The 105506-nt window shown below is 61.8% G+C and carries 95 protein-coding genes, 5 tRNA genes and 1 pseudogene (1 of these 101 running past the window's edge); 39 read left to right on the top strand and 62 right to left on the bottom strand.

Annotation, left to right across the window (positions count from 1 at the left end; all coding sequences use genetic code 11):
- The first annotated feature begins 510 nt into the window (after positions 1–510).
- Positions 511–1698: an AAA family ATPase gene (locus tag H7993_RS18330; RefSeq protein ID WP_185795241.1), complete on the top strand. Its 1188-nt coding sequence runs from the start codon at positions 511–513 to the stop codon at positions 1696–1698.
- The gene (locus tag H7993_RS18325; RefSeq protein WP_185795240.1) at positions 1691–2383 is read left to right on the top strand and encodes a hypothetical protein; all 693 of its coding nucleotides are present in this window, start codon (positions 1691–1693) and stop codon (positions 2381–2383) included. Before H7993_RS18330 ends, H7993_RS18325 begins: the two co-directional genes overlap by 8 nt.
- 351 nt (positions 2384–2734) lie before the next feature.
- On the opposite strand, the gene vapC is transcribed toward H7993_RS18325, so the two are convergent.
- Positions 2735–3145: a type II toxin-antitoxin system tRNA(fMet)-specific endonuclease VapC gene (vapC, locus tag H7993_RS18320; protein WP_185795239.1), complete on the bottom strand. Its 411-nt coding sequence runs from the start codon at positions 3143–3145 to the stop codon at positions 2735–2737.
- Positions 3145–3375, bottom strand: coding sequence for a type II toxin-antitoxin system VapB family antitoxin (gene vapB, locus H7993_RS18315; protein ID WP_185795238.1), 231 nt, complete (start codon positions 3373–3375; stop codon positions 3145–3147). The genes vapC and vapB overlap by 1 nt, the downstream gene beginning before the upstream one ends.
- Positions 3376–3616: 241 nt before the next feature.
- Here vapB and H7993_RS18310 point away from each other — a divergent pair, with 241 nt between their 5' ends.
- On the top strand, positions 3617–5689 hold the full coding sequence (locus tag H7993_RS18310) for a putative bifunctional diguanylate cyclase/phosphodiesterase (protein ID WP_185795237.1): 2073 nt from the start codon (positions 3617–3619) through the stop codon (positions 5687–5689).
- Between the two features lie 7 nt (positions 5690–5696).
- On the opposite strand, the gene H7993_RS18305 is transcribed toward H7993_RS18310, so the two are convergent.
- On the bottom strand, positions 5697–6911 hold the full coding sequence (locus tag H7993_RS18305) for an MFS transporter (protein WP_122475240.1): 1215 nt from the start codon (positions 6909–6911) through the stop codon (positions 5697–5699).
- A gap of 228 nt (positions 6912–7139) precedes the next feature.
- Between H7993_RS18305 and H7993_RS18300 the strand changes: the two genes are divergently transcribed.
- On the top strand, positions 7140–8009 hold the full coding sequence (locus tag H7993_RS18300; RefSeq protein ID WP_122475242.1) for an isocitrate lyase/PEP mutase family protein: 870 nt from the start codon (positions 7140–7142) through the stop codon (positions 8007–8009).
- 358 nt (positions 8010–8367) lie between these two features.
- Positions 8368–9531 (top strand): type III PLP-dependent enzyme, encoded by a 1164-nt coding sequence (locus H7993_RS18295; RefSeq protein ID WP_122715155.1) that lies wholly within the window; start codon positions 8368–8370, stop codon positions 9529–9531.
- A gap of 43 nt (positions 9532–9574) precedes the next feature.
- Here the strand turns inward: H7993_RS18295 and H7993_RS18290 are convergent, their stop codons facing one another.
- On the bottom strand, positions 9575–10333 hold the full coding sequence (locus H7993_RS18290; protein ID WP_185795236.1) for a tetratricopeptide repeat protein: 759 nt from the start codon (positions 10331–10333) through the stop codon (positions 9575–9577).
- Complete coding sequence (locus H7993_RS18285) at positions 10330–11010, bottom strand: Fe2+-dependent dioxygenase (RefSeq protein WP_185795235.1); 681 nt, start codon at positions 11008–11010, stop codon at positions 10330–10332. The genes H7993_RS18290 and H7993_RS18285 overlap by 4 nt, the downstream gene beginning before the upstream one ends.
- A 204-nt stretch (positions 11011–11214) precedes the next feature.
- Here H7993_RS18285 and H7993_RS18280 point away from each other — a divergent pair, with 204 nt between their 5' ends.
- On the top strand, positions 11215–13524 hold the full coding sequence (locus tag H7993_RS18280) for a TonB-dependent receptor (protein ID WP_185795234.1): 2310 nt from the start codon (positions 11215–11217) through the stop codon (positions 13522–13524).
- 159 nt (positions 13525–13683) lie between these two features.
- Positions 13684–16209: a PepSY domain-containing protein gene (locus H7993_RS18275; protein WP_185795233.1), complete on the top strand. Its 2526-nt coding sequence runs from the start codon at positions 13684–13686 to the stop codon at positions 16207–16209.
- A 217-nt stretch (positions 16210–16426) separates the two neighbouring features.
- On the opposite strand, the gene H7993_RS18270 is transcribed toward H7993_RS18275, so the two are convergent.
- Genes H7993_RS18270 through ptsP form a run of 3 tightly spaced genes read right to left on the bottom strand, consistent with a single transcriptional unit; the run spans position 16427 to position 21983 of the window.
- Entirely contained in the window at positions 16427–18157 is a 1731-nt protein-coding gene (locus tag H7993_RS18270) for a PTS fructose-like transporter subunit IIB (protein ID WP_122715150.1), read from the bottom strand.
- Positions 18158–18168: 11 nt separating this feature from the next.
- A complete protein-coding gene (pfkB, locus tag H7993_RS18265; protein ID WP_185795232.1) occupies positions 18169–19110 on the bottom strand; it encodes a 1-phosphofructokinase in 942 nt (313 codons plus the stop codon).
- Complete coding sequence (ptsP, locus tag H7993_RS18260) at positions 19110–21983, bottom strand: phosphoenolpyruvate--protein phosphotransferase (RefSeq protein WP_185795231.1); 2874 nt, start codon at positions 21981–21983, stop codon at positions 19110–19112. Before ptsP ends, pfkB begins: the two co-directional genes overlap by 1 nt.
- A 334-nt stretch (positions 21984–22317) precedes the next feature.
- On the opposite strand from ptsP, the gene cra reads away from it, so the two are divergent.
- Complete coding sequence (cra, locus tag H7993_RS18255; RefSeq protein WP_122475257.1) at positions 22318–23313, top strand: catabolite repressor/activator; 996 nt, start codon at positions 22318–22320, stop codon at positions 23311–23313.
- A gap of 2 nt (positions 23314–23315) precedes the next feature.
- Complete coding sequence (locus tag H7993_RS18250) at positions 23316–24104, top strand: TatD family hydrolase (protein ID WP_185795245.1); 789 nt, start codon at positions 23316–23318, stop codon at positions 24102–24104.
- 93 nt (positions 24105–24197) lie between these two features.
- Here H7993_RS18250 and ampE read toward each other — a convergent pair whose 3' ends face one another.
- From ampE to H7993_RS18235, 3 genes are all read right to left on the bottom strand, one after another.
- Positions 24198–25034, bottom strand: a complete 837-nt coding sequence (gene ampE / locus H7993_RS18245) for a regulatory signaling modulator protein AmpE (protein WP_185795230.1) — start codon at positions 25032–25034, stop codon at positions 24198–24200.
- Positions 25031–25594 carry a 1,6-anhydro-N-acetylmuramyl-L-alanine amidase AmpD gene (gene ampD / locus H7993_RS18240; protein WP_185795229.1) on the bottom strand — a complete coding sequence of 188 codons (564 nt, stop codon included), beginning with the start codon at positions 25592–25594 and terminating at the stop codon, positions 25031–25033. Before ampD ends, ampE begins: the two co-directional genes overlap by 4 nt.
- Positions 25595–25687: 93 nt before the next feature.
- The gene (locus tag H7993_RS18235; RefSeq protein WP_185795228.1) at positions 25688–27910 is read right to left on the bottom strand and encodes a DUF1631 domain-containing protein; all 2223 of its coding nucleotides are present in this window, start codon (positions 27908–27910) and stop codon (positions 25688–25690) included.
- 276 nt (positions 27911–28186) lie between these two features.
- Between H7993_RS18235 and nadC the strand changes: the two genes are divergently transcribed.
- The 3 genes from nadC (at position 28187) to H7993_RS18220 (ending at position 30098) form a co-directional block, all read left to right on the top strand.
- Entirely contained in the window at positions 28187–29035 is an 849-nt protein-coding gene (gene nadC / locus H7993_RS18230; protein WP_185795227.1) for a carboxylating nicotinate-nucleotide diphosphorylase, read from the top strand.
- Positions 29036–29079: 44 nt separating this feature from the next.
- Positions 29080–29334, top strand: a complete 255-nt coding sequence (locus tag H7993_RS18225) for a hypothetical protein (protein ID WP_122715142.1) — start codon at positions 29080–29082, stop codon at positions 29332–29334.
- A 179-nt stretch (positions 29335–29513) separates the two neighbouring features.
- The gene (locus tag H7993_RS18220; RefSeq protein WP_185795226.1) at positions 29514–30098 is read left to right on the top strand and encodes an SMI1/KNR4 family protein; all 585 of its coding nucleotides are present in this window, start codon (positions 29514–29516) and stop codon (positions 30096–30098) included.
- 84 nt (positions 30099–30182) lie between these two features.
- On the opposite strand, the gene H7993_RS18215 is transcribed toward H7993_RS18220, so the two are convergent.
- The 5 genes from H7993_RS18215 to H7993_RS18195 form a co-directional block, all read right to left on the bottom strand.
- The gene (locus tag H7993_RS18215; protein WP_122475272.1) at positions 30183–30956 is read right to left on the bottom strand and encodes an EAL domain-containing protein; all 774 of its coding nucleotides are present in this window, start codon (positions 30954–30956) and stop codon (positions 30183–30185) included.
- A 90-nt stretch (positions 30957–31046) separates the two neighbouring features.
- Positions 31047–31664, bottom strand: coding sequence for a TPM domain-containing protein (locus tag H7993_RS18210; RefSeq protein ID WP_122475273.1), 618 nt, complete (start codon positions 31662–31664; stop codon positions 31047–31049).
- Between the two features lie 18 nt (positions 31665–31682).
- Entirely contained in the window at positions 31683–32450 is a 768-nt protein-coding gene (locus tag H7993_RS18205) for a TPM domain-containing protein (RefSeq protein WP_185795225.1), read from the bottom strand.
- Positions 32447–33046, bottom strand: a complete 600-nt coding sequence (locus H7993_RS18200; protein ID WP_122715137.1) for a LemA family protein — start codon at positions 33044–33046, stop codon at positions 32447–32449. The genes H7993_RS18205 and H7993_RS18200 overlap by 4 nt, the downstream gene beginning before the upstream one ends.
- A 260-nt stretch (positions 33047–33306) precedes the next feature.
- Complete coding sequence (locus H7993_RS18195; RefSeq protein ID WP_043192846.1) at positions 33307–33525, bottom strand: hypothetical protein; 219 nt, start codon at positions 33523–33525, stop codon at positions 33307–33309.
- 124 nt (positions 33526–33649) lie between these two features.
- On the opposite strand from H7993_RS18195, the gene H7993_RS18190 reads away from it, so the two are divergent.
- Positions 33650–33829: a hypothetical protein gene (locus H7993_RS18190; protein ID WP_122715136.1), complete on the top strand. Its 180-nt coding sequence runs from the start codon at positions 33650–33652 to the stop codon at positions 33827–33829.
- A gap of 55 nt (positions 33830–33884) precedes the next feature.
- Here H7993_RS18190 and H7993_RS18185 read toward each other — a convergent pair whose 3' ends face one another.
- Positions 33885–34130 carry a hypothetical protein gene (locus tag H7993_RS18185; RefSeq protein WP_122715135.1) on the bottom strand — a complete coding sequence of 82 codons (246 nt, stop codon included), beginning with the start codon at positions 34128–34130 and terminating at the stop codon, positions 33885–33887.
- Positions 34131–34296: 166 nt separating this feature from the next.
- Here H7993_RS18185 and H7993_RS18180 point away from each other — a divergent pair, with 166 nt between their 5' ends.
- Positions 34297–35064 carry a hypothetical protein gene (locus H7993_RS18180; protein ID WP_185795224.1) on the top strand — a complete coding sequence of 256 codons (768 nt, stop codon included), beginning with the start codon at positions 34297–34299 and terminating at the stop codon, positions 35062–35064.
- On the opposite strand, the gene H7993_RS18175 is transcribed toward H7993_RS18180, so the two are convergent.
- From H7993_RS18175 to H7993_RS18155, 5 genes are all read right to left on the bottom strand, one after another.
- A complete protein-coding gene (locus H7993_RS18175) occupies positions 35061–35471 on the bottom strand; it encodes a VOC family protein (RefSeq protein WP_185795223.1) in 411 nt (136 codons plus the stop codon). The genes H7993_RS18180 and H7993_RS18175 overlap by 4 nt on opposite strands.
- A 79-nt stretch (positions 35472–35550) precedes the next feature.
- Entirely contained in the window at positions 35551–36096 is a 546-nt protein-coding gene (yecR, locus tag H7993_RS18170; RefSeq protein ID WP_185795222.1) for a YecR family lipoprotein, read from the bottom strand.
- A gap of 83 nt (positions 36097–36179) precedes the next feature.
- Positions 36180–36255 (bottom strand) — tRNA-Thr (locus H7993_RS18165).
- Between the two features lie 57 nt (positions 36256–36312).
- Positions 36313–36735, bottom strand: a complete 423-nt coding sequence (locus H7993_RS18160) for a pilin (protein ID WP_122475287.1) — start codon at positions 36733–36735, stop codon at positions 36313–36315.
- Positions 36736–36948: 213 nt separating this feature from the next.
- A complete protein-coding gene (locus H7993_RS18155; RefSeq protein WP_122475289.1) occupies positions 36949–37371 on the bottom strand; it encodes a pilin in 423 nt (140 codons plus the stop codon).
- A 234-nt stretch (positions 37372–37605) separates the two neighbouring features.
- On the opposite strand from H7993_RS18155, the gene pilB reads away from it, so the two are divergent.
- The 5 genes from pilB to yacG are packed head-to-tail and all read left to right on the top strand — an operon-like array spanning position 37606 to position 42215.
- Positions 37606–39306, top strand: a complete 1701-nt coding sequence (pilB, locus tag H7993_RS18150; protein WP_122475290.1) for a type IV-A pilus assembly ATPase PilB — start codon at positions 37606–37608, stop codon at positions 39304–39306.
- 3 nt (positions 39307–39309) lie between these two features.
- A complete protein-coding gene (locus H7993_RS18145) occupies positions 39310–40524 on the top strand; it encodes a type II secretion system F family protein (protein WP_122475292.1) in 1215 nt (404 codons plus the stop codon).
- 1 nt (position 40525) lies between these two features.
- A complete protein-coding gene (locus H7993_RS18140) occupies positions 40526–41395 on the top strand; it encodes a prepilin peptidase (RefSeq protein ID WP_185795221.1) in 870 nt (289 codons plus the stop codon).
- Entirely contained in the window at positions 41392–42015 is a 624-nt protein-coding gene (coaE, locus tag H7993_RS18135; RefSeq protein WP_122475295.1) for a dephospho-CoA kinase, read from the top strand. The genes H7993_RS18140 and coaE overlap by 4 nt, the downstream gene beginning before the upstream one ends.
- Entirely contained in the window at positions 42012–42215 is a 204-nt protein-coding gene (gene yacG, locus H7993_RS18130; protein ID WP_122715126.1) for a DNA gyrase inhibitor YacG, read from the top strand. The genes coaE and yacG overlap by 4 nt, the downstream gene beginning before the upstream one ends.
- A gap of 189 nt (positions 42216–42404) precedes the next feature.
- On the opposite strand, the gene H7993_RS18125 is transcribed toward yacG, so the two are convergent.
- Positions 42405–42830, bottom strand: coding sequence for a DUF3830 family protein (locus H7993_RS18125; RefSeq protein WP_185795220.1), 426 nt, complete (start codon positions 42828–42830; stop codon positions 42405–42407).
- A 100-nt stretch (positions 42831–42930) separates the two neighbouring features.
- On the opposite strand from H7993_RS18125, the gene H7993_RS18120 reads away from it, so the two are divergent.
- Positions 42931–43560 carry a DUF1780 domain-containing protein gene (locus tag H7993_RS18120; protein WP_122475299.1) on the top strand — a complete coding sequence of 210 codons (630 nt, stop codon included), beginning with the start codon at positions 42931–42933 and terminating at the stop codon, positions 43558–43560.
- A gap of 329 nt (positions 43561–43889) precedes the next feature.
- The gene (locus H7993_RS18115; RefSeq protein WP_122795377.1) at positions 43890–45191 is read left to right on the top strand and encodes an NAD(P)/FAD-dependent oxidoreductase; all 1302 of its coding nucleotides are present in this window, start codon (positions 43890–43892) and stop codon (positions 45189–45191) included.
- 167 nt (positions 45192–45358) lie between these two features.
- On the opposite strand, the gene H7993_RS18110 is transcribed toward H7993_RS18115, so the two are convergent.
- The 7 genes from H7993_RS18110 to rluD form a co-directional block, all read right to left on the bottom strand.
- Positions 45359–45435: transfer RNA gene (locus tag H7993_RS18110), tRNA-Pro, on the bottom strand.
- Positions 45436–45533: 98 nt separating this feature from the next.
- Positions 45534–45609, bottom strand: a tRNA-Lys gene (locus H7993_RS18105).
- A gap of 5 nt (positions 45610–45614) precedes the next feature.
- A tRNA-Pro gene (locus H7993_RS18100) sits at positions 45615–45691 on the bottom strand.
- Between the two features lie 10 nt (positions 45692–45701).
- Positions 45702–45777, bottom strand: a tRNA-Asn gene (locus H7993_RS18095).
- A gap of 386 nt (positions 45778–46163) precedes the next feature.
- Positions 46164–48728, bottom strand: a complete 2565-nt coding sequence (gene clpB, locus H7993_RS18090) for an ATP-dependent chaperone ClpB (RefSeq protein WP_122795378.1) — start codon at positions 48726–48728, stop codon at positions 46164–46166.
- Between the two features lie 203 nt (positions 48729–48931).
- The gene (gene pgeF / locus H7993_RS18085) at positions 48932–49669 is read right to left on the bottom strand and encodes a peptidoglycan editing factor PgeF (protein WP_185795219.1); all 738 of its coding nucleotides are present in this window, start codon (positions 49667–49669) and stop codon (positions 48932–48934) included.
- Positions 49666–50628 carry a 23S rRNA pseudouridine(1911/1915/1917) synthase RluD gene (gene rluD, locus H7993_RS18080; RefSeq protein WP_122475306.1) on the bottom strand — a complete coding sequence of 321 codons (963 nt, stop codon included), beginning with the start codon at positions 50626–50628 and terminating at the stop codon, positions 49666–49668. The genes pgeF and rluD overlap by 4 nt, the downstream gene beginning before the upstream one ends.
- Positions 50629–50778: 150 nt before the next feature.
- Between rluD and H7993_RS18075 the strand changes: the two genes are divergently transcribed.
- The 4 genes from H7993_RS18075 (at position 50779) to H7993_RS18060 (ending at position 55081) form a co-directional block, all read left to right on the top strand.
- The gene (locus H7993_RS18075; protein WP_185795218.1) at positions 50779–51801 is read left to right on the top strand and encodes an outer membrane protein assembly factor BamD; all 1023 of its coding nucleotides are present in this window, start codon (positions 50779–50781) and stop codon (positions 51799–51801) included.
- Positions 51802–51913: 112 nt separating this feature from the next.
- The gene (locus H7993_RS18070; protein ID WP_122475309.1) at positions 51914–52147 is read left to right on the top strand and encodes a PP0621 family protein; all 234 of its coding nucleotides are present in this window, start codon (positions 51914–51916) and stop codon (positions 52145–52147) included.
- On the top strand, positions 52137–53732 hold the full coding sequence (locus H7993_RS18065) for a sensor histidine kinase (RefSeq protein ID WP_425312030.1): 1596 nt from the start codon (positions 52137–52139) through the stop codon (positions 53730–53732). Before H7993_RS18070 ends, H7993_RS18065 begins: the two co-directional genes overlap by 11 nt.
- On the top strand, positions 53729–55081 hold the full coding sequence (locus tag H7993_RS18060; RefSeq protein ID WP_122475311.1) for a sigma-54-dependent transcriptional regulator: 1353 nt from the start codon (positions 53729–53731) through the stop codon (positions 55079–55081). Before H7993_RS18065 ends, H7993_RS18060 begins: the two co-directional genes overlap by 4 nt.
- Before the next feature lie 209 nt (positions 55082–55290).
- Here the strand turns inward: H7993_RS18060 and thiO are convergent, their stop codons facing one another.
- The 7 genes from thiO to H7993_RS18025 are packed head-to-tail and all read right to left on the bottom strand — an operon-like array spanning position 55291 to position 62110.
- Complete coding sequence (gene thiO / locus H7993_RS18055; RefSeq protein ID WP_185795217.1) at positions 55291–56391, bottom strand: glycine oxidase ThiO; 1101 nt, start codon at positions 56389–56391, stop codon at positions 55291–55293.
- 20 nt (positions 56392–56411) lie between these two features.
- The gene (locus H7993_RS18050) at positions 56412–56807 is read right to left on the bottom strand and encodes a type IV pilin protein (RefSeq protein ID WP_185795216.1); all 396 of its coding nucleotides are present in this window, start codon (positions 56805–56807) and stop codon (positions 56412–56414) included.
- Between the two features lie 8 nt (positions 56808–56815).
- Positions 56816–59929, bottom strand: a complete 3114-nt coding sequence (locus H7993_RS18045) for a pilus assembly protein (protein ID WP_185795215.1) — start codon at positions 59927–59929, stop codon at positions 56816–56818.
- Complete coding sequence (locus H7993_RS18040; RefSeq protein ID WP_425312032.1) at positions 59913–60416, bottom strand: pilus assembly PilX family protein; 504 nt, start codon at positions 60414–60416, stop codon at positions 59913–59915. The genes H7993_RS18045 and H7993_RS18040 overlap by 17 nt, the downstream gene beginning before the upstream one ends.
- A 16-nt stretch (positions 60417–60432) precedes the next feature.
- Positions 60433–61167: a PilW family protein gene (locus H7993_RS18035; RefSeq protein ID WP_185795213.1), complete on the bottom strand. Its 735-nt coding sequence runs from the start codon at positions 61165–61167 to the stop codon at positions 60433–60435.
- Positions 61164–61640 carry a type IV pilus modification protein PilV gene (gene pilV, locus H7993_RS18030; RefSeq protein ID WP_185795212.1) on the bottom strand — a complete coding sequence of 159 codons (477 nt, stop codon included), beginning with the start codon at positions 61638–61640 and terminating at the stop codon, positions 61164–61166. Before pilV ends, H7993_RS18035 begins: the two co-directional genes overlap by 4 nt.
- Positions 61637–62110 (bottom strand): GspH/FimT family pseudopilin, encoded by a 474-nt coding sequence (locus tag H7993_RS18025; protein ID WP_185795211.1) that lies wholly within the window; start codon positions 62108–62110, stop codon positions 61637–61639. Before H7993_RS18025 ends, pilV begins: the two co-directional genes overlap by 4 nt.
- Positions 62111–62233: 123 nt before the next feature.
- Between H7993_RS18025 and H7993_RS18020 the strand changes: the two genes are divergently transcribed.
- Complete coding sequence (locus H7993_RS18020) at positions 62234–62758, top strand: GspH/FimT family protein (RefSeq protein WP_185795210.1); 525 nt, start codon at positions 62234–62236, stop codon at positions 62756–62758.
- Here H7993_RS18020 and ispH read toward each other — a convergent pair.
- The 6 genes from ispH to murJ all read right to left on the bottom strand — a co-directional run bounded on the left by ispH (position 62755) and on the right by murJ (position 70114).
- A complete protein-coding gene (gene ispH, locus H7993_RS18015; RefSeq protein ID WP_185795209.1) occupies positions 62755–63702 on the bottom strand; it encodes a 4-hydroxy-3-methylbut-2-enyl diphosphate reductase in 948 nt (315 codons plus the stop codon). The genes H7993_RS18020 and ispH overlap by 4 nt on opposite strands.
- Positions 63703–63718: 16 nt before the next feature.
- Entirely contained in the window at positions 63719–64156 is a 438-nt protein-coding gene (fkpB, locus tag H7993_RS18010) for an FKBP-type peptidyl-prolyl cis-trans isomerase (RefSeq protein ID WP_122475325.1), read from the bottom strand.
- A complete protein-coding gene (lspA, locus tag H7993_RS18005; protein WP_122475327.1) occupies positions 64149–64670 on the bottom strand; it encodes a signal peptidase II in 522 nt (173 codons plus the stop codon). Before lspA ends, fkpB begins: the two co-directional genes overlap by 8 nt.
- The gene (gene ileS / locus H7993_RS18000; RefSeq protein WP_185795208.1) at positions 64663–67494 is read right to left on the bottom strand and encodes an isoleucine--tRNA ligase; all 2832 of its coding nucleotides are present in this window, start codon (positions 67492–67494) and stop codon (positions 64663–64665) included. The genes lspA and ileS overlap by 8 nt, the downstream gene beginning before the upstream one ends.
- A gap of 15 nt (positions 67495–67509) precedes the next feature.
- Positions 67510–68445, bottom strand: a complete 936-nt coding sequence (ribF, locus tag H7993_RS17995) for a bifunctional riboflavin kinase/FAD synthetase (protein WP_122475330.1) — start codon at positions 68443–68445, stop codon at positions 67510–67512.
- 130 nt (positions 68446–68575) lie between these two features.
- Complete coding sequence (gene murJ / locus H7993_RS17990; RefSeq protein ID WP_185795207.1) at positions 68576–70114, bottom strand: murein biosynthesis integral membrane protein MurJ; 1539 nt, start codon at positions 70112–70114, stop codon at positions 68576–68578.
- A gap of 253 nt (positions 70115–70367) precedes the next feature.
- Here murJ and rpsT point away from each other — a divergent pair, with 253 nt between their 5' ends.
- Positions 70368–70646: a 30S ribosomal protein S20 gene (gene rpsT, locus H7993_RS17985; RefSeq protein WP_043192805.1), complete on the top strand. Its 279-nt coding sequence runs from the start codon at positions 70368–70370 to the stop codon at positions 70644–70646.
- Positions 70647–71026: 380 nt separating this feature from the next.
- On the opposite strand, the gene H7993_RS17980 is transcribed toward rpsT, so the two are convergent.
- The 5 genes from H7993_RS17980 to rplU form a co-directional block, all read right to left on the bottom strand.
- Positions 71027–71485: a CreA family protein gene (locus H7993_RS17980; RefSeq protein ID WP_122475332.1), complete on the bottom strand. Its 459-nt coding sequence runs from the start codon at positions 71483–71485 to the stop codon at positions 71027–71029.
- 19 nt (positions 71486–71504) lie between these two features.
- On the bottom strand, positions 71505–72623 hold the full coding sequence (gene proB, locus H7993_RS17975) for a glutamate 5-kinase (RefSeq protein ID WP_122475717.1): 1119 nt from the start codon (positions 72621–72623) through the stop codon (positions 71505–71507).
- Between the two features lie 193 nt (positions 72624–72816).
- Positions 72817–74037: an Obg family GTPase CgtA gene (cgtA, locus tag H7993_RS17970; protein WP_043192803.1), complete on the bottom strand. Its 1221-nt coding sequence runs from the start codon at positions 74035–74037 to the stop codon at positions 72817–72819.
- Positions 74038–74222: 185 nt separating this feature from the next.
- Positions 74223–74480, bottom strand: a complete 258-nt coding sequence (gene rpmA, locus H7993_RS17965) for a 50S ribosomal protein L27 (RefSeq protein WP_008371588.1) — start codon at positions 74478–74480, stop codon at positions 74223–74225.
- Positions 74481–74514: 34 nt separating this feature from the next.
- A complete protein-coding gene (rplU, locus tag H7993_RS17960) occupies positions 74515–74829 on the bottom strand; it encodes a 50S ribosomal protein L21 (RefSeq protein ID WP_003176051.1) in 315 nt (104 codons plus the stop codon).
- Positions 74830–75159: 330 nt separating this feature from the next.
- Between rplU and H7993_RS17955 the strand changes: the two genes are divergently transcribed.
- The 3 genes from H7993_RS17955 to H7993_RS17945 all read left to right on the top strand — a co-directional run bounded on the left by H7993_RS17955 (position 75160) and on the right by H7993_RS17945 (position 77144).
- Complete coding sequence (locus H7993_RS17955) at positions 75160–76128, top strand: polyprenyl synthetase family protein (protein WP_185795206.1); 969 nt, start codon at positions 75160–75162, stop codon at positions 76126–76128.
- Positions 76129–76417: 289 nt separating this feature from the next.
- Positions 76418–76759 (top strand): zinc ribbon domain-containing protein YjdM, encoded by a 342-nt coding sequence (locus tag H7993_RS17950; RefSeq protein ID WP_185795205.1) that lies wholly within the window; start codon positions 76418–76420, stop codon positions 76757–76759.
- A gap of 142 nt (positions 76760–76901) precedes the next feature.
- Positions 76902–77144, top strand: coding sequence for a PA4570 family protein (locus H7993_RS17945; protein WP_122475338.1), 243 nt, complete (start codon positions 76902–76904; stop codon positions 77142–77144).
- Between the two features lie 475 nt (positions 77145–77619).
- Here the strand turns inward: H7993_RS17945 and bamJ are convergent, their stop codons facing one another.
- The 3 genes from bamJ to H7993_RS17930 all read right to left on the bottom strand — a co-directional run bounded on the left by bamJ (position 77620) and on the right by H7993_RS17930 (position 81504).
- Entirely contained in the window at positions 77620–78237 is a 618-nt protein-coding gene (gene bamJ / locus H7993_RS17940) for a BamJ family beta-barrel-assembly machinery protein (RefSeq protein ID WP_122475340.1), read from the bottom strand.
- Between the two features lie 141 nt (positions 78238–78378).
- Positions 78379–78867, bottom strand: a complete 489-nt coding sequence (locus H7993_RS17935) for a TIGR00645 family protein (protein ID WP_043192796.1) — start codon at positions 78865–78867, stop codon at positions 78379–78381.
- Positions 78868–79062: 195 nt separating this feature from the next.
- Complete coding sequence (locus tag H7993_RS17930) at positions 79063–81504, bottom strand: Lon protease family protein (RefSeq protein ID WP_185795204.1); 2442 nt, start codon at positions 81502–81504, stop codon at positions 79063–79065.
- Between the two features lie 227 nt (positions 81505–81731).
- Between H7993_RS17930 and H7993_RS17925 the strand changes: the two genes are divergently transcribed.
- From H7993_RS17925 to H7993_RS17915, 3 genes are all read left to right on the top strand, one after another.
- On the top strand, positions 81732–82220 hold the full coding sequence (locus tag H7993_RS17925; protein ID WP_043192793.1) for a DUF3015 domain-containing protein: 489 nt from the start codon (positions 81732–81734) through the stop codon (positions 82218–82220).
- Positions 82221–82289: 69 nt separating this feature from the next.
- Positions 82290–84143: an Lnb N-terminal periplasmic domain-containing protein gene (locus tag H7993_RS17920; protein ID WP_185795203.1), complete on the top strand. Its 1854-nt coding sequence runs from the start codon at positions 82290–82292 to the stop codon at positions 84141–84143.
- Positions 84144–84380: 237 nt separating this feature from the next.
- Entirely contained in the window at positions 84381–84878 is a 498-nt protein-coding gene (locus tag H7993_RS17915) for a GreA/GreB family elongation factor (RefSeq protein ID WP_122475353.1), read from the top strand.
- A gap of 84 nt (positions 84879–84962) precedes the next feature.
- Here the strand turns inward: H7993_RS17915 and ettA are convergent, their stop codons facing one another.
- Positions 84963–86627, bottom strand: coding sequence for an energy-dependent translational throttle protein EttA (gene ettA, locus H7993_RS17910; protein WP_122475355.1), 1665 nt, complete (start codon positions 86625–86627; stop codon positions 84963–84965).
- Positions 86628–88005: 1378 nt separating this feature from the next.
- Here ettA and H7993_RS17905 point away from each other — a divergent pair.
- Both H7993_RS17905 and glyA read left to right on the top strand, forming a co-directional pair.
- A pseudogene (locus tag H7993_RS17905) lies at positions 88006–90621 on the top strand (sensor domain-containing protein); the annotation flags it as partial.
- Positions 90622–90860: 239 nt separating this feature from the next.
- Positions 90861–92114 carry a serine hydroxymethyltransferase gene (gene glyA / locus H7993_RS17900; protein ID WP_185795202.1) on the top strand — a complete coding sequence of 418 codons (1254 nt, stop codon included), beginning with the start codon at positions 90861–90863 and terminating at the stop codon, positions 92112–92114.
- 161 nt (positions 92115–92275) lie between these two features.
- On the opposite strand, the gene yjiA is transcribed toward glyA, so the two are convergent.
- The 3 genes from yjiA to H7993_RS17885 form a co-directional block, all read right to left on the bottom strand.
- On the bottom strand, positions 92276–93235 hold the full coding sequence (gene yjiA, locus H7993_RS17895) for a GTPase (protein WP_244647088.1): 960 nt from the start codon (positions 93233–93235) through the stop codon (positions 92276–92278).
- Positions 93236–93381: 146 nt separating this feature from the next.
- On the bottom strand, positions 93382–93579 hold the full coding sequence (locus H7993_RS17890; RefSeq protein ID WP_122475360.1) for a YbdD/YjiX family protein: 198 nt from the start codon (positions 93577–93579) through the stop codon (positions 93382–93384).
- An 18-nt stretch (positions 93580–93597) separates the two neighbouring features.
- The gene (locus H7993_RS17885; protein WP_122475362.1) at positions 93598–95664 is read right to left on the bottom strand and encodes a carbon starvation CstA family protein; all 2067 of its coding nucleotides are present in this window, start codon (positions 95662–95664) and stop codon (positions 93598–93600) included.
- 172 nt (positions 95665–95836) lie between these two features.
- Here H7993_RS17885 and H7993_RS17880 point away from each other — a divergent pair, with 172 nt between their 5' ends.
- On the top strand, positions 95837–96298 hold the full coding sequence (locus H7993_RS17880) for a methyltransferase family protein (RefSeq protein WP_185795200.1): 462 nt from the start codon (positions 95837–95839) through the stop codon (positions 96296–96298).
- Positions 96299–96338: 40 nt separating this feature from the next.
- Positions 96339–96707, top strand: coding sequence for a PilZ domain-containing protein (locus H7993_RS17875; RefSeq protein ID WP_122475366.1), 369 nt, complete (start codon positions 96339–96341; stop codon positions 96705–96707).
- A gap of 51 nt (positions 96708–96758) precedes the next feature.
- On the opposite strand, the gene H7993_RS17870 is transcribed toward H7993_RS17875, so the two are convergent.
- From H7993_RS17870 to radA, 3 genes are all read right to left on the bottom strand, one after another.
- Entirely contained in the window at positions 96759–97451 is a 693-nt protein-coding gene (locus H7993_RS17870) for an HAD-IA family hydrolase (RefSeq protein WP_185795199.1), read from the bottom strand.
- Positions 97452–97563: 112 nt separating this feature from the next.
- Positions 97564–98799 (bottom strand): M20/M25/M40 family metallo-hydrolase, encoded by a 1236-nt coding sequence (locus H7993_RS17865; RefSeq protein ID WP_185795198.1) that lies wholly within the window; start codon positions 98797–98799, stop codon positions 97564–97566.
- 151 nt (positions 98800–98950) lie between these two features.
- Positions 98951–100318 carry a DNA repair protein RadA gene (gene radA, locus H7993_RS17860; protein ID WP_122475371.1) on the bottom strand — a complete coding sequence of 456 codons (1368 nt, stop codon included), beginning with the start codon at positions 100316–100318 and terminating at the stop codon, positions 98951–98953.
- A gap of 211 nt (positions 100319–100529) precedes the next feature.
- Here radA and mscL point away from each other — a divergent pair, with 211 nt between their 5' ends.
- On the top strand, positions 100530–100982 hold the full coding sequence (gene mscL, locus H7993_RS17855) for a large-conductance mechanosensitive channel protein MscL (RefSeq protein ID WP_122475373.1): 453 nt from the start codon (positions 100530–100532) through the stop codon (positions 100980–100982).
- Positions 100983–101209: 227 nt separating this feature from the next.
- Here mscL and H7993_RS17850 read toward each other — a convergent pair whose 3' ends face one another.
- Complete coding sequence (locus tag H7993_RS17850; protein ID WP_122475374.1) at positions 101210–101986, bottom strand: ferredoxin--NADP reductase; 777 nt, start codon at positions 101984–101986, stop codon at positions 101210–101212.
- A gap of 298 nt (positions 101987–102284) precedes the next feature.
- On the opposite strand from H7993_RS17850, the gene H7993_RS17845 reads away from it, so the two are divergent.
- Positions 102285–103409, top strand: coding sequence for a methyltransferase (locus H7993_RS17845; RefSeq protein ID WP_185795197.1), 1125 nt, complete (start codon positions 102285–102287; stop codon positions 103407–103409).
- A gap of 96 nt (positions 103410–103505) precedes the next feature.
- Here the strand turns inward: H7993_RS17845 and H7993_RS17840 are convergent, their stop codons facing one another.
- The 3 genes in view from H7993_RS17840 to H7993_RS17830 are tightly spaced (at most 50 nt apart) and all read right to left on the bottom strand, a layout consistent with a single transcriptional unit that may run on beyond the window.
- On the bottom strand, positions 103506–103667 hold the full coding sequence (locus H7993_RS17840) for a DUF2474 domain-containing protein (RefSeq protein ID WP_082223659.1): 162 nt from the start codon (positions 103665–103667) through the stop codon (positions 103506–103508).
- Between the two features lie 50 nt (positions 103668–103717).
- Positions 103718–104725, bottom strand: a complete 1008-nt coding sequence (gene cydB / locus H7993_RS17835; protein ID WP_122475377.1) for a cytochrome d ubiquinol oxidase subunit II — start codon at positions 104723–104725, stop codon at positions 103718–103720.
- 2 nt (positions 104726–104727) lie between these two features.
- A protein-coding gene (locus H7993_RS17830; protein ID WP_122475379.1) for a cytochrome ubiquinol oxidase subunit I crosses the window boundary here: on the bottom strand, positions 104728–105506 show its 3' portion. The gene runs 658 nt beyond the window's last position; the window shows 779 of its 1437 coding nt (coding positions 659–1437); the start codon falls outside the window, past its right edge; it ends in the stop codon at positions 104728–104730.

The following is a 105506-nucleotide window of genomic DNA, read 5'->3' as shown; positions in this document are numbered from 1 at the left end:
TTGCTACCGCGGTTGAGCGACGGCTGGATGTGCGGTTTGCTGATCCTGAGCTGATCGGCATACTTAGTTTAAGGATTTTTTTCAACACTAAAGAACTGATCAGACCGTAGTAAAACCGCGCCTGTGCGCGGTTTTATCATTTCTGGATATTGCCTTTTTTCTGCTATTTCCGTCTGAAAGGTGAGTAGGTTTTTGAGTACACGAATTTGCTAAGCTGTAGTTTGCTAAGCTCTAGAGTGCTGAGTACAGTGTGCACTCAGCACACGGAGACCTGAAATTGCTTACCGATGCCAAAGCCCAGCAGGCTATCTGTAATAGCCTAGGCGACACACTTTCCTGCCCCTAGTGAACAGAGCACCGTGCAGCCCGCACAATGACCCGGCGGGTGTTTGCTCCGAAGCCAGCCTGACCGTCGAAAACACACGCGCACTGGGTGACTCGACTAATTTCCGGTAATGTGACGGATGATGACCTGATGGGAATCCATCTCGCAAAAACGGGACTACTCGAATGCTTCGTAAGCTAAGCGTTTACGGTTTCAAATCAGTCCACGAGCAAAGCATTGAGCTGGGCCGTGTGAACTGTTTTATCGGCGCTAATGGTGTTGGGAAGAGCAATATTCTGGAAGCGTTAGGCGTGCTTGGCGCTGCGGCGAATGGAGTTGTGGACGATGAAAGCTTACTCCGCCGTGGGGTTCGCGCCGGCCTGCCACGACTCTACAAAAGCTCGTTCGCGTCTGAGCGGACCCCTGCGCATATTGGAGTTGGTGTAGTCGGCGATAGTAATGAGGCCTACCGTGTTTCTTTGCTCAACCCACTCGGCTCGCCCGATCCTGCTTGGACTTACAAAACGGAAGTCCTATCGGATGGTATTGACGAGATTGTATCAGATGGGGTGCGCAATAAAAAAAATCTAAATCCACAATCGGGCTTAGCCGCACTCCGACTAGTAGAGTTAGTCCCAGACAATCCCGCAGCAGCAATAATGCAGAGCTTACAAGAATATGCGATCTACTGCCCAAATACGCCATCTCTGCGCGGAAACGTTCCTGACGTGCAGGCACGGCGACCTGTGGGACTGAGTGGCGGTCAACTGGCTGAGAGCTTCGAAGCCTTGCGCAAGCATCTTGAGAGCCAAGGCGATGACGGCGAAGAAATATTGGATCAGGTACTGGAGCTGATCGACTGGGTAGCTGACGTCCAGGCCACGAGTCATGGTGCGGCCCTGATTTCAAGCCAGGTACCGAGAACCAAGCTCATGCTGAAGTTCACCGACCGTTTTATGAACAAGTCTCGAAATGAGTTGACCGCCTACGACGCCAGTGAGGGCGCGCTGTATGTTTTGTTTTGTGCAGCGTTATGTTTATTGCCCCAGGCACCGAAAATTCTGGCTATCGACAATCTAGATCAGGCGCTGAATCCGCGCTTGCTGTCCAAGTTAACAGCACGCCTTAGTAACTGGCTCATACATAACGACCCGGATCGTCAGTTACTGTTTACGGCACACAACCCAGCAGTGCTTGATGGACTAGACCTGTCTGACACGGAAATCCGTTTGTTTGCGGTTGAACGCAACAGCAACGGACTTACGGTAGTGCGCCGTATTGAATTTTCGGAAAAATTAGCGAAAATGAATGAGCAGTATCCTCTGTCCAGACTGTGGATGATGGGACATCTCGGGGCAGTGCCAAATGTCTAATCTGCACATTGCCTTGGTTGTTGAAGGCGAGACCGACCTCGTCATTATTGAGGCTGCACTCAAGGCTATCATTGAACGACCCTTTATTCTGACCAAGCTCCAGCCAGAAGCAACTAACCCTAAGATGGGTACAGGCTGGAGTGGTGTTTTGAAGTGGTGTGATGCCTCTAGCCAGAGGCATCCCGGATGCTTAGATGGCGATCCAACTCTGGGCCAATTTGACCTGCTGATCATCCACCTTGATGTGGATGTTTCGAGCGAGGCATACGCAAATGCAGGCCCTGTAGTTGAGGACATGGCTCTGCGAAAAGGATGGGAAGCTTTACCTTGTGCACAACCCTGCCCCCCCATCTTCGACAGCGTTATTCCACTGACGGCCACATTGGATTCCTGGTTGCACCCAGCTAGTAGGGGGTACAAAACCGTACTCTGCCTTCCTGCGCAAGCATCAGGAACCTGGCTTGCGGCCGCATCACTTCCTGTTGGGCATGCATTGTTGATCGGAGCAGAATGTAATATCAGCGTGGAGTCAAATCTCACGCGGCTGCCTTTAAATCTCCGTATCCACAAGAAAGTTCGTGAGTACCGTCAGCATGCAAACAACGTGACGAATAACTGGCCAGCGGTCAAAGCGATTTGCTCACAAGCTGTCGATTTCGAGTCTGCAATTCTTGCCGCCATTTGATCTCAATTTTATACGAGAAAGTAGGTGCGCATAGAATTGCTATCATGATTAGCTCGGGACCCGCATGACAAAGCGCTACATACTCTTCGACGCATCATGTGCATTGACTAAGGATTTGGTTTCCGCAGAGCAGAAAATATGTCGCCATGCGATGATGAACGCCTGGTACGTCATGGGACCCAAGATTCTCATGGTTTTCGACGCCAATGGCGTGTCGTAGCGTTTAATTCTTTCTATGGTAAATTCCATCAATAATACCAATGCTGAATTCGATACTAAGTCTCGATCAGCTTGGGCGACCACGCGAACGCAGCCACTTGGTACTGGCGATAGATACGGGGCTTTTTTCGTTCAGGCTCCAGCCGTTGCCCAGTCCTCGATCCGAAGCCCAGGCACGCGCATGAACTCTTTTGTGTTGTTGCTGACCAGGATCAGCCCTCTGGAGCGAGCGTGTCCTGCGATCATTTGGTCGTAGGAGCCGATTGGCGTACCCAATCGAGCCAGCTCGGCACGCAACTGCCCAGTGTGAGCAGCGGCGCCGTTGTCGTAATCGAGCACCTCCAACCGCGCGGCGAAACTCTCCACCACTTCAAGATTGCGCTGAACGTGCTGGGATTTCTCGGCGCCGTAGATCAGTTCCATCAGAGTTACGCTGCTGATGCACATCTGGCCGTGGCTGCGCTTGAAGGCAGCACGGACTTGTTCGGGCCGGTTCTTGATGGTGAAGATGCAGATGTTGGTGTCGAGCATGAATTTCAGCATCAGAACCCGTCGCGCTCCTGGATGGCTGGTTGCTCTCGGTCGAGCATGAAGTCTGCGGTGACGCCCTCACCTTCGAACCAACTGTCCCATGACTCCCCAGCAGGCGTGAGGATACGTGTCCGACCTATGGCAACCACGTCTACACGCTTGACGCCTTCAGGCAGAGCCAGTGCTTTAGGCAGACGAACCGCTTGACTTTTGTTGCTTAAAAAAACAGAACCCTGCTCCATGAAGACACCTCGCTTCAAATCTGAGATCTACAGCCAATCACACAGGGCATGTATACACCTGAAGGATATACATTTCAAACCACCGGGTGACGCCTGCTCAGCTGGGTGCTTGCCGGGCCGTTAAAGATAGCGCATGGCCAGCCGACAACCTGTGGACCAGACACGTGCACGGGTTACCGCGCCCTGGTGACCACCCGCTGCCCTCGACCGCGCCGTAGTTTCCCCTAGCAGACGCCACCCCATGAACGAAAATTCCGATGTGATGTACAGGCTGCTCGTACAGGGCGTGGTGGATTATGCGATCTACATGCTCTCGCCGCAGGGGATCGTTTCGAATTGGAATGCCGGGGCGCAGCGGGCCAAGGGGTATCGTGCGGAGGAGATCGTCGGGCAGCATTTTTCGTGCTTCTACACCCCCGCGGACCGCGCCTGTGGCTTGCCGGCGCAGAGCCTGGCGACGGCGCTGGAGGCGGGGCGTTTCGAATGCGAAGGCCAGCGGGTGCGCAAGGACGGCACGCTGTTCTGGACCCATGTAGTGATCGAGCCCATTCATGACGACAGGGGCCAGTTGCTCGGCTTCGCCAAGGTCACGCGCGACATCAGCGAGAAGCGTGCACGGGACTTGAGCCTGCAGGAAGCCAAGCGCCTGGCGGAAAGTCACAGCGCCGAAATGGCCTCGTTGTCGATGTTTCTCGATTCGGTCATCGCCAATATTCCGTCCAGCGTCATCGTGCAGGACGCCGTATCGCGGCAGATCCTGCTGGTGAATCTGCAGGCTGAGCGGCTGTTCGGCAATGCCCGTGAGCAGATGATCGGTCGGCAGCTGGAAGAGTGCCTGGCGCCGGCGTTGAGCGGTTATCTGCGCCGGTTGACCGACCAGTGCGTGCGTACCGAGGGCTTGCACCATGCCCAGAGCCAGCAGCACACCCTGCTGGGTCTGCGGACCTTGCGCAGCAAGACGGTGACCATACGCGGCAAGGAACTGGGCAGCAGTTACGTGCTGCTGATCGTGGAAGACATCACCGACGAAAACGCTGCCCAGGCGCGCATTCGCCACATGGCTCACCACGACAGCCTGACCGGGCTGCCCAATCGGGCGCTGTTCCGCCAACGTCTCGAAGAGGCCTTGCGTGAAGACGCCAGCCGCGACCGCGTGACGGCGACCCTGTGCCTGGACCTGGACAACTTCAAGAACGTCAACGATGCCCTGGGCCATGAGTTCGGCGACCGTCTGCTGCGCGCCATCGCCACGCGCCTGCGCGACGTGCTGCGGGTCAAGGACACGTTGGCGCGCTTGGGCGGCGACGAGTTCGCGGTGATCCTGCCCGAACTCAAGAACGGCGAAGACGCGCAGCTCACCGCGCAACGCCTGATCGACACCATCGAGCCGGCTTTCCTGATCGAGGGGCACAGCCTCTGCGTGGGCTTGAGCGTGGGCATTGCGCTGGCGCCCAGGGATCAGAACACGCCCGAAGAATTGCTGCGCTGCGCCGACATGGCCCTGTACGAGGCCAAGCGCAATGGCCGCCATCGCTACGAATACTTTCATCCACGCATGGATGCCTTGGCGCAGAAGCGCCGCACCGTGGAAAGCGATCTGCGTCAGGCCATCGTCGACAGACAGCTGCATCTGTATTACCAACCCATCATCGACAAGCGCGACACGCGGATCATTGGCTATGAGGCACTGATGCGTTGGCAGCATCCGCAACATGGCGTGATCATGCCGCTGGATTTCATCGCCATCGCCGAAGAAACCGGGCTGATCCACGAGCTGGGTGCGCTGGCTTTGCGCGAAGCCTGCCACGAAGCTCAACGCTGGCCCGGTGAGCTGACCGTGGCGGTCAACCTGTCGCCGGTGCAGTTTCGCAACAATGGCCTGGTGGAGCTGGTGCAGGCAGCGTTGAGCGAGTCGGGCCTGGACGCCGCACGGCTGGAGCTGGAGATCACCGAATCGGTGCTGCTGGACAACAACCAGGCCAACATCAGTATCCTGCAGCGCCTGAAAGCCCTGGGTGTGCGCATCGCCCTGGACGATTTCGGCACCGGTTATTCGTCCCTCAGCTACCTGCGCGCATTTGCCTTCGACAAGATCAAGATCGACAAGTCGTTCGTGCACGACATGGGCGACAGCAACGAGGCCATCGCCATCATCCGCGCGATCACCGGCATGGGCCGCAGCCTGCAGATGCAGGTCACGGCCGAGGGCGTGGAAAGCGACGAGCAGTTCATGCGGCTCAAGGCCGAAGGCTGCTCGCATTTCCAGGGCTACCTGTTCGGTCGCCCGCAGCCAGCCGAGCACCGCGCCCGCTAGCGCTGCCTCACACCGCCTTCTTGGTGCTCGGCAGCAGGATCGTCAGGATGCCGAACAAGGGCAGGAACGAGCACAGCCAGTACACGTACTCGATGCCGTGAATGTCCGCCAGATGGCCGAGCAGCGCTGCGCCAATGCCACCGAAACCGAACATCAGGCCGAAAAACACCCCGGCGATCATGCCCACGTTGCCTGGCACCAGTTCCTGCGCATACACCACGATGGCGGAGAATGCCGACGCCAAAATGAAGCCGATGACCACGCTCAGCACACTCGTCCAGAACAGGTCGACGTAGGGCAGCATCAGGGTGAACGGCGCCGAGCCCAGAATGGAGAACCAGATCACCGCCTTGCGGCCGATCTTGTCGCCGATGGGCCCGCCGAAGAAGGTCCCGGCCGCCACCGCGCCGAGGAACAGGAACAGGTGCAACTGCGAACTGGCCACCGACAGGTCGAACTTCTCGATCAGGTAGAAGGTGAAGTAGCTGGTGAAGCTGGCCATGTAGAAATACTTGGAGAACACCAGCAATGCCAGCACCACCAGCGCGGCCTTGACTCGCCCCTTGGACAGGCCGTGGCTGGCGCTCTGGCCGGCGCGCGCCTTGAACTGGTTGAGATGGCCACGGTACCAGCGGCTGATGCCGTACAGCAGCGCCACGGCGAACACCGCGATCAGGCCGAACCAGGCCACATGCCCCTGCCCGAACGGAATGACGATGGCCGCCGCCAGCAGTGGACCGAACGCCGACCCGGTATTGCCCCCCACCTGGAAGGTGGATTGCGCCAGGCCGAAGCGTCCACCGGAGGCCAGTCGCGCCACCCGCGAAGTTTCCGGGTGGAAGGTCGAGGAGCCGATGCCGATCAGCGCCGACGCCAGCAGGATCATCGGGAAGCTGCCGACCATGGACAGCAGCATGATGCCGATCAATGTGCAGACCATGCCGGCGGGCAACAGCAGCGGCTTGGGATGGCGATCGGTATAGAAGCCGATCCAGGGTTGCAGCAATGATGCGGTGACCTGGAAGGTCAGGGTGATCAGGCCCACCTGGGTGAAGGTCAGCCCGTAGCTGGCCTTGAGCATGGGATAGATCGACGGCAGCACCGCCTGGATCAGGTCGTTGACCAGGTGCGCGAGGGCGCAGGCACCCAGGATGCGCATCACCAGCGGACTGGTCTGTGCAGCGCCTGGCGCGGGGTTGGCGATTGTCGTTGGAGTGGCCATGGGGATTCCGTTGGCAGGCAGGCATGGCCGGACACTCTGCCATTTTGCGTGCGCCGTCGCCAGTTGCCGACGCAGGCGAATCAGGCACGGCGCAATGGCGCCAACGAATACAACTTCACCCGTGCGGTGATAAACTGGCGCCAGTCACTAAAAACCCATGAAGAATCGATAAAGTTCCAGAAACCCTCCGCATGAGGCATTGGGGTTTCGCCAGAATCAGGAGCGATCATGCCCAAAGTTTCCCACACGGCCCTGCGTCGCCAGTTCCGTGAGCTGCTTGCTTCAAAACAGTGTTATCACACCGCTTCGGTGTTCGATCCGATGTCTGCCCGCATTGCCGCCGACCTGGGCTTCGAGGTCGGTATTCTCGGCGGTTCGGTGGCGTCGCTGCAGGTGCTGGCGGCCCCCGACTTCGCCCTGATCACCCTGTCCGAGTTCGCCGAGCAGGCCACACGCATCGGTCGTGTGGCGCAGTTGCCGGTGATTGCCGACGCCGACCACGGCTATGGCAACGCACTGAACGTGATGCGTACCGTGGTCGAACTGGAACGCGCCGGCATCGGTGCCCTGACCATCGAGGATACCTTGCTGCCGGCGCAGTTCGGTCGCCGCTCAACCGACCTCATCTCGGTGGCCGAAGGGGTCGGCAAGATTCGCGCAGCGCTCGAAGCGCGGGTCGATCCCGAGCTGACCATCGTCGCCCGGACCCACGCCGGGGTGCTTTCGACCCAGGAAGTGATCAGCCGCACCCAGGCCTACCAGGCCGCTGGTGCCGATGGCATCTGCATGGTCGGCGTGAAGGACTTCGAGCACCTGGAACAGATTGCCGAAAACCTCAGTGTGCCGCTGATGCTGGTGACCTACGGCAACCCTGCGCTGCACGACGACGCACGCCTGGCGGCGCTGGGTGTGCGCGTGGTGGTGGACGGCCACGGTGCCTATTTTGCAGCGATCAAGGCAACCTACGACTCGCTGCGCGAACAGCGCCAGCAGTTCAGCAAGAGCACCGACCTGAGCGCCACCGAACTGACCCACACCTACACCCATCCGGAGAGCTACGTGAGCTGGGCCAAGGAATTCATGAACGTGAAGGAGTGACTGACGGGCCAGCCCCTCGGGAACATCATGCGGTCATGTGGGTCGGTTAAAAGGGAACCGCTGCAGCAGTGTGCAGCGGTTGCAGTGCCAGCAATCGAGCAACGTACGAAAACGCGACATTTTTAGTTGCTCTCAAGCCTTCCACGCCCTAAAGTTCGCGCCGACCGTCCATGCTGGAAACGATCCATCCGGCTCAAGTACTGACGACGAGACAACAGGCCACCGGAAAGCAGCTTTCCGTGGCCTTTTTGCTTTCGCCCGACATGCCTTGGGAAGTAGGCGAACCAAAGTGGGGATACGGAGGACGGTCATTTGAGCCCATTTATATTCACGACGTTTGCCACCAGGAGTCCCTAGCATGTCGATCAACGTCGAAGACTACTTCGCACCCGATACCTTCAACAAAATGAAGGCGTTCGCCGACAAGCAAGAAACCCCATTCGTAGTTATCGATACCGCCATGATCAGCAAGGCCTACGATGACCTGCGCGCCGGTTTCGAATTTGCCAAGGTGTATTACGCGGTCAAGGCCAACCCGGCCGTGGAAATCATCGACCTGCTGCGCGACAAAGGCTCGAGCTTCGACATTGCCTCGATCTACGAGCTGGACAAGGTCATGAACCAGGGCGTGGGGCCGGAGCGCATCAGCTACGGCAACACCATCAAGAAGTCCAAGGACATCCGCTACTTCTACGACAAGGGCGTGCGCCTGTACGCCACCGACTCCGAAGCCGACCTGCGCAACATCGCCAAGGCCGCGCCGGGCTCGAAGGTCTACGTACGGATCCTTACCGAAGGCTCGACCACGGCCGACTGGCCGCTGTCGCGCAAGTTCGGCTGCCAGACCGACATGGCCATGGACCTGTTGATCCTGGCTCGCGACCTGGGCCTGGTGCCGTACGGCATCTCCTTCCACGTCGGCTCGCAGCAGCGTGACATCAGCGTCTGGGACGCGGCGATCGCCAAGGTCAAGGTGATCTTCGAACGCCTCAAGGAAGAAGACGGCATCGTTCTCAAGCTGATCAACATGGGCGGTGGCTTCCCGGCCAACTACATCACCCGCACCAACAGCCTGGAAACCTATGCCGAGGAAATCATCCGTTTCCTCAAGGAAGACTTCGGTGACGAGCTGCCGGAAATCATCCTCGAGCCGGGCCGTTCGCTGATCGCCAACGCCGGCATTCTGGTCAGTGAAGTGGTGCTGGTGGCGCGCAAGTCGCGTACCGCAGTAGAGCGCTGGGTGTACACCGACGTGGGCAAGTTCAGCGGGCTGATCGAAACCATGGACGAGTCCATCAAGTTCCCGATCTGGACCGAGAAGAAAGGCGAGATGGAAGAAGTGGTGATCGCCGGGCCGACCTGCGACAGCGCCGACATCATGTACGAGCACTACAAATATGGCCTGCCGTTGAACCTGGCCATCGGCGACCGCCTGTACTGGCTGTCCACCGGTGCCTACACCACCAGCTACAGCGCGGTGGAATTCAACGGCTTCCCGCCTTTGAAATCGTTCTACGTCTGAATGCACCTGAGACTTGCGGGCAGCTTTGAGGCTGCCCGTGACTCTACTGCTCCAGCGCCTGCAAGCGCTGCGCGTAGAGGCCGGCCATCGCCCTGATGGCCGGCTGTCTGGCCTGCTCCAGCACCTTCAAGCTGCTGCGCAGAAAGTTTGCGTTCCCCCCTTCGAGAGCCCGCTGCAGCCAGATCAGTGCGGTATCGACGTCGCCCTCCTCTGCCAGCATCGCGGCATGGCTGAATTGCCCGCGGAAGTCTCCCGCCTGCGCTGAACGCATGTACCAGACCTGTGGCCTGGGTAGATCGGCGCCCGCCACCAGCCCCTGTTCCAGGTAACGCCCTACCAGATTCATGGATTTGGCGTGGCCCATGGTGGCCGCCTGCAGATAGCAGGCGAACGCTCGCGGGTGGTCGAGTGCCACGCCGCGCCCGGTACCCAACAGATTGGCCAGGTTGTACAGGCCCCAATCGAGCCCGGCCCGTGCAGCGTGCAGGTAATGGCCGGCAGCACGTTCGGCACTGGCCTCGCAGCCCCATCCGTGTTCGTGGCAGCGACCGAGCATGTTATGCGCCATGGCATGGCCCCGGCTGGCCGCGATGGCAAACCATTTCAGTGCAAGCGCCGCATCGCGTTCGATACCGCGGCCATCGAGCAGGATCTGCCCGAGCAATGCCTGTGCATCGACCACGCCCTGCCCCGCAGCGATCACCAGCGCCTGGGCGGCCTTGCGCGGTTCGGCGGCGAGCATCGCCTTCAGTTGCTCGTTGTCCAGCACCTCCCGACGGCGCAGGCTGAAGTCGCCGCTCATACATCCACCCAGCGCCGCAGCAGGTTGTGGTAGGTGCCGGTGAGTTGAATCAGCGAGGGGTGCTCGGGGACGTCGCGGCTCAACTGCTGGATCGCCCCGTCCATCTCGAACAGCAGCGCCCGCTGACTGTCTTCGCGAACCAGGCTCTGCGTCCAGAAGAACGACGCGAAACGCGCGCCGCGGCTGACCGCACGCACCTTGTGCAGGCTGGTGGCCGGGTACAGCAGCAGGTCGCCGGCCGGCAGCTTGACTTCGCGGGTGCCGAAGGTGTCCTGGATCACCAGTTCGCCGCCGTCGTAGTCCTGCGGATCGCTGAAAAACAACGTCGAGGACAGGTCGGTGCGTACCCGTTCGAGGCTGCCTTTGGCCTGGCGTACGGCATTGTCGATGTGAAAATCGAAACTTCCGCCTGCGGTGTAGCAGTTGATCAGCGGTGGAAACACCTTGTTCGGCAATGCCGCCGACATGAACAACGGGTTGGCCCACAGACGTTCGAGCAGCGCCGCGCCGATCTCCATCGCCAGCGGGTGGCCTTCGGGCAATTGCAGGTTGTGCTTGGCCTTGGCCGACTGATGGCCTGCCGTCATCCGCCCATCCGCCCAATCGGCCTGTTCCAGGGCCTGGCGAATGCGCAGCACTTCGTCGCGCGCGAACAATCCGGGAATGTGTAGGAGCATGGAAAGTCACCGCAAGCCAAGGGGCAGCAATGGTATTGATTCCCATTGCCGAAACACAAGCGTGCATGTCCAGGAATGCAGACAAACAGCCGACGAAATTGTAAAGAATGTAAAACGATCTCGAATAGCAATATTTCGCAATTGATACATATATGCAGTTACATTATGCTCCGCGGCCTCATAACCTTGGGGAAGGTTTCCACCATGACGCGCCAACACCACTTCATTCCAGTCTCATCGCCACGGCTGCTGGCCTCTGCCATCGGCATGGCCCTGGGCGCTACCTGCGCCGCGCCAACGGCACAGGCCGCGCCGGCCAGCGAGGCCAAGGGCGCCTCGGTATCGCTCGGTGCCACCAGCATCACCGGCGACGCGCAGGAGCCGACGTCCTACCAGGTCGAGCGCGCCTCGTCCGCCAAATACACCGCGCCGCTGGTCGATACCCCGCGCTCGGTGACGGTGGTGCCGCAACAGGTGATCAAGGACACCGGCGCACTCAACCTGCAGGACGCGTTGCGCACGGTACCGGGCATCACCTTCGGTGCCGGCGAAGGCGGTAACCCGCAGGGCGACCGACCCTTCATCCGCGGTTTCGATGCACAGGGCGATACTTACCTGGACGGCGTACGCGATGCCGGCGCGCAAAGCCGGGAAATCTTCGCCGTGGAATCCATAGAAGTCAGCAAGGGCCCCAACTCGGCCATCGGCGGCCGAGGCGCTGCGGGCGGCACCATCAACCTGGTGAGCAAGAAAGCGCACCTGGGCGACTCACTGGATGGCGGTTTCACCTGGGGCTCGGACCAGACCCAGCGCTATACCCTGGATGGCAACTACCAATTCACCGACAGCGCCGCCGGGCGACTCAACCTGATGAGCCACCAAAGCAACGTGGCCGGCCGCGACCAGGTCGACTACGACCGTTGGGGCATTGCGCCGTCGCTGGCCTTCGGCCTGGGCACCGAGACGCGGGTCTTCCTCGACTATTACCACCTGGAAAGCGACGACCTGCCCGACTCGGGCATTCCCTACAGCATTCCGGCGGCGGGCAACGCGGGCCGCACCTCGGCCAATCCGGACAAGCCTGAGGACGGTGGCAGCCGCAGCAACTTCTATGGCCTGAGCGACCGTGACTTCCGCAAGACCCGCAGCGACATCGCCACCTTCGCCATCGAGCACGACCTGACCGACGCGTTGACCGTGAAGAACACCCTGCGCCATGGCAACACCATGCAGGACTACATCCTCACCCAACCCGACGACAGCCAGCGCAACGTCAACAACGGCAGTGTCTGGCGCCGCGCCAACAGCCGCGTCGGCAACACCGCGACCACCACCAACCAGACCGATCTGTTCGGTGACTTCTACGTCGGCGGGTTGAAGAACAGCTTCTCCACCGGCATCGAATTCAGCCGCGAAGACAGTGACCGCAGTTCCTACACCGTCAACACCGACACCACGCCGCGCACCGCCGGCGCCAGCACCAACTGCACACCGGGCAGCATCGTTTCCAGCGGCTACAACTGCACGTCGCTGGCCAACCCCAATCCGGACGACCCGTGGAGCGGCGCCATTGCGCGCAACTACGCCGGCACCGACACATCCAGCAAGACGCGGGCGATCTACGTGTTCGACACGTTGGAGCTGAGCCCGCAGTGGCAGGTGAACGCCGGCCTGCGCTACGACCACTTCGAAACCGACTACCGCACCTTCACCGCCGCCGGTGCCACCACGGCCAAGGGCAAGGACACCAGCGAGTTCGTTACCGGCCAACTGGGGCTGGTGTGGAAGCCTGCCGAGAACGGCAGCGTGTATGTTTCCTACGCCACCTCGGCCACCCCACCCGGTTCGCTGGTGGGCGAAGGCATGGAAGGCAACCCGCTGGGCGGAGCACCGGATCGCGCAGGCAACCTGCTGAGCAGTGACCTGGAGCCCGAAGAAACCACCAACTACGAAGTCGGCACCAAGTGGGACCTGCTCGACCAGCGTCTGTCGCTGACCGCCGCACTGTTCCGCACCGAGAAAGAAAACACCCGCGTGCAGACCAGCACCTTTGCCTACGAGAATGCCGGCAAGACCCGAGTCGATGGCCTGGAGCTGTCGGCGTCCGGCAAGCTTACCGAGCAATGGCAGGTGTTCGCCGGCTACAGCTACCTGCAGGCGCGCGTGGTCGACAACGGCCCGCTGGGCGCGGCCAACGACGGCAACCAGATGCCCAACACGCCGAACAACAGCGCCAGCCTGTGGACCACCTATAACCTGACGCCCAAACTGACCATCGGCGGCGGCGCCTTCTATGTCGACGACGTGTTCGGCAATGTCGCCAACACCACCATGGTCGACAGCTACGTGCGCCTGGATGCCATGGCCAGCTACAAGATCAGCAAGCATTTCGACGTGCAGCTGAACGTGCAGAACCTGGCCGACAAGACCTACTACGACAAAGCTTTCAGCACCCACTTCGCCAACCAGGCGGCGGGACGCACGGCGCTGTTGAGCACCAACTTCCACTTCTAGCCACTGCGCGTCGGTTGCTGCGCCCCGCCCGTTTCGACGACGCGGGGCGTTTCACGTCGCAACGGCAATGATCAGAATCGGTGCGCCTGAGACTGATTCTCAGCCAGTGCTGCATAATGCCGCCTGCCCTCCTTTCGATCGGCCCGCTCAAGGTGATTCGTGTTCAAGAACGTCCTCTTCCAGTTGCACTGGTTTTTCGGCATCACCGGCGGCCTGGTGCTGGCCCTGATGGGCATCACCGGGGCCAGCTACTCGTTCGAGGATGAAATCCTGCGCGCGCTCAATCCGCAGACCCTGAACGTGCAGATTCGCGATGGCGGCATCCTTCCTGCCGCGCAGCTGGTGGAAATCCTCGAGCAGCGGCAGGGCAGCAAGGTTGCCGCATTGCGTGTGGACCTGGTCGACGGCAGCGCCGCACGGGTGTCGTTCACCCCGCCGCCAGGGCAACGTCGAGGGCCTTCGGCCTATTTCGATCCGTACACCGGGGAGTTTCAGGGCGAGGTGGTGGGCGAAGGCTTCTTCGACTTGATGCTGGACCTGCATCGTTTTCTGGCCATGGGCGCGACGGGCCGGCAGATCACCGCCGCCTGTACCTTGATGCTGGTGTTCTTCTGTCTTTCCGGCCTGTATCTGCGCTGGCCGCGCAAGGCGCTGCACTGGCGCACCTGGCTGACCCTGGACTGGGCCAAGAAGGGTCGCGCCTTCAATTGGGACCTGCATGCGGTGTTCGGCACCTGGTGCCTGCTGTTCTATCTACTGGCGGCCTTGACCGGCCTGACCTGGTCTTACCAGTGGTTCGGCAACGCGGTGAACAGAATGCTCTCCGACAACCCTGCCGCCCAGCGCATGGAGCGGCGCGCCGCGTCTTCTGCCGATGTGGCGCCCACGGTGGATTACGACGCGCTGTGGGCCAGCATCCAGGGCGCGGTCGGTCCACGACTGAGCGTGGTCAATATGCGTGTTCCGGGCAATGTCGGCCTGCCGGCCACGGTGTTCTACCTGCGTACGGATTCGCCCCATGACCGGGCCTTCGGCCTGCTCAGCCTCGACCCGGCCACCGGTCAGGTCAAGGACATCCAGCGCTATGAAGACAAGTCGCTGAAAGCGCAACTGCTGACCAGCATCTACGCCCTGCATGTGGGCAGTTATTTCGGCCTGGTCGGTCGTATCCTGATGATGCTGGCGAGCCTGACGATGCCGTTGTTCCTCATCACGGGCTGGCTGCTGTACCTGGATCGGCGTCGCAAGAAGCGCCAGGTACGCCTGGCCCGCGGCGCCTTGCACCAGCAGGACGAGACATCGGCCGGTTGGTTGATCGGGTTCGCCAGCCAGAGCGGTTTCGCCGAGCAACTGGCGTGGCAAACCGCCGGGCAACTGCAGTCGGCCGGTCAGAACGTGCGTGTCCGCGCCTTGGGCGAGGTGGATGAAGCGCAGCTGCGGCAGGCCGACAAGGCGTTGTTCGTGGTCAGCACGTTCGGCGACGGCGAGGCACCCGACACCGCGCGCGGCTTCGAGCGCAAGGTGCTGGGCAGTGCCTGTGCCCTGCCCGGCTTGCGCTACGCAGTGCTGGCGCTGGGTGACCGGCAATACCAGCAGTTCTGCGGCTTCGCTCATCGTCTGGACCAATGGCTCGATGAGCGTGGCGCACAGCCGCTGTTTGACTCGATCGAGGTCGACAACGCCGACCCGGCAGCCTTGCAGCACTGGCAGCAGCAATTGAGCGGGCTGACCGGAGGCGTCGCCCAAACCGTGTGGCAGGCACCGGTGTTCAGCCCGTGGACCTTGCTCGAACGCCATCTGCTGAATCCGGGGAGTGAAGGCGCAGCGGTCTATCGCATTGCCTTGCACAATGATGGCGAGGCCCACTGGCAGGCTGGCGATCTGGTCGACCTGCTGCCACGCAACAGCTGCGCGGCCATCGACCAGTGTTTGTCCGGGCTGGGGCTGCAGGCGTCTGCGCTGGTTGAGGTCGATGGCTTGCAGGAGCCGCTTGGTCAGGCGCTGGCCAGTCGGCAACTGCCGGCCAGTCGCGGGCACCTGGTAGGTTTGCATGCCCAGGCGCTGGTGGATGCGCTGATACCCATCGCTGCACGTGAGTATTCCATTGCTTCGCTGCCCAGCGACGGCCGGCTGGAATTGATCGTGCGCCAGGAGCGCCACGCCGACGGCAGCCTGGGGCTGGGGTCGGGATGGCTGACCGAACACGCCCAGGCGCACGGCGCGGTCAGCCTGCGCTTGCGGCGCAACGCCGGCTTTCATCTGCCGCAGGAGCCGGTGCCGGTGATTCTGCTGGGCAACGGCACCGGTCTGGCTGGCTTGCGCAGCTTGCTCAAGGGCCGCATCGAACAAGGCCAGCGGCGCAATTGGTTACTGTTCGGCGAACGTAACCGAACCCATGATTTCCTGTGCGCAGATGAGTTGCTGGGGTGGCTGGCCAGTGGTGATCTGGCGCGGCTGGATCTGGCGTTCTCGCGTGATCAGGCGCACAAGGTGTACGTGCAGGATCGGTTGCGCGAGGCCGGTGAGGTGTTGCTGCAGTGGGTGGAGGATGGCGCGGTGATCTATGTCTGCGGCAGCCTGCAGGGCATGGCCAGCGGGGTGGATGAAGTGCTGGCCCAATTGCTGGGCCGGGAACGCCTGGACGACCTGATCGAAACCGGCCGCTACCGACGCGACGTCTATTGAACCATCGCGTGTACCGCCGACGCGGCTCGCGCCGCTGCTACAGGGGTTACGGTGTGTCAGCCTCACCGCGATGAAACCGCACGCGGCGTGCGGTGTGCCACCCCATCCAGGCTGATCGCCCCCTCTGTAGCAGCGGCGCAAGCCGCGTCGGCGGTACATGCGGTGTATCAGCCTTACCGCGATGAAACCGGACGCGGCTTGCGCCGCTGCTACGGGATCAGGCCTTGACCGGTTCTACGGCAATTTCCTGGACTTCCGGCTTCTTGATCACTGCGTACACCACCGCGGTCAGCAAGGCACCGGCAACGATAGCCAGCAGATACAGCAAGGCATGGTTGATCGCGTTGGGAATCAACAACACGAACAGCCCACCGTGCGGCGCCATCAGCTTGCAGCCGAAGTACATCGACAATGCGCCGGTCAACGCGCCACCGACCAGGCTCGCCGGGATCACCCGCAGCGGATCCTTGGCAGCGAACGGTATGGCGCCTTCGGAAATGAAGCACAGCCCCAGCACCAATGCCGCTTTGCCAGCCTCACGCTCGGTCTGGGCAAACTTGCGTCGAGCCAGGAAGGTGGCCAGGCCCAAGCCAATCGGCGGCACCATGCCGGCCGCCATGGTCGCGGCCATCGGCGCGTAGCTCTGCGAGGCCAGCAGCCCCACCGAAAACGCGTACGCCGCCTTGTTGATCGGCCCGCCCAGGTCGACGCACATCATCGCCCCCAGCAGCACGCCCAGCAGCAACGCATTGGTAGTACCCATGCTGTCGAGGAAGGTGGTCAGCCCAGCGAGCATGCCGGCCACCGGTTTGCCCACTACGTAGATCATCACCAGGCCGGTGAACAGGCTGGCCAGCAGCGGAATGATCAGGATCGGCTTGAGCGCTTCCAGGCTCGCCGGCAGGCGCGCATAGCGGTTGATCGCCTTGGCGGCGTAACCGGCAATGAAACCGGCCGCGATACCGCCAATGAAGCCCGCACCCAGGGTGCTCGCCAGCAAACCACCGATCATGCCCGGCGCAAGTCCCGGACGGTCAGCGATGGAGTAAGCGATGTAGCCCGCCAGCAACGGCACCATCAGCTTGAATGCCGCCTCGCCACCGATCTGCATCAACGCCGCTGGCAAGGTGCCCGGCTCCTTGAACGCCTCGATACCGAACACGAACGACAGCGCGATCAGCAAACCGCCCGCCACCACCATCGGCAGCATGAACGACACACCGGTCAACAGGTGCTTGTAGACGCCGGTCTTTTCCTGCTTCTTGGGCGCACCGGCAGCGCTGCCGGTGGACTCCACTTCACCTTCGGCCAAGGCCTTGTTCAGCGTGGCCTGGGCCTGTTTCAAGGCGATACCGGTACCGCAGCGATAGATCTTCTTGCCGGCAAAACGCTCGGTAGCCACTTCGATGTCGGCGGCCAGCAGCACCACGTCGGCTTCGTCGATGGCCTGCACGCTCAACGGATTGCGCGCGCCCACCGAACCCTGGGTTTCGACCTGCAGCTCATAACCCAACTGCTTGGCGCCTTGCTGCAAAGCCTCGGCGGCCATGAACGTGTGCGCCACCCCGGTCGGGCATGCGGTGACCGCCACCAGCCGTGGCGCACGCGACGCTGCCGCGGCAGCTGCCGGAGCGGCGGCATAGGGCTTGGCCTGATCGGCGGCCTGGCGCAGGAAGCCGTCAACATCCTGCAGGGCATGGGCCGGGCTGCTCTGGAACAGACGCTTGCCGACGAAACGGCTCAGGTCCATGGCGCCGGTGTTGACCACCAGCACCCAATCCGCGTTCTCGATATCGGCTGCGCTCAGGCGCAGTTCCGGGTGTTGCGGGTCGAACACTTCAACGAAGGTGGTCCAGCCCTGGCGACGGGCCGCAGCGTCGAGCAGACGTGCGCTCAAGACGCTGGACACCCGCCCGCTGGGGCACGCGGTGACAATAGCTAGTTTCATCTTCAACCCTCTTATTGTTCTGTCAGCGGACGTACGCTGACGCCGCTTTCAAGCCGCGCCAGGTGCGCGGCATCACTGATTCCGAAGCCGATCTGCGTCACCGCCATGGCGGCGATCGCCGTGGCCGTGCGCAGGCTGTGTTCCGGCGCCTGCTCGCTGAGCAGACCGTGCACCAGCCCGGCCAGCAGCGAGTCTCCGGCACCTACGGTGCTGGCGACTTCGACGGTGGGCGGCAAGGCCTGCAAGGCGAGGTCGGCCGCGAACCAATTGACGCCGCGTTCACCCTGCGAGATCACCACATTGGCGACGCCGTCGGCCAACAGGCGCTGCGCCGCTGCCGCTTGCTCGACCGGCGTTTCCACGGAACTGCCGACCACCTCGGTCAGCTCGTGGGTGTTGGGCTTGATCAGCCACGGACGCGTCTTCAAGCCCGCACGCAAGGCAGCCCCGCTGGTATCGAGTGCCACCTTCAAGCCCATGTGCGCGAGCTGTTCGAGCAGTGCCTGAAACCATTCAGGGCTCACCCCACGCGGCAGGCTGCCGGCCACCACGACGGCGTCGTGACCCGGTGCAATGTCGTGCAGGCGTGCCAGCAGAGCGGCCTGAGCCTGGTCGTCGACCACCGGGCCCGGACCATTGAGGTCGGTGACCCGGCCATTGCGTTCGGCCAGCTTGATGTTGCTGCGCGTTTCGCCCGGTACGCGAATGAACGCATCGGTGAAACCGCGTTGAGCGAACAAGGCCTCGAACGGTTGCGGGTTGGCCTCGCCCAGAAAGCCGCTCACGGTCACCTGATGGCCGAGGTCGGCCAACACCTGGGCAACGTTGAGGCCCTTGCCGGCGGCGTGCCGGTGCAAGGCATTGCTGCGATTGACTTCGCCCAGTTCCAGCCCGTCGATTTCCACGGTCAGGTCCAACGCCGGATTGAGCGTCAGGGTCAGGATGCGTGCCATCAAGATTTCTCCACCAGGGCACGTACCTGCGCAGCGGTGCCCAGCCCGAGCGCATGCCGGGCCAATTGTTGCGCGTGGCTGAGCGTCAGCTCGCGCACCCCCGCCTTGACCTCGGCGATGCTGCGCGCCGAGACACTCAATTCATCCACGCCCAGGCCGACCAGCAACGGCACCGCCAGTGGATCAGCCGCCAGTTCGCCGCACACGCCGACCCACTTGCCGTAGTCGTGTGCCGCGCGCACGGTGATGTCGATCAGTTGCAGCACCGCGGGGTGCAGGCCATCGGCCTGGGCCGAGAGGGTCGGGTGACCACGGTCGATGGCCAGCGTGTACTGGGTCAGGTCGTTGGTGCCAATGCTGAAGAAGTCGACCTCGCGGGCCAACACCGGGGCCAGCAATGCCGCCGACGGCACCTCGATCATGATGCCCAGCTGCAGGTCCTTGACCGGAATCTCGCGACGCACGCGCTCGGTCATGTCCTTGGCCTGGCGCCACTCTTCGAGGCTGCCGACCATGGGAAACATGATCCGCAACGGACGGTTGTCGGCAGCGCGCAGCAGTGCGCGCAGCTGGCCTTCCATCACGTCGGGACGCTGCAGGGTCAGGCGAATGCCGCGCACCCCCAGAAACGGGTTCTCTTCCTTGTCGATCGGCCAGTACGGCAAGGGCTTGTCGCCGCCCACATCGAGCGTGCGCACCACCAACGGCCGACCTTGCAGGCCATCGAGCACGCGGCGGTACTCGGCTTCCTGCACCGCCTCGTCCGGGGCTTGCGAATGGGCCATGAAAATCAGCTCGGTGCGCAGCAAGCCAACGCCTTCGGCGCCCTGCTCCACGGCCTTGGCGACACCGGCGCTTTCGCCGATGTTGGCGAACACTTCCACCGCGTGCCCGTCCAGGGTCACGGCGCTTTCCATGCGTCGCTCGGCTGCCGCCTGCAGGCGCTGCTCGCGACGGTCACGGTCGGCCAGCGCCTGTTCCAGCACCTCGGGCGCCGGGGCCACGGTCAGCAGGCCGCGCTGGCCGTCGATCAACAATGCGGTGCCGGCGGCAATCTGCAACACCGCCTCGCCTGCGCCCACCACGGCAGGAATGCCGAGGGCACGCGCCACGATGGCGCTGTGCGCAGTGGCGCCACCGCGGGCGGTCAGAATCCCGGCCACGCGCGCCGGGTCCAGACGGGCGACGTCGGATGGGCCGACCTCGTCCATCACCAGAATATAGGCCTGCTTGGGTTCTTCCAGGGTAGGCACGCCGCACAGCTGCGCCAGCACGCGACGGCCGATGTCGCGCAGATCGGCTGCGCGCTCCGCCAGCAGGGCATCCTGCAGCGACTCCTGCTGCACCGCGGCCGCTTCGATCACCGTGTTCCAGGCCGCGGCAGCGCTTTCGCCCTGCTGCAGGCGGGCAGCGACTTCATCGGTCAGGGCCGGGTCGTCGAGCATTTCCTGGTGAGTGACGAAAATCTCGCGGATGGCTTGTGCCTGGGCGCGCTGGATCAACCCGTCGATGTCCTGCCGGACCTGGCCGATGGCGGCCTGCAAGCGTTCACGCTCCAGCGCCACGGACTCGCCACGCTGGGGAAAGTCGAAATCGTGCAGCACTTGGATGTGCGCCGGGCCCATGGCGATCCCAGGGGCCGCGGCGACACCCTGGACCTGCGCGCCCGCGCCTGGCGCCTGTGGCTTGAGCTTGACCGCCTTGGTCACAGCGGGCTGCGCAGGCGCAGCCTCGGTGACGCTTGGCAGCGGTTCCACTTCCTCGCCCAGGCCCTCCTCGATGGCCGTCAGCAACGTCGGCAAGGCGTCGCCGGCAATGGTCGGCTCGGCGACCAGTTCCAGGGTCTGACCGCGCTGCGCACCCAGGCTGAGCAACTTGCTCAGGCTCTTGGCAGACACCGCGAGACCGCCGGATTCGACCACCCGCAAGCGAATCTCGCCTTCGAAGCTCTTGGCCAGCTGCGCCAGAATCTTCGCCGGCCGCGCGTGCAGGCCATGTGCGTTGGCCAGCACGATGCGTGCGCTGGGCCAATCGGCAGGCAGCTCGCCGCCCAGCGCTTCGAGCACGGCGCGGGTGCTGGTGGCAGCACCCAATTCGTTACCGCGGCCTTCGATGAGCAACGCGCACAGGCGTTCGAGCAAGGCCTGGTGAGCTTCGCCCAGGCTGGCCAGGCAGAACAGCCCGGTCAGCGGCTGGCCCAGGTAGCGCAGGGGTTTGTCGGGGGTCACGAAGGCCAGGCCCGGACGCTTCACGGTCTGCTCGCTGTGCAGCCACCACAAGCCATCGCCCAGCGGCAGGGCTTCGACCTGCTGAAGCAGCGCGGCAAAACCATTGCTGACGCAGTCGGCCTGACGCAGCAGACGCGCACCACGCCAGACCAGTTCCTCGAAGTCTTCGGCCATCACGCTCAAGCCGATCATCTGCGCATCCAGCGCCAATTCCTGCGGCGCCCCTTGCAGCAGCTTCAGCAACGCGGGTGCATCGGTGGCCTGGCGCAGCGCTTCACCCAGGTCGGTTTCACCCAGCGCGCGGGTCAGCAGTTGCAGCAGGCGCAGGTGTTCGTCGGACTTGGCGGCGATGCCGATGGCCAGGTAGACCTTCTGGCCGTCACCCCAATCCACGCCTTCGGGAAATTGCAGCAGGCGCACGCCGGTGGTGAACACCAGGTCACGGGTATCGGGCGTGCCGTGGGGAATGGCGATGCCTTGGCCCAGAAAGGTCGAGCCTTGAGCTTCACGCGCTTGCAGGCCGGCCAGGTAACCTTCGGCCACCAGGCCATCGGCAACCAGCTTGTCGGCGAGCAATTGCAGGGCGGCGGGTTTATCCACGGCGCTCTGGCCCATGGATATCTGCTCTATAGTGAGCTCCAGCATTGCCTCTCTCCTTTACAGCGGCGGCAGCGCGCTGAGGTATTGTTGTGAAGTGTGAGCATAGAGCATCGAGGTGCGCGCTCTGTACTTCCGATAGGTCCGGCCTGCGTTGCCGAGGGTAAGGTTGAGACCTCGACAAGAGATGTTTTACGGCAGGAAACACGCAGGCTGAAACGTTTAATCTAGAATGCAGCGCACGTTACTCGATAATCTTCGATGATTGAAGTCCAACCTGTCGGTTACGTTGCCTGAACTTAGCCTGGCGCCGTCCGACAAACGATGAATGAGCGCGCTTCAATGCCTCGGCATGGGCGCGACGACACTAAGGAATCAACGGTTGAAACTCAGCGATATTGCTCGCCTGGCTGGCGTCTCGGTCACCACTGCCAGTTACGTCATCAATGGCAAGGCCGCTCAACAGCGCATCAGCAAGGCGACGGTGGCGCGCGTCGAGGCCATCGTCCAGGAACAGGGCTTCACCCCCAACCCCCAGGCAGCCGGGCTGCGCAGTCGGCACACGCGTACGCTGGGCTTCATCCTGCCGGACCTGGAAAACCCCAGCTACGCGCGCATCGCCAAGCTGCTCGAACAAGGTGCCCGCGCCCATGGTTACCAGCTGCTGATCGCCAGCTCCGACGACGATGCGGCCAGCGAGCTGCAACTGCTGCAGCTGTTTCGTGCCCGACGTTGCGACGCGCTGTTCGTTGCCAGTTGCCTGCCGGCCAGCGACGACAGCTACCGTGAATTGCAGGCCAAGGGCACACCCGTGATCGCCATCGACCGGATGATGGACCCGGCGCAGTTCTGCTCGGTGATCAGCGATGACCGCAACGCCAGCCTGCAATTGACCCAGAGCCTGCTGCTGCCCAAGCCTCGACATATCGCCTTGATCGGCGCACGGCCGGAACTGAGCATCAGCCAGGCGCGAACCGAGGGCTTCAATACTGCGCTTGCCGATTTCGATGGCACGGTGCTGGTCGAGCACAGCGAGTACTTCAGTCGCGAAGGTGGCCAGCATTCCATGCAGGCCTTGCTCGACAAGCTCGGCCACCTTCCCGACGCGCTGGTGACCACCTCCTACGTGCTGCTGCAGGGCGTGTTCGATGTGCTGCAGGAGCGGCCGCTGGATTCCCAGGCAATGCACCTGGGCACGTTCGGCGACACCCAGTTGCTGGACTTCCTGCCGCTGCCGGTCAACGCCATGGCCCAACAGCACAACATGATCGCCAGCAAGGCGCTGGAACTGGCACTGGCCGCTGTGGAACAAAAGCACTACGAGCCCGGCGTGAATGCCTTGGCCCGAACCTTCAAACAGAGGATTCACGAGGCCTGATGGTGCGCTTGATCGACACCCATACTCACCTGGATTTTCCCGACTTCGATGCCGATCGCGCACGCGTGCTGGACACCGCCGCAGCGCGTGGTGTGGAGCGGGTGGTGGTGCTGGGTGTGCATCAAGCCAACTGGCAGCGGGTGTGGGACCTGGCGGTGGCGGATAAGCGGGTGTATGCGGCCTTGGGCCTGCACCCCGTGTTTCTCGAAGAGCACCGGCCCGAGCATGTGACTGCCTTGCGCGAATGGCTTGAGCGTTTGCACGGACACCCGAAGCTGTGTGCAATCGGCGAGTTCGGCCTGGATTACTACCTCAAGGACCTGGATCGCGATCGGCAGCAGGCGTTGTTCGAAGCGCAGTTGGACCTGGCCGTGGCGTTCGAGCTACCGGTGTTGCTGCACGTGCGGCACAGCCATGCGGCAGTGATCGCGACCTTGAAGCGCTTCAAGCTGCCCCGCGCAGGGGTCATTCATGCATTCGCCGGAAGCTGGGAAGAGGCACGGGAGTATTTGAAGCTGGGCTTCAAGCTGGGCCTGGGTGGCGCGCCGACCTGGCCGCAGGCGCTGCGCATGCACAAGGTACTGCCGCGTTTGCCGCTGGAGGCCATCGTTCTGGAAACCGATTCGCCGGACATGGCGCCTGCGATGTATCCGGGTGTACGCAACAGCCCGGAGCATCTGCCGGACATCGCCGAGGCACTGGCGCGCATCATGGGCACCGATGCCACGACCCTCGCCGCTGCGAGCACCCAGAATGCCAGTGCGTTGTTCGGTTGGGCGGATGCGCATTGAACCCGGACGCGGCTCGCGCCGCTGCTACAGGACATTGCGGCACGCCTTCCAACCCGCCGTCCCGCTTCGGCGAACACCATCAACCCTGCAACATCACGCCAACACCGAACACACCGCCAAAACCGCATACCACAACACCCCTGCGCGCACGACCATCTGCCACAGGCTGTCCAACGTCTCCACTCCTACCTGCCCTACCACTGGCGCCGGAACATCACCGGCCACTCGCCCGACGCGATCGATCAGCGCCGCTGCGGTAATTTCCCAGCTGAGCACCTCGTGCAGCATCACCCGGCTGACCGCCACGAAGTTGCCCACCAGCGCAAAGCTGGCCGCAAGCAAACGTACCGGCAGCCAGTCCAGAGCATGACGCAGCTGCTGCGCCCGCAGGGCTATCGCCGGATGCCGAGACTGCTCGGCCACCAGGGCCACCAGCCGATAGACCAACGCCGCCACCGGGCCCAAGGCGGCGTACCAGAAAATCACCGCGAAAAAGCTTTGATAGGCTTCCCACAACAGGTGCCCCTGCACCCTTTGCAGCAGGCTGCCGCCGTTGTCGGCGAGGACGCCCATGTCGCGTTCGGCCACATGCACCGCCGCCTGGGTGTCTTCACGACGCCAGGCATCGCGAAACGGCCCCAGGCCAACCGTGATGTCACCGCGGCCCAGGCTGTAGATCAGCACCAGCAAATGCACCGGCAGCGCCAGCAAGCCATACGCCACCGGCTGCAGTGCATACAGCACGAACGCCAGCAGCAGCGCTGGCAGCGCCACGCCGATGCCCAGCACCAGCCACGGCTCGCGCGCCAGCCCCGGCCGGGCTTCGAGCCGATGCAGTTCACCCAGGAAAAAACCGTCACGTTGCACGCGCTGGCGCAGCCCGGAAAACTTCTCGGCCAGCAGGACCAGCAGCAGCACCAGAAAAATCATCGTGCATCCTCTTCATTCAGCAATGCGGCACGGTAACGTACCCAGTCGAAACAGGGGCCGGGGTCGGTCTTGCGGCCCGGGGCAATGTCGCTGTGGCCGCAGATGCGCTCCACGCTCAGCGCCGCAAAGCGCTCGAGCAACAGCCGAGTCAAGGTCACGAGCGCTGCGTACTGGGCATCGGCGAAGGCTTGATCATCAGTGCCTTCCAGTTCGATGCCTACAGAAAAATCATTACAGTTTTCGCGGCCATCGAACAACGACACCCCGGCGTGCCAGGCGCGATCCAGACAGGAGACGAATTGCGTCACCGCACCGTCACGCTCGATCAGAAAGTGCGCGGACACGCGCAGATGGGAGATCCCTTCGAAATAGGGATGTTCGGTGTGATCCAGGCAGTTCTGGAAAAACTCATGCACCTTGCCCGTAGCAAATTGCGCGGGAGGCAAGCTGATGTTATGGATGACCAACAGCGAGACTTCGCCGTCGGGACGCTCGTTGAAATTGGGCGAGGGGCAATGGCGAACGCCGTCGCACCATCCCGTAGGGCCGTTCAAGCGCATGAGGTCAACCGCATCTGGAGTCCTGCCGACAATCAAGGCGCTCCAGTATGAACCCTCACGCGCAGGAAGGCAGCCTGCGCGTGGCCGGGCTCATCAGTGTGCCTTGAGCTTGCGCAGGTTGGTGACCACCGAATCCAGGGCTCGATCGAACAACAAGGTGTCGTCGAGCACCCGCACGGTGCCGCGGCGGAACTCGATCGCCAGGCCCATGCGGGTCTTCTCCAGCACCTTCATGCCGGTGCGGTTGACGAACACGTATTTGCCCGAGGTCTCGATGATCGCGGTCAGCTTGCAGCGCAGCTTGAACTCATCGTTCTCCTGCAATTCCACCCAGCTGCCGACACGCAGCTTGTCGACCTGCAGCAGGCCTGGATCATCGTCGGCCAGGCGTACTTGGGCCTCGCTGTCGGCGGCTTCGCCCGGGGACGCCAGCACGATCTCTTCGACCACCTGCACCAGCGATTCCTCACCAGGCATCACCCCCTCGACATTCGCCAGATCACGTTGGAACGCCTGCACATGCAGCACCTCCAGCTGACTGAAGAATTCACTGGTGGCGAACGGATCGAACGCGGTGCTGGTAAGACCATCGCGAAGGGACTTGAGCAAGCCCGGCACCAGCTCCAGCAGACGCATGCGCATTTCCGGGTCGTCGTGGGGCTCGACGCTCCAGATCAAGTCGTCGACCGTAGACAGGGCCGCCTGCCACTCGGACGAATTGGCCCCGTGTTTCAGGCACACCAGCAGCAACACGCGGCTCCAGGCGTCCTGCAGCACATTGACCACCACCTGCGGCAGCTTGCGCCCCAGCAAGCGGCTGTTGAGTTCTTTCTCGACCAGATGCCGCGCCAGATCCGCACGGGCGCGGCCCTCTTCGGCATCGCGGGTACGCTGTTCGAGCAACTCGCTGCGACGACGCTCGTCATTGCTGAACGCAAGGAAGTCGACCAGCAGCTCGGAAAACAACGAGGTGTCGTCGACGAAATCGTTGAGCAGGCGCTGGACGATCTGGTCGATGCGCAGGTACAGCGCATCGCGCTGATAATCGTCGCGGCTGCCCCAGCCCATCGCCGCCGAGGCGATTTCGTTGAGCAGCCGCCGCGCCGGGTGCGCACCCCGGCTGAAAAAGCTTTTGTCCAGTACCGCGACCTTGAGCATGGGAATCTGCAGGCGTGCGATCAGGGCCTTCAGCGAGTCGGGCAGGTTGCGATCGTCGAGGATGAATTCGAACAGCATGGCAATCAGGTTGATGACGTCTTCGTCCATCACCCCGACTACCCGAAACTTGCCGCTCTTGACGCTGACGCGGGTCAGCAGTTGTTCCAGCTGCTGGCGCAGGTCGTAGTCGTTCTGCGGCGGCTGCTGGGGCACGTACTGCTGCAAGTGGGACAGCAGGCGCAGCAGATCGCTGGTCGAGATCGGCATGGCCTCGCTCGGCGGCTCCATCTTCGGCGCCATGCTGCCGCGCAGGTCGTGCAGCAAGTCCTGCAGGGCGCCAAACGCTTCCTGCACATTCTCATCACGCTGAGCGGACTTGCTCGGCACCTCGGCGCGTGTTTCCGGCTCGGTGGCAGCGGGGCGCGGGCGGTCGCTGGAGCGGTCGGCGGCGCGACGCGCAGGCGCGGCCTTGAGCTCGGGCAGGATGCCGGCCGCGATGAGCAGTTGATTGGCCTCGGCGTACAGCTGATCGGTATCGGTAAGAACGTATTTCTCGAACAGCTTGAGGATGATCAGCTTGACCTTGATCTCCACACCCAGGCTGCGCCCGGCCTGGAGAAAATAGTCGCACAGCATGACCGGCCCGAGCGGATTGGTGGAATCGTCCAGGCGGCGGGTCAGCAGTACATTCAAGCGGGTCGTCAGTTGGCCCAGAGCAAAACTGTCACGGCTGAGGACCTTGGCCACCATCGCATCCAGTGCCACCGTGCGTTCCAACTCATCGTTGGGTACCAGCGCCAGCTTGTCGTAGCTCAGCGGCGGCGGCGCGCTGGCCTCGACCGTGTCGTACTGACCGACGCGCACGAAGCTTTCGTAGAATTTTTCGAGGAAGCCGCGCTCGATGCTCTTGCGCTTGAGGCGCAGGTCGCGCATGGCTTCGAAAAAGGTATTCTGATCGACGTTGTTCAACGCCCGGTCGGCCATTTCGAACAGGGTATCGTCGGCGTTATCGAACAACACCTGCAGGGCCTGCTTGAGCTGCAGCGCGGCTTTGTCGCGCACCTGCAACAGGACGACAGGCAGGCGCACACTGGCAGGCTGGCTCGCGTGATCGGCGGCAGCCTTGTTCAGTGAAACCACTTTCCCATCGTTCGCCATCAAGACCCCCACCAAGAGAAATAGAGCGTCGACATCCCTGTCAACCACGTGACGTCATTTACCTGACCTCACCGACAGTGATCTCTGACTACCAAGGTGGCAAGCAGTTCAGCGAACACGGGGCTAAGTAGGAGATTGACCGTAAATATGTACGAAAGCTCACAGCAGCCGACCAAATGCACAGCTTTTTACACCGCGTGAAGGCGCGGACTACAGGGCTTCGCTCCAAGCACTGCAGTATCCTATAATCCGCCCACTTTGCCGATGGAGCGCGTCATGTCCAATCTTCGTCTTGCCGATCTGACCGCTGAAATCGAAGCCAACGTGCGCCGTGCGTTGTTCGAAGACGTGGGCAGCGGCGATATCACTGCGCAACTGATCCCGGCCGAGCGCCTGGCCAAGGCCAGCATCATCACCCGCGATGCCTGCACCGTTGCCGGCAGCGCCTGGGTCGATGCCGTGTTTCGCCAGCTCGACCCGCGCGTGGCGGTGCATTGGCAGGTAGTGGATGGGCAGCAGGCCCAGCCCAACCAGCCCTTGTTTCACCTCGAAGGCCCGGCACGCTCGCTGCTGACCGGTGAGCGCAGCGCGCTGAATTTTCTGCAACTGCTGTCGGCCGTGGCCACCCGCGCGCGTTATTTCGCCGAGCGTGTCGGCCATACCCAGGTCAAGCTGCTGGACACGCGCAAGACCGTGCCGGGCCTGCGCCTGGCGCAAAAGTACGCGGTAACCTGCGGTGGCTGCCATAACCACCGCATCGGCCTGTACGATGCCTTCCTAATCAAGGAAAACCACATCGCCGCCTGCGGTGGCGTGGCTCAGGCAGTAGCGGCGGCGCAGCGCATCGCGCCGGGCAAGCCGGTGGAAATCGAAGTCGAAAGCCTGGAGGAGTTGCGCGAAGCCCTGGCAGCGGGTGCCGACATCGTCATGCTCGACGAGCTCAGCCTCGCCGACATGCGCGAAGCCGTGAGCATCAATGCTGGCCAGGCCAAACTCGAAGCCAGTGGCGGCATCAACGATTCGACCCTGGTCAGCATTGCCGAAACAGGGGTGGACTACATCTCGATCGGCAGCCTGACCAAGGATGTAAAAGCGGTAGACCTGTCCATGCGCCTGAGCCTGTGACAGCCCACATAGATATCGACCAGCAAAGGTATGGAGTTTTCGCAGTGACCAGCACATCCACCCAAGGCGCTCACCAGGTCTACATCATTCGCATCGACGGCACCCGCTTCGGCCCCTTCGACTCGTCCCTGGAGCCCAACAAGGCGTTGATCTACGAAGTAACGCTCAATGCCGGCGCAGGCGACCGCATCGAATTGCATGACGCCGCCGGAGAGGTACAGACCCACGTGATCTCCAACACCCATTTCCAGCCGCAGATGAGCGACGTGCCCGCCCACTACACCGTTCGCTGGCGCTGATACCCCGCAGGCCTCTGTGATAGCAGAGCTCTGTGGGAGCGGGCTCTGCCCGCGAAGAGGCCATTGGCCTTCCACCCTCCTCCCAGCCCCCCACATACCCCCCAAACAGTAAATTCCCTTGACTCACCGCCACGAATCGCCCAAAGGTGCTCAAACAAAACCCGTGTAAGGAAGCAGCCTTGAGCATCGTCGAACAGTTCCACTCAGGCCTCAAAGCCGCCCTGCCCGCCGCCAGCCTTGACGAACTCGCGTTCGCCACCGGCGCCTCGCCCACCCAACTGGACGCTCTCAAAGAGGTCTACCCGGACTGCCCGGACAGCCTGCTGCAACTGCTTGCCAAGGTGAACGGCACGCACTGGCAGAAGTACGAAAAAGGTGAAGTCTCGGTGCTCATCCTGGGCTCGGACATCGCCGAATACCCGTACTACCTGCGCTCGGTCGAGCAGATCCTCGAAGACCGCGCCGCCAACGACAAAAGCATCGCCGACATCTACGACGACTTCTTTCTGGAAAACCCGGAAATGGTCGATCGACGCATCGACGCCGACGTCAGCCTGGGCGAGCGCCTGTGCTTCTCGCACTGCATGAACAACGGCGGCACGTCCACGCTGTTCGTCGACTTCAACCCGACCGGCAAAGGCACCGAAGGCCAGGTGATCCGCTTCGTCCACGACCCGGACGAATACGTGGTCATCGCCGACAGCTTCGACGACTACCTGAAGATGCTGATCGACGACAAGTTCGCGTTCATTCTCGAAGATTGATGCAACACAGGGGCAAGTGAACACTTGCCCTAACCTTGCTTAGTTACGATCTCAGTCGCAGGTCAATCTGCCCTGACAAACGTCTCAACGCTTGAGCGGCAACTCGCCGATGGCGGGACGGGCGAACAGGTAGCCTTGCTGCAGATCGATACCCAATGATTGCAAGGCCGTGCTTTCACCGACGGTTTCGACGCCCTCGGCCACCACTGTGATGTTCAGCTTGCCGGCCACCAGCACGATCCCCGCCACGATGGCTTGCCGCACGGCGTCTTGATCCAGCGCGCGAGTCAGCGCCATGTCAATTTTCAGCACGTTGGGCTGGAATGTCGCCAGCATGTTCAAACCCGAATACCCCGAACCGAAATCGTCGATTGCCGTAGTGAAGCCCTGCTTCTCGTATTCGGCGAAAATCGACTGCAGATGCGCCGGATCATCCACACGCTCACCTTCGGTGACTTCGAACATCAGCCGATTAAGCGGAAAACCGAATTCGCGGGCAGCCTCGAGCGTTGCGCGAATGCACGTTTCGGCGCGGTAGACGGCCTTGGGCAGGAAATTGATGCTCAGCAGGCAGTCGGGCAAGTCGAGCAAACCCCACCGCGTTGCCAGTTCGATGGCCTTGACCCGGCAAGCCTGGTCGAAGCGGTAGCGATTGCCATCGTTCACCATACTCAGGATGCTGAACGCGGACTCGCCGTTGATGCCGCGCACCAGCGCCTCGTACGCCCAGGGCTTGCCACTGCGCACGTCGAGAATCGGCTGGAACGCCATGGTGAAGTCGAAACCCAGCGCATCCAGGTTTCGACAGTCGGAACACCCCACCGCCTTGAATGGCTGAGGAAAAATGATCGGGCTCATAGCGAGGCTCCGTGGGCAAAGAACGAATGATAGCGCATTGCCACTTCGACAGCTCATAGCCTCGCTAGATCCGTCTGATTGGCCGAACGGTCAGCCCAGTACGACCAACCGATCCGGTAGCTCGTTACGAGGATGGGTGACCGGCACGTGCTCACGCAACACCTCGCCACACGCTTGGATACAGCCGACGAAACCCTCCATCGTTTCACCGCGCTTGACCCGCGCAGTGAACGCTTCGACGATCGCGTTCCAGGTGTCATCCCCGACGCGACTGGAAATCCCCTCGTCCACCAGAATTTCCACGTACCGTTCTGCCTCCGAAACGAAGATCAGCATCCCCGTTCCGCCCTGAGTGTGATGCAATTTGCGCTCCAGAAACTGCCGGCGCGCCATGTTCGCCGCTCGCCAATGCCGCACTCGGCGCGGTACCAACGCCGTGGTCAGGGCCGGAATGCGAAACAGCAGCCCCAGCACGATGAAGGTTGCCCATTGCGCCAGCAGCAACTGATGAGCGTTCAGCCAACCGGGGTAATAGTTGATCAGACCCGGCACCAGCAACGCGATCAACCCCGCCCACAACAACGGAATGTAGGTGTAGTCGTCCGAGTGGGGTGCAAGCACCGTGACCAGCTCGGCGTCGGTGTGCAGTTCTGCCTCGGCAATCGCCGTGGCCACGCGCTTCTGCGCGCTTTCGTCCAGTAATGTCATGCTGCGTACCCGCTCGATTTACCAGCCACCCGATGCACCCCCGCCGCCGAAGCCGCCGCCACCGCCACCAAAACCACCGCCGCCGCCGCCGAAACCACCGCCACCACGGCCTCCGCCGCCGAGCAGGCCGCCCAGCACCGCACCCGTGAGTACCGAACGACCACCGCCGCCTCGGCCACCGCGACCCCCTCCGCCACCGCCGCGAATCATTACTATCACGATGATGATCAGTATCAGGAAGGCCGGCCAGGGCAGACGCTGCTGATCCCGGCCCTGGTCCTGCGCATCGCTGCGCTGCGGCTCGGCCAGGGGATCGCCCCCCAGCACCTGCAACATGGCCGCTGCACCCGCACGAATGCCGCCGGCGAAATCGCCTTGGCGAAACGACGGCACGATCACGTTATTGATGATGATGGAGGACTGCGCATCGGTCAGTTGCCCTTCCAGGCCATAACCGACCTCGATGCGCACCTTGCGCTCGGCCTTGGCGACGATCAACAAGGCGCCATTGTCCTTGCCTTTCTGGCCAATGCCCCAGGCACGCCCGAGCTGGTAGCCGTAATCGGCGATGTCCGTGCCCTGCAGGTCCGGCACGGTCACCACCACGACCTGCTCGGAGGTCGCCTGCTCGTGTGCCTCGAGCATCTGGCTGAGCTGGCTGCGGGTCTGCCCGTCGAGCAGGCCCGCCTGGTCCACCACCCGACCGCTAAGCGCTGGAAACTCCAGCGCCCCGGCCGTGGCAGCCCACAGCAGCATCAACAGCGGCAGGCACCGCCATGGCTTCATTGGAACTTCACGCTCGGCGCTTGCTCGGCATTGGGTGCCGTGGCCTTGAAGTTCTCGCGAACCTTCTGGTCACGGTACATGGTCATCTGCCACAGCTTGCCGGGGAAGGTACGGATCTCGGTGTTGTACTTCTCAACCGAGGCAATGAAGTCGCGACGCGCTACCGCGATGCGGTTTTCCGTGCCTTCGAGCTGCGACTGCAGCGCCAGGAAGTTCTGGTTCGACTTCAGGTCAGGATAACGCTCGACCGTCACCATCAAACGGCTCAAGGCACCGCTGAGTTGCTGCTGGGCCTGATCGAACTGCTGCAGCTTGGCCGGATCGTCCAGCGTGTTGGCATCGACCTGGATCGACGTGGCCTTGGCGCGCGCCTCGATCACTCGAGTCAGGGTGTCCTGCTCCTGCTTGGCGTAGCCCTTCACCGTTTCCACCAGATTGGGGATCAGGTCGGCACGACGCTGGTACTGGTTCTCCACCTGAGCCCAGGCCGATTTTACCTGTTCGTCATATTGCGGAATGTTATTGACGCCGCAGCCACTGAGCAGCGTGGCGAACATCAACACGGTCAACAACCGTGTGCGCAGGGAAATGGTCATGGTGGGGTCAAGCTCCTTGGAAGGCAGTGGTCATGGCCACTGCAACGCGCCGAAACCTGGTTCGGTTCGACGCTTGAATAGGTGAGGTTAGCAGGCCTGGCTGGGCGAAACGCCAAATCGCAGACAAAGAAAAGCCCGCCGACGGGGAGGAAAGCGGGCTTGAAGAAGGAGCAAGGTCAACATTACGCCCAAGAATGTAAATGCCGCGTGAAACGGATGTGAACGGACGGTTAGCTGCACTTTTCTCCTTTTTCACGACATCAACGACCGTCGGCGATCTTGCGTTCGATCTCGGCGGTCTTGCGCTGCAAGGTCTCGGCATCCTGCTCTTTCTCCTTGATGGAGGTGGGCGTGATGACCTTGTCGACGCCTTCGGTGGCAGGCGTTTCATTTTCGATATCGCGCTCGACCACGTTCACCGGCTTGCCGCTGGCATCGAGGGTCGGGGCTTTTGGCTGGATTTCATCGCGTGTGGTCATGGTAGGAAGCCTCTGATGATAGGTAGAGATTCGAGGCATTGCAGGCAAGGTAAGTTCCTGTGCAACGCTTCGGACTGCACCTTGGCCGAGGGCGCCGGTCACAGCTTCTTTGGGAGGAAAAACCATGGCCATCTCAGTCAAGAAACTCGAAGGCAATGACATCCCCGAGCAGTACCGGACACACGACATGAGCCCGGTGTTTCAGGTTCAGGACAGCGAAGGACAGTTGCACATACGCACCAGTGACGTGGAAGCCGCTGCCCTGGCAGTGGAATTCAGCGAACAGGACAAGCAGCCCGAGTGACCGAGCAAGGGGTGCAGGACGTTGCCGACCTGCACACCTCGTTCAACGGCCCCGCCTAATCGCCCAGCAACCACACACCGGCGCTGACCAATGCCGCAATCAGCGTGCCGCCGAACAGGGCGTACTCGAGCTTGCTGCGATTCAGCGCCTGGATCACGTGTTCGATATAGGCCTCGATATCCGCCGCCCGGCGGCGCATCTCAAGGCCTTCGATGACGTCCTGCACCCGCGCATCGAGCAAAGGCGACACACACAGATAGACCGAAGCGTAGCTGGCCAGAATGATGAAGAAGTATTTCACGGTTGGCATCCTTGCCCAGAGTCAGGGGCGGGCTTATAAGCTGTCGGCATACAGGACGAAAACGATACAGGTCGAGGCAAACAATCGCCATTCCCGGTGCCGATTGAATAAAAGCCCAACGTCGAATCATGTACAACGTATGGACTAAAAACAAAGACGCACGTACATGACTGTTTTCTACCTCAAGCTGCTCATCACGCCGCTGCTCATGTTGTTCATCTCCATCGCTGCCAAACGCTGGGGCACACACGTTGGCGGGCTGCTGTCCGGGCTTCCGGTGACCTCCGCCGTGGTAATGCTGTTTCTCAGCCTCGAACAAGGCCCGGGGTTCGTGGCGATGGCAGTGCCCGGTGCATTGGCGGGCGTGGCGGCTATTCAGGCGACCTACCTGTTCTATCTTGCGGTGACTCGCCGCATTTCAGTGGTGCTCGGATGCCTGGCCGCCGTGGTGTTCTACGTTGCCACGGCGCTACTGATGAACCGGCTGGGGTCACCCATTGCCTCCATCGCCATTACCCTGTGCCTGGTGGTCGCGCTGATTCGGGTGACGTCGAACGATGGCAAACCCCTGGCGCGCCCGGTTGCGTTACCCCACTGGATCATTCCCATGCGGATGTTGACCGCTACCCTGCTGCTGCTACTGATCACCGCAGGGGCGCAGTGGTTGGGCCCCGTGGTCAGCGGCTACCTGGCGCCCATTCCGATCATCGCCTGGCCGCTGGCGGTTTTTGCGCATGTGCAGGGCGGACGCCAGGAGCTCGCGGCGATTGTCAGAGGCAACGCGATTGGCGCCGTCGGCGTGATCGGCTTCTACCTCAGCTTGCAGGAGATGGTAGTGCAACTGGGCATACTGCCCGCCGTGGCGACAGGCGTGGTGCTGGCGGTACTGCTGACGGCTGGGGTTGCGCGCCTGGCCAACTTGCGTCGGAGTTAAGCTGAACTGGCCATATCCGATGCGTGAACGAAACATAACTTGTTGCCTTCAGGGTCCCGGCAATAGGCGCCGTAGTAGTCCTGTGAATACTGCGGCCGCAAACCCGGCGCCCCCTCGTCGCTGCCACCGTTGTCCAACGCTGCCTGCCACGCGTCCCGCACCTGCTGCTGCGACTGCGCCGCAAAGCTGACCTGCATGCCGTTGCCCCAAGTGGCCGGGAGGCCGTTGAACGGGAGCTGGACGTAGACCTGGGGCCAGGGCTTATCGGGCCGTTGCCAACCAGCGCCGGCTGGGCCCCCGTCGTTTTCTTCCGGCATGCGGATAAGGCCGAGGGCTTGGAAGATGTGGTCGTAGAAGGCGACCATTTTTGCCAGGTCGCGGGCGCCGATTTGGATGTGGCTGAACATGGGGGGCTCCTGGGCATGTCGTGTGGGCTATCCATGTAAGGAACCGAACTGGAAAGCTTTATGCCCTGCTCCCGATTCACTACTGCGCCATGATTGCCTGATATCTCTTTTGATACTCGTCGTAAGGCAAGTTCTGCTGCATCAGCAAATCGATCTGCCGATCTTTGTACTCAGCGGACGACAATGGGGCGGGCGTTGCTGTCGGTGCTGGTTGGGGAGACGCAACTGCCTGTCGGGCAGGCACCTGAACTGGAGGCTGCGCTGAGCCTAGGTAATTAAGTGGCGCAGATACGCTGCCCAGATTACCCAAGCACTGATATTTTTTTGAGACCCGCCACGCCGAACAATCACCAAAACCGCGTCTGGCAGTGCATTCCTGGGTGGCTCCGCCAAAAGGCTCTGCGTCTACGTAGCCCCATAGGGAGCATTTGGACCGGGCGATAGTGTACGCCTGCTTCAGATCGACAACCGGCGTTTCCAGATAATTGAAATCATAGGCAACGTCGATAACGCCATCCGCACGGCTGCCTCCGGTGGCGTAGAAATCCTTGTGAGTGGAGCAGGCGGGCAGTGCCGCCAGAAACACAAAAGCCGCTGCGAGGCGGCTGAATCCTGTGAGAACCATGGTGATTTCCGTATGCTGGGTTGCGGCATCATCACTTCCAGAACTGAAATTGACGATGTTTAGAGGATGATGCTGGGTTGGGATGGTGCCGGAGATAGGAATCGAACCTACGACCTTCGCGTTACGAGTGCGCTGCTCTACCGACTGAGCTACACCGGCTAGGATATCTTCAATAATGTGAGCCCAGATCAATATTGCTCCGGGCTCACCCAGATATTAGCCTTTAACGTAGTTACTTGTCACACAGCCACCGCTGTAGGTCCAAGTCAAAACTCCGCTTTCAGCTTTGGGTGTCAGGACACAGGTCTCAGTATCCAAAATACCTTTGAATTTATTTGGAGTCGCGGTCATGACACCAGTATCTGCGACTTCAATCTTGTTAAGCGCGCCTGTTGTTTTACCGGTCGGGATAGTGATGCCCAGCTTAGCAGAGGTATCACAAGATGCAAAAGCAGACGTCTCATTGTAGCAAGCGGCTATCGCACCCTTCACTGCATCCATATTTGTAATGATTTCGGAGTACGCAGCCCGCTTGGTGTAGTTTTGATATGCTGGCAATGCTATAGCTGCAAGAATGCCGATGATCGCTACGACGATCATAAGCTCGATCAAAGTAAAACCTTTCTGCGCATTATTCATGTTCAACCCCTTCAATTATCGTGAATACCACGGCGAACAATCTGCCAAGCGAGTCATGATGAGCTCAACGCTGCTGCCTATCTTGCTTAAAGCATTGTCCGTGCCAACATTGTACTTACAGAGCTGCGCCCAACAATGCGCCAAAAACAGGTGGCACAGGCATATTAATGCGCAGAATCTGTCATTTTTTGTCACTCGGATGCGGTCCGACTACTAGCGCTTTATGTAGCCGTTGCTCACGCATGGTCCACTAAACGTCCAGCCCAACCCCCCTTCTTCCGCCGCTGGCTCAAGAGTACAGGTGTCGGTCGCGGAAACACCTCTATATGCATTAGGCGTGGCTGCGATCACAGCCGTTTTTGGGGAAATGGTTATGGAAGCCAATGCTCCCGTAGTTTTGCTAGGCGCTTGCATTCCTATCTTCGCCATCGAATCGCAATCTGACAACGCCCCAGTTGTCTGATAGCAAACGCTGATCGCCGTCTTCATCGGATCCATCGCGTTCACAATTTCCGAATAAGCGGCGCGTTTGACGTACGCTTGATAGGCGGGTAAGGCGATGCTCGCAAGGATACCGACGATTGCCACGACGATCATCAGTTCCAGCAAAGTGAAACCCCGCTGACGTAGGTTCATTTACGCTTCCAAAGTAAACTAGATTTGTTGTTCCCAGAATTCGGGGTATGAGTGCATATTGTAGGCACTTTTGACGACAGCATGACCTATGCCACGTTGGAAATCGACTGCACAAGTCGCTGCTGATATACCTCGTACATACAGCCCCTAGCCTGCAGATCACATGTGTTGATCCATTTGGCACCACCCCTCGACTACGCTATAAAACACGGACTGTCCGTACTCGGTGCCCACATGAATGATATCGCCCTCACCGGCTTGGCCAAGCAATTGGTCGTCGCTGAACTCCTGACCGACAAGGCTGCGCAGCAGGCCTATCAGCAAGCTCAACGCACCCGTGTTCCGCTTGTTCACTACCTGGTGCAGAATAAGCTCGCAAAAAGCCGCGATATTGCCGAAATTGCTGCCGATCAATTTGGCATCTCATTTCTCGACTTGGCAGCGGTTGATCGAGAAGGTCAGCCTCGAGGTCTGGTCAGCGAGAAGCTGGTTCGACAACACCATGCCCTCCCTCTCTGGCGACGCGGCAACAAATTATTCGTAGGCATCTCGGATCCCACTAACCATCAAGCTATTACTGACATCCAGTTCAACACTGGCCTGACGACCGAGGCAATTCTTGTCGAAGATGACAAGCTGACCGAGGCCATCGAGAAGTTTTTCGAGAGCGGCACCACTGGTCTTGAGGAGCTGAGCGATGTAGACCTGGACGGCCTTGACGTTGAAACCGTCGATGACAACAGGAACGACTCCATTGCAGGACAAGACGCCGACGACGCTCCCGTCGTGCGTTTCGTCAACAAAATGCTGCTCGATGCTATCCGCGGCGGCTCATCCGACCTGCACTTTGAACCCTATGAAAAAGCCTATCGCGTCCGGTTCCGGACTGACGGCATGTTGCGCGAAATCGCTCGTCCGCCGATTAACCTAGCAGGCCGCATTGCGGCGCGCCTCAAGGTCATGGCCAGTCTCGATATCTCCGAGCGGCGCAAGCCGCAGGACGGCCGGATCAAGATGCGCATCTCGAAGAACAAGGCCATCGACTTCCGGGTGAACACCCTTCCCACGTTGTGGGGCGAGAAGATCGTGATGCGTATTCTTGACCCGTCGAGCGCGCAGATGGGTATCGATGCGCTGGGTTATGAACCGCATCAGAAAGAGCTCTACCTCCAGGCCTTGAAGCAACCACAGGGGATGATTCTGGTCACCGGCCCCACAGGCTCGGGCAAGACCGTGTCGCTCTACACCGGCATCAACATCTTGAATACGGTGGACATCAACATCTCCACAGCCGAAGACCCGGTTGAAATCAACATGGAGGGTATCAATCAGGTCAACGTCAACAACAGGCAAGGGCTCGACTTCGCCCAGGCCCTGCGTTCCTTCCTGCGTCAGGATCCTGACGTCATCATGGTCGGTGAGATCCGCGACCTGGAAACCGCCGAGATCGCCATCAAAGCCGCGCAGACCGGTCACCTCGTGCTTTCCACGCTGCACACCAACAGCGCCGCTGAAACGCTGACTCGTTTGCAGAACATGGGCGTGGCTGGCTTCAATATTGCAACGTCGGTGAGCCTGATCATTGCGCAGCGGCTGGCAAGGAAGCTGTGCCCGCATTGCCGCAAAGAGGCGGACATTCCCCGTGACGTGCAGATTGAAGAAGGTTTCGCGCCTGAGTTGGCGGGGACCTTCAAGATCTACGAGCCTGTGGGGTGCGAACAGTGCAACGGCGGCTATCGCGGCCGGCAGGGCATCTACGAGGTAGTGAAAGTCACCAAGGAGTTGCAGCGGATGATCATGGAAGCCAACAACGCTATCGAAATTGCGGCACAGATGCGCAAGGAAGGTTTCAGCGATTTGCGAGCGTCAGGTCTGGTCAAGGTTATGCAAGGGGTTACCAGCCTTGCCGAAGTCAACCGAGTCACCAAGGATTAAGCAATGGCGGTCAAAGCAAAGGTCAACGTCTATGCCTGGGAAGGGATAGACCGCAAAGGCACCAAGATGTCTGGGGAGCTGAGCGGCCACAATCCGGCGTTGATCAAGGCGCAGTTGCGCAAGCAGGGGATCAACCCGGGCAAGGTCAAGAAGAAGGGTACTTCGCTGTTCGGGAAGGGCAAGCGTATCAAGCCTATGGACATTGCCCTGTTTACTCGGCAGATGTCGACCATGATGCGTGCCGGGGTGCCCTTGCTGCAGTCGTTCGACATCATTTCCGAAGGCGTCGACAACCCCAACATGCGCAAGCTCGTGGACGAGGTCAAACAGGAAGTTGCTGCAGGCAACAGCTTTGCTTCGTCGCTGCGCAAGAAGCCGGAATACTTCGACGATCTCTACTGCAACCTGGTGGACGCGGGTGAGCAGGCCGGTGCCTTGGAAACCTTGCTCGACCGCGTAGCCACCTACAAAGAAAAAACCGAGCAGCTGAAAGCCAAGATCAAGAAGGCGATGACCTACCCCATAGCGGTGGTCGTTGTTGCCATCATCGTTTCCGGGATTCTGTTGATCAAAGTTGTGCCGCAGTTCAAGTCCATCTTCGAAGGCTTCGGTGCGGAGCTGCCAGCGTTCACCCTGATGGTCATGGGATTGTCTGACGTAGTACAGGAATGGTACTTGCTGCTACTCGCAGGCTTCGTGGGTTTGTTCTTTGGTTTCAAGCACGCAATGAAGCGCAGCCAGAAGCTGCGCGATACGGTGGATCGCTGGTTGCTAAAAGTCCCTATCGTGGGCGCTATTCTGTACAAGTCAGCGGTGGCGCGTTACGCGCGCACACTTTCCACGACGTTCGCCGCAGGCGTGCCGCTGGTCGATGCATTGGATTCTGTTTCAGGCGCCACCGGCAACGTTGTGTTCAAGAACGCCGTAAATCGGATCAAAGCTGATGTTTCTACCGGTATGCAGCTGAATTTTTCCATGCGCTCGACCGGTGTTTTCCCCACCCTCGCCATCCAAATGACCGCCATCGGCGAAGAATCCGGCGCCCTAGACGACATGCTCGACCGCGTAGCAACCATCTACGAAGCCGAGGTCGACAACATGGTCGACAGCCTCACCAGCCTCATGGAGCCGATGATCATGGCTGTGCTGGGCGTGGTGGTCGGTGGCCTGGTTATTGCGATGTACCTTCCCATCTTCCAACTCGGCTCCGTCGTCTAACATGCTCCTACTTGAATTCCTGGCCAGCCCGCTGGCCCTGATGTTCTGCGCCCTCCTCCTGGGCCTCATCATCGGCAGCTTCCTCAACGTCCTCATCCACCGCCTGCCCATCATGCTCGACCGTGACTGGACCACGCAGTCCCGCGAAATGCTCGGTCTGCCGCCTGAGCCAAAAGGCGCGGCGTACAACCTGCTGCTGCCCCACTCCGAATGCCCGCACTGTGCCCACAAGATCCGCGCCTGGGAGAACATTCCGGTGGTGAGCTACCTGATGCTGCGGGGCAAGTGTGCCAGTTGTCGGGCGAAGATCAGCCTGCGTTATCCGCTGGTGGAAGTGGCCACGGGCATCTTGAGTGCCTTTGTGGTGTATCACTTCGGGTTGAGCTGGCAGGCCGGTGCGTTTCTGCTGCTGACCTGGGGCTTGCTGGCGATGAGTCTGATCGATGCCGATCACCAATTGCTGCCGGATGTGCTGGTGCTGCCGTTGCTGTGGCTGGGGTTGATCGTCAATGGCCAGGGGTTGTTTACCAATCTCTACGACGCGCTGTGGGGCGCGGTGGCGGGTTATCTGAGCCTGTGGCTGGTGTATTGGGTGTTCAAGCTGATCACCGGCAAGGAAGGCATGGGCTACGGCGATTTCAAGTTGCTGGCCATGCTCGGGGCCTGGGGTGGCTGGCAGATATTGCCGCTGACCATTCTGTTGTCGTCCCTGGTGGGGGCGGTGCTGGGTGTGTTGATGCTGCGGATGCGCAACGCACAAACCAGTACGCCGATCCCGTTTGGGCCTTATCTGGCCATTGCGGGGTGGATTGCATTGCTGTGGGGTGATCAAATAACCACTTCATACATGCAGTTTGCCGGGTTCCGATGACAACAGCTGTGGATAAACCTTGGGTGCTGGGTCTCACCGGTGGCATCGCCAGTGGCAAGAGCGCGGCGGCACAGCGCTTTGCCGAGTTGGGCGTGCACGTGGTGGATGCCGACCAGGCCTCGCGCTGGGTGGTGGAGCCGGGGCGGCCAGCGCTGGCGGCGCTGGTGCAGCGCTATGGTGCGGCGCTGTTGCAGGCCGACGGCAGCCTCGACCGTGGGGCGTTGCGCAAGGTGATCTTCGAGGATGCGCAGGAGCGGCGCTGGGTCGAGGCTTTGCTGCATCCGTTGATTGCCGAGGAAATCGCCCGGTCGCTGGCTTCGGCGACGTCGCCCTATGCGGTGTTCGTGTCGCCGCTGATGGTCGAGTCGGGACAGTACCGGACCACGCAGCGCTTGCTGGTTGTGGATGCGCCGGAAGCGGTGCGGGTTGCGCGGACCTTGCTGCGCGATCACACCACGCCCGAGCAGGTCCAGGCGATTCTGAAAGCCCAGGCGAGCCGCGAGCAGCGGCTGGCGCTGGCGGACGATGTGCTGGTCAACGACCGCGACTTGGCCTGGCTGCACTCGGAAGTCGAGCGGCTGCATGCTTTTTATCTGACTTTGCGTGGAGGCCGAGAATGAGCCAACCCTTGACCGTTGATTGCCCGACTTGCGGGGCGCCAGTGGAATGGACGGCAGCGAATGCGAACAGGCCGTTCTGTTCCGATCGTTGCAAATTGATTGACCTGGGGGCCTGGGCGTCCGAGGAGCACAAGATTCCGGTGAGCCCGGATGCCGAGGACGACCTGTTCAGCGAGGACCTGCCACCGCGCGGGCATTGAGGCGGTCGGGCACCAGGCGATAGTGCTTGCACCTGTGCCTGGTTCGCGGCCACGGACCGCTCCTACAGTGGATATCGGGTACCCGTAGGAGCGGTCATCGGCCGCGAAGAGGCCTCTGCGGATCGTCTGGGATACCGCAGTGTCTGGTTCGCGGCCACGGACCGCTCCTACAGGGTATCTACAGGGCGATCACGCCAATTCGAACAACACCTCTTGCGCACCTTCCCACAAGGTCTTCACGCCCAGGGCGCGGAGGTTTTCCTTGCCCTGCACCACGGTAAGGAAATGGTTGCCGGCCAACTGGCCCATCTTGCTGGCGAAGCAGCACGACCCGTAGGCCAGCAGAATTTCCGTCTCGCTGTACGGCCCGGGATAAAACAACACGTCACCCACCGACGGGTGGCTGGTGTGGTTCTCGAACCCGACCGGCTCGTTACCGCGCAGCAACTGGAATTCACCCAGTGGCACCCAGCACGCCTCGCCACTCCAGCGCACATGGATGATCTTCTGCCGATACGGCAGCAGCTTGAGAAACGCATCCACCGTCTGCGGCGCATCGGGATGGGTTTCGGCCAAGAATTCGTAGCCGCCGGAGGTGATCTTGATGCTGGGCATGGTGCAGCTCCTGGGAAAATCCCATCCTTACCCATCGCCGAGCGATTTTGAAGCGTCGAGCGTTATTCTTTTCGTCGCACAGGCGGGCTAAGCTAGGGCCATGGATGACTCCGACTACCTGCGTTTGCTCACCAGCCAGGCCGAACAGGCCAATGCCTTCCTCTCCAATGCGCGCAAGTGGGAGCGCGAGCGTTGGGTGTGCGAGCGCCTGTTGCAGGGCCTGAACATCGCCTACCGTGACGATGAATTCACCCCCGCCGGCCAGGAGCCGCCGGACGTGCTGTTCCGTGAAGCCAGTTTCGAAGTGTTCTTCGTGCTCGACGAAGGGCGCCGGCTCAACGATGAATGGCGCGAGGAGTTGCAGCGCCGCCGCAGCGCTTTCTCCCTCAGCCAACTGGTCCGGCGCGAGGCACGCCCCAAACGCATCCGCGCACCCGAGCTGCTGCAGCGGCTGGCGCCGACCTTGCGCAAGAAAGCCCACAACTACCGCGAACGAGGGCTGGACCTCGGTGAGCTGGACATCATTGCCTTCGCCAGCCTCAAGCGCGAAACCCTGGACTTGAACAGCCATTTTCCGCCGCCTACCGAGTTTCTTCGCCAAGGCTGGCGCTCGCTGTCGCTGGTCGGGCCCACTTTTGCTCGGGTCTTGTTCGCCCACCCGGATGCGCCGGATTTCCTGCGCAACAACCTGGGCCGCAGCATCGTTTTCGATGTGGGCATCAGTTTGTGAACCCACCCTTTTACCAGTCATGGCGCAGGGGCCGTGCGGATGATACAAAGCGCTCTCACCCGCACCGCCTGTCAGGAACCCTGTAGCCTTGCCAGCGTCTGAAACGTCTACCTGTTCAGGGTCGCCTGCCCTGCCACGTGACACTCGCCCATTGATCGGCGGTCACTCGTGCGCGCCTCGGTTGCAAGTCGAGCACCTGCTCCTTGCCCGGGGGACAGCCGTAGCAGGGCTTGTCGATCCATCTGTTCGAAGGTGTGGAGCTCTGAGCTGCCTTGCGCTCGCCCCCCCCTCGCAGACACCCGAATTCGTTAACCTTATGAGAGCTTTCCATGACACATCGCATCGTTATTGTCGGCGGCGGCGCCGGCGGCCTGGAACTGGCCACCAGCCTGGGCAAGACCCTGGGCAAGCGCGGTACGGCCAGCGTCACGCTGGTGGACGCCAACCTGACCCATATCTGGAAGCCACTGCTGCATGAAGTGGCCGCCGGCTCCCTGAATTCGTCTGAAGACGAGCTCAACTACGTGGCGCAGGCCAAGTGGAATCATTTCGAGTTTCAGCTTGGCCGCATGAGCGGCCTGGACCGCGCGGCCAAGCAGATCCAATTGAGCGCCACCCTCGATCCGGAAACCGGCCTGGAGCTGGTCCCGGCGCGCAGCATCGGCTATGACACCCTGGTGATTGCGGTAGGCAGCACCACCAACGACTTCGGCACCCAGGGGGCGGCGGAGCACTGCCTGTTCCTCGATACCCGCAAGCAGGCCGAGCGTTTCCACCAGCAACTGCTCAATCACTACCTGCGCGCCCATGCCGGGCACGACGAGAGTCGCGCGCAGATCAGCGTCGCTATCGTTGGCGCCGGTGCTACCGGTGTCGAGCTGGCAGCCGAGTTGCACAACGCGGCAAAAGAACTGGCGGCTTACGGCTTGGGCCGCATCGCGCCGGAGAACATGCGCATCACCTTGATCGAAGCCGGCCCACGGGTGCTGCCGGCGCTGCCCGAGCGCATCGGCCAGCCGGTGCATCAGACCTTGGAAAAGCTGGGCGTGACGGTCCTGACCAATGCCGCGGTGAGCGAGGTGACTGCCGAAAGCCTGCTGACCAGCAGCGGGCAGGTGATCCCCGCCAGCTTGAAGGTGTGGGCAGCCGGTATTCGTGCGCCTGGCTTCCTCAAGGAGATCGATGGTCTGGAAACCAACCGCATCAATCAGTTGGTGGTACGCCCTACCCTGCAGTCTACCCGTGACGATGACATCTTTGCCTTCGGTGACTGTGCGGCCTGCCCGCAGCCGGGCACCGACCGCAACGTGCCACCGCGCGCGCAGGCAGCCCACCAGCAGGCCTCGTTGCTGGCCAAGTCGCTGAAGCTGCGCATCGAAGGCAAGGCGCTGCCGGAATACACCTACAAGGATTACGGCTCGCTGATTTCCCTCTCGCACTTCTCGGCGGTGGGCAACCTGATGGGCAACCTGACCGGCAGCGTCATGCTCGAAGGCTGGCTGGCGCGGATGTTCTACGTGTCGCTGTACCGGATGCACCAAGCGGCGCTGTATGGCCTGTTCCGCACCGGCATGCTGATGCTAGGCAGCCGCATCGGCCGCGGCACCGAGCCGCGACTGAAGCTGCATTGACCCATCGTTGCCTGCAATCCCTGTAGCAGCGGCGCGAGCCGCGTCATTGGCGATGCGGTGTGCCTGGTACACCGCGGTGAGGCCGGACGCGGCTTGCGCCGCTGCTACAGGGGCGGAATGGAAGGCAAAAAAAAGGCGCCCATGACAGGCGCCTTTTTTCATGAATATGGTCGGGGTAAGGGGATTCGAACTCCTGACATCCTGCTCCCAAAGCAGGCGCGCTACCGGACTGCGCTATACCCCGGTACAAAAAAGGCACCCCGGAAGGCGCCTTTTCTGCTGCCCACCGGTGTTAATCGGTGGGGCTTTTTAAGATTCGATCCAGCGAACCGGAATCAAAAATGGTGGGTCGTGTGGGATTCGAACCTACGACCAATTGGTTAAAAGCCAACTGCTCTACCAACTGAGCTAACGACCCAAATATGGTCGGGGTAAGGGGATTCGAACTCCTGACATCCTGCTCCCAAAGCAGGCGCGCTACCGGACTGCGCTATACCCCGATATGAAATTTGGCTCCGTGACCAGGACTCGAACCTGGGACCCAATGATTAACAGTCATTTGCTCTACCGACTGAGCTATCACGGAACTATCAATTTCAGTACATCTACAACCGCTGCAGCTTCAAGCCTGTATCACTACCGCCTTGAACTCTTCGACCCGTTCGCATCGCTGCGTTCATGTCTCTGAGGCGCGCTATTCTACAATTTTCAAAACCTCTGTCAACCCTTTAAATTGCTTTCAAGACACTGATTTGCAACTTTTTTTCAGAACCGGTGAAGCCAGTGGCTCTGCGGGATGACGTACAGCGGGGCGCACTTTACAAGCCTTGAAACGAAAATGCAACGGCAAATCAATGGGGTGGGTCGGTGGGGGCCTCTTCGCGGGCAGAGCCCGCTCCCACAATGACTTGAGCGCCCGCAGGAGCGGGAGCGGGCTCTGCCCGCGAAGAGGCCCTCACTGCCACTCATCACTCAAGCAAACACAATCTCGTCATCGACCACCGACGCCTGCACCGATGTCCCTGGCAGGAATTTGCCCGAGAGAATCAGCTGTGCCAGCGGGTTCTCGATCCAGCGCTGGATCGCACGCTTCAACGGACGCGCGCCATACACCGGGTCGTAGCCTACCGCGATCAGCTTATCCAGCGCCTCGTCGCTCAGCTCCAGGCTCAGATCGCGCTCGGCCAGACGGCTGCGCAAGCGGGCCAGCTGGATCTGCGTGATCCCGGCGATCTGGTCGCGTGCCAGCGGCTCGAAAATCACCACCTCGTCGATCCGATTGACGAACTCGGGCCGGAAATGGCTGGTGACCGCATCCATGACCGCCGCGCGCTGCGCCTCGCGGTCGCCGACCAGCTCCTGGATACGCGCCGACCCCAGGTTCGAGGTCATGACGATCACGGTGTTGCGGAAGTCCACGGTACGCCCGTGGCTGTCGGTCAGACGGCCATCTTCCAATACTTGCAACAGCACGTTGAACACGTCCGGGTGGGCCTTTTCGACTTCATCGAGCAGCAACACCGAGTACGGTTTGCGACGCACCGCTTCGGTCAGGTAGCCGCCCTCTTCATAGCCAACGTAGCCGGGTGGCGCACCGATCAGGCGAGCGACAGAATGCTTCTCCATGAACTCGGACATGTCGATGCGCACCATCGCCTCTTCGGTATCGAAGAGAAACTCGGCCAGCGCCTTGCACAGTTCGGTCTTGCCCACACCGGTCGGGCCGAGGAACATGAACGAGCCGCTGGGCCGGTTGGGATCGGACAATCCGGCACGCGAGCGCCGCACTGCGTTGGACACCGCCACCACGGCCTCTTCCTGGCCGATCACGCGTTGGTGCAGCAGGCTTTCCATCTTCAGCAGCTTGTCGCGCTCGCCTTCGAGCATCTTCGACACGGGAATCCCCGTCCACTTGGAAACCACCTCGGCGATTTCTTCCTCGGTCACCTTGCTGCGCAGCAACTGGTTCTCGCTTTTGCCGTGTTGGTCGACCATCTGCAGGCTGCGTTCCAGATCGGGGATGACCCCGTACTGCAACTCGGCCATACGGCTCAAATCGCCGCGCCGACGCGCTGCTTCCAGTTCTTGCCGCGATTGTTCGATCTTCTGCTGAATCTGTGCCGACCCCTGCACTTCGGCCTTTTCCGAGGTCCAGATCTCTTCCAGGTCGGCGTATTCGCGCTCCAACCTGTTGATTTCCTCGGTCAGCTTTTCCAGACGCTTGATCGCGGCCTCGTCATCTTCTTTCTTCAAGGCCTGGGACTCGACCTTGAGCTGGATCAGACGGCGCTCCAGGCGGTCGAGCACTTCGGGCTTGGAGTCGATCTCCATGCGGATGCGGCTGGCCGCCTCGTCGATCAGGTCGATGGCCTTGTCGGGCAACTGGCGGTCAGTGATATAGCGATGGCTGAGCTTGGCTGCCGCGATGATCGCGCCGTCAGTGATGGCCACCTTGTGGTGAACCTCGTAGCGCTCCTTGAGGCCACGCAGGATGGCGATGGTGTCTTCCTCGCTCGGCTCCTCGACCAGCACCTTCTGGAAGCGCCGCTCCAGGGCGGCATCCTTCTCGATGTACTGGCGGTATTCGTTGAGCGTGGTGGCACCTACGCAGTGCAGCTCGCCACGGGCCAGTGCCGGCTTGAGCATATTGCCCGCATCCATCGAGCCTTCGCCTTTGCCGGCGCCGACCATGGTGTGCAGTTCGTCGATGAACAGAATGATCTGCCCTTCCTGCTTGGACAGCTCATTGAGCAGCGACTTCAGGCGCTCCTCGAACTCGCCGCGAAACTTGGCGCCGGCGATCAGCGCGCCCATGTCCAGGCTGAGCAGGCGCTTGCCGCGCAAGCCATCGGGGACTTCGCCATTGATGATGCGCTGGGCCAGGCCTTCGGCGATGGCAGTCTTGCCCACACCGGGCTCACCGATCAGTACCGGGTTGTTCTTGGTGCGGCGCTGCAGCACCTGGATGGTCCGACGGATCTCGTCGTCACGGCCGATCACCGGGTCGAGCTTGCCTTCCTCGGCGCGCTTGGTCAGGTCGACGGTGTATTTTTCCAGGGCCTTGCGCGACTCCTCGGCGTTGGGGTCGTTGACCGCCTCGCCACCGCGCAGGTTGCTGATAGCATTTTCCAGCGCCTTCTTGCTGACGCCCTGGCCCAACAGCAGCTTGCCCAGCTTGCTGTTGTCGTCCATGGCCGCCAGCAATACCAGTTCGCTGGAGATGAACTGATCGCCCTTCTGCTGCGCCAGCCGGTCGGCCTGGTTGAGCAGGCGCGCCAGGTCCTGGGACATGTTGACGTCGCCAGTCGGGTTCTGGATTTTCGGCAGCTGGTCGAGCTCTTTGCTCAGCGCCTTGCGCAGGCTGTTGACGTCGAAGCCCACCTGCATGAGCAACGGACGGATCGAACCGCCCTGCTGGTCGAGCTGCGCCTGCATCAGATGCGCCGGTTCGATGGCCGGATGGTCCATGCCAACGGCCAGGGATTGTGCGTCGGATAACGCGAGTTGAAGCTTGCTGGTCAAACGGTCTATACGCATGAGTCACCTTCCTGAAAAGGGGCAGGCCGGAGCGATGGACACACCTGATGAAGAAAACCTGCCGGGGATGACAGTTAGATGGGGGGTGTTGGTGAAGATTCAAGGACGGGGGTTGCAGATCTAGATAGGTTGTGTCAGTCAGGGGCCCTTTGTGGGAGCGGGGCTCTGCCCGCGAAGAGGCCATCCGCCGCGAAGCTACAAAACTACGACTCCAGCCACACCAACGAAGCGAACCGCCCCGTCACCGACGCGCGGCGATAGGAAAAGAACCGCTCATCTTCCACGGTACACATGCCCCCGCCATACACCGCTGTCACCCCTGCCGCCGCCAGGCGAATGCGCGCCAAGGCGTAGATATCAGCCAGGAACTTGCCAGGCGAGGCACCCGGCACGAACGCATCTGCCGCTTGCGGGTGGGTCGCCATGAACGCCTCACGCACCTCGGCGCCGACTTCGAACCGACGCGGACCGATGGCTGGCCCCAGCCAGGCCATCAGTTGCCCGGGCGGTTCCTGGAAACCATCGACAGTGGCTTCCAGCACCCCGGCCGCCAACCCGCGCCACCCGGCGTGGGCCGCTGCCACGCGGGTACCTGCCCGATTGCAGAACAACGCAGGCAGGCAATCGGCAGTCATGGCGGTGCAGGCAATGCCGGGGGTGGCGGTCCAGCTCGCATCCGCCTCGAGCACGCGGCTCGGGTCGGCCTCGACCACACGGATCCCATGCACCTGGTTCAGCCAGGCCGGCAGGATGCCGAAGTGGGCAGTCAGACGCAGGCGGTTCTGCACCACGCACTGTGGATCGTCGCCCACATGCGCGCCCAGGTTCAAACTGGCATACGGCGCCGGGCTGACGCCGCCTTCACGGGTGGTCACGCAGGCCCTCACCGACGCCGGAGCCGGCCAGTCGGGAAACAGCAGGCCCTGCGCGAACGTGGTCACCCGATGAAGGCCTCACGATCCTGCTTGAGCAGCGACAGCAGCCAGACGAAGTCGTCGGGCAAGGGCGATTCCCAGCCCATGCGCTCACCGGTCGTCGGATGATCCAGCTCGAGGAAGCGCGCATGCAGGGCCTGGCGCGGGAAGGTTTTCAGCGCGTCGACCATGGTGGCGCTGGCCGCAGGGGGAATGCGGAAGCGGCCGCCGTAGGCCGGATCGCCCACCAACGGGAAGTTGATGTGCGACATGTGCACGCGGATCTGGTGGGTCCGACCGGTTTCCAGCTTGACCCGCACATGGGTGTGGGAGCGGAAACGCTCGAGCACGCGATAATGGCTGACGGCTTGCTTGCCGCCCTCCATCACCGCCATGCGCTGGCGCTGCTGGCCGTGCCGACCGATCGGCGCGTTGATCTTGCCGCCTGCGGTAACCACGCCGATCACGATGCATTCATAGATGCGGCTGACCGAGCGGCTCTGCAGTTGGGTCACCAGCTGCGTCTGCGCCTGAATGGTCTTGGCCACCACCATCAGACCGGTGGTGTCCTTGTCCAGGCGGTGGACGATGCCGGCACGCGGCACGTTGATGATGTCCGGCACATGGTGCAGCAGTGCGTTGAGCAGCGTGCCGTCGGCGTGGCCTGCGGCCGGATGGACCACCAGGCCGGCCGGCTTGTTGATGACAAGGATCTGGTCGTCTTCGTAGACGATGTCCAGATCGATGTCCTGGGCCACCCATTCACCTTGGGCTTCCTGTTCGGCATTGAGCTCGAGCAGGGCACCGCCATGCACGGTATCGCGCGGGCGCAGAACGCCCCCGTCCACGGTCAGGCGGCCCTCTTTTATCCAGGCGGAAAGGCGCGAGCGCGAGTGCTCAGCGAATAATTGGGCGGCGACTTGGTCGAGGCGTTGTCCGCCCAAATCGGACGGTACCTCTGCGCGAAGTTGTATGATCTCGGACATGCTCGGACTAGGCGGCGGCACAGCCTTTGGTTTCGGCTGCACGCTTGTGGTTAAATACGGCGTCTTTTGCCCCGGTGGTTCCACGGGGTGCTCATCATAACAGGACGGCCACGCCCGAGACAGCGGCCGTTTATAGGGACGCTAGCCGCCATGCAAGTGAAACACCTGCTGCTGATCGCCATCCTCGGATTCACCGCGGCCTGTTCTTCGACCAAGGAAGTGGTCGATGAAAACCTCAGCGAAGTCGAGCTGTACCAGCAGGCGCAGGCCGACCTGGACAACAATAGCTACACCAGTGCCACGGCCAAGCTCAAGGCGCTGGAGTCGCGTTATCCGTTCGGCCGCTATGCCGACCAGGCGCAGCTCGAGCTGATCTACGCCAACTACAAGAACTCCGAGCCGGAAGCGGCGAAGTCGGCTGCCGAGCGTTTCATTCGCCTGCACCCGCAGCACCCGAACGTCGACTATGCCTATTACCTCAAGGGCCTGACCTCGTTCGACCAGGACCGTGGCCTGGTGGCGCGCTTCCTGCCGCTGGACATGACCAAGCGTGACCCGGGTGCTGCCCGCGACTCCTACAACGAGTTCGCCCAGCTCACCAGCCGCTACCCCAACAGCCGCTACGCGCCCGATGCCAAGCAGCGCATGATCTACCTGCGCAACCTGCTGGCGTCCTACGAGATCCACGTGGCCGACTACTACCTGACCCGTCAGGCCTACGTCGCTGCTGCCAACCGTGGCCGCTACGTGGTGGAAAACTTCCAGGAAACGCCGTCCGTCGGCGACGGCCTGGCGGTGATGACCGAAGCCTACATGCGTCTGCACCTGGATGACCTGGCCGCGACCAGCCTCGACACCCTGAAAACCAACTACCCGGATCACCCGAGCCTGGAAGACGGCAAGTTCGTGCCCCAGCAGGACGAAGCGGACAACCGCTCGTGGATCTCCAAGGCTACCCTGGGCTGGATCGGCAACAACACCGACCCGCTGCCGCCGGGCGAAACCCGCGCCAACCAGGATGTGCAGCGTCAGTATCAGGAAGCGCGCGACGCCATTCCGAAAGAACTGCTGCCACCTGAAGACGGCGGCACCGCCGACCAGCAGCAGCCAAACGCCGAAGAAGGCAAGAGCCGTTCATGGTTCAGCTACGCCACCTTCGGTCTGTTCGACTGAAGCTGGGTTGCATTGAAAAAAGGGGCCTGACGGCCCCTTTTTTTTCGCCGCTTGCTCCGCATCGGGTGCGCTCCTACACTGCGCCATCTTCCCTGGCAAAGCTGACCATCCCATGATTCGCCTGATTTTCTGGATCGCCGTCGTGTTCGCCGCCATTTGGCTGTGGCGCAAATTCAAGAACCCGGCGCGCGCGCCTCGCCAGGATGACAAGCCGGCATCGCTGAGCATGGTTCGATGCGCCCAGTGCGGTGTGCATCTGCCAGAAGACAGCGCGCTGCGCCGCGACAGCCACTGGTATTGCAGCAAACCGCACCTGGAGCAAGGGCCCGGCAACGGTGCCCGCTGAAGCGCAGTTTCTCGGCGGCGCCCAGGCGCAGCGGATGCTGCGCCTGTACCACCTCTACCGCTTGACCATCGGCCTGTCGCTGGTCCTGCTGATTTCCAGCAACATGGACAACCGCCTGCTGGAAGTGGCCGATGGCGAACTGTTTCGCGCCGGCAGCTGGCTGTACCTGATCCTCAACATCCTCGTCGTGGTGCTGATGGGCAACCCGCGTCGGGTGTTGCCGGTGTTCAGCCTGGCCACTGCCGACGTGATCATGCTCGCGGGCCTGTTCTACGCCGGCGGCGGTACACCCAGCGGTATCGGCAACCTGATGATCGCCTCGGTGGCCATGGGCAATCTGCTGCTACGCAACCGCCTGGGCCTGTTGATCGCCGCGCTGGCCACCATCGGCATCATCTACCTGACGTTCTACCTGAGCATCTCGCGCCCCACTGCCGCCAACGACTACCTGCAGGCCAGCACCCTGGGTGTGCTCTGCTTCGCCGTGTGGTTCGTGGTTCAAGGCCTCAGTCGCCTGTTGCGCACCAGTGAGAACCTGGCCGAGCAGCGCGCCAGTGACGTCACCAGCCTGGAAGCCCTGAACGCGCTGATTCTGCAGCGCATGCGCACCGGCATCCTGGTGCTGGACACCGAACTGCGGGTGCAACTGGCCAACCAGGGCGCCTTGGGGCTTTTTGGCCGCATGACACTCAATGGTGAGCTGATCGCCGTCCACTCACCCGACCTGATCGAACGGTTGCTGCAGTGGCAGACCAACCCTGCCCTGCGCGTGAAAAGCCTCAAGTTCTCCCCTACCGGGCCGTCGATCCAGGCCAGCTTCATTGCCCTGCGTCGCGGCGGTGAACAGCAGCAGACCCTGGTGTTTCTCGAAGACCTGTCGCAGATCGCGCAGCAGGCCCAGCAACTCAAGCTGGCCGCGCTCGGCCGCCTCACGGCCAGCATCGCCCACGAGATCCGCAACCCGCTGGGCGCCATCAGCCATGCCGGGCAACTGCTGCAGGAATCCGAAGACCTGCCGGTAGCCGACCGGCGTCTGACGCAGATCATCCAGGATCAATGCAAGCGCATGAACCTGATCATCGAGAACGTGCTGCAGCTGTCGCGCCGGCGCCCCAGCGCACCGCATCCGCTGGACCTCAAGGCGTGGCTGGAAAACTTCGTCAGTGACTTTCGCACCACCGCGCGCCCGGGCCAGCAACTGCACATGTACGTCAGCGACGGCACCCTGGAAACCCGCATGGATGCCAACCAGCTGACTCAGGTGCTGAACAATCTGGTCGAAAACGGTATGCGCTACAGCGCCCAGCAACAGGGTCGCGCGCAGGTCTGGTTGAATCTTTTCGTGGAGCCGACCGATGGCCTGCCGATCCTTGAGGTGCTGGACGATGGGCCGGGCTTTGCCGCCGATCAGTTGCAGCACATGTTCGAGCCTTTCTTCACCACCGAAAGCAACGGCACCGGGCTGGGCCTGTATATTTCCCGCGAGCTGTGCGAAAGCAACCAGGCCCACCTAGACTACAGAGCACGTGAAAAAGGGGGCAGCTGCATGCGCATTACCTTCGCCCACCCGCGCAAACAGGGATGACTATGAGCGCCAGGCAAAAAATTCTGATCGTGGATGACGAGCCGGACATCCGCGAACTGTTGGAGATCACCCTCGGCCGCATGAAACTGGAAACCCGCAGCGCACGCGACGTCAACGAGGCCCGCGAATGGCTGGGGCGCGAACCGTTCGACCTGTGCCTGACCGACATGCGCCTGCCCGACGGCACCGGTCTTGAGCTGGTTCAGTTCATCCAGCAGCGCTACCCGCATGTGCCGGTGGCGATGATCACCGCGTTCGGCAGCCTGGACACCGCCATCAATGCGCTCAAGGCCGGCGCCTTCGATTTCCTCACCAAGCCGGTCGACCTGCCGCGCCTGCGCGAGCTGGTCGGCACCGCGCTGCGCATGCCGGCGCCCGCCCCGGTCGGCAAGGAACCGAGCATCGACCAACGCCTGCTCGGCGATTCGCCACCCATGCTGGGGCTGCGCAAGCAGATTGGCCGGCTGGCGCGCAGTCAGGCGCCGGTCTACATCAGCGGTGAGTCGGGCAGCGGCAAGGAGTTGGTCGCCCGGCTGATTCACGAACAGGGCCCGCGGGCGGATCGGCCGTTCATTCCGGTCAACTGTGGGGCCATCCCCGCCGAGCTGATGGAGAGCGAATTCTTCGGCCATCGCAAAGGTAGCTTCACCGGTGCCACCGAAGACAAGCCGGGGCTGTTTCAGGCGGCCAATGGCGGCACGCTGTTTCTCGACGAAGTGGCCGACCTGCCGTTGACCATGCAGGTAAAGCTGCTGCGCGCCATCCAGGAAAAGGCCGTGCGCGCCGTGGGCGGGCAGACCGAAAACGTGGTCGATGTGCGTATTCTGAGCGCGACCCACAAGGACCTCGCAGCCGAGGTGGCGGCGCAGCGTTTTCGCCAGGACCTTTACTACCGACTCAACGTGATCGAGCTTCGGGTGCCCTGCCTGCGCGAGCGCCGTGAAGACATTCCGCTGCTGGCTGCCAGCGTGCTGGCACGCCTGGCGCAGGGCAGTGGCCTGCCGCCCGCGCAGTTGACCCCAGCGGCACTGGAAACCCTCAAGGGCTACCGCTTTCCCGGCAACGTGCGCGAACTGGAAAACATGCTCGAACGGGCCTACACCCTGTGCGAAGACGATCGCATCGAGGCGAGCGACCTGCGCCTGAGCGAAACGGCAGTCAGCGTGGAGTCCGGCGAACCTAGCCTGGCCCAGGTCGACAACCTGGAAGACTACCTGGAAAGCGTCGAGCGCAAGCTCATCCTGCAAGCGCTGGAAGAAACCCGCTGGAACCGCACGGCAGCAGCGCAGCGGCTGAACATGTCGTTCCGCTCGATGCGCTACCGCCTGAAAAAGCTGGGCCTGGATTGATTCCCTGCCACCGCGTCAAACCCGGACGCGGCTCGCGCCGCTGCTACAGGGTTTGTGTGGTGCGCCTAATGAACGCGGTGGGGCCGGACGCGGCTCGCGCCGCTGCTACAGGACAACGCGATCTCTGTAGCAGCGGCGCAAGCCGCGTCGGCGGTGTATGCGGTATGCCTGAATGAACGCGGTGCGGCCGGACGCGGCTCGCGCCGCTGCTACAGGGGGATGCGGTTTTGCGGCGCGTAAGGGGCTGGATCGATCACGGCTTCGCGACCCAGCAGCAGGTCGGCCAGCAGGCGACACGACGCTGGCGCCAGCACCAACCCATTGCGGTAATGCCCGCAGTTCAACCACAAACCCGGATGCCGCGGCAGCGCACCAATGAACGGTATCCCATCCGGCGACCCCGGACGCAACCCAGCCCACTGCTGCACCGGCGTGGCTTCGGCCAGGGCCGGCAGCAGATCGACCGCCGAGGCCTTCAAGCTGTTCAGCGCCTCTACCGTTGGCGTCTTGTCGAAGCCCGCATGCTCCAGCGTGCTGCCGATCAATACATGCCCATCGCGGCGGGGAATGGCATAGCGCCCCTTGGCCAGCACCATGCTCGGCAAAAAATCGGCTGCGCATTTGAACAGGATCATCTGCCCCTTCACCGGCTCCACCGGCAAGTCGATGCCCAGGGTCTGCAACAACTCACCGCTCCAGGCACCCGCGGTCAGCACCACCTCGTCGGCCAGCACCTCCCCCTGCGCTGAATGCACGCCGACCACCCGCTGGCCATCGAGCAAAAAACCCTGCACTTCACACTGCTCGCGCACCGTCACGTTGGGCATCGCTGACAAGGCCGCTTTCAAAGCCTTGATCAAGCGTGGATTGCGCACATTGGCGACATCGGCCATATGGATCGCGCGCCCGAACCCGGGCCCCAGCACCGGCACTGCCTCGTAGGTGGCTGAAATATCCACCGCCGCCAGTGGCCGACCATTGGCCCGTGCCCAGGCAAGCGCCTCGGCTTCATCGTCCAGGTCCAGCCAGTACAAACCGGTGGTGTACACCTGCGGATCGATGCCCGTATCGACGGCCAGGCGCTGCCCCAGGCGCGGATAGAAATCCTGCGACCAATGCGCCAACGCCGTAACCGCCGGGCTGTAGCGCCAGGGATACAGCGGTGAAACGATGCCACCGCCGGCCCAGGAAGACTCCTGGCCGACCGCACTGCGGTCGATCAGGGTAATGCGACCCGCATGGGCAGCAAGGTTGTAGGCCGTCAGCAGGCCCATCACACCGCCGCCGACAACCAACACATGGTCAGACATGAAACGATTCCAAAGAAGGCTCAGCGGCCCCAGCAGGTGGCTGAGGTGTTGCCGGCAGCCATGCCGGTGTTGGTCCGCGCGCCGGTTTGATTGATGACGAAACTGCCGCACTTGTCACCGACCATCATGCTGCCGGGCTTCGGCGCGGCCGTCAGGCTGAACGTCGTGGCGTCCTTTGCCGTCACGATGTTGTACCAGGCATTGCCCGCCACGTCGGGCACGTTGGCGTAGCTGCCGGTCCGTGTGAACCCCCTCTCGAAATTCTGCGCACCTTCGGCCAGCACCTGGCCGATCTCCACCCGATGCGTGCGCTTCACGTACTCGGTGTAGCTGGGGTAGGCGATGGCGGCAAGGATGCCGACGATGGCGACCACGATCATCAACTCGATAAGGGTGAAGCCTTGTTGCCTGCTCATACGGACACTCATTGTCGTTGTTGCCACATGATACGGCGGTTCGGGGAAACCACCTGTTGTTTAGGAGACCCGCCGCCACTGCCTGTCGTAGAGTCACCCGTGCTAGGCAGTTGAATAGCAACCATGTCATTCCCGTTGGAATCGACATAAGAGATCATTGATGCGGTATTGATCAAACCTCCCGATACGATCATTCCCGCAGTTGCCTCAGTACCGTTCAGGATGTTGAAATTCGTGATCATCTTGCCATTTTCGGCGTTCACTTCCATCAGCTTACTTGACCCAGCGCTCGAACATGGGTCCGAAACGTCAAGAATAGCGGTAGTGAAAAAAATGTTACCGTCGATCAACAAGGGTGGATAAAGCACCCGCTCCCCTGTCGATGTGGTGCCGTAGGTCAGCGGCATGTACCAACCCTTGCGGGTGTTGTAATCCACCTCATTCTGGCTGGTGTAGACCTTGGTGCCGGTGATATTGGTGATGGTCTGGCGTTGCAGCACCGACTCGGTGTAGTTCGCGGTCGAACCATTGGCGTCGACGATGGCGTAGAAAGACTGGGTCGTAGTTGTAGTTTTGTCCGCCACCTCGTTGAGCTTGCCTGTACCAAAGAAGATGATCTGCCGGCCCAGAGTGTAATTGCCTATGGTTGGCTGTGCGGTGATAGCTTGGGTCGCGCCACCCGAAGCTGTGAACAGTGGCGTATTGGCGAACCCGACCACGCCATTCGTGGTACTGGTGAAATCAAATTTCCACATGCGCCCTTTCAGATCGCCACCATAGGCGTACTGAATAACGCCTTGGCTGTTTATGTCCAGCGCTACCGAGGACAGACCGTTGTCGGTTTCGCCTGTTGTAACTATCGGGGTCTGGATCTCCTTGATCAACGCGCCGGTAGCCAGATTGATCACAAACAGCGACGCGCGCCCCGTCGTACTGCCGTAACCGTTCGAGATGAATGCTGCCCAGGTACCGTCTTTCAATCGGGCCACTTCCGGCTTGCCATAGGCATAGCCCATGTTGCTGTAGCCGGTGGTGTTACTGTTGATTTCCCAAAGGGCACGAGTGGTATTGCTACCACCGGCTTCAAACAGCTGCAACGCATAATAAGCCCTGCCGCCAGCCCCCACACCGCCCAAAGCCAGCGTTTTCCAGCCGTTGTTGATTTGAGCGTCTGCGACAGTCAACTGACCGTCATTCAAGAACTTATGGCCAACACCATTGATATAGTTGGGGTTGGCTACTGCGTTCAAATTGGCCAACGTAGTAGATGGCAGATAGGCATAGCGCCTTGTGCCATCGGTATTCAAAACGTTGGTCATCCCATCATTGCTGTTGACAACCAGAGCGGGGTTCATGCTCGCAGCCTTGGTCCCAAGGTACGTGGTATAGCTGAAATCGCCTGTCGTGTCGGTAGTGGTAATGGCAGTGGGCGAGGCATACACCAAGGGTGAGTTGATGATGTCGCCCAGCAATACCGAGCGCGTCTTCAGCCCGGTCTTGTTGGTGCCTTTCGTCCACTCGATCAGGTCATTGGCGGTAACTGGATTGAGGAGAGTGTTGAGGCTCGATGCACCCACGGCCAGGGTAGCGATCTGGGCAGGAGAGAAATTCAGCAATGATAGTGCGATGGGCTGGCTGGTGAGTATGTTCCACGACTGAAAAATCGTATTCCCGGCCGACTTAACCTTGTCATCCGTGCTCCATACCGCCGTGGCGCCGGGATTGCCTGAACTGTCCAGGTTATAGGCGCGTACCGTACCGCGCCAGTCGGTCGGGTCGTAGAATGTTTGATAGTACTGCGAAGACGCTGTGAGATTGACCGAGTTCACCGAACCGCCCCCGCCTGAACCAGCCTTGGAAGCAATATCGTTAAGCGCAGCGGTCAAGGCGGCGCTCAAGCCGGCGGCATCGGTGGCTTGATAGTATTTGCCCTGGCCATAACCGGTCTTTTCAGCCGCATCTTTCAGCATCTGATTGTCGGCAGCGAAACCTACTGTGTAAGTGGACATGTTCTGCTTGGGAAAATCCGCAGCATCCCAGCTCTTGCCGGCGGTATCTGTCCCGCCCGACCGCATGTCAATATCATTGGCAAACTTGGCGATGTCATCCAGGTACAACGTGTCACCCTCACCGTCACCAGTCAGGTTATCGCCATCATTGCTGCTGTCACCGTCCCAGTTTGGCAGCCTTGATCCCCCGAGTGGGTCATTGGTGGGGAAAGTGCGGTCATACGTAGGCAGGCCGTCAGTGATCACTACCCCGTAGTTCTTTTGGCAGCGGTACTGGATAGGGCTGGTATAGGTATTGGGCGTGCTGTTGTAGTAAGGCGCCATCCCCCTGAAATAACGCGTCACCTCGTAGTAGGCTTCCGCCAACGGTGTGTTGGCGATGGCCCCCAGGTCGCCGATGGCATTGATCAATGCGTTGTAGTTGCTGTTCGCTTGGGCTGTGGTGGTAGAACTGTTGGCGCTCAAGTCGGCAATCGCGCGGGGAATATTGCCACCCGGGCCTGGGTTGCCGGGAGCCGGCGGGTTAAAGGTGGCCAGACCGATACGCAGGTTGCGATTGGCGTTGACCAGCGCGGTCGCCGCGTCTCGTGCAACGTTGATCCGATAGTCTCCGGGCACCGTTGTGTCGGCAATGTAGTCACGGCTGGTGCTGCCGCTCGGCAGCCGGTCGATCAGGTAAGAGATGTACCGTGATGAATAGCGGGTGCTGCCGTTGCCCACCGGATCCGGGAGGCGCAGGCAATACACCGTGTTGGTACCTCGCGTGAATCCCGAATAACCGAATGAGCATCCACCCCGGTTGAAACTGCTGTAGAACAGATTTTCACTGTCCATGTCGATGTTTGTGACACTGAATCGGTCGCAGAACGTGGCGTAGTAGCAGTTATAGATCGTTGGACGACTGGTAGCCTGATTGAAGTCGGCTGTGCGGATCAGGTTATTCATACTACCGGAGTCATCCACCAGCAACATCACATTGGGCGTGACCGACCCCGAGCTGAGCAACGGAGAGTCCGCTGGTGCGAAGGCATACAGCGGAGCACTGACGTACAATCCAGCAAGTATCCCGGAACAGAACTTAATCACGCCGCGCATTCTACTGCTGCTTGGCATAGACACTCTCCAGCACCGTTCGCGAAGTACCCTGGATGCCTACCCCGGTAATGCGATACAGCTCATAGAATTTTTTGGTGGTGTTGATTGGCGAACCACTTGCAAGAATCGACGGGTTGTTGGTGGCACCCACTTTCTGAATGGCGTAATAGCCAGACCCGGACTGCACCCAGACCACACCATTGGCGGCAATATAGTTGCTGGTGCCAATGGTATTGGCGTTGGTCGGCGGGGCACAGGTGACTGCGGTGTTGCAGAAAGCCAGGGTGTAGGCTTCTGGCTTCACTGTATTTTCGCCAATGCGCAGCATGGCTTCGGCTATCTGGAACGAGCCGTTGCGCAGGGTCACGCTGCCTGCCATCTTTTCCTGCAATGTCGCGTTCTGCATCGACGACACGCCGATCAAAGTCAGCAACAGCAGAAAGACCAGGCACACTATCAACGTCATCCCACGTTGCGTGCTCGTTGCGCTGTAATGGGTGTGCATACTCATTGAGGCCTCATCACAGCAGCCGATTGCGCAAGGCAATCACGGTGTTGAAAGTCCGGGTTTGCGCGCGGGTGTTGGGTGCAGCCGCCTGGTCGGCGAGCTGCAAACTGATGCGCACGCTGCGGATCAAGTCGAAGTTGGTAGGCGTGGCAACGTAGCTGCTGGCATTGATGTTAGCCGCGGATGAGGCCACGCCGAAAGTCACGTCAAAAGCCAGCACGTTGCTGATCAACGGGCTTTGGCTGTTGGCTAAACTACCCGCCAACACTTGATTATTGGCAAAGGTATAGACGACCCGACGTATCGGAATGACCTGCTGACCAGCCAGTGCGGCAGGCATGGCTGCCGGTAAGTAGGCTGTTGAAAAACTGCGGCAGTCAGTAAGAATGTTCCAGTCGGCATTGGCGCCGTTATTGCCCACGTCGGCAGTGATCAACGTGAGAATCACGCTGTTGTTAGTGCCGCGGGTAATAGTGATCGGCGAGGCGTACGCGGCGGTGAAGTCTTTGGTAAGCGTGCTGTCGAGCGGATTGGCTTGGCAGCCAAAAAACCCTGTCATGCGAATTTCCTGGGCCATCTTGCTCATCAGAAAGCGTCCATCTTCCTGAATGCCCGCCGCAGCGTTCTGGCTCTGGTAAGTATTCTTCGCCGTGAGAAATATTTGCGTGACGCCCAACACGATGACCAGGCCCAGGGTCATGGCGACCATCAGCTCGATCAGGCCAATGCCTCGGGATGAGCGTCTCATTTGATCCCCTTGTCGATGGCCACGCGACTGGTCAGCGTGAAACTCTGCAGGCCATCGCCGACGCTCTGCACATTGGAAACGTTGGCGGCGTTGGTCGCACGCGCGTCACTCCACTGCAGAGTGATAGTAACGACGCGGTTGTTCACGGCGATGCTGCTGCCCGCACTGACTCCGCCGATGGCCTTGGCATTGGCGGCGAAGTCGGCGAGATCCTGGGCTCGGACGTCGCTTGCGTTGCCCGCGGGTGCTGCATCGAGATTGGCCAGCACGTAGTTGGCGTCGGGATTGGCACGAATGCGGTCCATCATGTCATAGGCAATGAAACTGGCCTGGCTGGTGAGCGCCGAGCTGTCGGTGAACTTCAAAGCGTTGAGCTGCAACGCTGCTGCCCCGAGCAGGCCGATCCCCATGATCAGCAGCGAAACCAGGACCTCGATCAGGCTGACCCCTGTTTGCCCCCTGCGCATGCTCATGGACAGGTGCCCCCCAGTATCACGCGCCCGTTGAGGCACACACCGATGGCCTTGGTGTAGGTACCCTGCGTGTAGGAAAACGCGACTGCCGTGACGGGATTGGCCAGTGCGCCCAAATTGTTGTACTCGATGTTGGCAATGTTGTTGGGTTTCACCACAGCTGACGCAGACATGTCTGCAATCACGCGTAACACCGGGTTGGTCACGACGCCAGCATTGACGACTTGAATATCGAGGCGGCTGGTCCAGTCGTTCGCGACCGAGGGCGTGACACGTATGCTCGCTCCCCGGTTTATCGCTTCGAGGCGCGCATAGTTGAGGGCGCGGTACAAATCCGTCGACTCGGTGTCGGCCTTGGTGTTGTTGATCAGGCCGACGAACGACGGGATTCCTATGGTCACCAGTATGGCCAGCACTGCGATGGTCACCATCAGCTCGACCAGCGTAAACCCCTTGTAACCATGCCGCATTGGACGCCTCCCCCAAGAGCATTGACTATAAACCAGCGCTCGCGCGGTTCGGTGCGCGCACAGGATATACGGTTGTTCTAGAGGGATCAGCGCCTATTGCAGGGAAACCCAAGGAGGGTTGGCATGTACAGTAAAGGAGTTACGTTGGTGGAGCTGGTGGTGGTGCTGGCAGTGGTCGCGATACTGGCTGCGATTGCCATGCCAGCCCTGCATGAGTTTCTGCAGGAGCAGCGGCGAAAAGTGGTGGCGCAGGAACTTGCTTTTACATTGCGCATGGCCCGGTCGGAAGCGATCCTTCGGCAGACGCCTGTGGTGGTAAGGGGGTTCCACCGGGGCTGGGGTTGGGGCTGGGTCACACTGCTGGATATTCGAGGTCTGAGCACCGCCAGAGGTACGCACCTCAATACCCATATCCTCGATGGCAAGGTGCCTGTCATCGGCAATAAATGGGTACGCCACGAGGTGCGCTTCGATAGTTTCGGTGCACCTGCCGGCGTCAAAGGGGAGTCAAATGCCGGGTCTCTGTTTTTTTGCGATCCGAAGCGCGCACGGTTACGCTGGCGTGTCGTGATCGACTGGGTCGGCAGGGTCCGAATCACTGATCTTCCAGATCCGCAGTCTGCCGACTGGTGCGGCAAACCGCGCTAACCGATCGTCTTCACCCGCAATTCCTTGGGCATCGAGAACGTGATGTTCTCCGGCCGGCCGATCAACTCGTCGGCACCGGTCGCACCCCAGGCGTGCAGTTGCTCGATGACACCGCGCACCAGCACCTCGGGCGCCGAGGCACCAGCGGTAATGCCGATACGCTGCACGCCGTCGAACCAGCCTTGCTGCATGTCCTGCGCGCCGTCGATCAGGTACGCCGGGGTGGCCATGCGCTCGGCCAGCTCGCGCAGCCGGTTGGAGTTGGAGCTGTTCGGGCTGCCCACTACCAGTACCACGTCGCACTCGTCGGCCAGGATCTTGACGGCGTCCTGGCGGTTTTGCGTGGCGTAGCAGATGTCGTCCTTGCGCGGCCCGCCAATGGCGGGGAAGCGCGCGCGCAACGCGTCGATGACCCGGCTGGTGTCGTCCATCGACAAGGTCGTCTGGGTCACGAAGGCAAGGTTTTCAGGGTTGATCACGTTCAGGTTGGCAACGTCTTTCTCGTCTTCGACGAGGTAGATGGCGCCGCCGTTGCTGGCATCGTACTGCCCCATGGTGCCTTCGACTTCCGGATGCCCGGCGTGGCCGATGAGAATGCACTCGCGGCCGTCGCGGCTGTAGCGAGCCACTTCGATGTGCACCTTGGTGACCAGCGGGCAGGTTGCATCGAACACCTTCAGGCCGCGCCCGGCCGCTTCCTGGCGCACGGCCTGGGAAACGCCGTGGGCACTGAAGATGACGATGACGTCGTCAGGCACCTGGTCGAGTTCGTCGACGAAGATGGCGCCACGATTGCGCAGGTCTTCGACCACGAACTTGTTGTGCACCACTTCGTGGCGGACATAGATCGGTGCGCCGAAGACTTCCAGGGCGCGGTTGACGATCTCGATCGCTCGGTCCACACCCGCGCAGAAGCCACGGGGATTGGCGAGTTTGATTTGCATGCTTGCCTCGGTGCCCTTAAAGGGCGGTGACCGAAAGAATTTCCACCTCGAAGGTCAGGGTCTTGCCTGCCAACGGGTGGTTGAAGTCTACCGTCACTTCGTTGTCGTCGAATGCTTTCACCACGCCCGGAAGCTCGGTGTTGGCCGCGTCGTTGAAGATCACCAGCAACCCTTCGGACAGCTCCATGTTCGCGAACTGCGAGGCCGGCATGACTTGCACGTTCTGCGGATTGGGCTGGCCGAAAGCGTTTTCCGGCAGCACCTTCACGGTCCGTCGGTCGCCGGCCTTGAAGCCGAACAAGGCGGCTTCGAAACCCGGCAACAGGTTGCCATCGCCGACCTTGAAGGTCGCTGGCGACTTGTCGAACGTGCTGTCGACGGTGTCGCCGTTTTCCAGGTGCAGGGCGAAGTGCAAGGTCACTTCAGTGTTTTCCCTGATGCGCTGCTCAGTCATTCACCGCTTCTCCGGTTTTCTTGCTCTTGAACATATCCAACGCCAGCATGATCGCACCGACGGTGATGGCGCTGTCGGCCAGGTTGAACGCCGGGAACCGCCAGCGATCCTGCCAATGCACCAGAATGAAGTCGACCACATGGCCGAGCACGACACGGTCGAACAGGTTGCCGACCGCGCCGCCCAGCACCAGGGCCAGCGCTATCGCCAGCCAGGTGTCGCTGCGCCCCAGGCGCTTGAGCCAGACCACCAGCACCACGCTGACCACCACGGCGATCAGGGTGAACAGCCAGCGCTGCCAGCCGCCACTGTCGGCCAGGAAGCTGAAGGCGGCGCCGGTGTTGTAGGCCAGGGTCCAGCTGAGCAGGTCGGGAATGACCACGATCTGCTCGTACATCTGCAGGGTGCCGTCGAAATAGAACTTGGTGGCCTGGTCCAGCACCATCACCAACACGCTGAGCCACAGCCACTTCAAGTGGCCGTAGCGACCGAAGGACGCCGACGAATCAGGCATAGTGGCGCACCTCGCCGTCACCGCTGATGTTGTCGACGCAGCGCCCACAGATTTCCGGATGCTCGGGGTCCACGCCTACGTCGTCACGGAAGTGCCAGCAACGCGCGCACTTCACGCCACTAGACTTGACCACCTTGAGCTTCAGTCCGGCGACCTCGGTGACCACCGCATCGGCCGGAGCCTGGGCGAATGGTGCCAAGGTGGCACCCGAGGTGATCAGCACGAAGCGCAGCTCGTTGCCAAGCTTGGCCAGGTCGGTGTTCAAGGCGTCTTCGCTGTACAGGGTCACTTCGGCCTGCAGGTTGCCGCCGATGGCCTTGGCGGCGCGCAGGTTTTCCATTTCCTTGTTGACTGCGGTCTTCACCGCCATCACGCGTTCCCAGTAGGCGCGATCCAGCTCGAAGCCCTCGGGCAACTCGCTCAGGCCCTGGTACCAGGTGTTGAGCATCACCGACTCGTTGCGCTCGCCCGGCAGGTACTGCCACAGCTCGTCGGCGGTGAACGCCAGGATCGGCGCGATCCAACGCACCAGCGCCTCGCTGATGTGGTACAGCGCGGTCTGGCACGAACGCCGGGCAACGCTGTTGGCCCCGGTGGTGTACTGGCGATCCTTGATGATGTCCAGATAGAAGCCGCCCAGCTCCTGCACGCAGAAGTTGTGCACCTTGGAGTAGACGTTCCAGAAGCGATATTCGCCGTAGTGCTCTTCCAGCTCGCGTTGCAGCAGCAGCGCCCGGTCGACGGCCCAGCGGTCCAGGGCGATCATCTGATCGGCCGGCAGCAGGTCGGTGGCCGGGTTGAAGCCGCTGAGGTTGGAGAGCAGGAAGCGCGCCGTGTTGCGGATGCGACGGTAAGCGTCGGCACTGCGTTGCAGGATGGTGTCCGACACGGCCATTTCGCCCGAATAGTCGGTGGCCGAAACCCACAGCCGCATGATGTCGGCACCCAAGGTGTCGTTGACCTTCTGCGGGGCGATGACGTTGCCCAGCGACTTGGACATCTTGCGGCCGTTTTCGTCCACGGTGAAACCGTGGGTCAGCAGCTCGCGATACGGCGCATGGTTGTCGATGGCGCAGCCGGTCAGCAGCGAAGAGTGGAACCAGCCGCGGTGCTGGTCCGAACCTTCCAGGTACAGGTCGGCACGCGGGCCGCTTTCGTGGCCCATCGGGTGCGAGCCGCGCAGCACGTGCCAGTGGGTGGTGCCCGAGTCGAACCAGACGTCCAGCGTGTCGCTGATCTTGTCGTAGTTGGCGGCGTCATCGCCCAGCAGCTCGGCGACGTCCATCTTGAACCAGGCTTCGATGCCTTCGACTTCGACGCGCTTGGCCACCTCTTCCATCAGCTCGACGGTACGCGGGTGCAGTTCACCGGTGGCCTTGTCGAGGAAGAACGGAATCGGCACGCCCCAGTTGCGCTGGCGCGAGATGCACCAGTCGGGACGGTTGGCGATCATCGAGTGCAGGCGTGCCTGGCCCCAGGCCGGGACGAACTTGGTTTCCTCGATGGCTTTCACCGCGCGCTCGCGCAGGGTATCGCCTTCGACGGGAGGCTTGTCCATGCCGACGAACCACTGCGCGGTGGCGCGGTAGATCAGCGGGGTCTTGTGCCGCCAGCAATGCATGTAGCTGTGACTGACCACTTCGGTGTGCATCAACGCACCGACTTCGGTCAGCTTGTCGACGATGTTCGGGTTGGCCTTGAAGATGAACTGGCCGCCGAAGAACGGCAGCGATTCGACATACACGCCATTGCTCTGCACCGGGCCGATGATGTCGTCGTTGGTCAGGCCGTACTGCTTGCAGATGTTGAAGTCGTCCACGCCATAGGCAGGCGAGCAGTGAACCACACCGGTGCCCGCGCCCAGTTCGACGTAGTCGGCCAGGTACACCGGCGACAGGCGGTCATAGAACGGATGTCGGAAGTTGATCAGCTCGAGCTTGGCACCCACGGTAGTGGCGAGCACCGTACCTTGCAGGCTGTAGCGCGCCAGGCAGCTCTCGACCAGTTCTTCGGCGAGCACCAGCAGGCGATCACCGACGTCGACCAGGGCGTAGGTGAATTCTGGATGGACGTTGAGCGCCTGGTTGGCCGGGATGGTCCACGGGGTGGTGGTCCAGATCACGATGCTGGCCGGCTTCTCCAGGCCGGGCAGGCCGAAGGCGTCGGCCAGGGCCTGCTGGTCGGCGATCGGGAAAGCGACGTCGATGGTCGGCGACTTCTTGTCGGCGTACTCGACCTCGGCCTCGGCCAGGGCCGAGCCGCAATCGAAGCACCAGTTCACCGGCTTGAGGCCCTTGAACACGAAGCCGTTGCGGACCATTTCGGCCAGGGCACGGATCTCGCCGGCCTCGTTGGGGAAGCTCATGGTCTTGTACGGGTTGGCCCAGTCGCCCAGCACGCCCAAACGGATGAACTCGGCCTTCTGCCCTTCGATCTGCTCGGTGGCATAGGCGCGGCACAGTTCGCGGGTCTTGTCGCCGCCCAGGTTCTTGCCGTGGGTGACTTCGACCTTGTGCTCGATCGGCAGGCCATGACAGTCCCATCCCGGCACGTACGGCGCATCGAAGCCGGCCAGAGTCTTGGAACGGGTGATCATGTCCTTGAGGATCTTGTTGACCGCGTGACCGATGTGGATATTGCCGTTGGCATAGGGCGGGCCGTCGTGCAGGACGAACTTGGGACGGTCCTTGCCAATCTCGCGAAGCTTCTGGTACAGGCCAATGCTGTCCCAGCGCTGCAGAGTTTGCGGCTCGCGCTGGGGCAGGCCGGCCTTCATTGGGAAGGCGGTGTCCGGAAGGTTTAGCGTGGCTTTGTAGTCGGTCATTTCAGGCTCTTCAATTTAAGCGGTTGGCTTGGCCCAGTGGGCACGCGCGGCGGCGACATCCGCATCGATCGCCGACTTCAGCGCCTCAAGCGAGGCGAAACGCTGCTCATCACGCAGCTTGTGGTGGAACGCCACCGTTAAATGCCGGCCATAGAGGTCACCGGCAAAGTCCAGCAAATGCACTTCCAGGTGGGCACTGCCATCACCTGCAACGGTTGGCCGCACGCCTATGTTGGCGACTCCTGGCCAGGTCTTGCCGTCGATGTCGACACTTACCAGGTATACCCCGGTGAGCGGCGCACGACGGCGCTTGAGTTGCACATTGGCAGTGGGCCAGCCCAGTTGGCGGGCCAGCTTCTGCCCATGCAGGACCCTTCCTTCGATGCAGAAGGGCCGGCCGAGCAACTGCCCGGCACGTTCGAAGTCGGCCGCAGCCAGAGCCTTGCGGACCTGGGTGCTGCTGACGCGGACGCCGTCCATTTCGACGGTCTGCGCCGACTCGACGGTAAAGCCCTGGAGGCTGCCGGCCTGGGTCAGGAAATCGAAGTCCCCTGCCCGGTCGCAGCCGAAGCGGAAGTCGTCACCAACCTCCAGATGTTTCACGCCCAGGCCGTCGATCAGGATGGTGTCGACGAACTCCGATGCACTGAGCTGGCTCAGGCGCTTGTTGAAAGCCAGGCACAGCACCAGATCGACCTGTTCCGCAGCCAGCAGCTGCACTTTGTCGCGCAGCCGGGCCAGACGTGCCGGCGCGGTCTGCGGGCTGAAGTATTCGCGCGGCTGGGGCTCGAAGATGACCACACAACTGGGCACGCCCAACTCGCGGGCACGCTCGCGCAGCCGGGCCAAAATAGCCTGGTGGCCACGATGGACACCGTCGAAATTGCCAATGGTGGCGGCGCAGCCCCGATGCTGGGGCCGCAGATTGTGAAGGCCTCGAACCAGCTGCATAACGCGCTTCTTGCTCATAAAGTGGTCGATTATAACCATACCCACGCGTCGACGACAGGCAACAGCGTGCATGGATGTTCGCTGACGCATAAAACCGCTCGCGGCCAAGGGCAGCCAGTGCGCTCGAGGATCACGCCAGCCCGCGGCGAGCGAAGTCCTTGAGGCGGAAGCCCATGGCCAACAACATTCCGAAATACACTAGCACGCCTGTCAACACCAAAAGCCCCAGGCGCAGGAAGCGCTCGAGCATCTGCCCGTCGGCCCAGGCCGGCATGTACTGCAGCAGCACCAGCAAGGCAGCGGCCATGGCCAGCACGGCCACGCCCAATTTGCACAGAAAGGCGGTCCAGCCCGGCTGCGGCTGGAACAGGTCCTGCTGACGCAGCTTCCAGTACAGCAACCCGGCGTTCAGGCAGGCGCCCAGGCTGATGGCCAGCGCCAGGCCTGCGTGCTGCAGATGGCTGATGAACATCAGGTTGAAAACCTGTGTCGCCACCAGAGTGAAGATGGCGATCTTCACCGGCGTGCGAATGTTCTGCTGGGCGTAGAACCCGGGCGCCAGCACCTTGATCAGAATGATCCCCAGCAGGCCGATGGAATAGGCGATCAGCGCGCGCTGGGTCATGGCCGCATCCAGCGCGGTGAACTTGCCGTACTGGAACAACGCCACGGTCAAGGGCTCGGCGAGCAACGCCAGGGCCACCGCGCACGGCAGGACCAGCACGAAACACAGGCGCAGCCCCCAGTCGAGGATGCGCGAGTATTCATGGCGGTCCCTGTTGGCGTAGGTCTTGGCCAGGGTCGGCAGGAGGATCGTGCCCAAGGCTACGCCCAATACCCCCGACGGCAGCTCCATCAGGCGGTCGGCGTAGTACATCCAGGACACCGAGCCGGCCACCAGGAACGAGGCGAACACGGTATTGATGATCAGCGAAATCTGGCTCACCGATACGCCGAGGATTGCCGGCAGCATCTGCTTCATCACCCGCAGGGCACCGGTATCGCGCAGGCTCAGGCGTGGCAGCACCAGCAGGCCGAGCTTTTTCAGATGCGGCAGTTGATAGAGCAATTGCGCCAACCCACCCACCAGCACGGCCCAGCCGAGCGCCATGACCGGCGGATCGAAATAGGGCGTGAGGAACAGGGCAAACAGGATCATCGACACGTTCAGCAGCGTGGGCGTGAAAGCTGGAACCGAGAAGCGGTTGTAGGTGTTGAGGATGGCACCGACGAAGGACGACAGCGAAATCAGCAATATATAAGGAAAGGTCACCCGCAACAGATCGCTGGTGAGCGCGAATTTCTCCGGGGTATCGGCAAAACCCGGAGCGGTTGCCCAGATCACCCACGGCGCAGCGAGTATCCCGGCCACCGTCACCAGCGCCAGTGCGAGGGTCAGCAGGCCGGCGACGTAGGCAATGAAGGTACGCGTGGCCTCCTCGCCCTGCTGGCTCTTGTACTCGGCGAGAATGGGCACGAACGCCTGGGAGAAGGCGCCTTCGGCGAAGATCCGGCGCAGCAGGTTGGGCAGCTTGAAAGCGATGAAGAAGGCATCGGTGGCCATGCCGGCGCCGAAAATGCGCGCAATGATGGTGTCGCGGACGAAGCCCAACACCCGCGAAACCATGGTGATGGAGCTGACCGCGGCCAGGGATTTAAGTAGGTTCATCGAAAGTTTTTCATGCCCGTTGACGAAGAGCAGGCCCATATCCGGCCCAGGTGTGCGATACTCCGCGCCGCATCAGCAGGCAGAGCCAGAACTTCGCGAGTGTACAGGTCGCGGGCCAGAAGTGAATCACTTCGACACCCGACCAACCACTTAGCGGATCGTCTCACGTACCCTTGACAACCAACTCGTTGATGGGCATGATTCGCGGCCTTATTTGTTTGCTATTTCAAAAAGTCTTTCGAGGAGCTCGACGGTGGCCAACTCACCTTCCGCCAAAAAACGTGCAAAACAGGCTGAGAAGCGTCGCAGCCACAACGCCAGCCTGCGTTCCATGGTTCGCACCTACATCAAGAATGTAGTCAAAGCCATCGACGCAAAAGACGCAGAAAAAGCACAAGCTGCTTACGTTCTGGCCGTGCCAGTTATCGACCGTATGGCCGATAAAGGCATCATCCACAAGAACAAGGCTGCTCGCCACAAGGGCCGTCTGAACGGCCACATCAAAGCACTGAACCAGGCTGCTGCTGCCTGATCAGCTGTACGATGTAGAAAAAGCCGACCCCAGGGTCGGCTTTTTTGTGCCTGTGTGAATGTGCCGGTATCGAGGCGCCGTTTTCGCGGCCGATGACCGCTCCTACGGTGGGCTATGCATTTCTTCCGTAGGAGCGGTCATCGGCCGCAAAGGGTGCAACGCGGCTTACCTGACACACCGCAGTGCCTTTTTCGCGGCCGATGACCGCTCCTACGGTGGGCCATGCATGTCTTCCGTAGGAGCGGTCCGTGGCCGCGAAGGGTGCGACGCGGCTTACCTGACACACCGCGGCGCCGTTTTCGCGGCCGATGACCGCTCCTACGGTGGGCTATGCATTTCTTCCGTAGGAGCGGTCATCGGCCGCGAAGGGTGCAACGCGGTTATTCGGTCCAGGGGCGGATGGGGATGGCGGTCACGGCGTTTTGCGGGCTGCCTTCGATCATGCGGTCGCTGTAGACCAGATACACCAGGGCGTTGCGCTTTTTGTCGTGGAAACGGACCACCTGCATGGTCTTGAACACCAGCGAGGTGCGCTCCTTGAATACTTCCTCGCCCTCCTTCAAGTTGCCCGGCAGCTGGATCGGCCCGACCTGGCGGCAAGCGATGGATGCTTCCGCACGGTCTTCGGCCAGGCCCAGGCCACCCTTCACTCCGCCCGTCTTGGCGCGCGACAGATAACAGGTCACGCCAGGCACCTTGGGATCATCGAACGCCTCGACGACGATGCGATCGTTGGGGCCGACAACCTTGAACACCGTGGACACCTGGCCGATTTCCTCGGCACTCGCCAGCATCGGCAGGCACAACATGGCAGCCGCGAGGGCTTTGAGCACTTTCATCGAAACGTTCCTGTAGGGATCAAACGAGGATCAGGTTGTCGCGGTGCACCAGCTCGGGCTCGGCCATATAGCCCAGCAAGCGCTCGATAACGTCCGACGACTGACCAATGATTTTCTGGGCTTCCAGCGCACTGTAGTTGGCCAGGCCGCGTGCGATCTCGCGACCATCGGGCGCCACGCACACCACCATTTCACCCCGCCGAAAACTGCCCTGAACCACTTTCACGCCCACCGGCAGCAGGCTCTTGTGGCCACCGGTCAGGGCTTGCACGGCCCCTTCGTCGAGTACCAGGGTGCCGCGGGTCTGCAAGTGTCCGGCCAGCCATTGCTTGCGCGCGGCGAGCATTTCACGCTCGGGCGACAGCAGCGTACCCAGGCGCTCGCCGGCCTTGAGCCGATCGAGCACGCGCTCGATACGGCCACCGACGATCACCGTATGCGCCCCGGAGCGAGCCGCCAGGCGTGCGGCGCGCAGCTTGGTCTGCATGCCGCCACGCCCCAGCGCGCCGCCGGTACCGCCGGCAACCGCATCCAGCGATGGGTCGTCGGCACGCGCTTCGAAGATCAATTGTGCATCGGGGTTGGTGCGCGGATCGGCATCGAACATGCCGTCGCGATCGGTGAGGATCACCAGCAGGTCCGCCTCCACCAGGTTGGCCACCAAGGCCGCCAGGGTGTCGTTGTCGCCGAAGCGGATTTCGTCGGTGACCACGGTATCGTTTTCATTGATGACCGGCACCACGCCCAGCTCGACCAGGGTCCGCAGGGTACTGCGCGCATTGAGGTAGCGCTTGCGATCGGAGAGATCGTCGTGGGTCAGCAGGATCTGCGCGGTGTGCCGGCCATGCTCGGCAAAGCTAGACTCCCAGGCCTGTACCAGCCCCATCTGGCCGATGGCGGCGGCAGCCTGCAGCTCGTGCATGCCACTGGGGCGCTTGACCCATCCAAGACGACTCATGCCGGCCGCTACAGCCCCCGAAGAGACCAGCACCAGCTCGACCCCGGCATTGTGCAAAGCAACCATCTGCTCGACCCAGACACTCATCGCCGCGCGATCCAGACCCTTGCCGTCCGCGGTCAGCAGCGCACTGCCGATCTTCACGACCCAACGCTGCGCACCCGTCACCTTGCTCCGCATCATCTGCCAACCTTTGCCCGGTAGAAAAACAAAAACGCCGCTCATGGTGAGCGGCGCTTAGTTTAACACTGGAGATCACTGTGGGAGCGGTCATCGGCTGCGAAGAAGACACCGTGGAGTGCCAAGCACACCGCGGTGCGCCCTTCGCGGCCGCGGGCCGCTCCTACAGGAGGCGGACCTGCGCCCATACGCACTAGTCGCGGACGTAGATGATTTCCGGGCCGTCTTCGGCGTCTTCTTCTTCCCAATCGTCGTCATCGCCGATGTCGTGGACGCTCTTCACGCCGCTACGGCGCAGTGCGCGCTGATCATCCAGGGCCTGCAGCTGCGCGCGAGCCTCGTCTTCGATGCGCTGGTCGAGCTCGGCCAGCTCATCGGCATAGGCCGGGTCACGGGCCAGGCGATCGGCACGGTCTTCAAGGTAGCGCATGATGTCGCGACTCAGGCGCTCGGTACCTTCCTTGGCGATGGCCGAGATCACGTAGACCGGACCTTCCCACTCCAGGCGGTCGACGATTTCCTTGACCCGCTCTTCGTGCTCTTCTTCCAGAATCTGGTCGCACTTGTTGAGCACCAGCCAGCGCTCGCGCTCGGCCAGCGACGGACTGAACTTGACCAGTTCGTTGACGATCACTTCGGCGGCATCGGCAGCACTGGTTTCATCCAGCGGCGCCATGTCGACCAGGTGCAGCAGCACGCGCGTACGCGCCAGGTGCTTGAGGAAACGAATGCCCAGGCCGGCGCCATGGGAAGCGCCTTCGATCAGACCGGGAATGTCGGCTACCACGAAGCTCTTCCAGCGATCGACACTGACCACACCCAGGTTCGGCACCAATGTGGTGAACGGGTAGTCCGCCACCTTGGGCTTGGCCGCGGAGACCGAGCGGATGAAGGTGCTCTTGCCAGCATTGGGCAGGCCCAGCAAGCCAACATCGGCCAGCACTTTCATTTCCAGCTTGAGGTCACGCTGCTCACCCGGCTTGCCCGGACTGGTCTGGCGCGGCGCGCGGTTGGTACTGGACTTGAAGCGGGTGTTGCCCAGACCGTGCCAGCCGCCGTGTGCGACGAGCAGGCGCTGACCGGCCTTGACCAGGTCACCGATCACTTCCTGCGTGGAAGCATCGATCACCGTGGTACCTACCGGTACGCGCAGCTCCATGTCTTCACCTTTCTTGCCGGTGCAGTCGGTGCTGCCGCCGTTGGCGCCGCGCTCGGCATCGAAGTGCCGGGTATAGCGGTAGTCCACCAGGGTGTTGAGGTTTTCGTCGGCGATCATGTAGATCGAGCCGCCATCGCCACCGTCGCCGCCGTTGGGGCCGCCATTCTCAATGAATTTTTCGCGGCGAAAGCTCATGCAGCCGTTGCCACCGTCACCCGCTTTCACGCGGATGGATACTTCATCTACAAACTTCATGAAAAATACGCCTCTCGCCGCAGGGACGAGCTAATGAAACTGAAACGTAAGGCTCTTGCGAAAATGAGCGCGGCAAACCCGTCAATGACTCTCGTACCGACAGCCCATGCAAACCTTTGCAAGAGACTCACTCCAAAAACGAAAAAGCCCCGTCGCAAGACAGGGCTTCTCCAGCGACGTCGCGATTAAGCTGCGACAACGCTCACGTAACGACGACCGAAGGCGCCCTTTACTTCGAACTTGATCACGCCTGCGACTTTCGCGAACAGGGTGTGATCCTTGCCCATGCCAACGCCGTAGCCAGCGTGGAACTGGGTGCCGCGCTGACGCACGATGATGTTGCCTGGGATGATAGCCTGGCCGCCATACATCTTCACGCCAAGGCGTTTGGCTTCTGAGTCGCGACCGTTACGGGTACTACCACCAGCTTTTTTGTGTGCCATGAGTCAATTCTCCTAGTGAGGAATTAGGCTGAAATTAAGCCTGAATACCGGTGATTTTGATCTCGGTGTACCACTGGCGGTGGCCCATGCGCTTCATGTGGTGCTTACGACGACGGAACTTGATGATGCGGACCTTATCGTGACGACCTTGGGAAATCACTTCAGCCACAACGGTAGCGCCGGCAACCACTGGAGCGCCGATGTTCACGTCGTCGCCATTGGCGACCAACAGAACGCGATCAAAGGTAACGGATTCGCCGGTGGCGATTTCCAGTTTCTCGATCTTCAGGTATTCACCTGGGGCGACCTTGTATTGCTTGCCACCGGTAACGATTACTGCGTACGACATGGTATTTCTCCGATAATCCTGCTCACCCAGCTCTTTATAAGTAGAGTGTCGGCTGGCATGGCTGCATGGGTTGGAACGCCCCAAATGCAATTGCGTAAGGCAGGTGCTGCCCAGGAAGTTCAGGGTGCGCGATTGTACGCAAGCGGCGAACCTCTGACAAGAGGCCGCCAGTCGCCTCATCGGCTTGGCGGACCTGGCAGAACGCCTTTCACGGGCCATACCGGGCCGTGCCGGCCCTGCACACGGGCGCGCAGGGCCATGGACGCGCCTTGACACACCCCGACCCGCGTCCTAGCATGCCGCGCAACCCTTCTGGAGCGACTCTCGCTGATGCAACCCCAAGCTTTCTACCGCGCGGTGGCGGACGATTTCAGCGCCGTCGACGGGATCATCAAGCAGCAGCTGACCTCGCGCGTGCCGTTGGTATCGACGATCAGCGACTACATCACCTCCTCTGGGGGCAAGCGCCTGCGGCCGCTGCTGGTGCTCCTCGCCGGCAAAGCATTGGGCCATCAAAGCGACGACCTGCGTCTGCTGGCAGCCACCATCGAGCTGTTGCACACCTCGACCCTGCTGCATGACGACGTGGTCGACATGTCCGGCATGCGCCGTGGTCGGTCCACCGCCAATGCCAAGTGGGGCAACGCGCCAAGCGTGCTGGTGGGCGACTTCCTCTATTCACGCTCGTTCGAAATGATGGTCGAGCTGGGCTCGATGTCGGTGATGAAGATTCTGTCGCACGCCACGCGCATCATTGCCGAGGGCGAAGTGCTGCAGCTGTCCAAGGTGCGGGACGCCAGCACCACCGAAGAAATCTACATGGAAGTGATCCGCGGCAAGACAGCGATGCTCTTCGAGGCGTCGGCACACAGCGCCGCGGCGCTCACCGGTGCCAGCCCCGAACAGTGTGAAGCGCTGCGCACGTTCGGTGATCATTTGGGCGTCGCTTTCCAGCTGGTCGACGATCTGCTCGATTATCGAGGCGACGCCGAAACCCTCGGCAAGAACGTGGGCGACGATCTGGCCGAGGGCAAGCCGACCTTGCCACTGATCTATACCATGCGTGAAGGCACCGCCGAGCAGGCAGCGCTGGTCCGCCAGGCGATCCAGAAGGGCGGGATCGAGGATCTGGAACGCATCCGCACTGCGGTCGAGGATTGTGGCGCGCTGGATTACACCGCGCAGCTGGCACGCGATTATGTGGCCAAGGCCATTGCTCAGCTGGAGGCGCTGCCTGCCAGCCAATACCGGGATGCCCTGGTCGAGCTGAGTGAATTTGCGGTGGCGCGTACGCACTGATTCGGTGGTGGGCCATTCGCGGGCAGAGCCCGCTCCCACAAGTGTCCGATTCTACGGTGGGTTAGCGGTAGGCTCTCGCGGGCAGCGCCCGCTCCCACACGTGTCTGATTCTACGGTGAGTGAGCGGTGAGCTCTCGCGGGCAGCGCCCACTTCCACAGCAGCCCTGCTCCCAGGCAAGAACCATACTCCCCATAAAGGCGCGCCTTGCATGGCAGCTGGCGCTGATGGGCTCTTGCGGCAAAAACCCTATATACTGCGCGCCTTTATTCCCTACCCCCGAGGAATCTCGTGAGCACGCTGCCGCCCTGCCCCAAATGCAACAGCGAATACACCTACGAAGACGGCACTCAGCTGATCTGCCCCGAATGCAGCCATGAGTGGTCGGCCACGAGCTACGAGAGTGCCGACGGCGATGCTTTGACGATCAAGGACTCGGTGGGCAATGCCCTGGCCGACGGCGACACCGTTACCGTGATCAAGGACCTCAAGGTCAAAGGCTCTTCGCTGGTGGTCAAGGTCGGCACCAAGGTCAAGAACATCCGCCTGTGCGATGGCGACCATGACATCGACTGCAAGATCGACGGCATTGGCGCGATGAAGCTCAAGTCCGAGTTCGTGCGCAAGGTCTGAGGCGTCGCCCGACCAGCGGTCCGGGCCGTCGCGAGGCGCCCGGCCTGACTTCCAAGGGTGCAATGCCTGCGGAAGGCAAATAGTCGCTTGCTATTATATTAATAAGAATTATTCTCATTGAATGCCCTCAAGGAGAATTGCCATGACCTATCTGATCGACGCCTGGCTCGACCGCCCACACCCCTACCTGCGCATCCTGCATCGCGAGACGGGTGAAGTCTGTGCGGTGCTTGGCGAGGATGCTCTGGATGAGCTACGCGACCAGGGCGACCTCGACCTGCATGGCCTGAGTTCGAGCGAACCTGGAGTGCTCAAGGAAGTGGTGCGCAACCTGTTTTTGTTCTGCTACGCACGGGCACTGCGGCCAATGGGGGAGTTGCACTGATACACCGCGCTGAAGCCGGACGCGGCTTGCGCCGCTGCTACAGGATTACGGCGTCTGTGGCAGCCGCGCAAAGCCGCGTCGACGGTAGATGCGATGCACCTGTAGCAGCGGCGCAAGCCGCGTTGGCGGTAGATGCGGTGCACCTGTAGCAGCGGCGCAAGCCGCGTCGGCGGTAGATGCGGTGCACCTGTAGCAGCGGCGCAAGCCGCGTCGGCGGTAGATGCGGTGCACCTGTAGCAGCGGCGCAAGCCGCGTCGGCGGTAGATGCGATGCACCTGTAGCAGGCGCGCAAGCCACGTCGGCGGTAGATGCGGGCACCTGTAGCAGCGGCGCAAGCCGCGTCAGCAGTGCACGCCGGGCACCTGTAGCAGCGGCGCGAGCCGCGTCGGCGGTGGGTGCGGTGTTTCTGGACGCACGCGGTGAGGCCGGACGCGGCTTGCGCCGCTGCTACAGGAACCGCGTTTCCACTGGCGGGTTACAGGACTTCGAGCAGCTCGACGTCGAACACCAGCACGCTGTGCGGCGGGATGCTGCCGACGCCCTGGGCGCCGTAGGCCAGTTCGCTCGGTACATGGACACGCCACTTGCTGCCGGCAGGCATCAGTTGCAGGGCTTCGGTCCAGCCAGCGATCACACCGTTGACCGGAAATTCGGCCGGCTCGCCACGGTTGTAGGAGCTGTCGAACACGGTGCCATCGGTCAGGGTGCCGTGGTAGTGAACGCGCACGGTGCTGTCACCGGCCGGCTTGCTGCCTTCGCCTGTGCTCAACACTTCGTACTGCAAGCCGCTGGCGGTGGTGGTGATTTCGGCACGCTTGGCATTTTCGGCCAGGTACGCCTTGCCTTCGCCAGCCGCAGCTTCGGCCTTCGCCTGCTGCTCGGCCTGCATGATGTCGCGGATCACCTTGAAGCTGGCGTTCAGCTCTTCTTCGCTCACACGGCTTTCATGGCCACGGAACGCATCGGTCAGGCCGACCAGGATGGCTTCCAGGCTGACACCAGGTGGTGGGTTGTCGCGCAGTTGGCCGCCCAGTTGACGGCCAATGCCATAGCTGACGCGGGTTTCGTCGGTCGACAATTGTACTTCGGACATAACACTGCTCCGCTGCGGGGCCGCGCCGCAATCTTCATGCGGGGATGAAGGGCGCGCCCGGATAAAAGGGCCAGCAGACTAGCACACTGCAGGCCCGCACTTCAGCAGGCCGGGCCGTATGCGCCCGTGCTACAGGTGCAATCAGTGCTTGGTCAGCTTGTCCAGGTAGCCCATGGCAAACGCCGAAATGACGAAGGTCATATGGATGATCACGTACCACATCAGGTACTGCGGCTCGATGTTCTTGGCATCCATGAACACGCGCAGCAAATGGATGGACGAAATGGCCACGATCGAAGCGGCGACTTTCATCTTCAGCGAAGACGAGTCCATCTTGCCCAGCCAGCTGAGCTTCTCGACGCCTTCTTCGATGTCCAGCTGAGACACGAAGTTTTCATAGCCGGAAATCATCACCATCACCAGAAGGCCGCCAACCAGCGCCATGTCGATGAGCGAAAGCAGCACCAGAATCACTTCCGATTCGGCCATGGCGAAGATGTTGGGCAGGACGTGAAAGATTTCCTGGAAGAATTTCAGCGCCAGCGCCAGCAGACCCAAGGACAGTCCAACGTAGATCGGCGCCAGCAACCAGCGCGAGGCGTACATGGTTTTTTCGATGAAGCGTTCCATTGAGGCTCACAGGGTGGTGGAAATTGGCGACGATTATAGCCACGGCCATGGCAAAGCACGACGTGCGACGGTGTGTCGCAGCCGCCTGCCGCCTGCAGATGTCAGTTTTCCACAAATTGACGGCGCACCCTGGCCGGGTGACGCCTGCACGATGGCGCAGAGGGGCCGACCCGTGCTGGGTGGCCCCTCGGAGACCTACACCGTTGGCCGGACCTCGACCAATTCTTCCAGCGCGTGTTCTTTCTCGGCTTCCTTGAGGTCTTCCTCGCTGATCATTTCCGCGATGACCCGCAGCCGCTCAACCACGCGGGCATTGATGCTGCCCTCGGGAAACGCGCCGTTCTCGTCGGGTTCACCGGCTGGCTCACCGGCCAGCAGGCTCAATGCCTCGTCCGCCTGGCGCACCGCATAGACATGGAACTTGCCGTCGCGGACCGCCTGCAGGACCTTTTCGTCGAGCATCAAGGTGGCGACGTTGGCCTGCGGAATGATCGCGCCCTGTTCGCCAGTCAGGCCGCGGGCCTCGCACAGGCGGAAGAAACCCTCGATCTTCTCGTTGACCCCGCCCACCGCCTGGACTTCGCCGAACTGGTTGATGGAACCGGTGATCGCGAAGCACTGTTTGAGCGGCATTTTCGATAGCGCCGAGATCAAGGTGCAGGCCTCGCCCAGCGACGCGCTGTCGCCATCCACGTATCCGTAGGATTGCTCCAGGGCGATGCTGGCGGAAATGGCCAGGGGAAATTCCTGTGCATAGCGACTGCCCAGGTAGCCGGTGAGAATCATCACCCCCTTGGAGTGGATCGGCTGACCCAGGTTGACCTCGCGCTCGATGTCGACGATGCCGCTGCCGCCCGGATACACCGTGGCCGAGATGCGCGCCGGCACACCGAACGCCGAGTCGCCCACTTCCAGCACCGTCAGGCCGTTGCACTTGCCGACCGCGGCGCCGCTGGTGTCGATCAGGATGATGCCCGCCAGCATGTCGTCGAGGATGCGCGCCGAAACCCGGCCGGTGCGCGTGGCCTTGGCCTTGAGCGCACGCTCGATGTGGCCGGCGTCGGTACGTTCTTCGTTGGCCAGGTGGCGGATGAAGTCCGCCTCGCTGACCAGCTGGAACAAGTCGCCGATACGGGCCGACAGCCGCCCCTGGTTTTCCGCCAGACGCGCACTGTAGGTGGCCAGGCGCGCGACGGCGTCACCGGTCAACGGCGCCATGCCCTCCTCCGAGGTGCGCGTCTTCAGCAGTTGGGCGAACTGCTCCAGGCTCTCGTCGACCATTGGGATGTCTTCGTCGAAGTCCACCAGGACGCGGAACATCTCCTGGAAGTCGGGATCGTGATCCTGCAACGCGTAGTACAGCTGGCGAGCGCCGATGATGATGACCTTGACCTGCAGCGGAATCATCTGTGGCGTGAGCGTGACAGTGGCCAACCGACCGAACTCGCCCAGTGGCGATTCCATCTTCAGCTTGCGCGATTGCAAGGCGCGCTTGAGCGCGTCCCAGACGAAGGGCTCGCCCAGCATCTTCTCGGCTTCCAGAATCAGGAAGCCACCGTTGGCCCGGTGCAGGGCGCCGGGGCGCAACTGCTTGTAGGTGGTGTAGAGCGCGCCCTGATCGGTGCTGTATTCGATCCGGCCGAACAGGTTGTCGTAGGTCGGGTGTGGTTCGAACACCACCGGCGCGCCACCGCTCTGGTGATGGCCGACCACCAGGCTGGGGCTGTACTGCTCTTCCAGCAGCTTGCGGGCCTGGGCATCGGCCTTGCTGTCATCGACCAGCTGCTCGACCACGGTCTTGAGCAGATTGACCTGAATGGCCTGCAGGTAACCGCACACCGCGGCGTTCTCGGCGTATTTTTCCGACAGCGGCGCGAGCAATGGCTGCAGGGCCAGGGTGATGGTTTCTTCGTTGAGGTGACGCAACTGGTTGCTCGACTCGCGTTTCCACTGCGGCAGGCTGGCCAGCTCCTCGTTGAGGCGCTCTTCCAGATTGGAGATATCGGTATGGAAGCGCTCGCGGTCGACTTCGGGCAACTGGGCGAACTCGGCTTCGTCCAGGGCCTTGCCGTCGAGCATCGGGGTGAAGGCGATGTTGCTGCTGTCGCGGTACAACGCGATGTCTTTTTCCAGCGAGAGTTTTTCGATCACATCCAGTGCGCGGTCGTAGCGCTGGTTGAAGGCGCGGTCGATGGCGCTCTTGCGCTGCTGGTAGGACGGATGCTCGAACACCGCTGGAAACGTCGCCAGCAGATTGTCGATGAGCCCCCCGATGTCGCCGATGAAGGCACCTGCACTGCCGGGCGGCAGCTCGAGGGCGCGGGGTTCGCGCGGCTCATCGAAGTTGTTCACATAGACCCAGTCGGCCGGGGTCTGCAGGCGCTTGCCCTCGGCTTTCAGGTAGCGTTTGACGAACGAGAAGCGGCCGGTGCCAGGCTCGCCCATGACGAACACGTTGTAGCCGGGGCGTGGCATGGCGACGCCGAACTGCAAGGCCTCGACGGCGCGCTCCTGGCCCAGGACGCCGCGGAAGGGTTCCAGGTCGTTGGTGGTGGTGAAGTTGAACTGTTCAGCGGAAAACGGGCGGGTCAGTGCCTCGGGTGCAAGACGCAGGCTGGCAGCTACGGAATCGGGCATCGGGCATCCTTACTTCGGCGGGGCAGATGCGGTCATTCTGGGCGCTTCTGTGGCGGCGGTGCAAGCTGCAGCGGGGCTGGACGCTCACGGCTGCAAGTTACTCATTTCGTGCGGAACTGCAACGCTTGCCTAAACTCCAAGTTACGCGGCTGGCCAAATAACCGGCCCGTCCTGGATCCCCAGGCACTTAGACCCTCGGTAAGCACATCAAAAAAGAGAACAACGCTATGAAACGGATTCTGCTGGGTACTCTGTTCGCCGCCGTCTCGATCAATGCCATGGCACAAGCGCCAGGCGGTCCGGATTGCGGTTGGGGCAACATGTTGTTCGAAGGCCAGCGCGGCACTCCGGCGCACTTCCTGGCTTCCACCACCAACGGCACTTCGGGCAACGCCACCTTCGGCATGACCTCGGGCACCAACGGCTGCTCCACCAACGCTGCACTGACCTATGGCGGTAAATCCTGGATTGCCATGAATGGCATGATGGACGAGCTGTCCGAAGACATGGCCAAGGGCCAAGGCGAAGCACTGACCACCTATGCCGTGGTTCTGGGCGTCGCTCCCGAAGACCGTGCCTACTTCCAGTCGGTTACCCACGAGCACTTCCAGCAGATCTTCAGCAGCGCCGACAGCACCGCTGAAGACGTACACAGCAACACCATCGCGGTCCTGAAAAACGATCCACGTCTGGCCAAATACGCCACCCAGGCTTAAGCTCGACCCGCCCGCTCCTTTCGGAGCGGGCATCCCCCCTTTCCGATTTCGCCGAACTAGTTGCCGACAATGCTCAAACGCCTTGCCTTCCTGGCGCTCTGTGTGTGCGCCCCGCTGCATGCCGCTCCGCACCTCGACGCTCAGCGTCTGCAACAGTTGGCCAACGATCCGTACTGGATTTCCGTCGGCCACTACGAGCGTGGCAAGCTCGGCGGCTGGCGCAGCTATGTCGATGACCGCAAATTCTTCCTGGCCGATGATGGCGCGCACCATCCGGATGCCGAGCTGCAGGCCACGCTGAAGGCTATCTATGCACCCGCAGGTACCGGCGACCGGCATGCGCAGTGCGTGTTTCCAGCGCGTACCCGCTGGTTGCGCGAGCAGCTCGGGCTGAACGACCTGCCGACCGTGGAGTGCGCCGAGTTCCGCAAGTGGTTCTCGGACGTGGCGCCCCACAGCGCCGTGCTGATATTCCCGGCGGCGTACCTCAACAGCCCCTCGTCGATGTTCGGGCATACCTTGCTGCGCATCGATCAGGCCGATGTGCAAAGCAACAACACTGCGCTGCTCAGCTATGCGATCAACTTCGGCGCCTATGTCGAAGGCGGTGACAACAGCATTCTCTACGCCTGGAAGGGCCTGGCAGGCGGCTATCCTGGCTTGTTCGCCCTGGTGCCCTACCAGGAAAAGCTTTCCGAATACCGCAGCCTGGAAAACCGCGACCTGTGGGAGTACCGGCTCAACCTCACGCCGGAAGAAACCGGGCGCATGGTCGAGCATGTGTGGGAACTCAAGCAGGTGCAGTTCGACTATTTCTTCTTCGATGAAAACTGCTCGTATCGTCTGCTCGAACTGCTTCAGGTGGCCAGGCCAGGCCTGGACCTGACCTCACAATTCCCCCTGACCGCCATTCCCACCGACACGGTGAAGGCGGTGAAGGCTGCCGGGCTGGTCGAGAAGATCGACTATCGCGCATCTCGCGAGCGCGAGTTGCTCGAACGCGCCAAGCCGCTGGACAGCAGCGAGCAGCAGTGGGTACAGCGGATCGCTGCCGACACGGCGCAGATCGACAGTGAAGGTTTTCAGGCGCTGGGCAAGGAACGGCAGGCGCTGATCCAGGATGCCGCGTTTCGCCTCGAGCGCTATCGGGCCACCGGCCAAGAGCGCGATCCGGCAAGGACCCAGCGCAGTTTCCAGTTGCTGCGCGCGATCAATCGCAATCCCCCGCCACCGCTGGATATCGACCGGCCGGGCTTGCCCGAGGATGGCCATCAGTCACGCACCTGGAGCGCGGGGGTGGGTACCCGCGGTGATACCGCGTTTGCCGAGTACGGGCTGCGCATGGCCTATCACGACCTCAATGACAACGCCGAGGGCTTTCCGCTGGGCGCGCAGATCGAGATCCTGGGCTTGAAAGTGCGTCAGTACGAAGGCAATGACTGGCAATTGCAGCAGTTGGACCTGGCAACGATCCGCTCGCTGACGCCGCGCAACGAGCTGTTGCAGCCCCTGTCCTGGCAGGTGACCGGCGGCCTGGAACGGGTGCTGGGCAAGCATGGCGACGAGAATCTGGTGTCCCACGTCAACGGCGGTGCCGGCGGTACATGGCAGCTGAGCGAGCACCTGCTGGGCTTTGCCCTTGGCACGGCGCGGGTGGAACACAACAATGACTTTGCCCAGTTCGTCACACCGGCGGCGGGTTTCAACAGCGGTGTGCTGTGGAAGAACGCCTTGGGTAATTTCAGCCTGGAGGGCAAGGGTGACTACTTCACCAATGGCGAAGTGCGCCGCAGCCTGAGTCTGAATCAGCAGTGGGAAGTTTCCCGCAACTTGGGGTTGCGCCTGAGCGCCCAGCGCGAGTTCAGCCATTTGAGCTCGCCGCGCAACGAAGTCATGCTCGAGGTGAAGTGGTACCACTACTGATCGGTTATGAACGCAGCTGCAATCTTCAGCGATCTCGCGGCCCCGCTCGATTCAGCTGAACCGGTTGAATACGGCTTATGCAACTCTGATGCGGTTTTGCGGCCCAATCTTCTACAAGCATCCGTTCTTGTAGGAGTAGGGCTTGACCGCGATCCTCGTACAGCCTCTCGGTTGGCACATCTCGGCTCCCCTACAGCAAGCTGGGCGAGTTGTACCGCCCCTCAAGGGAGGAAGACCATGAGCCGCGCATTCGTGAATGAAGACCAGGCCGCCGAACAGGCGAGCCAACCCGTGGAGCGACTGATCAGTACGCAGCCCAACTACGTGACCGCCAGTGGCCTGGCTCAGTTGCAAGCGCGGGTCGCTGAAGTGCAGATACTGCAGGCCGAGCAGATGGCAATGGGTGAGCGCGCCGACCGTCAGCGTGTCGCCGACCTGAGCCGGGACATGCGCTACTACCAGCACCGCCTGCAACATGCCCAAGTGGTGGCACCGGTCACGTCCACCGCCAAGGTGCAGATCGGCAGCTGGGTGACTTTTGCCGATGACCAGGGCGCCGAGCAGCGCGTGTGTCTGGTCGGCGAAGACCAGGCAGACGCCGGTGTTGGCTTGATCAACTGGGCGTCGCCGCTGGGTCGCGCACTGCTGGGCGCAGAAGTCGGTGAAGAACGCGTATGGCGTCGGCCTGCGGGTGACCTGACCGTGGAAGTCACGGGCATCCAGACAGGCCCCTGAGTGATACGCCGGCTCTGTTGGCCAGCCGATATCCATTCACCAAGCAAAAAAATGGGGCCCTGCAAAGAGGGCCCCATTTTTCATTCACGCCAGTTTCTTGTGGCGGACCCGGTGCGGCTGGGCAGCCGCTTCACCCAGGCGTTTCTTGCGATCGGCTTCGTACTCGGTGTAGTTGCCTTCGAAGAACACGGCCTGGGAGTCGTCCTCGTAGGCCAAGATGTGCGTGGCCACGCGGTCGAGGAACCAGCGATCGTGAGAGATCACGATGGCCGCGCCGGGGAAGTCGAGCAGGGCTTCTTCGAGCGAACGCAGGGTTTCCACGTCGAGGTCGTTGGACGGTTCGTCGAGCAGCAGGACGTTACCGCCCTCCTTCAGCGTCAGCGCCAGGTGCAGGCGACCGCGTTCACCACCAGAGAGGTCCTTGACGAACTTCTGCTGGTCGCCGCCCTTGAAGTTGAAGCGGCCCACGTAGGTGCGTGACGGAATTTCGTAGTTGCCGATGCGGATATTGTCCGAACCGTCGGAGACCTGCTGGAACACGGTCTTGCTGCCGTCCAGGTCGTCGCGGCTTTGATCCACGCACGCCAGCTGGACGGTTTCGCCCACTTCGATGCTGCCCGAATCCGGCTGTTCCTTGCCCATGAGCATGCGGAACAGGGTGGATTTACCGGCACCGTTGCCGCCAATCACGCCGACGATGGCGCCTTTGGGCATGGCGAACGACAGGTTGTCGATCAGCACGCGGTCGCCGTAGCCCTTGGTGACGTTCTTGAATTCGATGACCTTGTCACCCAGGCGCGGACCGGCCGGAATGTAGATTTCGTTGGTTTCCGAACGCTTCTGGAATTCCTGCGACTGCATTTCCTCGAAGCGCTGCAGGCGGGCCTTGGATTTCGACTGGCGGGCCTTGGCGCCTTTGCGCACCCACTCCAGTTCTTCTTTCATGGCCTTTTCGTGGGCCGACTGCTGCTTGGATTCGGCCGCCAGGCGATCGGACTTGGCTTCGAGCCAACCAGAGTAGTTGCCCTCGTACGGAATGCCGGCGCCGCGGTCGAGCTCCAGGATCCAGCCGGCGACGTTGTCGAGGAAGTAACGGTCGTGGGTGATCGCGACCACGGTGCCGGGGAAGTCGTGCAGGAAGTGCTCCAGCCAGGCGACGGAGTCGGCATCCAGGTGGTTGGTCGGTTCGTCGAGCAGCAGCATGTCGGGGGCCGAAAGCAGCAGGCGGCACAGGGCCACGCGGCGTTTCTCACCACCGGACAGGTGCTCGATCTTGGCATCCCAGGCCGGCAGGCGCAGAGCGTCGGCAGCGACCTCCAGTTGCCGTTCCAGGTTGTGGCCGTCGCTGGCCTGGAGGATGGACTCGAGCTTGGCCTGTTCGGCGGCCAGCTTGTCGAAGTCGGCGTCCGGTTCGGCATAGGCGGCATAGACCTCGTCCAGGCGGGCCTGGGCGTCCTTGATCACGCTGACCGCTTCCTCGACCACTTCGCGCACGGTCTTGGTCGGGTCGAGCTGTGGTTCCTGAGGCAGGTAGCCAACGTTGAGCTCGGGCATCGGGCGGGCTTCGCCGTCGAATTCCTTGTCGACACCAGCCATGATCTTCAGCAAGGTGGATTTGCCCGAGCCGTTCAGGCCGAGCACGCCGATCTTGGCGCCGGGGAAAAAGGACAGCGAAATGTTCTTGAGGATTTCCCGCTTCGGCGGAACGACTTTGCTCAGCCGATGCATGGTGTAGACGTATTGAGCCATGGAATGAACCTGGATAAAGAAGGTGCGAGATAGAGGATGGAAGCTTGGGCCCCCGCAAGGTGTTCAAAGCTACCGGAATGCGGGAGTCAGGGCAAACCAGGGCGCGTCCGGTGACGCGGTGTGCCAGGCGGATCGCGGTGGGCCCGACGCGGCTTGCACCGCTGCTACGGGATTGCGGCGCCTGTAGCAGCGGCGCGAGCCGCGTCGGCGGTAAACGCGGTGCGCCAGGCGGATCGCGGTGTGAACGAACGTCCGGAAGCGACACGAGCGCTGTAGCAGCAGCGCGAGCCGCGTCGGCGGTAAACGCGGTGCGCCAGGCGGATCGCGGTGTGAACGAACGTCCGGAAGCGACACGAGCGCTGTAGCAGCGGCGCGAGCCGCGTCGGCGGTGGGTGCGGCGTGTCAGGCGCAGCACGGTGGTTTTACGCTGCGCTAGCCGGCCTTGGGCGCTAGCGCTTATAGTGCGAGGTGTAACACGCATGATTCACGTGCCCTCTGGTGGGGCCCGCGCCTATGCCTGCCCCCGACTGTCATATCGCAGGATTTCAGTTTGACCAATTTCAATCAGCCGTCCTCCTTGCGCCCGCCTGTCCAAGGGTCAGGTACGCCGCTGCACGGTTCGTTGAAAGGCGCGCTGGCATTCGTGGTTTTGATGTTGCTGATGCTGTTGTTCTGGCAGCTGCTCGACCAGTTCCAGCGCACCCAGGCCGACCAGCGCCAGCACAGCATCGACTACAGCGCGGACCTGGCCGATCACGTCAATCTGAACATGGCGCTCAATGCGCAGATCGCGCTGAACCAGTTGCTCACGACTCAACCCTTCCCCAGCGCGCGGGAACGGGCCGAAACGCTCACTCGCGTCCGCCGCTCGGTGCCGGAACTGCAAAGCCTGGCCTGGCTCAGCGGCGATGCCCGAGTCATCGCCGACACCCTACCGGACGCCACTGACGCGCCGTTCATTGCCCTGCTGACAGGTCGCCTGGATGGCGACAGCCACTACTACACCAACAACACAGCCGCAGACCTGGTCTATCTGCTGATCCGCCAGCCCGGCGAAAACACCAATGGCTATTGGCTGCTGCGCATGAGCCCGATCGTCATCAGCCGCCTCATCCACCAGGTCGAGCGCGAGGAGAACCCCAGCTGGGTCCTGGAAAATCACGCGAACAAGCACATCATCGGCCGCGCCGGCCGAGCCCCACTCACTGCCTCGGAACTGAGCGCCACCGAGCTTGAGCAGAGTGTACTGGTAACCCCGCTGAGCCATAGCGACTGGCAACTGCGCAGCCTGTTCGACGCCAGACAGGCGCGCCTGGCGCTCTTGCCGCCGCTGGTGGGCAAATGCCTGCTGGGCCTTCTGGTGTCGCTGGTGCCATTGCTCGCGCTGCTGGGCATGCGCCGCCGCCAGCGCGAGCTCAACGAAGAGCGTCGCCGCTATCAGGACATCTTCGAAGGCGCCGGAGTGGCGCTGTGCGTGCTCGACCTGTCGGGCGTCCTGGCGTTCTTCGAGCGGGTCGGGCTCAACGGGCACACCGACTCTGCACAGTGGCTGCAGGACAACCCGACCAAGCGCCTCGACCTGCTGCAGGCACTGCGCATCACCGAAGTGAACCAGGTTGCCTTGCGGGTGCTGCAGGTGGACACCGGCGAACAGGCGTGGCGCAAGCTCATCGAAGGCGGCTCGGCCACCGGCATCGGCCACCGTCTGATCGCTGCGCTGCTGGAGCGCCAACAGCAATTGGAACTGGAAATCCGCCTGGTCAACCAGCAAGGCCAGGATCAGTACCTGTGGCTGACCGTGCGCTTTCCCGAGCATGCCGAGGACTACCGCGCGGTGATTCTCAGCATCACCGACATCACCAGCCACAGGACGGCGAGCGAATCGCTGCGCCAGAGCGAAAAGCGCCACCGCATGCTCGCCGAGAGCATCAGCGACGTGATCTTCTCGACCAACAACCGTTTGGAACTGAACTACGTCAGCCCTTCGGTGCAGAGCGTGCTGGGCTACGAGGCAGACTGGGTGTTGGAGCACGGTTGGCAGGGCATGCTGGCCAATCCCGCACAGATGACGGGGATCAATGCGCTGCTGACGCAGGTCCGTCGGGCGTTGCATGTGCCGGCCGAGCTGGCTGCCCTGCGCAGCGATCTCAAGACCCAGGTCTTCATGTTCGACTGCATGCGCAACGATGGCCGCAAGATTCCCATCGAGCTGCGTCTGGTGTTGATCTGGGATGCGCAAGGGGCTCTGGAAGGCATGCTGGGCGTGGGTCGCGACATCAGCCAGCAGCGCCGCGCGGAGAAGGACCTGCGCATGGCTGCCACGGTGTTCGAACATTCGACGTCGGCGATTCTCATCACCGACCCGGCGGGCTATATCGTCCAGGCCAACGAAGCCTTCAGCCGCGTCAGCGGTTATGCGGTAACCCAGGTGCTGGACCAACTGCCCAACATGCTGACCGTGGATGACCAGCAGGAAGCCCACCTGCGCTATGTGCTCAAGCAACTGCAACTGCGCGGCACCTGGGAAGGCGAGGTCTGGCTCAAGCGGCGCAATGGCGAGCACTACCCGGCCTGGGTCGGCATCACCGCGGTACTCGATGACGAAGGCGATCTGGCCAGCTACGTGTGCTTCTTCAGCGACATCAGCGAGCGCAAGGCCAGCGAACAGCGTATTCATCGCCTGGCCTACTACGATGCCCTGACCCACCTGCCCAACCGCACGCTGTTTCAGGACCGCCTGTACAACGCCCTGCAACAGGCCGAACGCCAGCAGTCGTGGGTGGTGCTGATGTTCCTCGACCTTGACCGCTTCAAGCCGATCAACGATTCGCTCGGCCACGCCGCCGGCGACCGCATGCTCAAGGACATGGCCACGCGCCTGCTGGGTTGCGTCGACGACGATGACACCGTGGCGCGCATGGGCGGCGACGAATTCACCCTGCTGCTGCAACCCCGCGCGACCCGTGAGCTGGCCTTGAACCAGGCCATCCATGTGGCGGAGCAGATTCTCGGCAGCCTGGTCAAACCGTTCGTGCTCGAAGGCCGCGAGTTCTTCGTCACGGCGAGCGTGGGCATTGCCTTGAGCCCTCAGGATGGCGGCGAACTCAGCCAATTGATGAAGAACGCCGACACCGCGATGTACCACGCCAAGGAGCGCGGCAAGAACAATTTCCAGTTCTATCAGGCCGACATGAACGCTACGGCGCTGGAGCGTCTGGAGCTGGAAAGCGACTTGCGCCATGCCCTGGAGCAAGAAGAATTCGTGCTGTACTACCAGCCGCAGTTCAGCGGCGACGGCAAGCGGCTGACCGGTGCCGAGGCGCTGTTGCGCTGGAACCATCCACGGCGCGGCCTGGTGCCGCCTGGCGAGTTCATTCCGGTGCTCGAGGAGCTCGGCCTGGTGGTGGACGTAGGCGATTGGGTGCTGGCCGAGGCGTGTCGTCAGCTCAAGGCCTGGCATCTGGCCAAGGTGCGGGTGCCCAAGGTGTCGGTGAACATCTCCGCGCGGCAGTTCGCCGACGGCCAGCTGGGCAATCGGATTGCCCGAATGCTGGAACGTATCGGCCTGCCACCGGCGTGCCTGGAGCTCGAACTGACCGAGAGCATCCTGATGCGCGAGGTCAACGAAGCCATGGTGATCCTCGATATCTTGAAGAACCTCGGCCTGAGCATCGCCATCGACGATTTCGGTACTGGCTACTCGTCGCTCAACTACCTCAAGCAATTCCCCATCGACGTGCTGAAGATCGACCGCACCTTCGTCGATGGTCTGCCCTCCGGCGAGCAGGATGCGCAGATCGCCCGGGCCATCATTGCCATGGCGCACAGCCTCAATCTGTCGGTGATCGCCGAAGGCGTGGAAACCCACGAGCAGTTGGAGTTTCTGCGCGAGCATGGCTGCGACGAGGTTCAGGGCTACCTGTTCGGCCGGCCGATGCAGGCTCATCGCTTCGAGTCGCAGTTCAGTAACGACGCGCTGTTCCTGTTTCAGTGACCCTCGCTTGTGGGAGCGGTCAGTGGCCGCGAAGGGCGCCCTGCGGTAGATCAGTGGAACCGCGGCGTGGCTTTCGCGGCCAATGACCGCTCCTACGGGGTGCCGGGGTGCCGGGGTGCCGGGGTGCCGGTGGACATGAGGCCCGCTTGTTCACGCAGTGACTGCCTTTCATATGCCAGATAAAAGCCTATGGGGTAGAATGCTCGCCTTTCCCAACATCCCGATCCTTGAGGACCGCCATGTTCAGCCGTAGCCAGACACTCGCCAAGTACGATGCCGATCTCTTTGCCGCCATGGAGCAAGAAGCCCTGCGTCAGGAAGAGCACATCGAGCTGATCGCCTCGGAAAACTACACCAGCCCCGCTGTCATGGAAGCCCAGGGCTCGGTGCTGACCAACAAGTACGCCGAAGGCTATCCAGGCAAGCGTTACTACGGTGGCTGCGAGTACGTCGACGTGGTCGAGCAGCTGGCCATCGATCGCGCCAAGGAACTGTTCGGCGCCGACTACGCCAACGTCCAGCCGCATGCCGGCTCCCAGGCCAACAGCGCGGTGTACCTGGCCCTGCTGCAGGCGGGCGATACCATCCTGGGCATGAGCCTGGCCCACGGCGGTCATCTGACCCACGGCGCCAGCGTTTCTTCGTCGGGCAAGCTGTACAACGCCGTCCAGTACGGTATCGATGCCCAAGGCCTGATCGACTACGACGAAGTCGAGCGCCTGGCCGTCGAGCACAAGCCGAAGATGATCGTGGCCGGTTTCTCCGCCTACTCGCAGATCCTCGACTTCCCACGCTTCCGTGAGATCGCCGACAAGGTCGGTGCCTATCTGTTCGTCGATATGGCCCACGTGGCAGGCCTGGTTGCCGCTGGCGTGTACCCGAACCCGGTGCCGTTCGCCGACGTGGTCACCACCACCACCCACAAGACCCTGCGCGGTCCGCGTGGCGGTTTGATCCTGGCGCGTGGCAACGCCGAGATCGAGAAGAAGCTCAACTCGGCAGTCTTCCCGGGCGCCCAGGGCGGCCCGCTGGAGCACGTCATCGCTGCCAAGGCCGTGTGTTTCAAGGAAGCGCTGCAGCCTGAATTCAAGACCTACCAGCAACAGGTCGTGAAGAACGCCAAGGCCATGGCCAAGGTGTTCATCGACCGTGGTTTCGACGTAGTGTCCGGTGGTACCGAGAACCATCTGTTCCTGCTGTCGCTGATCAAGCAGGACATTTCCGGCAAAGACGCCGATGCCGCGCTGGGCAAGGCATTCATCACCGTCAACAAGAACTCGGTGCCGAATGACCCACGTTCTCCGTTCGTCACCTCGGGCCTGCGCTTCGGTACGCCTGCAGTGACCACTCGCGGTTTCAAGGAAGCCGAGTGCCAGGAGCTGGCCGGCTGGATCTGCGACATTCTGGCCGACCTGAACAACGACGCGGTGATCGATGCCGTGCGCGAAAAGGTCAAGGCCATCTGCGCGAAGCTGCCGGTGTATGCCGACTGATAGCTGTGCCTTGATATGAAAAAGCCCGGCTCATTGAGTCGGGCTTTTTTATGTATCAGGGGCGGCCCTATCGCGGGCAGAGCCCGCCCCCACAGGGATCGTTGTCGTGCTGGAGATCCCTGTGGGAGCGGGCTCTGCCCGCGATAAGGCCGGCACAGGCTTTAGAGGGTTTCGAATCCGGCGCGGATCTTGGCTTCGGGTAGATCATCGGCGATGAACACCATCACGCTTTCGCGTACCTCCCCCTCGGCCCATTCGGTGTCCCAATCGAACCCGTAGAGTTTCAGCACGCCTTGGAACACCAGGCGTCGATCTTCCCCAGCGATATTCAAAACGCCCTTGTAGCGCAGCAGTTGCTTGCCGTGCTCTTCAAGCAGTTCATTCATGAAAGTACTGAGCCGATCGATGTCCAGCGGCTTGTCGGTGCGCAGCACCAGGCTGGCGATGCGGTCGACGCTGGGCCCCTGGTTGACCGGGCGCAACGCCAGCCCTGCATTGAGATTGAAGCCGCGCACATCGAGCAATTCTGCCAGGTCGATACGCCCATGTTCGACCACTCGGATCGGGGCCCGACGGTTGATGCGGGTCAGGCGCTCGCTCAGTTCTTCCAGCACCGTTGCTGGCACCAGATCGGTCTTGCTGATCAACAGGCGATCGGCGAACCCGACCTGCGCCTGGGCGATGGTCTGGGCCAGATGAATGCCGGCATGGGCAGCGTCGACCAAGGTCAGGATGCCATCCAGGATGTAGCGCTCGCGCAGCTCTTCATCGATGAAAAAGGTCTGCGCGACGGGCGCTGGGTCGGCCAGGCCAGTGCACTCGATGACCAGTCGATCGAAGGCGATCTCGCCACTGTCCAGGCGTTCGAGCAACAGGTACAGCGCCTTGGTCAGGTCGGTGTGGATGGTGCAGCAGACGCAGCCGTTGGCCAGCGTCATGATTTGCACCGGCTCGTCGCCCAGCAGCTGGGTGTCGATGCCGGCGTCGCTGAATTCGTTCTCGATCACGGCGATCTTCAAGCCATGTTCGGCCTTGAGCATGTGGCGCAGCAAGGTGGTCTTGCCGGCGCCGAGAAAGCCGCTGAGGATGGTGACGGGAATCGGGGGTGCGGCTTCGGACAAGTTTGTTGGCTCCGGAATCATTTAAATGCAAATGGCCTCTTCGCGGCCACTGACCGCTCCTACAGGGATAATCGATCACTTGTAGGAGCGGCCAGTGGCCGCGAAAGGGCCGTCACTCACGACACATCTCTACGAGATGGCATGCCTCAACAACACTTGGGCCCACCCTTGCCGCCGTACCTGGCCTCCTGGCGTTCGCGGAAGAACGCCTGGTAATCCATCATCGGCTTGTCCGGGTGCTTGGTCTGCATGTGTTCGACATAGTTGTCGTAGTCCGGCATGCCCACCATCAGACGTGCCGCCTGGCCCAGGTATTTTCCCAACTTGCTCAAGTCATTGAACATGGCGGCAGCCCTCGATCATCACGCATTGGGGAACGGCTGGAACGGTGCTTCCTTGTCGGTACGTTCCTTCTTGCCCCAGGCGGCGACGCCGACCTTCAAGGCGAAGAACAGGATGCTGAAGACCACCAGCAGGAACAGTACGGTCAAGGTTGCGTTGGTGTAGGCATTGAAGATCACGTGCTGCATCTGCTCGACGCTCTTGGCCGGTGCAATGACCTGGCCCTGGGCCAACGCGTCGCTGTACTTCTTGGCCAGCGCCAGGAAGCCAACTGCGGGGTTGGCGTCGAACAGCTTGATGAAGCCTGCAGTGGTGGTGCAGATCAGCAGCCACACAGCCGGCAGCATGGTGACCCAGATGTAACGCTGACGCTTCATCTTGATCAGCACGACGGTCGCGAGCATGAGGGCAATACCGGCCAGCATCTGGTTGGAGATGCCGAACAGCGGCCACAGGGTATTGATGCCACCCAGCGGATCGATCACGCCCTGGTACAGCAACCAGCCCCACAGGGTCACGCAACCGGCGGTGGCGATGACGTTGGCGGTCCACGACTCGGTGCGTTTGAGCGCCGGGACGAACGAGCCGAGCAGGTCTTGCAGCATGAAGCGTCCGGCGCGGGTACCGGCGTCCACTGCGGTCAGGATGAACAACGCCTCGAACAGGATTGCGAAGTGGTACCAGAAAGCCATGGTGTTTTCACCCGGCAGCACCGAGTGCAGGATCTGCGCGATACCCACGGCCAGGGTCGGTGCACCGCCGGCACGCGCCAGGATGGTGGTTTCGCCGATGTCATGTGCCACCGCCTGCAGCGCTTCCGGGGTAATGGCAAAGCCCCAGCTGCTGACCGCCGTTGCCACTGCGACCACATCGGTACCGACCACTGCGGCCGGGCTGTTCATGGCGAAGTACACGCCCGGTTCGATGACCGAGGCGGCGACCATGGCCATGATCGCCACGAACGATTCCATCAACATGGCACCGTAGCCGATGTAGCGGGCGTTGGTTTCGTTGTCCAGCAGCTTGGGCGTGGTGCCCGAGGAGATCAGCGCATGGAAACCGGACACCGCGCCGCAGGCGATGGTGATGAACAGGAACGGGAACAGACCGCCCTTCCATACCGGGCCGGTGCCGTCGGTGAACTGGGTCAGCGCAGGCATCTTCAGTTCCGGCATGGTCACCAGAATACCGATGGCCAGGGCGATGATGGTACCGATCTTGAGGAAGGTCGACAGGTAGTCGCGCGGTGCCAGGATCAGCCACACGGGCAGCACGGCTGCGACGAAGCCATAGCCCACCAGCATCCAGGTGATCTGAATGCCGGAGAAGGTGAAGGCCTTGGCCCAGACCGGGTCGGCCGCCACCTGGCCCCCCAGCCAGATCGAGAGCAACAGCAGAAACACGCCGATGATGGAGATTTCACCGATGCGGCCCGGGCGGATGTAGCGCATGTACACGCCCATGAACATGGCGATCGGGATAGTGGCCATGACCGTGAAGATGCCCCACGGGCTTTCGGCAAGTGCCTTGACCACGATCAGCGCCAGCACCGCGAGGATGATGATCATGATCAGGAAGCAACCGAACAGGGCGATGGTGCCGGGGATGCGGCCCATTTCCTCGCGCACCATGTCGCCCAGCGAGCGGCCGTTGCGGCGGGTGGACAGGAACAGCACCATGAAATCCTGCACGGCGCCGGCCAGGACCACGCCTGCAATCAGCCACAGCGTGCCGGGCAGATAGCCCATCTGCGCGGCCAGCACCGGCCCGACCAGAGGGCCAGCACCGGCAATGGCTGCGAAGTGGTGGCCGAAGAGAATGTGCTTGTTGGTCGGTACGTAGTCCAGACCGTCGTTGTTGAGCACCGCGGGCGTGGCCCGGCGCGAGTCCAGCTGCATGACGTGGTTGGCGATGAACAGGCTGTAGTAGCGGTAGGCGACCAGGTAGATGGCCACTGCCGCGACGACGATCCATAACGCATTGATTGCTTCACCGCGGCGAAGTGCAACGACGCCCAGGGCACAGGCACCAATGATCGCCACGATCAGCCACGGAACGTGGCGGAACGCACTGCTATTATTCTTCATATTATTGTTTCCAGCTCAGTGGATGAGTGTCAGCCTTATCGAGTCTAGCGATTTTTTGCTCGATGGCCATCCCCACGTTGGTCTAGAGCGGTGCGGCGCGTGAGGCAGGGACGAATCGGAACACCTGCAGCCGGTGTGGGTCGCACTTAAGGTGTCCAAAGCGAGTTGACCCATGCCCAAGCCACCTGCCCAAGCCGTTCTGCCGCCACCGTTGCTGTATCTGGCGTTCATCGCGGTGGCCATGGCCCTGAGCTATGCGCTGCCCATTGCGTTGCCGGTCAACAGCTGGACCGCCGCCACGGCGGCGGCCTTGATCATCCTCGGCCAGAGCCTCTCCTTCTGGGCCATGCTGCGTTTCAAGCGCCAACACACGGCAACCAGCAATTTCGACGCCCCCCACGAGTTACTGCGCGACGGCCCGTTCGCGCTGTCGCGCAACCCGATCAATCTGGGTGACACCCTTGCCTATGTCGCGCTGTCGTTGCTGATGGGCAGCCTGTGGCCATGGCTGTTGCTGCCGGTGTTGTTGTACCTGATGAACTGGCTGGTGATCAGGCCTGACGAAATCCAGCTGGAAGGGCTGTTTGGCGAGACTTATCGCCAGTATTGTCGACGGGTTCGCCGCTGGCTTTGAGTCACTGCGCTATAGTCCAGCAAAACTGGAGAACCCGATCATGACGCAAACCCATACCGAACGCCGGCGCTTCAAGCGCATCGCCTTCGATGCCAAGACCGAACTGCGCCAAGGCACCGAGCGCTGGCCGGTGAAGCTGCTCGATCTGTCATTGAAGGGGCTGTTGATCGAAAAGCCGTCGCCCTGGCTGGGTGATGCCAGCCAACCCTTCAATGTGGATGTGAAGCTGGGGCCGCAGGAAGATGTGGTGATGGAGGTCAAGCTGGCCCATGACGATCATGGGCAGCTGGGTTTCGTGTGCACCCATATTGGTCTGGAGTCGATCAGCCATCTGCGTCGCTTGATCGAACTCAACCTGGGCGACCCCGAGGAGCTGGAGCGGGAGCTGGGGGCTTTGTTGGAGGTTTGAGGACGGCGGCGAGACCTTCGCGGCCGATGACCGCGCCTACGGCGAGTATTGCTACACCAAGTGGGCCGGCAGCCCCCACTGGGCGGGGTCGAAGCCGAGCAGGCTTTGCAGGCGATCGTCGGCGTGGTGATAGCGTTCTGGCGCCATGGCGGCATCCGGCACGGCCACGGCGAACATGCCGGCAGCCTTGGCGGCGGTGACGCCGAAGGGCGAATCCTCGAACACCAGACAATCCTTGGGCTCCACCCCCAGACGCCTGGCCGCGACCAGGAAAATATCCGGCGCAGGCTTGGCCGCACCCACCTCAGGGTCATCGGCAGTGACAACCGTGTCGAACAGCGCAAACCACTCCTGATGCAGGGTGGTTTTCATCGCAAAGTGCCCGCGAGACGAACTGGTACCTACGGCGATCGGAATGTTGTGCGCCTTCAAATGCCGCACCAGCGCCTCGGCCCCGGCCATGGCCTGCGCGTGGGGAAAGCGCTCGGCCATCAGCGGCGCGCGTGCTTCGATGAATTCAGCGGGCGTCAGCGGCAGGCCCAATGTCTCGACGATATAGGTCGACAGGTCAGTGGCACCCAGGCCGATGGTGTTCTGCTTGATACTCCAGTCGAAGACCTTGCCGTAACGCTCGGCAATCATCTGCGTGACTTCGGTGTAGATGCCTTCGGTGTTCAGCAGCAAGCCATCCATGTCGAAGATGACAGCCTTGACGGGGCCCATGCCCGGCACTGCAGTATTCATAGGGCGCGCTCCATGGTCGGTGAGAGGACCTCAGAGTACGGGGCGTGCCGGGGGTTGAGCAAGTTGGCGTGACAGTGCCGGCGCCTATGCCGGGCGCCGGCACTGCGCCGGATCAAGGTACCGACAGCGTGCGAATCATCGACAAGGTCAGATACAGCCGCGGCGCGATGCTGTCCAGTTCGATGTATTCGTCGTCGGCATGCAACCCCGCCCCAACCACTCCCATGGTTTCCAGCACTGCTGGCTTGTCGCTGCCGGGCACGTAGGCATAGCCGGCATCGGTACCGAAGCGCATGGCGATCGGCTCGATGGATTTGTCGATGGCGGCATAGGCTTTCTGCGCCACGCCGGCCAGTTGTTCAGAACCACTGTTCTTGGCCAGCGGTGGGCGGCCCTTCTCCAGGCGCAGGCTGACTTGAGTGTCGTCGATCAATTGCTTGCGGATCAGACGCTGGCCTTGCGCAAGCACGCGGTCGGTTTCCTCGATGTCCGAGTAGCGCATGTCGGCTTCAGCTGTTGCAAGGGCCGGGATGATGTTGCGCTTCTCGCCTGCCTTGGCCATGGTCCAGTTCACGGTGGTGCCCTTGTCGGGATCGCCCAGGTCCTTGAGCTGGACCAACTGGTGGGCCAGCTCGGTGAGCGCGTTGCGGCCCTCTTCGGGCGCGGAGCCGGCGTGGGACGAGCGCCCTTTGACTTCCAGGACCAAGCCGTTGATACCGTTGGTGGCAGTGGTCACTGCGTCCTTGTTCGGCGGCTCGTAGGAAAAGACGTAGTCGTTCTGGGCAGCCAGTTCGGCGATGATTTTCTTCGAGCCGGCCGAGCCCATTTCCTCGTCCGGGTTGAACAGCACAGTAAGCGTGCCGTAGCCGTCGAAGCCTTGGGCCTTGAGCAATTTCAACGCGTGCAGGATCATCGCCACGCCGCCCTTGGCATCGGCCACGCCAGGGCCATAGGCGCGTGCTTCGTCGGTGCGGAACGGACGCTTGGCCGCAGTGCCGGGCAGGAAGACCGTGTCGTAGTGGACCATGAGCAGGAAGTTCTTGCTGCCGCTGCCCTTGAAGGTGCCGACGATGTTGTCGCCCACCGACGGCGTGGCCGGGTTGGTCTGGACCGTGGCACCCAGCTCCTTGAGGCGCTTGACCAGCAGCGCGCTGACCGTGGCCAGGCCTTTTTCCTGGCCGGTGCCGGTGTCTACCGAGACCAGCTCCTTGACCGTTTCCAGGTAGCTGGGTTGTTCGGCCTGGGCCTGTTTGTAGAGATCGGCGGCAGGCAGTTCGGCGGCCTGCGTCGACAGCGAGAACAGGCAGGCTGCAGCGATTGCGGTGACGCGTGAAGGTCGAACGGGCATAGGTCGGGAGCCTCGGGCGGGTGTGGTTTTTGTAGGCAGGATTGGCCTCTTCGCGGGCAGAGACCCGCTCCCACCATGGAACAGCGGGAGCGTCTACGCCGATAGGGCAAGTCCTGACACCCAACAACCTTAGCCTACTGCGGCGTTCGTGCTACTCGAACAAGGCATCCAGCGCTTGTTCCAGACGCGTCACGGCAATGACCTGCAAGCCTGGCGGCGCTTCCTTGGGCGCATTGGCCTTGGGCACGATGGCGCGCTTGAAGCCATGCTTGGCCGCTTCCTTGAGCCGTTCCTGACCACTGGGAACCGGACGCACCTCGCCGGACAGGCCGACTTCGCCGAACACCAGCAAGTCGTGCGGCAGCGGACGGTTGCGCAGGCTGGACATGATCGCCGCGAGCAACGCCAGGTCGGAAGCGGTTTCCAGCACTTTCACGCCGCCGACCACGTTGAGGAACACGTCCTGATCATGGGTGGGGATGCCGCCGTGTCGATGCAGTACTGCCAACAGCATGGCCAGGCGGTTCTGGTCCAGGCCCAGGGTGACCCGGCGCGGGTTGGACAGGTGGCTGTCGTCGACCAGCGCCTGCACTTCCACCAGCATGGGCCGGGTACCTTCCCACGTGGCCATGACCACACTGCCGGGGACTTCTTCCTGGGCACGAGTGAGAAAGATCGCCGACGGGTTGGAGACTTCTTTCAGGCCCTTGTCGGTCATGCCGAACACGCCCAGCTCGTTGATCGCGCCGAAGCGGTTCTTCACGGCCCGCAACAAGCGCAGGCGGCCATCGGATTCGCCTTCGAAGTACAGCACGGTATCGACCATGTGCTCGAGCACGCGGGGGCCGGCCAGGGCGCCTTCCTTGGTCACGTGGCCAACCAGAAAGATGGCCGTGCCACTCTGTTTGGCGTAACGCACCAGCAGCGCGGCGCTTTCGCGCACCTGCGACACGCCGCCGGGCGCGGACTGCAGGTTTTCGGTGAAGATGGTCTGGATCGAGTCGATCACCATGACCTTGGGCTGCTCGACCTTGGCGGTGGCGATGATGGTTTCGATGCAGGTCTCGGTCATGACCTTGAGTTTGTCCTGGGGCAGGCCCAGGCGTCGCGCGCGCATGGCCACCTGTTGCTGCGATTCTTCGCCGGTGACGTACAGCGCGGGCATGCGCATGGCGATGTTGCACAGGGTCTGCAGCAGGATGGTGGATTTGCCGATGCCGGGGTCGCCGCCGATCAGCACCACCGAGCCGTCGACCAGGCCGCCGCCGAGCACGCGGTCCAGCTCGGCCGATGCAGTCGAAAAGCGCGGGATCTCTTCGATGCTGACTTCGGCCAGGGTCTTGAGTTGGGCCTGCTGCCCTGTCCAGCCGGTGCGGCCACTGGGCGGTGCGGCAGCGCCGCTTTCGATGACGGTCTCCACCAGGGTGTTCCAGGCACCGCACTCGCCGCACTGGCCTGCCCATTTGGGAAACGTGGCACCGCACTCGGTGCAGCCGTACATGCGCTTTGCCTTGGCCATGAAAATTCCTGTTCGAAAAGTGCGTTCATGATAATCGAGCGCGCTGGAATAGTGGGCAAATCAAGCCCTTGCAGCGCTGAAAAGCGTCTAGTCTGTACTTTGACAAAACTTCTAGGGCGCAGTTGGGTCCCTTGCAGCAGGCATGGAAAATGAAGCATCTCGCTGATTTGGAATGCGTTGACCAACCTCATCTGTAATAAGGAATAACCTCATGAGCGTGCTAAGTGAATTCAAGGCCTTTGCGGTCAAAGGCAATGTAGTCGACATGGCCGTTGGTATTATCATCGGTGCAGCGTTCGGCAAGATCGTTTCATCCTTCGTTGGCGATGTGATCATGCCGCCGCTTGGGTTGCTGATCGGGGGCGTGGATTTCAGCGACCTGGCCATTACCCTGCGCGCCGCGGTTGGCGATGCGCCAGCGGTGGTGCTGGCCTATGGCAAGTTCATCCAGACGGTCATCGACTTCATCATTGTGGCGTTCGCCATCTTCATGGGCGTGAAGGCCATCAACCGCCTGCGCCACCAGGAAGAAAAGAAGCCAGCAGCGCCGGCTGCGCCTACCAAGGAAGAACTGCTGCTGGGCGAAATCCGTGACCTGCTCAAGGAGCAGAACGGCAAGGGCACCGTGGTCACCACTGCGCCGACGCCCGGGCCGCAGATCTGATACCGCGGTGCGCCGTTCGCGGCCGATGACCGCTCCTACGGGTGGGCCGGGGTGGGCACTGATCCACTGTAGGAGCGGTCTGTGGCCGCGAAAGGTTGATGCGGTGAGCCAGGTACAACGCGGTGAGCCCTTCGCGGCCGATGACCGCTCCTACGGATGAAAGCTGCTGCAGGGGCGGTCATCGGCCGCGAAGCGTTGATGCGGTGGGTCAGGTGGTGGGGCGATTGCTACCAGTAGTTTTCGACCGCGACCTGGCCGGGACGGCGGCTGAGGCTGAGGTTCATGGCGCGGCCTTTGAGCAGTTGCCGGGTGTCGTCGATCATCTGCGGGTTGCCGCAGATCATCACCCGTGAATGCTCGGGGGTCAGTTCCAGCCCTGCGGCCCTTTCCAGTTCGCCGCTTTGAATCAGGTCGGTAATGCGCCCGTGCAAGGTGCCAGGCACCCTTTCCCGGGTCACGATCGGGATAAATTGCAGCTTGCCGGCGAACTCGGCCAAATAGTCGCGCTGTTCAAGCCCGGCGATCAGCTCACGATAGGCCAGCTCCTGGCCCTGTCTGGCGCTGTACACCAGCTTGATCCGCTCGAATTTTTCCCACACGGGAAAATCCTGCAGGATCGAAACGAAGGGCGCCACGCCGGTGCCGGTTGCCAGCATCCACAGGTCGCGACCGTCGACGAAGCGGTCCAGGGTAAGGAACCCGGTGGCCATCTTTTCCACCAGCAGTTCGTCCCCTGCGCGGAGCCGGCTCAATTCGCTGGTGAACTCGCCACCCGGTACGACGATGGAGAAGAACTCGAGAAACTCGTCGTGGGGCGACGACACCATCGAATAGGCGCGCCACACCACGGTGCCGTCGGCCTTGGTCACACCCAGACGAGCGAACTGACCGGCGACGAAGCGGAAACCGGCATCGCGGGTTGTGCGCAGGGTGAACAGGCTGGGGGTCAGCGGCTGGACCTCGATGAGGGTCTGGCGAGTGAATTTTTCTGCGCTGGCGGTCATGAGGCGCTCCGTTGTTCAAGTGCCGGCATTTTCCCGCAAACCGCTGAAGATAAACACCGCTGGTTTGTGTGGCGACCGGAGAGCCATCTGCCCGCGGAGGTCGTACCGCAGTGAGTCTGATGTTGCGCGGTGAGTCCTTCGCGGGTAGAACCCGCTCCCACAGGGTGCAGTTGCAGGGTGAAACCTGCTTGCGCAGGTATGGCTGCGGCGCGGCTTCCGCGGCCGATGACCGCTTCTACAGGCTCCGCGTGCGATCGGGTAGAATCGCGGCTTTATTGCCGCTTTCGTGCCCTTCGCCATGCCTGTACTGACCTCGCCTTTCGCTGAACTCGATCTGATCCGCCAGCCCGATCAACCCAACGAACCGTTGCAGGCGTTCGATGCGGCGGACGAGTATTTGCTGGCCTACATGGCCGAGCACGCGCTGCCAGCCCAGGCCCGCGTGCTGATTCTCAACGACAGCTTCGGTGCTCTGGCCATCAGTCTGCAGAGCGTCGTGCAGGTGGTCAGCAGCGGCGATTCGTTTCTGGGCGCGCTAGGGCTGGAAAAGAACCTCACGCGCAACGGCCTGCCATTCGACAGCGTCGAGCTCATCCCGGCCAGCACCGATGTGCAAGGTCCGTTCGACCGTGTGCTGGTGCGCGTGCCCAAGACCCTCGCGCTGCTCGAAGAACAACTCATCCGCCTGCACGGCCACCTGAAGCCTGGCGCCGAGGTGGTGGCCGCCGGCATGGTCAAGCACCTGCCTCACGCCGCCGGCGAGCTGCTGGAAAAATACATCGGCACGATGCGACCCTCACTGGCCCTCAAGAAGGCCAGGCTGTTGATCGCCGCCCATGAAGACAAACCCGCACAAGCATCGCCCTACCCTACCCGCTATGCGCTGGACGAACCTGCGCTGACGCTGCTCAACCACGCCAACGTGTTCTGCCGCGAGGGCCTGGACATCGGCACTCGCGCATTCCTCCCCCACCTGCCGCGCAACCTGGGCTCGGCGCGGGTGGCCGACCTGGGCTGCGGCAACGGCGTGCTGGCCATCGCCAGCGCCCTGGCCAACCCGGAGGCGCACTACACGCTGGTCGATGAATCGTTCATGGCCGTGCAATCGGCGCGGGAGAACTGGCAAGCAGCCCTGGGTGCCCGTGAGGTCGAGGTCCGTGCCGGTGACGGACTTGCTGGCCAGGCGCCGCAGTCGCTGGACGTGGTGTTGTGCAACCCGCCGTTCCACCAGCAGCAAGTGGTGGGCGATTTCCTGGCGTGGCGGATGTTCCAGCAAGCGCGCGAAGCCTTGGTTGCCGGGGGCGACCTGTACATCGTCGGCAACCGCCACCTGGGCTATCACAGCAAGTTGGCGCGGCTGTTCCGGGCCGTAGAACAGGTGGCGTCCACGCCCAAGTTCGTGGTGCTGCGCGCCCGCAAGTAAGCGCACTGGCCAGGCGCGCAGTTGCCCTCAGGCAAAAAAAAGCCCTCCGCAAGGAGGGCTGTAAAATGAGCACTGCCAGGGCAGCACTGATGGGATTCAATGGGATTTCATCCCCGCCGCCGTCATGAACAGGCGGATCAACATGGCAAACAAGCCCAGCGCGACGACGCTGCCGGCATAGATCACCACCAGCCAGCCCAGGCGTTTCCACAAGGGCTTTTTCTCTTCGCTGTGCGTAACGATCGGTTTCTCGCTCATGCTTCTACTCCTGCCCGACCCAGGCCTTGGCCTGGGCAGCGGCGGTTGGACTAGTGGTAGCCGTCTTCGTGGGTAACCTTGCCGCGGAACACGTAGTAGCTCCAGAAGGTGTAAACCAGGATGATCGGAATGATGAACAGCGTGCCCACCAGGATGAACCCCTGGCTCTGAGGCGGCGACGACGCGTCCCAGATCGAGATCGACGGCGGAATGATGTTCGGCCACAGGCTGATGCCCAGCCCGCTGTAGCCCAGGAACACCAGCAGCAGGGTCAGCAGGAACGGCGTGTAGTGCGCGTTGCGTTTCACCGAGCGCAGCAGGCCGACGACCGTGGCCAGCACCAGAATCGGCACGGGCAGGAAGTAGAACAGGTTCGGCGTGCTGAACCAGCGCGTGGCGATGTCGTCATGGGCCAGCGGCGTCCAGATGCTGACGATACCGGTCACGATCAGCAGCCCGTAGGTCAGCGGCGGCGCCAGTTTGTGCATGGCCTGCTGCAGGCTGCCTTCGGTTTTCATGATCAACCAGGTGCAACCGAGCAACGCGTAGGCAACGATCAGTGCCAACCCGCAGAACAGGCTGAACGGCGTCAACCAGTCGAAGCCACCACCGGCATAGTTGCGGTCGACCACGGCAATGCCGTCGATGTACGCACCCAGTGCCACGCCCTGGAAGAACGTGGCCGCCAGCGAGCCGCCAATGAACGCCTTGTCCCAGACATGGCGCTTGGCCGCAGTGGCCTTGAAGCGGAACTCGAACGCCACGCCACGAAAGATCAGGCCCATCAGCATCAGGATCAGCGGCAGGTACAGCGCCGACAACACCACCGAGTAGGCCAGCGGGAAGGCGCCGAACAACGCCGCACCGCCCAGGACCAGCCAGGTTTCGTTGCCGTCCCAGACCGGCGCCACGGTATTCATCATGACATCGCGGTCACCTTCGTCCTGCATGAAGGGGAACAGGATGCCGATGCCCAGATCGAAGCCGTCCATGATCACGTACATCATGATGCCGAAGATGATGATCACGGCCCAGATGAACGGAAGGTCGATACCCATGCTTAGTGCCCCTTGCTCAAGGTGTCGGTGTGGCCTTCTTCGGTGCCTTCATGGGCAGCCGAAAGAGGACGTGCAGGCGTGCGCTGGGTACCAGGGCCACCGGTGTTGATCTTGTCTTCGTGCGCCTTCGGACCCTTGCGCACCAGGCGCATCATGTAGCCCAGGCCCACGCCGAACAGCGCGAAATACACCACGACGAACATCACCAGGGTGAAGGTCATCTGGCCGATGCTGTGGTTGGAGGATGCGTCGGCAGTGCGCATCAGGCCGTAGACCACCCACGGCTGACGGCCGATCTCGGTGGTGAACCAGCCCGCCAGTATCGCGATCAGGCCCGATGGCCCCATCCACAGGGTGAGGTAGAGGAACGGGCGGCAGGTGAACAGCGCATCTTTCTTGCGCAGCCACACGCTCCACAGACCGACGAAGATCATCAGCATGCCCAGTCCGGCCATGACGCGGAACGACCAGAAGATGATGGTCGAGTTGGGACGGTCTTCCTTGGCAAACGACTTGAGCGCGGGTACCTGCTTGTCCAGGCTGTGGGTCAGGATCAGGCTGCCCAGGTACGGAATCTCGACGGCGAAACGGGTCTTCTCCGCTTCCATGTCGGGCCAGCCGAACAGGATCAGCGGCGTTGCCTCGTCACCCTTGTTTTCCCAGTGGCCTTCGATCGCGGCGATCTTGGCCGGCTGGTGCTCGAGCGTGTTCAAGCCGTGCATGTCACCCACGAAGGCCTGCACCGGCGCCACGATCAGCGCCATCCACATGGCCATGGAGA

The sequence above is a fragment of the Pseudomonas baltica genome, assembly GCF_014235765.1.
Lineage (GTDB): Bacteria > Pseudomonadota > Gammaproteobacteria > Pseudomonadales > Pseudomonadaceae > Aquipseudomonas > Aquipseudomonas baltica.
Note: the sequence above shows the minus strand (reverse complement) of the source record. Positions and strands in the feature narration are given on the sequence as shown.

Bases quoted from the DNA above. Each gene is read 5' to 3' on its own strand.
- H7993_RS17955 (WP_185795206.1), top strand. From the start codon at position 75,160: ATGCAACCCCAAGCTTTCTACCGCGCGGTGGCGGACGATTTCAGCGCC.
- H7993_RS18205 (WP_185795225.1), bottom strand. From the start codon at position 32,450: ATGAAGCCATGGCGGTGCCTGCCGCTGTTGATGCTGCTGTGGGCTGCC.
- thiO (WP_185795217.1), bottom strand. From the start codon at position 56,391: ATGTCTGACCATGTGTTGGTTGTCGGCGGCGGTGTGATGGGCCTGCTG.
- H7993_RS18040 (WP_425312032.1), bottom strand. From the start codon at position 60,416: ATGCACACCCATTACAGCGCAACGAGCACGCAACGTGGGATGACGTTG.
- H7993_RS18120 (WP_122475299.1), top strand. From the start codon at position 42,931: ATGGATGACTCCGACTACCTGCGTTTGCTCACCAGCCAGGCCGAACAG.
- pfkB (WP_185795232.1), bottom strand. From the start codon at position 19,110: ATGGCACGCATCCTGACCCTGACGCTCAATCCGGCGTTGGACCTGACC.
- H7993_RS17890 (WP_122475360.1), bottom strand. From the start codon at position 93,579: ATGTTCAATGACTTGAGCAAGTTGGGAAAATACCTGGGCCAGGCGGCA.
- H7993_RS17885 (WP_122475362.1), bottom strand. From the start codon at position 95,664: ATGAAGAATAATAGCAGTGCGTTCCGCCACGTTCCGTGGCTGATCGTG.
- H7993_RS18330 (WP_185795241.1), top strand. From the start codon at position 511: ATGCTTCGTAAGCTAAGCGTTTACGGTTTCAAATCAGTCCACGAGCAA.
- nadC (WP_185795227.1), top strand. From the start codon at position 28,187: ATGTCCAATCTTCGTCTTGCCGATCTGACCGCTGAAATCGAAGCCAAC.
- yacG (WP_122715126.1), top strand. From the start codon at position 42,012: ATGAGCCAACCCTTGACCGTTGATTGCCCGACTTGCGGGGCGCCAGTG.
- H7993_RS17930 (WP_185795204.1), bottom strand. From the start codon at position 81,504: ATGCCCGATTCCGTAGCTGCCAGCCTGCGTCTTGCACCCGAGGCACTG.
- mscL (WP_122475373.1), top strand. From the start codon at position 100,530: ATGAGCGTGCTAAGTGAATTCAAGGCCTTTGCGGTCAAAGGCAATGTA.
- H7993_RS17915 (WP_122475353.1), top strand. From the start codon at position 84,381: ATGAGCCGCGCATTCGTGAATGAAGACCAGGCCGCCGAACAGGCGAGC.
- H7993_RS17840 (WP_082223659.1), bottom strand. From the start codon at position 103,667: ATGAGCGAGAAACCGATCGTTACGCACAGCGAAGAGAAAAAGCCCTTG.
- murJ (WP_185795207.1), bottom strand. From the start codon at position 70,114: ATGAACCTACTTAAATCCCTGGCCGCGGTCAGCTCCATCACCATGGTT.
- H7993_RS18115 (WP_122795377.1), top strand. From the start codon at position 43,890: ATGACACATCGCATCGTTATTGTCGGCGGCGGCGCCGGCGGCCTGGAA.
- H7993_RS18325 (WP_185795240.1), top strand. From the start codon at position 1,691: ATGTCTAATCTGCACATTGCCTTGGTTGTTGAAGGCGAGACCGACCTC.
- H7993_RS18060 (WP_122475311.1), top strand. From the start codon at position 53,729: ATGACTATGAGCGCCAGGCAAAAAATTCTGATCGTGGATGACGAGCCG.
- H7993_RS17920 (WP_185795203.1), top strand. From the start codon at position 82,290: ATGCTCAAACGCCTTGCCTTCCTGGCGCTCTGTGTGTGCGCCCCGCTG.
- ileS (WP_185795208.1), bottom strand. From the start codon at position 67,494: ATGACCGACTACAAAGCCACGCTAAACCTTCCGGACACCGCCTTCCCA.
- H7993_RS18160 (WP_122475287.1), bottom strand. From the start codon at position 36,735: ATGAATAATGCGCAGAAAGGTTTTACTTTGATCGAGCTTATGATCGTC.
- H7993_RS17875 (WP_122475366.1), top strand. From the start codon at position 96,339: ATGACGCAAACCCATACCGAACGCCGGCGCTTCAAGCGCATCGCCTTC.
- H7993_RS18200 (WP_122715137.1), bottom strand. From the start codon at position 33,046: ATGACCATTTCCCTGCGCACACGGTTGTTGACCGTGTTGATGTTCGCC.
- H7993_RS17845 (WP_185795197.1), top strand. From the start codon at position 102,285: ATGCCTGTACTGACCTCGCCTTTCGCTGAACTCGATCTGATCCGCCAG.
- cgtA (WP_043192803.1), bottom strand. From the start codon at position 74,037: ATGAAGTTTGTAGATGAAGTATCCATCCGCGTGAAAGCGGGTGACGGT.
- coaE (WP_122475295.1), top strand. From the start codon at position 41,392: ATGACAACAGCTGTGGATAAACCTTGGGTGCTGGGTCTCACCGGTGGC.
- H7993_RS18070 (WP_122475309.1), top strand. From the start codon at position 51,914: ATGATTCGCCTGATTTTCTGGATCGCCGTCGTGTTCGCCGCCATTTGG.
- ptsP (WP_185795231.1), bottom strand. From the start codon at position 21,983: ATGCTGGAGCTCACTATAGAGCAGATATCCATGGGCCAGAGCGCCGTG.
- H7993_RS18215 (WP_122475272.1), bottom strand. From the start codon at position 30,956: ATGAGCCCGATCATTTTTCCTCAGCCATTCAAGGCGGTGGGGTGTTCC.
- H7993_RS18175 (WP_185795223.1), bottom strand. From the start codon at position 35,471: ATGTTCAGCCACATCCAAATCGGCGCCCGCGACCTGGCAAAAATGGTC.
- H7993_RS18050 (WP_185795216.1), bottom strand. From the start codon at position 56,807: ATGAGCAGGCAACAAGGCTTCACCCTTATCGAGTTGATGATCGTGGTC.
- H7993_RS18075 (WP_185795218.1), top strand. From the start codon at position 50,779: ATGCAAGTGAAACACCTGCTGCTGATCGCCATCCTCGGATTCACCGCG.
- H7993_RS18025 (WP_185795211.1), bottom strand. From the start codon at position 62,110: ATGCGGCATGGTTACAAGGGGTTTACGCTGGTCGAGCTGATGGTGACC.
- H7993_RS18300 (WP_122475242.1), top strand. From the start codon at position 7,140: ATGCCCAAAGTTTCCCACACGGCCCTGCGTCGCCAGTTCCGTGAGCTG.
- ampD (WP_185795229.1), bottom strand. From the start codon at position 25,594: ATGCGCTTGAACGGCCCTACGGGATGGTGCGACGGCGTTCGCCATTGC.
- H7993_RS18035 (WP_185795213.1), bottom strand. From the start codon at position 61,167: ATGAGACGCTCATCCCGAGGCATTGGCCTGATCGAGCTGATGGTCGCC.
- H7993_RS18195 (WP_043192846.1), bottom strand. From the start codon at position 33,525: ATGACCACACGCGATGAAATCCAGCCAAAAGCCCCGACCCTCGATGCC.
- pilV (WP_185795212.1), bottom strand. From the start codon at position 61,640: ATGAGCATGCGCAGGGGGCAAACAGGGGTCAGCCTGATCGAGGTCCTG.
- H7993_RS18190 (WP_122715136.1), top strand. From the start codon at position 33,650: ATGGCCATCTCAGTCAAGAAACTCGAAGGCAATGACATCCCCGAGCAG.
- ettA (WP_122475355.1), bottom strand. From the start codon at position 86,627: ATGGCTCAATACGTCTACACCATGCATCGGCTGAGCAAAGTCGTTCCG.
- yecR (WP_185795222.1), bottom strand. From the start codon at position 36,096: ATGGTTCTCACAGGATTCAGCCGCCTCGCAGCGGCTTTTGTGTTTCTG.
- H7993_RS18145 (WP_122475292.1), top strand. From the start codon at position 39,310: ATGGCGGTCAAAGCAAAGGTCAACGTCTATGCCTGGGAAGGGATAGAC.
- rpmA (WP_008371588.1), bottom strand. From the start codon at position 74,480: ATGGCACACAAAAAAGCTGGTGGTAGTACCCGTAACGGTCGCGACTCA.
- ribF (WP_122475330.1), bottom strand. From the start codon at position 68,445: ATGCAGCTGGTTCGAGGCCTTCACAATCTGCGGCCCCAGCATCGGGGC.
- H7993_RS18295 (WP_122715155.1), top strand. From the start codon at position 8,368: ATGTCGATCAACGTCGAAGACTACTTCGCACCCGATACCTTCAACAAA.
- proB (WP_122475717.1), bottom strand. From the start codon at position 72,623: ATGCGGAGCAAGGTGACGGGTGCGCAGCGTTGGGTCGTGAAGATCGGC.
- H7993_RS18125 (WP_185795220.1), bottom strand. From the start codon at position 42,830: ATGCCCAGCATCAAGATCACCTCCGGCGGCTACGAATTCTTGGCCGAA.
- H7993_RS17850 (WP_122475374.1), bottom strand. From the start codon at position 101,986: ATGACCGCCAGCGCAGAAAAATTCACTCGCCAGACCCTCATCGAGGTC.
- rluD (WP_122475306.1), bottom strand. From the start codon at position 50,628: ATGTCCGAGATCATACAACTTCGCGCAGAGGTACCGTCCGATTTGGGC.
- lspA (WP_122475327.1), bottom strand. From the start codon at position 64,670: ATGCCTGATTCGTCGGCGTCCTTCGGTCGCTACGGCCACTTGAAGTGG.
- H7993_RS18045 (WP_185795215.1), bottom strand. From the start codon at position 59,929: ATGCCAAGCAGCAGTAGAATGCGCGGCGTGATTAAGTTCTGTTCCGGG.
- rplU (WP_003176051.1), bottom strand. From the start codon at position 74,829: ATGTCGTACGCAGTAATCGTTACCGGTGGCAAGCAATACAAGGTCGCC.
- ampE (WP_185795230.1), bottom strand. From the start codon at position 25,034: ATGATTTTTCTGGTGCTGCTGCTGGTCCTGCTGGCCGAGAAGTTTTCC.
- ispH (WP_185795209.1), bottom strand. From the start codon at position 63,702: ATGCAAATCAAACTCGCCAATCCCCGTGGCTTCTGCGCGGGTGTGGAC.
- bamJ (WP_122475340.1), bottom strand. From the start codon at position 78,237: ATGTCCGAAGTACAATTGTCGACCGACGAAACCCGCGTCAGCTATGGC.
- H7993_RS18155 (WP_122475289.1), bottom strand. From the start codon at position 37,371: ATGAACCTACGTCAGCGGGGTTTCACTTTGCTGGAACTGATGATCGTC.
- H7993_RS18210 (WP_122475273.1), bottom strand. From the start codon at position 31,664: ATGACATTACTGGACGAAAGCGCGCAGAAGCGCGTGGCCACGGCGATT.
- H7993_RS18290 (WP_185795236.1), bottom strand. From the start codon at position 10,333: ATGAGCGGCGACTTCAGCCTGCGCCGTCGGGAGGTGCTGGACAACGAG.
- radA (WP_122475371.1), bottom strand. From the start codon at position 100,318: ATGGCCAAGGCAAAGCGCATGTACGGCTGCACCGAGTGCGGTGCCACG.
- fkpB (WP_122475325.1), bottom strand. From the start codon at position 64,156: ATGACTGAGCAGCGCATCAGGGAAAACACTGAAGTGACCTTGCACTTC.
- H7993_RS18140 (WP_185795221.1), top strand. From the start codon at position 40,526: ATGCTCCTACTTGAATTCCTGGCCAGCCCGCTGGCCCTGATGTTCTGC.
- H7993_RS18285 (WP_185795235.1), bottom strand. From the start codon at position 11,010: ATGCTCCTACACATTCCCGGATTGTTCGCGCGCGACGAAGTGCTGCGC.
- glyA (WP_185795202.1), top strand. From the start codon at position 90,861: ATGTTCAGCCGTAGCCAGACACTCGCCAAGTACGATGCCGATCTCTTT.
- vapB (WP_185795238.1), bottom strand. From the start codon at position 3,375: ATGGAGCAGGGTTCTGTTTTTTTAAGCAACAAAAGTCAAGCGGTTCGT.
- H7993_RS17925 (WP_043192793.1), top strand. From the start codon at position 81,732: ATGAAACGGATTCTGCTGGGTACTCTGTTCGCCGCCGTCTCGATCAAT.
- H7993_RS18305 (WP_122475240.1), bottom strand. From the start codon at position 6,911: ATGGCCACTCCAACGACAATCGCCAACCCCGCGCCAGGCGCTGCACAG.
- H7993_RS17935 (WP_043192796.1), bottom strand. From the start codon at position 78,867: ATGGAACGCTTCATCGAAAAAACCATGTACGCCTCGCGCTGGTTGCTG.
- H7993_RS18310 (WP_185795237.1), top strand. From the start codon at position 3,617: ATGAACGAAAATTCCGATGTGATGTACAGGCTGCTCGTACAGGGCGTG.
- H7993_RS18020 (WP_185795210.1), top strand. From the start codon at position 62,234: ATGTACAGTAAAGGAGTTACGTTGGTGGAGCTGGTGGTGGTGCTGGCA.
- H7993_RS18270 (WP_122715150.1), bottom strand. From the start codon at position 18,157: ATGAAACTAGCTATTGTCACCGCGTGCCCCAGCGGGCGGGTGTCCAGC.
- H7993_RS18180 (WP_185795224.1), top strand. From the start codon at position 34,297: ATGACTGTTTTCTACCTCAAGCTGCTCATCACGCCGCTGCTCATGTTG.
- cydB (WP_122475377.1), bottom strand. From the start codon at position 104,725: ATGGGTATCGACCTTCCGTTCATCTGGGCCGTGATCATCATCTTCGGC.
- H7993_RS18235 (WP_185795228.1), bottom strand. From the start codon at position 27,910: ATGGCGAACGATGGGAAAGTGGTTTCACTGAACAAGGCTGCCGCCGAT.
- clpB (WP_122795378.1), bottom strand. From the start codon at position 48,728: ATGCGTATAGACCGTTTGACCAGCAAGCTTCAACTCGCGTTATCCGAC.
- H7993_RS18280 (WP_185795234.1), top strand. From the start codon at position 11,215: ATGACGCGCCAACACCACTTCATTCCAGTCTCATCGCCACGGCTGCTG.
- H7993_RS17880 (WP_185795200.1), top strand. From the start codon at position 95,837: ATGCCCAAGCCACCTGCCCAAGCCGTTCTGCCGCCACCGTTGCTGTAT.
- H7993_RS17870 (WP_185795199.1), bottom strand. From the start codon at position 97,451: ATGAATACTGCAGTGCCGGGCATGGGCCCCGTCAAGGCTGTCATCTTC.
- H7993_RS17945 (WP_122475338.1), top strand. From the start codon at position 76,902: ATGACCTATCTGATCGACGCCTGGCTCGACCGCCCACACCCCTACCTG.
- vapC (WP_185795239.1), bottom strand. From the start codon at position 3,145: ATGCTGAAATTCATGCTCGACACCAACATCTGCATCTTCACCATCAAG.
- H7993_RS17865 (WP_185795198.1), bottom strand. From the start codon at position 98,799: ATGCCCGTTCGACCTTCACGCGTCACCGCAATCGCTGCAGCCTGCCTG.
- H7993_RS17980 (WP_122475332.1), bottom strand. From the start codon at position 71,485: ATGAAAGTGCTCAAAGCCCTCGCGGCTGCCATGTTGTGCCTGCCGATG.
- pilB (WP_122475290.1), top strand. From the start codon at position 37,606: ATGAATGATATCGCCCTCACCGGCTTGGCCAAGCAATTGGTCGTCGCT.